The organism is Liquorilactobacillus capillatus DSM 19910, assembly GCF_001434915.1.
Taxonomy (GTDB): domain Bacteria; phylum Bacillota; class Bacilli; order Lactobacillales; family Lactobacillaceae; genus Liquorilactobacillus; species Liquorilactobacillus capillatus.
Map to the genome: position 1 here is coordinate 110,248 of NZ_AZEF01000027.1, position 115,343 is coordinate 225,590.

110 protein-coding genes, 1 tRNA gene and 2 riboswitches (1 of these 113 running past the window's edge) are annotated in these 115,343 nt (G+C 38.1%); of the genes, 16 read left to right on the forward strand and 95 right to left on the reverse strand.

The genetic code is table 11. The features are described from left to right. From FC81_RS06180 to msrB, 3 genes are all read left to right on the forward strand, one after another. Positions 1-91, forward strand: partial view of a ribose-5-phosphate isomerase A gene (locus FC81_RS06180; protein WP_057744373.1) — the 3' portion only. It extends 581 nt beyond the left edge of the window; only the last 91 of its 672 coding nucleotides appear in the window; its start codon lies beyond the left edge, outside the window; its stop codon occupies positions 89-91. Then, positions 88-1,065 (forward strand): Gfo/Idh/MocA family protein, encoded by a 978-nt coding sequence (locus FC81_RS06185; protein WP_057744376.1) that lies wholly within the window; start codon positions 88-90, stop codon positions 1,063-1,065. The genes FC81_RS06180 and FC81_RS06185 overlap by 4 nt, the downstream gene beginning before the upstream one ends. Positions 1,066-1,232: 167 nt before the next feature. Then, positions 1,233-1,664: a peptide-methionine (R)-S-oxide reductase MsrB gene (gene msrB / locus FC81_RS06190; protein ID WP_057744378.1), complete on the forward strand. Its 432-nt coding sequence runs from the start codon at positions 1,233-1,235 to the stop codon at positions 1,662-1,664. 72 nt (positions 1,665-1,736) lie between these two features. Here the strand turns inward: msrB and FC81_RS06195 are convergent, their stop codons facing one another. From FC81_RS06195 to FC81_RS06205, 3 genes are all read right to left on the reverse strand, one after another. Then, the gene (locus FC81_RS06195) at positions 1,737-2,951 is read right to left on the reverse strand and encodes an MFS transporter (RefSeq protein WP_057744381.1); all 1,215 of its coding nucleotides are present in this window, start codon (positions 2,949-2,951) and stop codon (positions 1,737-1,739) included. Between the two features lie 273 nt (positions 2,952-3,224). Then, positions 3,225-3,653: a universal stress protein gene (locus FC81_RS06200; protein ID WP_057744384.1), complete on the reverse strand. Its 429-nt coding sequence runs from the start codon at positions 3,651-3,653 to the stop codon at positions 3,225-3,227. A 267-nt stretch (positions 3,654-3,920) separates the two neighbouring features. Further along, positions 3,921-4,859: a methyl-accepting chemotaxis protein gene (locus FC81_RS06205; protein ID WP_057744387.1), complete on the reverse strand. Its 939-nt coding sequence runs from the start codon at positions 4,857-4,859 to the stop codon at positions 3,921-3,923. A gap of 250 nt (positions 4,860-5,109) precedes the next feature. Between FC81_RS06205 and FC81_RS06210 the strand changes: the two genes are divergently transcribed. Then, positions 5,110-5,182: transfer RNA gene (locus FC81_RS06210), tRNA-Ala, on the forward strand. A gap of 832 nt (positions 5,183-6,014) precedes the next feature. On the opposite strand, the gene FC81_RS06215 is transcribed toward FC81_RS06210, so the two are convergent. From FC81_RS06215 to dapB, 20 genes are all read right to left on the reverse strand, one after another. After that, a complete protein-coding gene (locus tag FC81_RS06215; RefSeq protein ID WP_057744390.1) occupies positions 6,015-6,557 on the reverse strand; it encodes an NUDIX domain-containing protein in 543 nt (180 codons plus the stop codon). Between the two features lie 24 nt (positions 6,558-6,581). After that, positions 6,582-7,661 (reverse strand): dihydropteroate synthase, encoded by a 1,080-nt coding sequence (folP, locus tag FC81_RS06220; protein ID WP_235804645.1) that lies wholly within the window; start codon positions 7,659-7,661, stop codon positions 6,582-6,584. Positions 7,662-7,663: 2 nt separating this feature from the next. Continuing rightward, positions 7,664-8,980 carry a bifunctional folylpolyglutamate synthase/dihydrofolate synthase gene (locus FC81_RS06225; protein WP_235804646.1) on the reverse strand — a complete coding sequence of 439 codons (1,317 nt, stop codon included), beginning with the start codon at positions 8,978-8,980 and terminating at the stop codon, positions 7,664-7,666. Positions 8,981-9,002: 22 nt separating this feature from the next. Continuing rightward, entirely contained in the window at positions 9,003-10,058 is a 1,056-nt protein-coding gene (gene folE / locus FC81_RS06230) for a GTP cyclohydrolase I FolE (protein ID WP_057744393.1), read from the reverse strand. Between the two features lies 1 nt (position 10,059). Beyond that, positions 10,060-10,416 carry a dihydroneopterin aldolase gene (folB, locus tag FC81_RS06235; protein ID WP_057744396.1) on the reverse strand — a complete coding sequence of 119 codons (357 nt, stop codon included), beginning with the start codon at positions 10,414-10,416 and terminating at the stop codon, positions 10,060-10,062. A 64-nt stretch (positions 10,417-10,480) separates the two neighbouring features. Further along, a riboswitch (ZMP/ZTP riboswitch) is annotated at positions 10,481-10,560 on the reverse strand. A gap of 94 nt (positions 10,561-10,654) precedes the next feature. After that, positions 10,655-11,188: a GNAT family N-acetyltransferase gene (locus tag FC81_RS06240; RefSeq protein WP_057744399.1), complete on the reverse strand. Its 534-nt coding sequence runs from the start codon at positions 11,186-11,188 to the stop codon at positions 10,655-10,657. 645 nt (positions 11,189-11,833) lie between these two features. Continuing rightward, a complete protein-coding gene (rihC, locus tag FC81_RS06245) occupies positions 11,834-12,754 on the reverse strand; it encodes a ribonucleoside hydrolase RihC (protein WP_057744402.1) in 921 nt (306 codons plus the stop codon). A 21-nt stretch (positions 12,755-12,775) separates the two neighbouring features. Then, positions 12,776-13,996: a NupC/NupG family nucleoside CNT transporter gene (locus tag FC81_RS06250; protein WP_057744404.1), complete on the reverse strand. Its 1,221-nt coding sequence runs from the start codon at positions 13,994-13,996 to the stop codon at positions 12,776-12,778. 98 nt (positions 13,997-14,094) lie between these two features. Further along, positions 14,095-14,412: a hypothetical protein gene (locus FC81_RS06255; RefSeq protein WP_057744407.1), complete on the reverse strand. Its 318-nt coding sequence runs from the start codon at positions 14,410-14,412 to the stop codon at positions 14,095-14,097. A gap of 115 nt (positions 14,413-14,527) precedes the next feature. Beyond that, positions 14,528-15,229 (reverse strand): ATP-binding cassette domain-containing protein, encoded by a 702-nt coding sequence (locus tag FC81_RS06260; RefSeq protein ID WP_057744410.1) that lies wholly within the window; start codon positions 15,227-15,229, stop codon positions 14,528-14,530. A gap of 16 nt (positions 15,230-15,245) precedes the next feature. After that, complete coding sequence (locus FC81_RS06265) at positions 15,246-15,896, reverse strand: hypothetical protein (protein WP_057744413.1); 651 nt, start codon at positions 15,894-15,896, stop codon at positions 15,246-15,248. Positions 15,897-16,230: 334 nt separating this feature from the next. After that, a complete protein-coding gene (locus FC81_RS06270; RefSeq protein ID WP_057744416.1) occupies positions 16,231-17,691 on the reverse strand; it encodes a S41 family peptidase in 1,461 nt (486 codons plus the stop codon). Positions 17,692-17,723: 32 nt separating this feature from the next. Continuing rightward, complete coding sequence (locus FC81_RS06275; RefSeq protein WP_057744419.1) at positions 17,724-17,948, reverse strand: YozE family protein; 225 nt, start codon at positions 17,946-17,948, stop codon at positions 17,724-17,726. A gap of 25 nt (positions 17,949-17,973) precedes the next feature. Next, the gene (locus tag FC81_RS06280; protein ID WP_057744422.1) at positions 17,974-18,600 is read right to left on the reverse strand and encodes a YpmS family protein; all 627 of its coding nucleotides are present in this window, start codon (positions 18,598-18,600) and stop codon (positions 17,974-17,976) included. A gap of 4 nt (positions 18,601-18,604) precedes the next feature. Next, the gene (locus FC81_RS06285) at positions 18,605-19,540 is read right to left on the reverse strand and encodes an SGNH/GDSL hydrolase family protein (protein ID WP_057744425.1); all 936 of its coding nucleotides are present in this window, start codon (positions 19,538-19,540) and stop codon (positions 18,605-18,607) included. Positions 19,541-19,773: 233 nt separating this feature from the next. Beyond that, positions 19,774-20,280: a dihydrofolate reductase gene (locus FC81_RS06290; protein WP_057744427.1), complete on the reverse strand. Its 507-nt coding sequence runs from the start codon at positions 20,278-20,280 to the stop codon at positions 19,774-19,776. A gap of 23 nt (positions 20,281-20,303) precedes the next feature. Further along, complete coding sequence (locus FC81_RS06295) at positions 20,304-21,260, reverse strand: thymidylate synthase (RefSeq protein ID WP_057744430.1); 957 nt, start codon at positions 21,258-21,260, stop codon at positions 20,304-20,306. Between the two features lie 24 nt (positions 21,261-21,284). Continuing rightward, complete coding sequence (locus FC81_RS06300) at positions 21,285-23,192, reverse strand: ABC-F family ATP-binding cassette domain-containing protein (protein ID WP_057744432.1); 1,908 nt, start codon at positions 23,190-23,192, stop codon at positions 21,285-21,287. 33 nt (positions 23,193-23,225) lie between these two features. Continuing rightward, entirely contained in the window at positions 23,226-24,431 is a 1,206-nt protein-coding gene (locus FC81_RS06305) for a CCA tRNA nucleotidyltransferase (RefSeq protein WP_057744435.1), read from the reverse strand. Then, positions 24,428-25,216: a 4-hydroxy-tetrahydrodipicolinate reductase gene (gene dapB / locus FC81_RS06310; RefSeq protein ID WP_057744438.1), complete on the reverse strand. Its 789-nt coding sequence runs from the start codon at positions 25,214-25,216 to the stop codon at positions 24,428-24,430. Before dapB ends, FC81_RS06305 begins: the two co-directional genes overlap by 4 nt. Positions 25,217-25,481: 265 nt before the next feature. Between dapB and FC81_RS06315 the strand changes: the two genes are divergently transcribed. Next, entirely contained in the window at positions 25,482-26,375 is an 894-nt protein-coding gene (locus FC81_RS06315) for a YitT family protein (protein ID WP_057744441.1), read from the forward strand. A gap of 109 nt (positions 26,376-26,484) precedes the next feature. Beyond that, entirely contained in the window at positions 26,485-27,309 is an 825-nt protein-coding gene (locus FC81_RS06320) for a phage integrase N-terminal SAM-like domain-containing protein (protein ID WP_057744444.1), read from the forward strand. A gap of 257 nt (positions 27,310-27,566) precedes the next feature. Here the strand turns inward: FC81_RS06320 and FC81_RS06325 are convergent, their stop codons facing one another. The 20 genes from FC81_RS06325 to dnaE form a co-directional block, all read right to left on the reverse strand. Next, positions 27,567-28,838 (reverse strand): tetratricopeptide repeat protein, encoded by a 1,272-nt coding sequence (locus tag FC81_RS06325; protein WP_057744447.1) that lies wholly within the window; start codon positions 28,836-28,838, stop codon positions 27,567-27,569. A gap of 136 nt (positions 28,839-28,974) precedes the next feature. After that, the gene (locus FC81_RS06330) at positions 28,975-29,250 is read right to left on the reverse strand and encodes an HU family DNA-binding protein (RefSeq protein ID WP_057744449.1); all 276 of its coding nucleotides are present in this window, start codon (positions 29,248-29,250) and stop codon (positions 28,975-28,977) included. 228 nt (positions 29,251-29,478) lie between these two features. Then, the gene (der, locus tag FC81_RS06335; RefSeq protein ID WP_057744452.1) at positions 29,479-30,789 is read right to left on the reverse strand and encodes a ribosome biogenesis GTPase Der; all 1,311 of its coding nucleotides are present in this window, start codon (positions 30,787-30,789) and stop codon (positions 29,479-29,481) included. A 95-nt stretch (positions 30,790-30,884) separates the two neighbouring features. Beyond that, positions 30,885-32,102, reverse strand: a complete 1,218-nt coding sequence (rpsA, locus tag FC81_RS06340) for a 30S ribosomal protein S1 (protein ID WP_057744455.1) — start codon at positions 32,100-32,102, stop codon at positions 30,885-30,887. Between the two features lie 85 nt (positions 32,103-32,187). Then, entirely contained in the window at positions 32,188-32,865 is a 678-nt protein-coding gene (gene cmk / locus FC81_RS06345) for a (d)CMP kinase (protein ID WP_057744458.1), read from the reverse strand. A 37-nt stretch (positions 32,866-32,902) separates the two neighbouring features. Beyond that, positions 32,903-33,547 carry a LysM peptidoglycan-binding domain-containing protein gene (locus FC81_RS06350; protein WP_057744461.1) on the reverse strand — a complete coding sequence of 215 codons (645 nt, stop codon included), beginning with the start codon at positions 33,545-33,547 and terminating at the stop codon, positions 32,903-32,905. A 94-nt stretch (positions 33,548-33,641) separates the two neighbouring features. Continuing rightward, complete coding sequence (locus FC81_RS06355) at positions 33,642-35,093, reverse strand: RecQ family ATP-dependent DNA helicase (protein WP_057744464.1); 1,452 nt, start codon at positions 35,091-35,093, stop codon at positions 33,642-33,644. A 43-nt stretch (positions 35,094-35,136) separates the two neighbouring features. Further along, positions 35,137-36,165, reverse strand: a complete 1,029-nt coding sequence (locus FC81_RS06360) for a helix-turn-helix domain-containing protein (RefSeq protein ID WP_057744467.1) — start codon at positions 36,163-36,165, stop codon at positions 35,137-35,139. Positions 36,166-36,342: 177 nt separating this feature from the next. After that, positions 36,343-36,921, reverse strand: coding sequence for an ECF transporter S component (locus FC81_RS06365; protein ID WP_057744470.1), 579 nt, complete (start codon positions 36,919-36,921; stop codon positions 36,343-36,345). A gap of 106 nt (positions 36,922-37,027) precedes the next feature. Beyond that, positions 37,028-37,148, reverse strand: a riboswitch (FMN riboswitch). 69 nt (positions 37,149-37,217) lie between these two features. Next, the gene (locus FC81_RS06370; RefSeq protein WP_057744474.1) at positions 37,218-37,934 is read right to left on the reverse strand and encodes a pseudouridine synthase; all 717 of its coding nucleotides are present in this window, start codon (positions 37,932-37,934) and stop codon (positions 37,218-37,220) included. Position 37,935: 1 nt separating this feature from the next. Continuing rightward, positions 37,936-38,535 carry an SMC-Scp complex subunit ScpB gene (scpB, locus tag FC81_RS11055; protein WP_057744477.1) on the reverse strand — a complete coding sequence of 200 codons (600 nt, stop codon included), beginning with the start codon at positions 38,533-38,535 and terminating at the stop codon, positions 37,936-37,938. Then, positions 38,536-39,297 carry a segregation and condensation protein A gene (locus FC81_RS11060; RefSeq protein ID WP_057744480.1) on the reverse strand — a complete coding sequence of 254 codons (762 nt, stop codon included), beginning with the start codon at positions 39,295-39,297 and terminating at the stop codon, positions 38,536-38,538. Next, a complete protein-coding gene (locus tag FC81_RS06385; protein WP_057744483.1) occupies positions 39,284-39,646 on the reverse strand; it encodes a GNAT family N-acetyltransferase in 363 nt (120 codons plus the stop codon). The genes FC81_RS11060 and FC81_RS06385 overlap by 14 nt, the downstream gene beginning before the upstream one ends. A gap of 84 nt (positions 39,647-39,730) precedes the next feature. Beyond that, positions 39,731-40,618 carry a site-specific tyrosine recombinase XerD gene (gene xerD / locus FC81_RS06390; RefSeq protein WP_057745056.1) on the reverse strand — a complete coding sequence of 296 codons (888 nt, stop codon included), beginning with the start codon at positions 40,616-40,618 and terminating at the stop codon, positions 39,731-39,733. Positions 40,619-40,654: 36 nt separating this feature from the next. Continuing rightward, on the reverse strand, positions 40,655-41,125 hold the full coding sequence (fur, locus tag FC81_RS06395) for a ferric iron uptake transcriptional regulator (RefSeq protein WP_057744486.1): 471 nt from the start codon (positions 41,123-41,125) through the stop codon (positions 40,655-40,657). A 30-nt stretch (positions 41,126-41,155) separates the two neighbouring features. Further along, positions 41,156-42,031 (reverse strand): CvfB family protein, encoded by an 876-nt coding sequence (locus FC81_RS06400; protein ID WP_057744489.1) that lies wholly within the window; start codon positions 42,029-42,031, stop codon positions 41,156-41,158. 20 nt (positions 42,032-42,051) lie between these two features. Next, complete coding sequence (locus FC81_RS06405; RefSeq protein ID WP_057744491.1) at positions 42,052-42,510, reverse strand: DUF441 domain-containing protein; 459 nt, start codon at positions 42,508-42,510, stop codon at positions 42,052-42,054. 162 nt (positions 42,511-42,672) lie between these two features. Continuing rightward, positions 42,673-44,433, reverse strand: a complete 1,761-nt coding sequence (gene pyk, locus FC81_RS06410; RefSeq protein WP_057744494.1) for a pyruvate kinase — start codon at positions 44,431-44,433, stop codon at positions 42,673-42,675. 98 nt (positions 44,434-44,531) lie between these two features. Beyond that, positions 44,532-45,494, reverse strand: coding sequence for a 6-phosphofructokinase (gene pfkA, locus FC81_RS06415; RefSeq protein ID WP_057744498.1), 963 nt, complete (start codon positions 45,492-45,494; stop codon positions 44,532-44,534). Positions 45,495-45,610: 116 nt separating this feature from the next. After that, on the reverse strand, positions 45,611-48,955 hold the full coding sequence (gene dnaE / locus FC81_RS06420; RefSeq protein ID WP_057744500.1) for a DNA polymerase III subunit alpha: 3,345 nt from the start codon (positions 48,953-48,955) through the stop codon (positions 45,611-45,613). Positions 48,956-49,103: 148 nt separating this feature from the next. On the opposite strand from dnaE, the gene FC81_RS06425 reads away from it, so the two are divergent. Further along, positions 49,104-49,289: a YjzD family protein gene (locus FC81_RS06425; RefSeq protein WP_057744503.1), complete on the forward strand. Its 186-nt coding sequence runs from the start codon at positions 49,104-49,106 to the stop codon at positions 49,287-49,289. Between the two features lie 212 nt (positions 49,290-49,501). Here FC81_RS06425 and clpB read toward each other — a convergent pair whose 3' ends face one another. The 17 genes from clpB to rpsU all read right to left on the reverse strand — a co-directional run bounded on the left by clpB (position 49,502) and on the right by rpsU (position 69,131). Next, complete coding sequence (gene clpB, locus FC81_RS06430) at positions 49,502-52,108, reverse strand: ATP-dependent chaperone ClpB (RefSeq protein ID WP_057744506.1); 2,607 nt, start codon at positions 52,106-52,108, stop codon at positions 49,502-49,504. A gap of 169 nt (positions 52,109-52,277) precedes the next feature. After that, a complete protein-coding gene (gene pepT, locus FC81_RS06435; protein ID WP_057744510.1) occupies positions 52,278-53,522 on the reverse strand; it encodes a peptidase T in 1,245 nt (414 codons plus the stop codon). 23 nt (positions 53,523-53,545) lie between these two features. Continuing rightward, entirely contained in the window at positions 53,546-54,661 is a 1,116-nt protein-coding gene (locus FC81_RS06440; protein WP_057744513.1) for a Nif3-like dinuclear metal center hexameric protein, read from the reverse strand. Beyond that, complete coding sequence (locus tag FC81_RS06445; protein ID WP_057744516.1) at positions 54,654-55,352, reverse strand: tRNA (adenine(22)-N(1))-methyltransferase; 699 nt, start codon at positions 55,350-55,352, stop codon at positions 54,654-54,656. The genes FC81_RS06440 and FC81_RS06445 overlap by 8 nt, the downstream gene beginning before the upstream one ends. A gap of 264 nt (positions 55,353-55,616) precedes the next feature. Then, positions 55,617-56,759, reverse strand: a complete 1,143-nt coding sequence (locus FC81_RS06450) for a trans-sulfuration enzyme family protein (RefSeq protein ID WP_057744518.1) — start codon at positions 56,757-56,759, stop codon at positions 55,617-55,619. Between the two features lie 15 nt (positions 56,760-56,774). Beyond that, positions 56,775-57,692, reverse strand: coding sequence for a PLP-dependent cysteine synthase family protein (locus tag FC81_RS06455; RefSeq protein WP_057744521.1), 918 nt, complete (start codon positions 57,690-57,692; stop codon positions 56,775-56,777). Positions 57,693-58,014: 322 nt separating this feature from the next. Continuing rightward, positions 58,015-59,142, reverse strand: a complete 1,128-nt coding sequence (gene rpoD, locus FC81_RS06460) for an RNA polymerase sigma factor RpoD (RefSeq protein WP_057744524.1) — start codon at positions 59,140-59,142, stop codon at positions 58,015-58,017. A 12-nt stretch (positions 59,143-59,154) separates the two neighbouring features. Next, positions 59,155-61,008: a DNA primase gene (dnaG, locus tag FC81_RS06465; RefSeq protein ID WP_057744527.1), complete on the reverse strand. Its 1,854-nt coding sequence runs from the start codon at positions 61,006-61,008 to the stop codon at positions 59,155-59,157. A 400-nt stretch (positions 61,009-61,408) separates the two neighbouring features. Then, complete coding sequence (glyS, locus tag FC81_RS06470) at positions 61,409-63,499, reverse strand: glycine--tRNA ligase subunit beta (RefSeq protein WP_057744530.1); 2,091 nt, start codon at positions 63,497-63,499, stop codon at positions 61,409-61,411. A gap of 2 nt (positions 63,500-63,501) precedes the next feature. Then, complete coding sequence (gene glyQ / locus FC81_RS06475; protein ID WP_057744532.1) at positions 63,502-64,419, reverse strand: glycine--tRNA ligase subunit alpha; 918 nt, start codon at positions 64,417-64,419, stop codon at positions 63,502-63,504. Between the two features lie 295 nt (positions 64,420-64,714). Beyond that, positions 64,715-65,497, reverse strand: coding sequence for a DNA repair protein RecO (gene recO / locus FC81_RS06480; RefSeq protein WP_057744536.1), 783 nt, complete (start codon positions 65,495-65,497; stop codon positions 64,715-64,717). A gap of 51 nt (positions 65,498-65,548) precedes the next feature. Next, the gene (gene era, locus FC81_RS06485) at positions 65,549-66,451 is read right to left on the reverse strand and encodes a GTPase Era (RefSeq protein ID WP_057744539.1); all 903 of its coding nucleotides are present in this window, start codon (positions 66,449-66,451) and stop codon (positions 65,549-65,551) included. Positions 66,452-66,462: 11 nt separating this feature from the next. Then, complete coding sequence (locus tag FC81_RS06490) at positions 66,463-66,867, reverse strand: diacylglycerol kinase family protein (protein WP_420806344.1); 405 nt, start codon at positions 66,865-66,867, stop codon at positions 66,463-66,465. Then, the gene (gene ybeY, locus FC81_RS06495; RefSeq protein ID WP_057744542.1) at positions 66,845-67,324 is read right to left on the reverse strand and encodes an rRNA maturation RNase YbeY; all 480 of its coding nucleotides are present in this window, start codon (positions 67,322-67,324) and stop codon (positions 66,845-66,847) included. Before ybeY ends, FC81_RS06490 begins: the two co-directional genes overlap by 23 nt. Then, on the reverse strand, positions 67,324-68,307 hold the full coding sequence (locus FC81_RS06500) for a PhoH family protein (RefSeq protein WP_057744543.1): 984 nt from the start codon (positions 68,305-68,307) through the stop codon (positions 67,324-67,326). Before FC81_RS06500 ends, ybeY begins: the two co-directional genes overlap by 1 nt. 172 nt (positions 68,308-68,479) lie before the next feature. Next, entirely contained in the window at positions 68,480-68,923 is a 444-nt protein-coding gene (locus FC81_RS06505) for a GatB/YqeY domain-containing protein (RefSeq protein ID WP_057744546.1), read from the reverse strand. 22 nt (positions 68,924-68,945) lie between these two features. Then, the gene (rpsU, locus tag FC81_RS06510) at positions 68,946-69,131 is read right to left on the reverse strand and encodes a 30S ribosomal protein S21 (RefSeq protein WP_003690207.1); all 186 of its coding nucleotides are present in this window, start codon (positions 69,129-69,131) and stop codon (positions 68,946-68,948) included. A 231-nt stretch (positions 69,132-69,362) separates the two neighbouring features. On the opposite strand from rpsU, the gene FC81_RS06515 reads away from it, so the two are divergent. After that, positions 69,363-70,172 carry a pyruvate, water dikinase regulatory protein gene (locus FC81_RS06515; RefSeq protein WP_057744549.1) on the forward strand — a complete coding sequence of 270 codons (810 nt, stop codon included), beginning with the start codon at positions 69,363-69,365 and terminating at the stop codon, positions 70,170-70,172. 87 nt (positions 70,173-70,259) lie between these two features. Here FC81_RS06515 and FC81_RS06520 read toward each other — a convergent pair whose 3' ends face one another. From FC81_RS06520 to hisS, 6 genes are all read right to left on the reverse strand, one after another. Continuing rightward, positions 70,260-71,174 (reverse strand): deoxyribonuclease IV, encoded by a 915-nt coding sequence (locus tag FC81_RS06520; RefSeq protein ID WP_057744552.1) that lies wholly within the window; start codon positions 71,172-71,174, stop codon positions 70,260-70,262. A gap of 49 nt (positions 71,175-71,223) precedes the next feature. After that, complete coding sequence (locus FC81_RS06525) at positions 71,224-72,390, reverse strand: CDP-glycerol glycerophosphotransferase family protein (RefSeq protein ID WP_235804647.1); 1,167 nt, start codon at positions 72,388-72,390, stop codon at positions 71,224-71,226. A gap of 46 nt (positions 72,391-72,436) precedes the next feature. Then, on the reverse strand, positions 72,437-73,312 hold the full coding sequence (locus FC81_RS06530; protein WP_057744556.1) for a YitT family protein: 876 nt from the start codon (positions 73,310-73,312) through the stop codon (positions 72,437-72,439). 35 nt (positions 73,313-73,347) lie between these two features. Continuing rightward, complete coding sequence (msrA, locus tag FC81_RS06535) at positions 73,348-73,869, reverse strand: peptide-methionine (S)-S-oxide reductase MsrA (RefSeq protein ID WP_057744559.1); 522 nt, start codon at positions 73,867-73,869, stop codon at positions 73,348-73,350. A gap of 230 nt (positions 73,870-74,099) precedes the next feature. Further along, positions 74,100-75,860: an aspartate--tRNA ligase gene (gene aspS, locus FC81_RS06540; RefSeq protein ID WP_057744563.1), complete on the reverse strand. Its 1,761-nt coding sequence runs from the start codon at positions 75,858-75,860 to the stop codon at positions 74,100-74,102. Positions 75,861-75,865: 5 nt separating this feature from the next. Next, on the reverse strand, positions 75,866-77,167 hold the full coding sequence (gene hisS / locus FC81_RS06545) for a histidine--tRNA ligase (RefSeq protein ID WP_057744566.1): 1,302 nt from the start codon (positions 77,165-77,167) through the stop codon (positions 75,866-75,868). 397 nt (positions 77,168-77,564) lie between these two features. On the opposite strand from hisS, the gene FC81_RS06550 reads away from it, so the two are divergent. Then, on the forward strand, positions 77,565-78,410 hold the full coding sequence (locus FC81_RS06550; protein WP_057744569.1) for an N-acetylmuramoyl-L-alanine amidase family protein: 846 nt from the start codon (positions 77,565-77,567) through the stop codon (positions 78,408-78,410). 233 nt (positions 78,411-78,643) lie between these two features. On the opposite strand, the gene FC81_RS06555 is transcribed toward FC81_RS06550, so the two are convergent. From FC81_RS06555 to FC81_RS06590, 8 genes are all read right to left on the reverse strand, one after another. Next, complete coding sequence (locus tag FC81_RS06555; protein ID WP_057744572.1) at positions 78,644-79,270, reverse strand: HAD-IA family hydrolase; 627 nt, start codon at positions 79,268-79,270, stop codon at positions 78,644-78,646. Between the two features lie 8 nt (positions 79,271-79,278). Next, positions 79,279-80,244 (reverse strand): alpha/beta hydrolase, encoded by a 966-nt coding sequence (locus FC81_RS06560; protein ID WP_057744575.1) that lies wholly within the window; start codon positions 80,242-80,244, stop codon positions 79,279-79,281. Between the two features lie 20 nt (positions 80,245-80,264). Further along, positions 80,265-80,714: a D-aminoacyl-tRNA deacylase gene (gene dtd, locus FC81_RS06565; protein ID WP_057744578.1), complete on the reverse strand. Its 450-nt coding sequence runs from the start codon at positions 80,712-80,714 to the stop codon at positions 80,265-80,267. Positions 80,715-80,729: 15 nt separating this feature from the next. Continuing rightward, positions 80,730-82,961 (reverse strand): RelA/SpoT family protein, encoded by a 2,232-nt coding sequence (locus FC81_RS06570; protein ID WP_057744581.1) that lies wholly within the window; start codon positions 82,959-82,961, stop codon positions 80,730-80,732. A 78-nt stretch (positions 82,962-83,039) separates the two neighbouring features. Further along, positions 83,040-83,366 carry a hypothetical protein gene (locus FC81_RS06575; protein ID WP_057744583.1) on the reverse strand — a complete coding sequence of 109 codons (327 nt, stop codon included), beginning with the start codon at positions 83,364-83,366 and terminating at the stop codon, positions 83,040-83,042. Between the two features lie 101 nt (positions 83,367-83,467). Continuing rightward, positions 83,468-84,223, reverse strand: a complete 756-nt coding sequence (locus FC81_RS06580) for a 16S rRNA (uracil(1498)-N(3))-methyltransferase (RefSeq protein ID WP_057744586.1) — start codon at positions 84,221-84,223, stop codon at positions 83,468-83,470. A 3-nt stretch (positions 84,224-84,226) separates the two neighbouring features. Further along, the gene (prmA, locus tag FC81_RS06585; RefSeq protein ID WP_057744589.1) at positions 84,227-85,120 is read right to left on the reverse strand and encodes a 50S ribosomal protein L11 methyltransferase; all 894 of its coding nucleotides are present in this window, start codon (positions 85,118-85,120) and stop codon (positions 84,227-84,229) included. A 29-nt stretch (positions 85,121-85,149) separates the two neighbouring features. Further along, positions 85,150-85,635, reverse strand: a complete 486-nt coding sequence (locus FC81_RS06590; protein ID WP_057744592.1) for a DUF3013 family protein — start codon at positions 85,633-85,635, stop codon at positions 85,150-85,152. Positions 85,636-85,859: 224 nt separating this feature from the next. Here FC81_RS06590 and FC81_RS06595 point away from each other — a divergent pair, with 224 nt between their 5' ends. From FC81_RS06595 to FC81_RS06620, 7 genes are all read left to right on the forward strand, one after another. After that, positions 85,860-86,819 (forward strand): nucleoside hydrolase, encoded by a 960-nt coding sequence (locus FC81_RS06595; RefSeq protein ID WP_057745063.1) that lies wholly within the window; start codon positions 85,860-85,862, stop codon positions 86,817-86,819. Between the two features lie 17 nt (positions 86,820-86,836). Beyond that, a complete protein-coding gene (locus FC81_RS06600) occupies positions 86,837-87,187 on the forward strand; it encodes a hypothetical protein (protein ID WP_057744595.1) in 351 nt (116 codons plus the stop codon). Between the two features lie 373 nt (positions 87,188-87,560). Next, on the forward strand, positions 87,561-87,701 hold the full coding sequence (locus FC81_RS11045) for a hypothetical protein (RefSeq protein WP_164477448.1): 141 nt from the start codon (positions 87,561-87,563) through the stop codon (positions 87,699-87,701). A 30-nt stretch (positions 87,702-87,731) separates the two neighbouring features. Then, entirely contained in the window at positions 87,732-88,283 is a 552-nt protein-coding gene (gene amaP, locus FC81_RS06605; protein WP_057744599.1) for an alkaline shock response membrane anchor protein AmaP, read from the forward strand. A 13-nt stretch (positions 88,284-88,296) separates the two neighbouring features. Further along, positions 88,297-88,488, forward strand: a complete 192-nt coding sequence (locus FC81_RS06610) for a DUF2273 domain-containing protein (RefSeq protein WP_057744601.1) — start codon at positions 88,297-88,299, stop codon at positions 88,486-88,488. Between the two features lie 11 nt (positions 88,489-88,499). Next, positions 88,500-88,892, forward strand: a complete 393-nt coding sequence (locus FC81_RS06615) for an Asp23/Gls24 family envelope stress response protein (RefSeq protein WP_057744602.1) — start codon at positions 88,500-88,502, stop codon at positions 88,890-88,892. A 162-nt stretch (positions 88,893-89,054) separates the two neighbouring features. Continuing rightward, the gene (locus FC81_RS06620) at positions 89,055-89,528 is read left to right on the forward strand and encodes a glutathione peroxidase (protein WP_057744604.1); all 474 of its coding nucleotides are present in this window, start codon (positions 89,055-89,057) and stop codon (positions 89,526-89,528) included. A 402-nt stretch (positions 89,529-89,930) separates the two neighbouring features. Here the strand turns inward: FC81_RS06620 and FC81_RS06625 are convergent, their stop codons facing one another. The 21 genes from FC81_RS06625 to pyrH all read right to left on the reverse strand — a co-directional run bounded on the left by FC81_RS06625 (position 89,931) and on the right by pyrH (position 115,261). Then, positions 89,931-90,197, reverse strand: a complete 267-nt coding sequence (locus FC81_RS06625) for a SemiSWEET family transporter (RefSeq protein WP_057744607.1) — start codon at positions 90,195-90,197, stop codon at positions 89,931-89,933. Between the two features lie 46 nt (positions 90,198-90,243). Beyond that, positions 90,244-92,070: a translation elongation factor 4 gene (gene lepA / locus FC81_RS06630; RefSeq protein ID WP_057744610.1), complete on the reverse strand. Its 1,827-nt coding sequence runs from the start codon at positions 92,068-92,070 to the stop codon at positions 90,244-90,246. Between the two features lie 173 nt (positions 92,071-92,243). Then, positions 92,244-93,383: a molecular chaperone DnaJ gene (dnaJ, locus tag FC81_RS06635; RefSeq protein WP_057744612.1), complete on the reverse strand. Its 1,140-nt coding sequence runs from the start codon at positions 93,381-93,383 to the stop codon at positions 92,244-92,246. Between the two features lie 119 nt (positions 93,384-93,502). Then, the gene (dnaK, locus tag FC81_RS06640) at positions 93,503-95,350 is read right to left on the reverse strand and encodes a molecular chaperone DnaK (RefSeq protein ID WP_057744615.1); all 1,848 of its coding nucleotides are present in this window, start codon (positions 95,348-95,350) and stop codon (positions 93,503-93,505) included. A 29-nt stretch (positions 95,351-95,379) separates the two neighbouring features. Further along, a complete protein-coding gene (gene grpE, locus FC81_RS06645; protein WP_083478779.1) occupies positions 95,380-96,012 on the reverse strand; it encodes a nucleotide exchange factor GrpE in 633 nt (210 codons plus the stop codon). Between the two features lie 17 nt (positions 96,013-96,029). Further along, positions 96,030-97,064, reverse strand: a complete 1,035-nt coding sequence (hrcA, locus tag FC81_RS06650; protein ID WP_057744617.1) for a heat-inducible transcriptional repressor HrcA — start codon at positions 97,062-97,064, stop codon at positions 96,030-96,032. 126 nt (positions 97,065-97,190) lie between these two features. After that, positions 97,191-98,126, reverse strand: a complete 936-nt coding sequence (ribF, locus tag FC81_RS06655; RefSeq protein ID WP_057744620.1) for a riboflavin biosynthesis protein RibF — start codon at positions 98,124-98,126, stop codon at positions 97,191-97,193. Position 98,127: 1 nt separating this feature from the next. Then, positions 98,128-99,051 carry a tRNA pseudouridine(55) synthase TruB gene (truB, locus tag FC81_RS06660; RefSeq protein WP_057744623.1) on the reverse strand — a complete coding sequence of 308 codons (924 nt, stop codon included), beginning with the start codon at positions 99,049-99,051 and terminating at the stop codon, positions 98,128-98,130. Between the two features lie 328 nt (positions 99,052-99,379). Then, positions 99,380-99,736, reverse strand: a complete 357-nt coding sequence (rbfA, locus tag FC81_RS06665; protein WP_057744627.1) for a 30S ribosome-binding factor RbfA — start codon at positions 99,734-99,736, stop codon at positions 99,380-99,382. 33 nt (positions 99,737-99,769) lie between these two features. Beyond that, complete coding sequence (gene infB / locus FC81_RS06670) at positions 99,770-102,232, reverse strand: translation initiation factor IF-2 (protein ID WP_057744630.1); 2,463 nt, start codon at positions 102,230-102,232, stop codon at positions 99,770-99,772. 63 nt (positions 102,233-102,295) lie between these two features. Beyond that, positions 102,296-102,604 (reverse strand): L7Ae/L30e/S12e/Gadd45 family ribosomal protein, encoded by a 309-nt coding sequence (locus FC81_RS06675; RefSeq protein WP_057745070.1) that lies wholly within the window; start codon positions 102,602-102,604, stop codon positions 102,296-102,298. Continuing rightward, complete coding sequence (rnpM, locus tag FC81_RS06680) at positions 102,594-102,896, reverse strand: RNase P modulator RnpM (RefSeq protein ID WP_057744632.1); 303 nt, start codon at positions 102,894-102,896, stop codon at positions 102,594-102,596. Before rnpM ends, FC81_RS06675 begins: the two co-directional genes overlap by 11 nt. Positions 102,897-102,909: 13 nt before the next feature. Beyond that, entirely contained in the window at positions 102,910-104,004 is a 1,095-nt protein-coding gene (gene nusA, locus FC81_RS06685) for a transcription termination factor NusA (protein WP_057744635.1), read from the reverse strand. A gap of 23 nt (positions 104,005-104,027) precedes the next feature. Continuing rightward, entirely contained in the window at positions 104,028-104,501 is a 474-nt protein-coding gene (gene rimP, locus FC81_RS06690) for a ribosome maturation factor RimP (RefSeq protein WP_057744638.1), read from the reverse strand. Positions 104,502-104,673: 172 nt separating this feature from the next. After that, the gene (locus FC81_RS06695) at positions 104,674-109,017 is read right to left on the reverse strand and encodes a PolC-type DNA polymerase III (protein WP_057744641.1); all 4,344 of its coding nucleotides are present in this window, start codon (positions 109,015-109,017) and stop codon (positions 104,674-104,676) included. Positions 109,018-109,116: 99 nt separating this feature from the next. After that, entirely contained in the window at positions 109,117-110,835 is a 1,719-nt protein-coding gene (locus FC81_RS06700; protein WP_057744644.1) for a proline--tRNA ligase, read from the reverse strand. A gap of 65 nt (positions 110,836-110,900) precedes the next feature. Beyond that, positions 110,901-112,178 (reverse strand): RIP metalloprotease RseP, encoded by a 1,278-nt coding sequence (gene rseP / locus FC81_RS06705; RefSeq protein ID WP_057744647.1) that lies wholly within the window; start codon positions 112,176-112,178, stop codon positions 110,901-110,903. Positions 112,179-112,215: 37 nt separating this feature from the next. Further along, positions 112,216-113,001: a phosphatidate cytidylyltransferase gene (locus FC81_RS06710; protein ID WP_057744650.1), complete on the reverse strand. Its 786-nt coding sequence runs from the start codon at positions 112,999-113,001 to the stop codon at positions 112,216-112,218. Positions 113,002-113,007: 6 nt separating this feature from the next. Then, complete coding sequence (locus FC81_RS06715) at positions 113,008-113,787, reverse strand: isoprenyl transferase (protein ID WP_057744653.1); 780 nt, start codon at positions 113,785-113,787, stop codon at positions 113,008-113,010. A gap of 183 nt (positions 113,788-113,970) precedes the next feature. Continuing rightward, entirely contained in the window at positions 113,971-114,534 is a 564-nt protein-coding gene (gene frr / locus FC81_RS06720; RefSeq protein WP_057744655.1) for a ribosome recycling factor, read from the reverse strand. Between the two features lie 4 nt (positions 114,535-114,538). Next, positions 114,539-115,261, reverse strand: coding sequence for a UMP kinase (gene pyrH / locus FC81_RS06725; RefSeq protein WP_057744658.1), 723 nt, complete (start codon positions 115,259-115,261; stop codon positions 114,539-114,541). Positions 115,262-115,343: the final 82 nt, after the last annotated feature.

Genomic DNA, 115,343 nt, shown 5'->3' on the forward strand with positions numbered 1-115,343 from the left:
CAGTACTTCGTATTTTCATCAGTTGGCATCTGCGATTATAACTGATCTAGGTGACAAAACGAGTTTAATAACCAAGGGGGAGCTAGCATGAAAAAATATAATTGGGGTTTAATAGGAACAGGCTGGATAGCACATGAAATGGCTGATGCTTTAAATCAAGTCAATGGTGAAATATATGCTGTCACAGCTTTAAATAAAGATCGACTGATTAAATTTGCTGCTGATAAACATATAAAAAAATACTATCTTACCGTAGCAGATATGTTAGCCGATCCTAAAATTGACATTATTTATATTGCTACACCACATATCTTTCATTATGATTATATAAAAAAAGCCTTGAATGCTGGGAAACATGTTCTTTGTGAGAAAGCTATTACTGTTAATGCCAAACAGTTTGATGAAGTTCAACAGTTAGCTAAAACAAAAGGGAAAATTTTATCAGAGGGTTTCACTTTATATCATATGCCGATCTTTAAGAAAGTGTTACACGAAATCGCTGCAAATAAGCTGGGAAAAATCAAGATGATTCAAGTTAATTTTGGCAGCCTTAAGGACTTTGACCCGCAAAACCGCTTCTTCAATAAGGATCTTGCTGGTGGGGCTCTTTTGGATATCGGGGGTTATGCCGTTGCTTTTGCACGGCTTTTCTTAGCTGAACAACCTAATACGACCCTGACAACCGTTAAATTTTTTGAAACTGGGGTCGATGAGCAAGCAGGAATTATCCTAAAAAACAGTCGCCAGCAGTTAGCCGTTATTTCGTTATCAATGCGCGCTAAGCAACCCAAGCGCGGACTCGTTTCAGGAACTAAAGGATATGTCGAGATAAATAATTACCCACGGGCAACAACAGCTGAATTTACTTATACCGCTGATGCACATACAGAGCAACATAACACGATCGTAGCTGGTAATTCAAGCCAAGCACTGTGTTATGAAGTAGCAGACATACAGCGCTATATCGAAAACGGCCATGATAATGGTCAACTAGACTTATCACATGATATCGCACATCTTCTTGACTCAGTACGAACCTCATGGGGCTTAGAATTCCCTTCTTAATTGGGAATTTAATAGGGTCTATCTTAACATCTTCAACAGCCTTTGTTTTTCATTGTCACCAGTACGCGTGCCCTCGCCATGGCAAGCTGATTATTTGCACATACTAAGTACTCTAGTAGTATATGAACTGTAAATAATTAAATAATATTGCAAAGGAGTGACCCTTAGTGGAAAGCGACAAGGAATTAAAGGAACGACTCTCAAAGGAAGAATATGAGGTAACTCAACATGCAGCTACTGAGCACCCCTTTTCCGGTAAATATGATGATTTCTATCAGGATGGTATCTACGTTGATGTCGTTAGTGGGCAGGCACTCTTCAGCTCAAAAGATAAATATGATGCGGGCTGTGGCTGGCCTTCATTTACGCAACCGATCAAAAAAGAAAATATTACTGAACATGTTGACAATTCTTTGTTAATGACACGAACAGAAGTCAAAAGCCAAGAAGCAGCCTCCCATCTTGGACATGTTTTTAATGATGGGCCTGTTGACGCTGGCGGCATGCGTTACTGTATAAATTCTGCTGCATTAAAATTTATTCCTGTCAACAAATTGGAACAAGCTGGTTATGGAGAATACCGTAATTTATTTGATTGAATAAGCTAAAGAGGACTAAGTCAAAATCACTCTGACTTAGTCTTTTAGTGTATTTATTTAAGTAAATTTTCGCTAATTATCAAGTACTTTTCCCATCGTTTCATGCCCATAAACAACAATCATAATTACTGCAATAATAATTGAAATACAAAACACACCAAAAATAATTGTGAAAGAAGCTCCTTGGCTTATTAAACTCCCTACCATTAAGGGACCTAGCACTCCGCCAATACGACCAACACCCGCTGCAACGCCTGTCCCTGTCCCGCGAATTTCTAACGGGTACTGTTCGGGTGAATATGCATAAAGCGTCCCCCATGCTCCAAGATTGAAGAAAGATAGTAAAATACCAAAAAGTAAGATTGAACTTATTCCATCCACAGTTCCAAAACCTAAAGCACTAACCGCAGTTCCTAATAAAAAAAAGGTTAAAACCCATTTACGTCCTAGACGCTCAACTAACCAAGCTGCAACAAAGTAACCTGGCAGCTGAGATAATGTCATAATTAAAGTGTATCCAAAACTATGAATTATACTATAACCCTTAAGAACAAGGACACTTGGCAGCCATAAAAACATACCATAGTAAGAAAAAACAACCATAAACCAGACTACCCACAACATTAAAGTAGCTCTAGCATACCGAGGTGACCACAATTCTTTCAATGCGGTAATAAGCTCAGGCCGCTCCTGCTTAACAAGACTATTTTTTTTAATATAGCTCTGAGACTCACGTAAACCATAGCGTAGGTAAAGAGCATATAAAGCTGGCAAAGCTGAGAAAAGTAAAGCAATCCGCCAGCCCCATACTGGAATAACAAAGTATGAGATAATTGCTGCAACAAGCCAGCCTCCTGCCCAAAAACTCTCCAGCAAAACAACTATCCTACCACGGCTTTCAACCGGAACGTTCTCTGAAACTAACGTCGAAGCAACTGGCAGCTCACCACCAAGACCGGTACCAACAAAAAAACGTAAAATAATAAATGATGCATAACCTGTTGTTAAGGCTGATAGTCCTGTTCCTATCGAAAAAACTAAGAGCGTCATAATCAAGACATCTTTTCTACCCAAACGATCTGCTAGAATACCAAATAAAATAGCTCCCAAAGCCATTCCAATTGAACTAACGCTGCCAATCCAACCTAGTTGGACCTCATTAAGATGCCACTCTAATTTAAGAGCTGCGATTACAAAAGAAAGCATCCCAACATCCATTGCATCAAATAACCATGCTAAACCAGTCGCAATGAGTAATGATTTAGGCGCATATTTGTTTTGCAATATTCCTGAACCTCCAATAATACTTTAAATTCAGCCCCCTAAGTGTCTTGACACCCATAAAAACTGTAATTAAAGTAAACACCTTTAGGGGGTGTCTTGTCAATAGTTCTCTCAACAATAACTACATAAAGTTTTTAATAGCTAGATGTCATAATAGCCAATCAACTATTCATTAGCACGTATTTGGATAAAATAAATAAGAGTAACTGGTTCAAAAATAAAATTTTGATTCAGTTATTCTTATTAACTTTATATTATTTATTTTTATTTCGGTTATTATTTTACGACCAATACTGAGCAATCAGCATTTCTTAAGACATAACTCGTATGTGAACCAATCATCACTTTTTCAAGAGCATTCAATCCGGTATCACCTAAAACAATTAAGTCAATCTTATGTTCTTCTGGAAAAGAAGTTGCTAAAACTGTTTTAGTGTTACCAATAATTACTTTACCTGTAACATCAATCCCAGTTTTTTGTGCTTTTTCCATATAGGGCTTGATTTTTCCTTCCGCTTCTTGTGCTTGATCTTGATAAAAGTCATCACTGACTCTGAATGACCAATCCATCCCGCGGTCCCGATTAACTACCCATAACAAGTATAGTTCTGCTGAAAATGTCCGCGCCAAGTCGCATGCTGCAGTATAAGCAAGATCCGCTTGTTTTGAACCATCTAGACCAACTAAAATACGTTCGTAACCCATAGAACTCCCCCCTATTTAAAAATTCAATTCGACTAACTTCCATGGATAACCCATGGAAAAACCAGCAAAAAATTCAAATAATAAGGTCTAATCTACATTTTAATCTACTCTTCCTTGCTGCCTTCATTGTAACATTATTATTCAAAAATAATGTACCTAAGCTACTCTTCTTTCCTGGGAGCATTATAAACAATATTTCATGATCAAAAAAGCACATTATTTATCGTCAATCTTCAACGACAAATAATGTACTTATTCTTAAGCCTATTAACCTAGCTCTCCGGGTTTAATATTACCGTGACTAACAGTAAACAGATCATTTAATGCCGCAACTGAACTACGTAACTGTGATGATTCATCTGTTAAGACATCGTAAGACTGCTTATTTTCTTCCATCATTTGGTGGGTAGATGAGATCATCGTAAGTGTTTCCTCAGAGCTAGTAGAAATATTTTGAACTTGTTGTGCAATATTACCGATTCTTTCCTGAATATTAATTGCTTCTTTATGAACTTGAGAGGATAATTCACGAATCTCCTTTGCGACAACATTAAAGCCTTGCCCCTGTTCACCCGCACGCGCAGCTTCAATCGCCGCATTGATTGCTAACATATTAGTTTGTCGCGAGATTTCACGAATTGCATTAATAATTCCGTCAGCCTGGGCAGCTTGTTTCGACAAAACAACACTTGTTTCCTTATTCTTTTCAGAAAAAGTCATAATATTTTGCATATCTTCCTGCAAGGAGACCAGTGTATCTTGCCCTGTTTTGGATAAATCATTTAGTGTTGATGAGATATTTTGAACACCCGCTAACGCTGTATTAGATTTCTTTGTCCGCGCGGTAATATCAAAACAAACCTTCATCACAGAAATAACCTGTTTTTTGTCATCTGTAATAGGAAAATAATTTGCTTCTAGATAAACCTTTTTATCATTTTTGCTTTTACGGATAATTCGGTCTTGAAAACTTTGTCCATTAAGTAAATTATTCCAAAAAAGGTGGTAAGCCTCACTCTGTGAAAACTCTGGAAAACATAGATCTTGATGATGTAGTTCCATCAACTCAGGAACACTATAGCCTAAAGTTTTAGCAAATAACGGTGTTGCGTAAATAACTTTTCTATTCGTATCAAAAAGTATAATTGCTAGTTTTTTTGAAAACGCAGTTGAAATTGCGGTTTCGATTATTTTATCGGTTTCCATCTTCAAAACTCCTTCAGTTAACGTCTTATGTTTAATAAGATTGACATTCTATTCACTTATCAGTACCACTAAGATTATTAATCGGTTAATCCGATTAAAATTTAAGTAAAAGTAACTATAATTTTTTATTTTTATCTCATTTATTTATCAAATAACTATTTTTCTTCTAATATCGCTAATATAGGCTCTTGACACTTTTAATTAGGCTTTGCCTCTAACTATAATATGTGCTAAAATAGTTCTGGTTAACGGGTTATTAGCTCAGTTGGGAGAGCGCCTGCTTCGCATGTAGGAGGTCGCCGGTTCAAGTCCGGCATGATCCATAAGTTAACATGTAACCAGTGATTATGGCTTGTAAAGGAGCGATATTGCTGGTTTTTTATTTTAAATAGATGTAGCCTACGTTTACTGAATTACAAAAAAAGAGAATCAAAAGGAGAACTACAAATTTTCTTCTGGCGGCAAGTGGCTGTTACTCAATCGAGTAGCAGTTTTTTAGTGCAGAAAACTACTTCCCTTAAAAACCAACATTATTAAAATATAAAAATAATTAATTGAGCCAAATAAACATAACACTTGTAACATAAGCAAAAATAATTTAACAAGAAAAGTAGTACGTGTCCCTGGAAGATATTTTCTTTCTACATAGCTTGACTTACTAACATAACTAACACATATTAATAACAAGGGTAATATGAAAACTAGATACTTTCCTCTTCCCCAATAATCCACGGAGCTTAACCCTATATGCAGCGGAACTATGCTTGGTAAATAAAAGTATAGGATACAAGCTAAAAATAATTCCAAAACATAAATTATCAGAAAGTAGTAAAACGAGCATTCATAAACTTTGTTAAACTTCAACATCTATATCGCCTCTTTAATTTTGATTAACACCTCTGCAAGACACACTGATATAATCTTCTATCTATTTCATTGTACAACTTAATAGTTAATGTTACGATATACAATCAAGATAATACCTAAAAAATATTATTAAAACTAGAGAAAATAGATAAATTGAAAAAATAAAAAGAACGTCTTACTTTTAGATTAACATTAAATGGTTCTACAATATTGAGTGTTGCTGAATTTTTACATCAACACTCAATATTGTAAAACCATTTTTTTGTTTATCAAAATTAATGTATCTTCTTAAACATTCACTAAAGTATAATATCCTTGAAATTCACACGGAGCTTGTTCTTTTTTTAATAGAAACACAGGCAATTCAGCGTTAATCGGTTGCTTATTTGTAACAGCTAGCTTCAACTGATAACGCAAATCAATGTGATAATGACTTGCTTCATTCTTTAAAGAGTTACGAGGAATATGAATGAGGTTAATGTCAATCAAGCTTTTGAGTTGCGATGCCTCATGTATGCTAGAAACAGCTTGGTGACCAGTTTCTTCTTTGAATTCTCTAATTGCACAAGCGTAAGGCTTCTCACCTGGTTCAACATGACCCGCTGGTAAAAGTATTTGTTTTAAATAGGGATGCATAATAAAAAAACATTTTTCCTGTTTAAAAACAACTGCACTGGCTGACAGGTGTAATGCAGTTTTACGGTTTCTCAGATCTCCCTCTGCCTTAAGCAACTCTTCCTTAATCTTACGTAGCTTATTAAGGGTTACCCAGGCAAAATCCTGCTGTGTTAAATAATCAAGCGCTGCTGAGACCTCAGTTTCAATCATCATTTTAAATCCTTCTTTCAAAAAGCCTTAAAATTCTTCGAATAATTTATAGATATCAAGCATCTCTTTGGTTTCTTTAACATCGTGTACACGTAAAAGACGTCCTCCTTGTTGAACCATCTGACTTTCAAACAATAATGTCGGCAGCAATCTCTCATTTTCTTTTAAATTAAACAATTTACTCATAAAGCTTTTACGGGAAATAGCGACCATTAACGGTAAACCTAATTCAACCAGTGATCGAAGTACCTTCACTTTTAAAAGATCAAACTCAAAAACGTTTGTTTTAGAAAAACCGACTCCTGGATCAAGTACAATATTACTTGTTTTTAAGCCACAATCTGTTAATCTTACGATTGCTTTTTCAAAATATTTTTTTAAATACTCATCGAAATGCTGCGTTTTCTCAAGATTATTACGGCCATTAAACATTGTCACAACTGCTGGCTTATACTCACTTACCGCTCTGAGTTTTTGTTCAGATACAAAGCCATCAATATCGTTTATAATTTGTACCCCTGCACTTAGAGCACGCTCAACAACACTATCCGTGTTAGAGTCTAACGCCAGAATCACGTCAGGAAAGACCCGCTTAATTTCTTTAATGTAAGGTGCGATTCGCTGCCATTCTTCTTCAGCGCTGATATCTACAAAATTAGGCTTTGAAGATTTGCCGCCTAATTCAAAAAAAGTCGCACCAGCCTCTTGTTCAAGCTCAATCTTTTTTAAAACCGTCTTAAGGTCATTATTGACCCCACCATCATAAAATGAATCAGGTGTAACATTTACAATTGAATAGATCAAGGGTTGTGTTGTTATATCAAAAGAAAAACCGGCTCCTGTAAAAAAGACACTATTTTCTTGTAAAATTTCTTTTAAACGATCACTTTCCATTCCAAAAATATCCGGCCATTTTAAAATTAACTTTCTCAATTTATTTAGTGGTACTACCGCCGTTATCTTGCCTTCTAACGTATTAAAATCCAATTTTTCTTCAACCAATAGTAGTAACAACTGTTTTATTTCATCCAAGTTCCCGCTAAATTTTAACGTTACCTGTGCCTTGAACTTATTCTTAAGTGCAGTCTTTTCTTCCGTAATAAGCAAATTTATTCCTTCCTCTTTTCATTCGTAAATAGTTGGCGAATTACTTTCAATAGATAAAATGATCCTACTACTAGTATCAACGCGTCCTTTTCGGGCTTAATTTTTAAAGCATATTCAAGAGCGGCGACTGGATCCGCGAACTGCGGTAGCTGTTTTCCCGTAGCATCCTGAAAGCTTATTTGTAATTCTTTAGCCGTCAGTTTTCGCTCCTGATTATCGGGTTCAGTAATGATAAATTGTGTTTTTTTGAGTTTCAACAACTCTTCAATACAGTGTTTATAATCCTTATCCCTTAAAAAGCCAACTAACAAAATCTTTTCAGAAGTTGGGTATAATTGATTTACAGTTTCCACGAAAGCATTGATTCCATCAATATTATGTGCCGCATCTAGTATAATTGAAGGTTGCGTACTGACACTTTCAAATCTACCCGGAATGACAATATTTGAAAGTGCTCCTTCAAGCAATCGCTGCCTGTTAATCTTTCTATGTTGTCTTTTTAAAAAGATATCCAGCCAGGTCAAGACTGTTGCTAAATTCTCTTTTTGATATGAACCCCGAAGTGAATAGTCAAAAAGAATCTTTTGCGTAGTCGTCTGCCAGCATGCTTTTCTAATTAGTGTCTTTTCCTCAGTAAACGTAATTTTTGTCCAAGCTGCTGAATGAATATGTGCATGCATTTTATATGCCTGCTTTTTTAGAACTGCAAGGGTCTTTTCACGCTGTTTAGGTGCAAGGATTACCGTTTCTTTTTCCCGGATAATTTTTGATTTGGTCGTTGCAATTTCCGCAATCGTCTTCCCTAAGACAGCGGTGTGATCTAAACCGATTTTAGTAAAAACAGCATACGTGGTCTGTGACACTGCATTAGTTGCATCCAACTCCCCACCTAAACCACATTCAAGAACAACATAATTAACTTTCTTATCTGAAAAATAAAGCATTGCAGCACTAAAAAGTAGCTCAAAAGAAGAAAGTGCCGTCAGTTCAAGCCCCATTTCAACTAATGTTTGTTTAACTTTATCAGTGTATGATTTTAGCATACTTTGAGCGATTGGCTGTCTATTTATCTGAATACATTCTGTTATGTTCGTTATAAAAGGGCTACTGAACAAACCCGTTTTATAATTCATATTCTGTAGTAAAGCAGCAATCATTGTACAAGTAGAACCTTTACCATTTGTTCCGCAAACATGGATTATTTTAAAATTCTCATCTGGCTGCTGTAATTGCTGTAAGACTTTTTTTATTAAAGCAATCCGGTCCCCTTGACCATAGAGTGTCGTCGGTAATCTTTCTTCTGAATTATTAGTTATCACTACTGTGTTCTTCCTTACATATTTATTTTAAAGTACTTAAAAATTCAGCCCGAAGTTGGGCATTCAAATCAAAATCACCTGTAAAATAAGTTGTACGTGTTAACGAGCTGCTTTTTTTAACACCGCGCATCTCAACACACATATGTCGTGCTTCAGCCATAACCGCAACTCCTGCTGGATTCAAGATCTTCGTCAACGTTTCAGCAATATCACTTGTTATCTTTTCCTGTAAACTTAATCTTCGTGAAACGAAATCAACTAAACGCGGGATTTTGCTTAGACCAATAATCTTACCATTTTGAGGAATATAGGCAACATGAACTTTCCCAAAAAAAGGCAGCATATGGTGCTCACACATTGAATAAAAGGGAATATCCTTGACCAACACCATTTGAGCATTATCCTTCTTCGGTGTCTTAAAAACTTTATAGTCTTGAAAATCATCTTGACTTTGGGAGGCAAAAATCTCTTGGTACATCTTAGCGACTCGTTTTGGAGTCTCAACTATTCCTTCACGCTTAGGGTCATCACCAATTGCCACCAGTAAGGTTGTTATAGCTCGTTCAATTGTTACAGTTCGACTGTCTTTTTTAGGAACACGTGTAATTTTCTGATCTTGTTCTTCCTGTTCTAAGATCATAATTGTTTCTTTGATTTGTGAGTAAAACGGACCGGTTTTTTCGTAAATATCAAGCAACGGAATCAAAACAAATAAGCGATTAAATGTCTCTTGGTGTGGAACAGTCAGTTCAGATGTCTTAAACTGCTTGTTTCCCCAAAAAATAATATCAATATCCAATGTCCGTGGACCCCAGTGCACTTTACGGATTCGTTTTAAAAATGCCTCTATTTTATGAATCTGTTTTAGTAATTCCCCAGGTGTATAAGTTGTGAAAACCTTAACAGCAATATTTAAAAAGTTATCCTGCACAATGTCTCCCACTGGGGATGTTTCGTAATACTCAGAGACCTGGTCAACTATTAGATTCTTATCATTACCTAGATACTCTATCGCTTTCTCAAGATTTTCTTGTCGATTACCGATATTACTTCCTAAGCTCAAATATATGCTTTCCATCTCAACGCTCCATCTCTATTTCAACATTATCAAAAATACCATCAATTGGTACAGCTAATTTCTTCAGATTAACTTTAACTGTCCCAATATGCTCTTGATCAATTTTTTTTATTTCATTTATAATTTCTAAAGCTAACGTTTCAATTAAATTTACTTGGCTATTTTTTACAATTTCTGCAATAACAGTATAAAAAGCAGCATAACTAATTGTTCTTTCAACTCGATCTTTAATTGTTGTTTCATCGATGTTAAAATCAACTACAAGATTTATCTCAATATTTTGGCCTAGTTTTTTTTCTTCTTGATATACCCCAATATGACTATGAAACCGCATGTTATTAATTTTAACTTTATACATTCTTATAATCTCCCTTTTAGGATCAATATCTAAATACAACAAAAAAAAGACACTCAGCAAAAAGCAGAAGTGCCCAGGCGGTCGACATTATATTGAGTCATACTCCGTGTGGTTCACCCACTCCCGCCAGTAATACAACTCTCACTGCAACTAAAAATATCATTATTTAATTTAATTGTCAATGCAACCGCTGCTATATGCTGCCACTACGTCCAAGTCATTTTTAGCTTTCTTAGCTTCAAGCTGGTAGAAAAAGCTGATAAACATTCCGCTGTTCCTGTGGATCATCTTGCATGTAAACTACACCGGTATAATTGAAGCCAGCCTTGATTATAATATGCTGCATCCGTTTATTCAAAATATGTGTATCTACCCTAAGCTGTTTCACTCCTAGCTGATAAGCGATGGTGTTGAGACTACTAAAGAAAAAATCAGCCAGATGACTTCCTTTGTACTGTGGGTCAATTGCAATTCGATGGATTACCGCATAAGCTTCTTTATTTGGAAATTGTTTCCAGCTTCCAAAATATAATTTTTGATAATTAGGTTCATCTCCTACAGCTAATGTTGCTGTGCCAGTAATTTTTCCATCAACAATAAGGATATAAGTTGCACCTTGATTAATATCTGCTGTAATTACGTCATAATTTGGATAACCATTTTGCCATTGTGGAATATTTTCACTTGCAAGTAAAACTTTTGCCTTCTCAATAAGAGGCATGATCTTTTCAATGTCTGCTGCAACAGCTTTTCTAATAAATTTAACTACCATTATATCATCCTCCTTAATCTTAATTAAATTAACTTTTATAGTCTTATAGAGTACTCTTGTACGCTCCTGATTCGCCTTAACTGTCCGTTACATCATTACCTGGTCTGTCTTTTAAAAACGTCTTTTTCAACGTGTATCATCTCCTGCAGAATCTACAGCAATGACATATCCAGCTAAAAACTAAAATAAATGCATTCAACTCCAATACCGTTAAAGACAGATGCCCAATCAATTAAAATGATAACGTCTTGGCTATCAAACCAACGTTAATCGTATACGAAATCATTTTAAAATTAATGTTTATCTTTGGTAATAAGAATCGTATCGAGCTTACTGTAATGATTAACAAGTATACCAAAAAAGTCGCACATTGTGTATGTAATTTATGTGATAATCTTATTCCATTATTGGTTAAAAGCTATACAAACCATAATTTTACCTCTTCAAGGACACCAATACTGCCTTCCAACTGAACAAGGAAATGAAAACTACTCTAAAATAAAACTAGAGTATCTTCAAACTCGGCACACTAAACGTAATAAACACTGACACCTTTAACACCTAACTTAAAAAGTCGAGAAACAATAAATAACTACATTATCATTTCCCGACTTTTTTATTGAATTTTTTTGAATCCTATGCTATTTAGTCCTTATTCATTAATTTAACTTGTTTAATAAACCATTTATTGAAAAAAGCAGCATCGATTCCAACCCCAACACGGGCATTAAAGTCTTTCTCAGCGTGCCATCGATGTAAAATATCCGCTACTGTTGCTCCAATCGCCGGACCTTCAGTAACAACATCAATATACTCATTTCGCAGTTTGATCATCTCTGGATGGAGAGCATACAAGATAGTAATGACATCATGCATTGGCTTTCCGCCCTCATGAACATCACCATAAGCATTAATGATTCCATGCAACATCTTTCCTGCTTCGCCTAAAGTTACTAACTGATCCGAAGTCTCTTTGCTTATTAGCGCCTTTAGAGTAACATCTAAGCCGATCATTGTAATCTTTAGACCACTTTCAAAGACAATCTTGGCTGCATCCGGATCAGTAAAAACATTAAACTCAGCAACAGAACTTGCATTTCCCCCTGAAATAGATCCGCCCATTAAGATCAGTTCATCAATTTTGACAAGCAGTTCTGGGTATTGTTTAATAAAAGATGCGATATTTGTATAAGCACCAGTCGCAATTAAGGTCATTGGTTCTTTACTATGGCTAAGCTCAGCAGCTATGGCTTCCGTTGCAGCTAATTTACTAACTTCCATCCGTGGAGTAGGAAAATCATATCCAGGTAATCCTGTTTCCCCATGAATAGCAGCAGCATCTTCAAACTTCTTTTTTAACGGTTCTGCAGCGCCTTTGGCGATAGGAATATTTTTACCAAAAAATTCGACTAGCTTTAGTGCATTAGTTGTTGTCTTGTCAACACTAACATTTCCTGCAACCGTTGTAATCAATTTAACATCAAGTCCTGGATTATTAAGTGCCACCGCAATCGCTGCAGCATCATCTATTCCAGGATCCATATCTAAAATTACTGCACGTACCATAAAACCCCTCCTTAATTAAATTTACCAAGCAAATAAGCCCGCACTAGCTGCTGATAACAAAGATACCAAAATACCTGCTAATAACATCTGCGGCACTCTACTTGAAATAAAGTCCGTCTTTTCCTTTGAAACTAACCCTTTGAATGCACCAATAATCATTCCTACAGTTCCAAAATTAGCAAAACTAGTTAGAAAAACAGTTAAAACTACACGTGCATGCTCATTAGCAAACAGCCCTTTTTGTGCCATCATGTTTTTTGTAACTTCACCCATAACAACAAATTCATTAGTAACTAGTTTTGTTCCCATATATTGTGCAAGTTGGAAGGCTTGATGGACATCGAAGCCTAACAACCAAGCAAATGGGAAGAGAATAACGCCAAATATATTTTCTAATGTTAACCAGTTCCAACCCGTTAAACTAAATAACTGATTGATTAAAGCTGCTAATGAAACATAAGCAATAACCGTTGCTGTAATGATCAAGATTAACTTACCCGCGTTTAAAATAGAGTCACCTAGGAATGAGAAGAACGGTTCACGTTTCTCGTTTTTGTGAATAGTAACAATTACATCTTCCTCTTCCGAAACATTAACGGGATTTAGAATAGCAGCGATAGCAATTGCACCTAAAATATTTAGTGGAATTGCCGTTAAAACATACTGTCCTGGAACCATCTTTATATATGAGCCAATAATCGCTGAAGTTACACAACTCATAGACATCATAGCAAGCGTAAAATTACGCCGTGCACTCATCTGCTGCAATTGATCCCTTGAAACTGCCAGAACTTCTGTATTTCCTAAGAACATCATTTCAATTGAAAAAAAAGCTTCAAAACGCGGCTGACGTGTAATAAACGATAAACCACGACCAATCCATTTTACTAACCATGGTAACAAACCGATATATGTTAAGATATCAAACAGCGGAACAACAAGTAAGATCGGTAAAAGAGCACTTGTAACGAAGTTGGGCGATCCAGTTGTCGGTTTCAGCCAATCAGGTAAAGCAAACGCTATTCCCTTGTTAGCTACAGCTACTAGCCAGTTAAAACCATCAGCTGCTCCCCGAATGACTTCACGACCTACGCTGAACTTCATGAAAAACCACGCAAGAAAAATTTCCAGAACAATAACTACTATAACTGATTTCCAATTGATTGAACGACGGTTATTAGAACAAAGAAATGCTATACCTAAAAAAACAAAAAAGCCTAGAATATTAATTAATAAAAACACAGTCTTAATCTCCTCTACAAAAAAATAGAATTCTACTAGTTTAGTATAACAAAATTAGTTTCAATATAGTATTTTCTTAGGATACTTACTATAATAGCCTATTGTTGTTTCCAAAAAAACTGCCACCATCTAACTCGCTCGGGTGCTTTATATTTTCTTAACTCTGTTAGCGCCTTTTCAGAAAAACCAGTCGTTGTGTTTCGTAAGCTATCATCAATAGCATGATTATCTCCACTTATAGTTCCTGCATCATGCTTATTTGAAGGTTGAGAAACAGTTTGCTTACTATCAAGCAGTTGGTATAACTTATTTAGTTCACTATATTTTTGTACAATCTTAATTTGTTCTGAGTGAATCTCTTGCTGTAACCTGCGTGTCTCACGAAGAATTCTTGCTTTTTCCTCATCATCATTCATCATTACCCCTCCTTTGATTGATTTAAACTAACCGATTTTATTATAGCACTTTTGTAAGCCCTTTATTAAAACTGAACAGATAAGTTCTTTTAGGCATGATGCCCTTAAACCACCATTACTGCACTAGATTAGTTCTGGTACTATTAATCAACTTACTATAGGCTTCGTCTACCTCTTGTGTTTCTTCCAATTGCAGCAGTTCTGAGTACGTTCCGTTAAAAACACACCGTTTCTGGTTAAGGCAAAAGATACGCGCTTTTTTATTTTTTAACTGACCAAGTTGATGTGTTGTCATCACAACTAGCTCTTTTTCGGCAAGTGAGCATAGAATATCCATAATTAAATATGCATTACTTGCATCTATTCCACTTAATGGTTCATCAAAAAGATACATCTTTCTTTGTAAAAGACATGTTCCATAGGTTAACACTATTCGTTTTTCACCACCAGATAACATTCCCATCTTAACAGTTTCAAGTGGCTTTAAAACCTCTGTATAAATATGTTCCATTACTGGTGTCTCTCTTCTACTGCCTGCATGGTCGATCTTTCTGTATATCTCTAAGGTCTGACCAACAGTCAATGTTGGGTAAAAAAAGGTACGCTGTAACTGATAACCAGTTTCTTTTGCATCAGGGACATCTATTAGTGATGATGCTGCACTTGGATTCAAATGTGCAAGTGTGTCTAGAAGCGTTGTTTTCCCCACCCCATTAGGCCCAATAATAATATTAGGTATCTCTGAACTAAATTTGATATTTAAATTGTTATAAATTTGCCGTGCATGATATGAAAAAGATAAGTTTTTAATCTCCAATATAAATTCTCCCTTCTTAGGCTCGCTCTAATATCGGGCGAATATCAAATCTAGAAAAACCTATTAACCCTAGTATGCAAAAAATTCCTGCCATTACTAGTAACTGACTAATTGACACTAAGTTAAGGTTAGTCTTAGTGAGCACATTAGTCAGTTGCTCCGACAAAACTAAAATAAATTTATATGGATTTAATAGTAGTACAATTTGTGCCAACCACGTTCCACCTCTTAGAGTAGCTAGATAAAAAAGTACAAATATCAGAAATGTTCCAATTATTGAAAGTGATTGCTGCTTAATTCGGAAAATAAATAAAATACTCAGAAACATTGTCACAGGTAATACTGCTAAAAGTACGGTTAGAAAACCACTAATTAAAATACTACTATACCAACTGTGCAACGCTAACATCACTACTATTGAAAAAGCTAAAACCTCACACAAAATAAAGATGGTCTGAACAATAAAATTTGCAATAAAGATTAGCCATTTGGAACCAACGATAAAATAAAATTCTTTATAGTAACCAACTTCACGTTGTGTAACAGTCGTTATAACAACCGTATTAAGTAATGCAATAAAAATAACATATGCCCAATACGGTTGAGCCACGGCTGCAATTTCGGCTACTGTATAAATCCGTGGATGTAAGATTGCTTTAGAATTCACAAATATGAAATAGATTGTTGGAAATAATAACGTATAAATAAAGACAACTTTGTTATCAAATGTGTCGATGATGTAAAGTTTGCTTAATGCTTTTAATTTTTCGATAAAAATAATTTCTCCTTCTCTCTTTTAAAAGTAAATTTAAATTTATTGTAGCATACCATGCAAGCTGATTATTATAATTAATAGTTCAAGTTAAACCTCTTGATCAACAAAATAAAAAAGCTCGGCTCAAAACTATCTACTAGTTTTAAGTCGAACTCCTATAAAATTTAGTTATACTTTATCAGCTTGTAATCCTTAACTAAGATTACTTATAAAGAGAAGACTGCTTTCACTTAACTTCCTGCACCGCCGTTTGATAAGCATCATCGCTTGCAGCTATTTTAGTAGCTGTTTTTTCTTCAAGCTTTTCGATAGTTGCCTTATCAGCCTTCCCTGTTGTCTGTAGTTTGTTATCACTTTGGAATTTCTTTAGACTACCTTGTGTTGTTGCATCAAAATAACCATTAGCTTTAATTTGACCATAATCTAAAGCATTCAATAAGACCTGTATTTTCTTAACTTGTGCAGAAACATCGCCTTGTTGATATGTTTTAGTTGTATCAATAGCTGTTTGATAAGCATAACTTGGGAAGTCTTTTTTTACAGTTGGTTGCAACCCTTTGTGATGGATCCATGAGCCATCTGGAGTCAACCACTTAGCGATCGTAACTTTAAGTTCAGTCTTATCGTTGAAAGGAACAGTATTCTGGACAGTCCCTTTTCCATAAGATTTTGTACCAATCAGTTTGATATTAGCTGATTGCTTAAGTGCTCCTGAAAAGATTTCAGCTGCACTTGCACTACCACCGTTAATTAAAACGACCGACTTCTCGTTTACCTTGAAACCATCATCATATTTCTTACCAGCCTTAAAGACTTGTGGTGCTTGATCTCGAGATTGCACCTGCATTATAGTTTTTCCATCTTTTAAGAACATTGATGACATTGCTAATGCCTGATCCATCAATCCACCAGGATTATCACGCATATCAATAACAAATGATTTAGCACCTTGTTTACGTAGTTGTTTAATTTCACTTTTGAATTCAGCTGCTGTTTTTTCTGAAAAAGTTGATACTCTAAGATACCCGACTGTTGGATGTTCCTTATCTAATTTTCCCGTAACAGTCTTTACTGGGATCGTATCGCGTACAAGCGTTTTAGTAAATGTTTCAGAATTACGTTTAATCGTTAAGGTTACTTTTGTCCCTTTCTTACCTCTAATATAAGAAACTGCTTTACTTAAAGAAACACCATTCATTGACTTACCGTTGATTTTTTCAATTACATCATTCGCCTTTAGCCCCGCTTTAGCCGCTGGTGTTCCATCGATTGGTGAAACAATTTGGATTTTATCACCATTTTTTCGGACTTCTGCCCCAATTCCAGTAAAGCTACTAGAAATAGTATCATTCAAAGATTGTGTTTCTGATTTTGACATATATTCAGAGAATGGATCACCTAACGCGTTGACCATCCCACTCAAGGCTCCATTTTCTAACTTTTGCCGACTGACATGGCGATAATAATTATTATATAAAGTCGAGTATACCGCCTCAATTTTAGCCATCGATTTATTAGTCCGCTGTGCCGCAGTTAAACGCTGATCCATAATGAAGAAAACCGTACCACTACCAATTAACAAAGTCAGCAACCCAACAATGACAACTGTCAATAGGCTATATCTTTTTTTGAACCTTCCCTTATTATTCTCAACTATTTTTTCTTCTTGCTGCTGCTTCTTTACCATTAGCTCTTTCCCTCTAACTGTATTTTATTTTTCTAACTCATTTTTTCAAGATACATCTGCCAAGCTTGGTCAAAAATTGTCATCGTCGGTAAATACTCACCGTTTAATTCAAGATATTGTGAAAGTTCTTCATAGCTTTGAGAATGCTTTGGAAAACTCTGGTCATAGAACGCATTATTGGCAAATTGGGCAACTTCGTCAGTGTTTTCTGGATTTCGCTCAGTCATTAAATATTGATAAAAGCTTTTACGATACATCTATTTCACCTCTTACATAGTTGTCTTATTGCTCTAATGGTACATCAACTTTGAATCGGAAGTCATCTTTCTTCAAATCTATTTTCTGTGCTTTAACGGTAATGCGCTGTTTATTAGTTAACTCACTTAAATTTAGGGTTATCGTCTTCTCCTTGCTATTGATTGTTATCCCATTACCTAGCTTATAATTATTTTTAACATAGTTCAAAATAAAAGACGGTGGTGCGCTAAGTGAGCCAATCGCAACTGATTTGGCACGCAAACGGATATTACCGTTATCGGTGACTGTTGGTTCCGTATAGAGAGAAAAGGAAACACTTTGACCTAAAATCTTAGTTGTACCCATCAAAATAGCTGCATCACCAACATAAAACCGGTATTTTATTTGTTGATCCTTCTGTTGCTGCTTTAAGTAATAATTAATAGTCCCATTTAACTGCTTTTTATTCATTGTAACTCCAATTGAAGTATGGTCACTCTGATTGCGTTGTACAGCCTGCTTAACTTCTTTTTGACCAGGACTTTGCATTGTTACTTGTTTAGCAATAAACAATGTGGTTCCGGCTATAAAAGCTACCAGTACGATACAAAGCCACTTCCAGAGATTTATTTTCTTCTTTTGTTCCTGCTTACTATTAGCTGACCGTTGCATAAGTTCATCCCCCCGACTTTAGCCATGTTTCTTTATGTTTTAGCATAACTTGATAAAGTTTAGCCGCCATATATTTATAACCTTTTAAATTAGGGTGAAAATGATCCGTAGCGGATAAATAATTATTTTTTTCTTTTTGATTATTTAAGACCTGCGTTAGCTTCTCACCGGAAAGATTATTATAATCTGTAACCGTAGTTTGCTTAAGCTTACTCCCGTGATCATAATACTGTCCTTCAGAAAGGCGGCGTTCAACGTTAACCATATATATTTTCTTATCCTTTGCGACTGTTTGGCTAACCAATGTATTCCATTGGGCCGTATATTTTTGCATTTGTGTTAAGGCTGGAAAATAAACATAAAAAGGATTATAGACTGTATATAGAAAAATAGGTGCATCTGAATTATAAGAACGTACTGTCTTTAACAATGCAGTTAACTTTTGCGTATAGGTCTTCTGGGCAGTCGGCATAAACGTGGTTAACTGATCTGATGAAACTGAATTAAAATTTTTCTGTAATGTTTGCATCAAGTCATTTCCACCAACCGTCATTGTAATAACATTGGCCTTTTTTAAATCTTGTTGCATTTGTTCTTGCTGCAATAATCTTTCACGAATCTGGTCGCTGCGATCACCGGCTTTACCGTAATTTTTAGTTGTCACTGTCGCGTTTAAACGTCTCTCTAGGACCTGCTTAATTAGGTAAACATAACCACCATTTTGTGTAGTATCGCCTACACCTTGAGTTAATGAATCACCTAACGCGACCAATCTGACTTTAGGCGGTGTCAGTTTTTTAGGGGTTGTCTTTTTTTGTGTAACCCTATTGTTAAAAGGCCGCGACTCTTTACTGGCTAGTTTGTTCAGTCCTACATAAAAAAGGCAGGTTAGTACGACCAAAACAGCGATTAGCGTAAATACTTTTTTTATATATAACACTTAATCTTCCCCTCTATTACTAAGTTACTAATTTTTTTCTAACAAGTTAAGACTAGAAAAGTAACTATAAATGCCATTAGTATAGCAAAATTTATTTTTTTATTCAGCTTTTTAGATATTACTTAAATATAATTTAGTGAATAACTTTAGTAATAGCTGACCTTTTACAAGAATATGGCAGCATAAACTAAAACAGCCCTTAACGAGTGAGACGTCGTTTGGACTGTCTAATTTTAATTCTTCTTACGGCGATAGACTTTATACTGATGCCGGTAAAGATTTTTTTGGTTTTGTGGACCGTCAACTTCAGAAACTAATTCAAATTGATGATAATCAATTTGAGGCATAATCGTATCTGCCTTAAAAGCAGCATTAATTTTTGTAACGTATAAATAATCAACATCATCTAACAGTTGCTTAAATAACGCTGTTCCACCAATAACAAAAAATAATTCATCCTTTTTTTGTAGCAGATGACGCAATTCTGTAAGTGAATTAACAACTGTTAACCGACTATCAAAATTATATTTTGCGGCAAAATCAGTTGCGGTTGTTAAAACAATGTGCTGTCTGTGTGGTAAGAAACCCTTAAAACTCTCAAAGGTTTTTCTCCCCATCACAATCGTATGTTGAGCTGTCTGCTTTTTAAAATAAGCTAAATCTGCTGGTAGCTTCCACGGCAGGTGCCCTTGATAACCAATGTGGTGCTTTTCATCTTCTGCCCATATATATGCAAGCAATAAACTACACCCCTTTATTTAAACTACACTGCTACTGGTGCTTTGATTGCCGGTGCCGGATCATATCCTTGGAGCTTGATATCTTCCATCCCAAAATCGAAAATACTTTTTTTAGCAGGATTAAGCCAGATGGATGGCGCATTCTTTGGCTGCCGAGTCAATTGCTCTTGGACTTGTTCAATATGGTTATTATAAATATGTGCATCACCCAAGGTGTGAACAAACTCGCCCACTTCTAGATTTGTTTCATGCGCAATCAGATGTACCAACAGTGCATAACTAGCAATATTAAAAGGTACTCCCAGAAAAACATCTGCACTACGTTGATATAGCTGACAGCTCAATTTTCCATCAACTACATAAAATTGAAATAAGTTATGGCAAGGTGGTAGCGCACTTTGCGGGACATCCTCTGGGTTCCAAGCAGTTACAATCAAGCGTCTTGAATTAGGTGTTTGTTTAATACCATCGATCACATTTTGGATCTGATCGATAGTCTGTCCATCGCGAGTCTTCCAATGCCGCCATTGAGCGCCATAAACATCACCTAATTCCCCGTACTTTTGTGCAAACCCATCTTCATTTAAAACTCTTTGACAAAAAACTTTTTTTTCACTGAGGTAACTTTCTTTAAAAGCCGGGTCGTGCAATGCTCTTTGTCCGAAATCACTCATATCAGGTCCCGTATATTCAGAGCTTTCAACCCATCTTTTAAAAGCCCATTCATCCCAAATATGATTTTTGTGCTGTAGCAAAAAGCGGATGTTAGTATCGCCACGTAGAAACCACAACAATTCACTTTTTATCAAGCCAAAGGCGACTTTCTTAGTTGTTAATAAAGGGAAACCTTTACTTAAATCAAAACGCATTTGATAACCAAACAGACTATGCGTCCCCGTCCCGGTTCGATCACCCTTTAAGTGTCCTTTATTTAAAATATCACTTATTAGGTCTAAATATGGTTGTTCTAAAATCGCCATTATTACCACTGCTCCATTATAAGATTATTGATCAAATTGACTTAAATATTCCCAACGTTGCATCTGTTCTTCGACTTGCTGGTCGAACTGATCAATTTTTTGCTGTAAATCTGCCAATTTTTCATAATCAGCCCCATCAGCTTGAGTTAATTGTTCTTGTAACCCCGCCTTATCAGTTTCAAGTTGGTCAATTTGAGTTTCAAGTTTAGCAAATTCCAATTTTTCAGCATACGTTAACTTAGACTTGGTTTTTTGCTTCTCTTTATGACTCCTACGCTGATCCTGTTTACTATTTTTCTTAGCTGTTTGGGATTTTTGTTTGCTTTGTTTCTTAACTTCTTCTTCCCTAAGATAATCCGTAAAAAGTCCTGTATACTGTTCAATCTGTGCATTCCCAGCAAATATTAATAATTTATCAGCAACTTTATCCAGAAAATACCGATCATGTGAAACAGTAATTACCGCACCAGTAAAATTATCCAGATAATCCTCAAGAACTGTCAATGTTCCAATATCCAAGTCATTAGTCGGTTCATCCAATAGTAGAACATTAGGTTGCGACATCAACAGTTTTAAAAGATATAATCGGCGCTTTTCTCCGCCTGAAAGTTTTCTAATAAGCACGCCATGCATTGAACGTGGAAATAAAAACCGTTCAAGAAGTTGTGTTGTACTGATGTGCTGTCCAGTTTGATCAACAACATTTTGAGCAACCTCATTCAGATAATTAATCATTCGCTTATCTTCTGGGATGTGCTCTGTCTGTTGACGATAATAGGCTAGTTTAACTGTTTCACCAATTGTAAGAATTCCAGCATCCAGCTTGCGTTCACCTGCTAAGACATTCAATAGGCTAGACTTCCCAGCACCATTAACCCCTGTAATTCCGATACGATCATGTGCTTGAACCAGCAATTCAAAGTTCTGTAATATATTGTGTGTACCTATTTTCAAGGAACCCGCTTCAATCCCAATAACTTTTTTTCCTAGTCTTTGCTGTCCTAAAGAAATATCAACATCATCATCAACCTGAACTTTGTGCAAATTTTGTTTAAGATCATTGAATTTATTAATTCGAGCTTGTTGTTTGGTCGTTCGTGCCTTGGCACCAGTCCGCATCCACGCTAACTCTTTTTTATAAAGTTGCTGTTGTTTATGCTCTGCTGTAACTTCACGTTCAACTCGTTCCGCTTTTTGGCCAACAAAAGATTGATAATTACCCTGATACGCATATATTTTTCCAAATGATAATTCAATAATTTGAGTAGCTACTTGATCCAAAAAATAGCGATCATGGGTCACGACCAACAACGCACCCTTATAATTAGCAAGATATTTTTCTAACCACTTAATTGAATCAAAATCTAAATGGTTAGTTGGTTCATCAAGCACTAATAAATCGGGTGCCTGAATCAGAACTTGGGCTAAACCCGCCCGTTTTTTTTGACCACCTGATAAACTGCTAATTTTTTGCTTTAGATCAGTGATGTGTAACTGTGTCAGAATTGTTTTAACATCACTTTCCGCACCCCAAGCGTCTTCTTGGTTCATTTTATTTTCAGCATCAACATAACGCTGTTGGTACTTAGCATTTTCAGGATCTTGTCCGTATAACATAAGTGCTTCTTCATAGTTGCGGATTATTTGAAAAATGGGTGCTGAACCTTCAAAAATGGCGTTCATAATAGTTGCTTCCGGGTCAAGTTCAGGAACTTGCTTTAAATAACTGATCCGATATTGATTAGGCTTAATAACTTCACCACTATCCGCTGTATCTAACCCCGCCAGAACATTCAGTAAAGAAGTCTTACCAGACCCGTTAGTCCCAATCAAACCGATTCGATCATTTTCATTTATCATAAAGTCAATATCTGCAAACAAGGTTTTTTCACCATATGTTTTCGATAACTTCTCAACGCGTAAAGTTTGCATAGATTCACTCTCTCATTTTTAAATTACTCTTCTTTATTTTACCCAAGCTGAAGCAGCAGTAAGCAAAAGATCTTGCTGATTATCAAGTTCACCGTTAACAACTTGATGCTCAAGACGTTCTAGAATTACTCCCAGTTGTGGCCCAGGCTTCATCTTCAGACGGTTGATCAAAAGACCTCCATCAACTTGTAGTTCATGCTTATCTTTGATTGGCAAAGCAGCATATTTTTGCTCTAAAATATCCTCGTTGATCCCGAAACCTAAAATCACCGCAACCTCATTAGCTATTCTTAAACAATGCAGCCCGCTCCGATAATACGTCCATGAATCCATCTTTTGTTGTCGAATTAAAGTAACCAGTTCTGTTGCTACTATCACGTTACTTATCAAACTATTTGAACTTTTCCAAGCACGCAATAATTCCTTAACTCCACTAGAAGCTAAGTTACTTAAATAACACAGCAGTGTCCATGCTGCTTCTTCTTCAGTTAATTGGCTAGAATTAAGATTCATGAGTTTATTGAAGACCTGCTTCTTATCACTGAAAAGTGGGCAATAATGATACAACTCAGTTGCCATGAAATCTTTAAGTCCTGCTTGTGGATTTTTCCCTAGCAAAAGTTTTACCCATTCAACATGGATCCGTTCAACTGCCACGTTAGACAATAAGTGGGCGTTATGGTGGATAGCGTTAAGAGTCTTCTTCTCAATAATAAAATCAAGCTGACTGGCAAAGCGAACTGCTCGCATCATACGCAAAGCATCTTCGTGAAAACGTTCTTCAGCTACTCCAACTGCACGAATCATACCTTCTTTTAAATCACGCAATCCTTCAAAATGATCGATAACTTCTCCATCTGGTTTCATTGCTAAAGCATTTATCGTCAAATCACGCCGCTTCAGATCATCTTTCAACGAACGGACAAATTCAACGTGGTCTGGACGGCGGAAATCTTGATAAGTCGATTCTGTTCGAAAGGTTGTTATCTCATAAGCTCGACCATGGTCAAGCACAGTTACTGTGCCATGTTCGATCCCTGTATCTACAGTCTTTTTAAAGATTCTTTTCACTTCAGATGGATATGCACTGGTTGCAATATCAACATCATGTATTTTAAGATTCAAAATTGTGTCCCGCACACTGCCGCCGACAAAATAAGCTTCAAATCCTGCATGTTGAATAGCATTTAGAACCTCTTTTGCTTCCTCAAACTCCACTGGTAAATTTTGGATTATCATAGAATATGTTCAAGCCCAACTAATAGTTCATCGTAATCTTGGACTTTGGCAACGGCAACGGCAACACCTGACATAAATGAACTGCGATCAAAGGAATCCTGCCGAATAGTTAAGGCTTCACCTTCACTCCCAAATAAAACTTGCTCATGGGCTACATAGCCTGGTAAACGGACACTATGGATATGCATTCCTTCATAATTAGCACCACGTGCACCTGCCAGAGTTTCTTTTTCTTGCGGATTTCCTTGTTGCTTCGGAGCGCGTACCTCAGCAATTAACTTAGCTGTATTGATCGCTGTCCCGCTTGGTGCATCTAACTTATTATCATGGTGCATTTCAATTATTTCTACATTAGGAAAATACTTTGCAGCTTGCTGTGCAAATTGCATTAAAAGTACTGCTGAAATTCCGAAATTAGGTGCAATTAAGCCGCCGATTTTCTTCGCTTTTGCGAGCTTTTGAAGTTCATTTACTTGCTCATCGGTCATTCCAGTCGTCCCAACAACTGGTGAAATACCATTTTCAATTGCAAACTTAACGTTTTCATAAACGGAAGTTGGCGAAGTAAAATCAATCCAGACATCTGCAGTGCTTGATGCAATATCAGCTACTTTAGAATACACTGGTACATCTATCCCTTTAAACTCAAGATTCTCACCAAGTGTTTTTTCAGTTGCCCGCGGGTCAAAGACCCCTACTAATTCAAAATCCTTATGATCAATGACCATATGTGAAGCTGTATTTCCCATTCGGCCTTTAAAACCAGCTACGATAACTTTTTTCATTTATATCATCCTTTTCATTCAAATCTATACTTACTCATTCTAACAGATTGTTTATTTTCTTGCATCTTCAACTATGACTAGTATTCTGACTGCTTACCAGATATTATTTACCAATTAACCAATGTAATTACTGACTTCTTGCTTTAACTTATGTTATCATTTTCTAGAATCTAACATAGTTTTTTTGAGCTTCAAGAGCCTTACTTTCAGGTTATTAAGATATATTTTCAATGGCTTCCTTATTAAATAAACAGGAGATGAAAGAATGTACCAAACTAAAGATAAAATTAAAATTCGGCTAATTGACTTTATTATGATTGCTTTAGGATGTGCTTTCTATGCTTTTGGCTTAGTTAAAATTAATATTGCCAATCGTTTAGCGGAAGGTGGAATAACCGGGATTACACTTATTATTCGGTACTGGTTGCATATTGATCCCGCCTACTCAACCTTGCTGATAAATATTCCCTTAATTATTATTGCGTTTCGTTATTTAGGAAAAAATGCTCTTATCTATACTATTCATGGAACTGTTGCACTTTCTTTCTTTATCTGGCTATGGCAACGTGTTCCAATCACGATCAACATCAACCATGATATGTTTATTGCAGGTTTACTAGCTGGTTTCTTCGGTGGTGTTGGTTCTGGCCTTATTTATCGTTTTGGAGGTACAACTGGTGGTACCGATATTGTTGCGCGGATTTTTGAAAAAAAACAAGGTGTTGCAATGGGAAAAACATTATTGTCACTTGACTGTGTTGTGCTTGCACTATCCTTGAGTTATATCAGTATTCGCCAAATGATGTACACCCTTCTAGCATCATATGTTTTCTCAAGAATTATTAGTTTCACACAGGAGGGTGCTTATGCTGCACGTGGCGTCATCATTTTTAGTGGTGCTTATCAAGAAATAACTAACCAAATTATTACTGAACTTGGACGTGGTGTTAGCCATATTCAAACAACTGGTGCTTTTTCTAAAGAACAAGGACAAGCTATTTATTGTGTTGTTAGTCCTAGTGAACTAACTTCTCTTAAACGAATCGTTGAAGCAATCGACGAGCATGCCTTTATTTCGGTTTTAACGGTTAATGAAGCAATTGGAGAGGGATTTACGTATGCTCAACCACAAAAGTCTTTCTTTAGACGACGGCTTTAACCGGTCTGATAATTATTTTTTTGCGCTGCGGTTTGTGCAGCGCTCTTTTTTGTGTATAATTAAGTTAAAGTAAGAATTTACAAATTATTAATTAGGAGGTGTCACCATCATGAATTACCCTTATCAACAACGATTTGAAAAATATTTGACACGGCAAATGCTGGCCGCCTCTACAATCTCAAGTTATCAGCAAGATTTAAATGATTTTTTTAATTACCTTCGCCATTTTAATTTTAATTACCAAGAAAAACCAGCAGTTCATCTCTTACAAGAAAGTGATATTCGTGAATATCTCACCATGCTGCTCGTCAAACGTTCAGTTAAATATTCAACCTACAATAAAGTCCTCTCACATCTCACACGCTATTTTGAGTACCTTTTCCATGAAAACCTAGTCCAGGTATTACCGCCACTCTTTTTACACGGCAAGAAAGAGCTTAAACCTACTATTGCTGCACTGGATTGGCCAGAAAAGCTTGAAGATCTACTTGCAGATAATGGACTTAGTCTCTACACTCGTTTAACGTTGCTTCTCTGTGCTCATTTTTACCCAGTCAGTGAATTTTTACAGCCGGGGTTCTATACGGTCTTAAAAAAAGAAACGTTGACCAGTGCTGAACGTCATTTTATGCTTACATTTCAAACCTTTATCCAACCTCTACAAGAAAAACAAAAAACCGCTGATCTATTTCTTAAACAGCGTTTTGATCCTATTGCACCTCAACTTACTTTATCAGCTCTGCATAAGTATTTGAAAGGCGACGCACCCAAGTGTCCCTTTCCTTTAGGTCCACAAAAACTTTATCAAAACGCAATTTGTCATTATCTCAAACATCATCAGCAAGTAACTGATCAAGCAATCATGACCAGCTTACACTTGACTCCTATGTCGCTTAATTATTATCGGCAACTTTACTGGCGCTCCAAGAATTAAATTACTTTTCAAGTAGTTTCGTCCTAAAAAAACTGTCATATTATCTTTCATAACATGCTAGACACTTGACATTAAAAAAGAGCGCTTTAACTTTAGTTGTCTTTTTATTCAGCACAAAAAAGACATAGTCAAAAAATCATTTTTGACTATGTCTTTTTGATTTTAATTGTAGCAACTAACTTTTGATACTTTTACCTGCCACTTGGCTATTAAAGCTATCACTACATTCTTTATATTTTTCTCATCAAAAAAACTATTTAATAACCTAGGTCATCCTGTAATTCAGCTTGCAAGTCAAGCATTTCCAAATCGCTTGGTACGAGCTTCAAATATGCTGTTATACATTTAGCTGCCTCATGCAGCTTACCAACACTCCGGTAGAAAAAGCTAACTTCACGTAAAAAGTCAGGCTGACTATTAAAGGATTGTTCGGCAGCTTGGTAATTTTCAAGTGCGTGCTGGTCATCTTCAAGCTCAGCATACGACTTGCCTAAGTTCCAATACAATTGCGGATCTGTTTCGTCAGCCTGCAAGTAACCAGTTAGTAAGTCAATATTTTCCTGATATCTTCTCAAAGCAACTAGAAGATTGCTCAACTGAATAACAATCGTCATATTATCAGGCTCTAATGCTAGTGCTGAGCGCAGATACTGTTCAGCCGACTGTGGCTGTTGTAATTTAAGCGCAACTGAACTTGCTAGCTGGTAAAGTTTTATATTATATTGGTCTACCCGCAAACCTTCTTGGAGAACTTCCAAGGCTTGTTGCAACAAGCCTTGCTGTTCATATGCTTCTGCAAGGTACGGATACACAGTCGTATAATCTGCACTACTCTTTTTTAGCTTTGTAAAATGTTTAATCGCTTCATCGTAATGTTTGAGCTGCAAGGCTGTAAAAGCTAACTGAAAACGTGTATCGTCATCGATATCATCTTCATGTACCTGTTCTAAATAGCCTAGTGCCTGCTCCAATTTACCGCTTGCAGCATATGCAAAACCTAACCGCTGTGCGAATTTTACTTGCGAGAGTTCAGTAACGCCTGATTTAACTAGCTTTAAGTATAATGGAATTGCTTGATGATATTTTTTAACGTCAAAGTAAAGTTCAGCTAACGCAAAAATAATAATCGGTTCTTCAGGCGCAATTTGATATGCATCTAATAGTTTTTGTTCGCTAACTTCAAATAAGCCTTGTGTCTGATATAAATCTGCAGCAACTAAAAGTGCCTTTAAATAGGCACTTGAACTTGGTTTCACAGCTGTGAGATAATTTAATGCTTCATCACTTTGGCCTTCACTTATAGCAATATCTGCTAAAGCTGTCCGTAATTCATCTTCTTGCGGGTATTTTTTTAAAAGAAATTGATAGGCTCTTTGTGCTAACTCTGAAAATCCCAACGAATAGAGTTCTTCCGCCAAACTATAAATTAAATCTGCATCATCTTCTTGAAGAGCTTTTTTAAATTCAGTTTGCAGCCCATCGAAATTTCCCATCTCAATCATTGAAATCACTTTAGCTGAACGGCTCATAAAATCATCCTTTTTTGTTAATCACTACTAGTAAAATCCTATTTTCTTGATGAAAACCATGGCATTTATTTACACCTACAACAAAAAAGTCAGGACTAAAGTCCCGACTTCATTCAGACGAATAGTGATCCACTATCTATTTAACAGCATCCTTTAAAGCTTTACCTGGTTTAAAAGCAGGTACTTTACTTGCAGGAATTTGAATTTCTTTACCTGTTTGTGGGTTACGACCCTTACGAGCAGCGCGTTGGCGTACTTCGAAGTTACCAAACCCGATTAATTGAACCTTTTCGCCTTCTGCTAATGTTTCTTGAATCGTTTCAAAAACAGCATCAACAGCTGAAGTTGCATCTTTCTTAGTCAAACCAGTCTTAGTTGCAACTGTTTCGATCAATTGTGCTTTGTTTGCCATGTGTTTCACCTCCTCATACGAAGATTTATACACAGATAAGTAATCTGTGAGCTTCCATTTTGGAAACACCAAAATGATGAAACAATGACTAACAAATCATTATCTCTTTTACTAAGATAGCATATAAAGCCTAATATAACAAGGTTTTTCACTTTTTCGGCTTAGAAAAAGCTCAAAAAAACAAGCTTACTATACCAACATCAGAAAATTACTTTTTATACTCTAAACTTACTTTCGTTTTCTTTCAATAATATGAATTGGTGTCCCCACAAAATCAAAAGCTTCTCTTATCTGATTCTCAATAAATCGTTCATACGAAAAATGCATCAATTCAATATCATTAACAAAAATAATAAAAGTTGGCGGTTTTACAGCAACTTGTGTCGCATAATAGATTCGCAGCCGCTTACCATTATCTGTTGGTGTTGGATTACGTGCGATCGCATCCATAATCACATCATTAAGGACGGCTGAACTAATCCTACGTTCATGGTTTGCACTAATACGTTTTATTAAATCAGGCAATTTATCTAAGCGCTGCTTAGTTACAGCTGAAACAAAAATAATTGGTGCGTAACTTAGGTACTGAAACTCACGTCGAATTAATGCTTCAAATTCCTGCATAGTTTGATTGTCTTTCTTAACAGTATCCCATTTGTTCACCAAGATAATAATTCCACGTCCGGCCTCATGTGCATAGCCCGCGACCCTTTTATCTTGTTCGCGAATACCTTCTTCAGCATTCAAGACAACAAGCACCACATCGGAACGATCAATTGCACGCATAGCACGTAAAACAGCATACTTTTCAGTATTTTCATATACTTTACCTTTTTTACGAATACCTGCAGTATCAATAACACTAAATTTATCACCTGTTGTAGTGACAAACGGCGTATCTATCGCATCACGAGTCGTTCCTTCAATATTAGAAACGATTACTCGATTCTCACCTAAAATAGCATTGACCAGTGAAGACTTTCCGACATTAGGACGACCGATTAAACTAAATTTAACTTCATCCTCATCTTCCTGAATATCCATTTTAGGAAAAGAACGACAGACTTGATCTAACAGATCCCCAATTCCAATTCCGTGTGTACTTGAAATAGCCACTGGTTCACCAAAGCCTAATGAATAAAAATCATAGATATCCCCCTTCAATTCAGGGTTATCCACCTTATTAACAGCTACAATAACTGGCTTATCAGAACGATATAAAATATGTGCGACCTTTTCATCTGCGTCCGTTACGCCCTCTCTAACACTAACTACAAAAATAATAACATCTGCTTCATTGATAGCTATCTCAGCTTGTTCCGTGATTTGGGTCAGAAAAGGTTCATCACCAAGGTCGATTCCACCGGTATCAATTAAATCAAATTTTTGACCTAACCATTCACTATGCGTATAGATTCGATCACGAGTCACGCCAGCAACATCTTCAACGATGGAAATTCGTTCACCCGCAATTCGATTAAAAACCGTTGATTTTCCTACATTAGGGCGCCCGACAATTGCAACTACTGGATTAGACATAGTATCCCACCTCGCTTTCTAAAAAAATAATAGTTCAGTAAAAAACTGACTCAAAAGTTTTCTTTTGAGTCAGCCAGATTGGTTTCAATCAAAAATTACTTGTCTTCATCATCATTCTTGAGATCACCTACAAGGTCACCAAGAGTGAAACCAGTACTTTCTTCTGGTGCTTCAGTCTTAGTATTCTTGTGTTCTGCCTTTTTCATTTCAGGTTCATTAGAAGCAGGAGTTGGTTTTTCTTCAAGTGCTTTAATTGATAAAGCTAAGCGATGCTCATCAGCATGAACATTAAGGACCTTAACTTTAACCTGTTCACCAGAAGTTAGAACTTCATTCGGTGTCGCGATATGTTTATGTGAGATTTGTGAAATATGAACTAAACCTTCAACACCTGGGAAAACTTCAACAAAAGCGCCGAAGCTCGTCAAACGTTTTACCGTTCCTTCAAGGATATCGCCTTCTGCAACTTTTTGATTAAGATCATCCCATGGTTGTGGTAAAGTTTGCTTAATTGAAAGTGAGATTCTTTCTTTTTCAGGATCAACTGCTAAAACTTTAACTTTAACTGTTTCGCCAACCTTCAAAACATCAGATGGTTTTTCAACACGTTCGTATGCAATTTCTGAAACATGCACTAAACCATCAACACCGCCTAAATCAATAAACGCACCAAAACTTGTTAAACGAGCAATCTTACCTTCGATAACATCGCCAACAACTAATTTCGACATTGTTTCTGCCTTCTTAGCTTCGCGTTCCTTTTTAACAATTTCTTTATGTGAAAGGATTAAACGATTTTCACTTGGTTCAATTTCAATAATTTTCAATTCTAATGTTTGACCCTTATATTGGTTCAGATCTTCAACAAAACGATCATCAACCATTGAAGCAGGGATAAAGCCACGAACACCAGCATCAACAACCAGACCACCCTTAACAACTTGAGTTACAGGGGCTGTAATCGTTTCACCAGCTTCGAATTCCTTCTCAATTTCATCCCAAACTTTTCTTGCCTCTAAGCGGCGTTGTGATAAGAGGTAACTACCGCCTTCTTTATCCGAACCAATTTTAGAAATAACAACAAGGTCAAGTACATCACCGACTTTGATTGTTTCTTCGATATCTTCACCGACCTTGGTGACTAATTCTTTGAAAGGTACGACCCCTTCAACACCGGTACCTTCAATTCCAACAATAACTTGTTTGGAATCATCAAGTGCTAAAACTTCTCCTTTGACAACATTGCCAATCTTAACCTCACTGACGCTATCTAACGCTTCTAATAAATCTTTATTTGCATCTGATTCATTCATGGACTATGTCCTCCTTAACGACTATAACTCTATTTCCCATTCTAGCTGAAATTAACAATAAATGCCAGTCAAAATGTCTTTTTAGCTATTTTTTACCCTTTTTTTGTATTATTTCCATAATTTTTGCGACAACTTCATCAATTGAGAGTTGAGTTGTGTCGACTTTTATTGCATCGACTGCTTGAACAAGCGGTGAAACTGCTCTAGTTGAATCTTTATAATCTCGTTTAGCTATTTCTTGTTCTAATTGTTTCAAATCTGCAACGATTCCCTTAGCTTTATTTTCCTTATAGCGCCGTAAAGCTCGCTCCTTGACACTCGCAACTAAGAAAATCTTAACGTTTGCATTGGGGAGAACAGTTGTTCCGATATCACGACCATCCATTACAATTCCGCCATTTGCAGCAATTTCCTGTTGTCGTTTAGTAAGAGCTTTACGTACACTGACTTGGGCAGCAATAGTTGAAACACTACGCGCTATTTCAGGTAACCGAATCGCAGTCGTAACTTCAGCATGACCAACATAGACTCGTTGACCATCTACAGCTGGTTTGAAGCTGATTTCTAAGTTTTTCAACATTTTCTCCAGTGCAGCATTATCGTCAGCCTTAATGCCCTCTTTACGAGCTGCCCATGTTACAGCGCGATACATCGCTCCAGTATCACAATACACATATCCTAGTTGATGGGCCACCAATTTGGCAACTGTACTTTTCCCAGCTGAAGCAGGGCCATCAATTGCAATTTGCAATAAATCATCCATCTAAAAAAACGCTCCTAACAACCTCTAATAAATTTTTTTATTTAACACGTACTGATTGCCCCGGCGCCAAAGTTGCCCCGCTACTTAAAGACGGATTCAACTGCAGCAACTCCTCAACGGTTAAACCATTATTGACCGCTACACGATAAATACCCTGACCGGCCCCGACGGTTGCATAGTTCGTAGAACTTGAACTGCTACTTGTCACGCTTGAAGAAGCCGCTGACTCATTTTGAGAACTTTGCGAGCTTCCGTTAACCACTTCCTCATTCGCTACACTTGAACTGGCAGCCGTAGATGCACTCGTGCTTTGGTTATCAACTTTTGATTCACTTACACTAGTTGTGCTTTTACTCGCCTTAGAATCAGTAGTTCGTTGCTCAGCGGTAGTTTTTTTCGAACTGCTTTTCTTTGTTTTCTTCTTGGAAGTTGAAGCAACGACGTTGACATCGCCTCCTTCCGAAGACGGCTGCATTGAACTTCGTTGTGATAAAAAATATGCCGCTACAGTACCAATTATGATAGCAATAAAAATAATTAATAAAGATGTCGTCAATACTGTATTGGTCCGTGTCTTTTTCCGATTAGCTGTCCGCGAATAGTTACCGCTATCATCACGCTCATCTTCAAATGTCTTAGCCCAAGGTTGATTGTTTCCTTGTTCTTCCTTCTCATGGCTCATGCCTTATCCCTCCCTAACTTATTATCATTATTTTACCATAAGAATAATTATCCAGACAGCTCAGTTACTGTTAAATAGCAATTTCTCTTTAGCCTCAAAGATTAAAGAGTTTTTCTATTATACGGCGATAATTATTTTTGGCTGGTTCAGGGCTGTCTTCTTCAGTGTCTCTTATCATCCACAAAAATTCAAGCGGAAGCTTTTCGCCCAGTAACTGACAGCAGTGGCTATTGTGCTGTTGCGTATCTTTTTCTCCAAAATATTCCCTTATGTATCGTCGTCGGCAGCCGCTTGTGTTAATATACGCCAAAATCTCACTTAAATTACGGTTTTTACTCTGACGCCTTCTAGTGAAAAGCTCTTTAATTGCAGTGCTAGATAAACCTTGCTTCCGGTAATAATCTAATAGTTCACCTTGCTCACCTACATGTCCCGTAAGACGTTGCGCATTATCCATATAATATTGGATCAAATCATTGTCAGGCAATGTAGCATTCATTAAATGTCTCTGAAGGTTAGCATCATTCTGATGATACAAAAGAATAGCGATGCTCTGCTTCCCATCACGTCCTGCACGTCCAATCTCTTGCAAATAGCTTTCCAAATCGGCAGGTAGATGATAATGAATGATGTAACGGATATTTTTCTTGTTGATCCCCATCCCAAAAGCACTAGTAGCACAAACGACATCTAACTCACCCTGCATAAACTGTTGCTGAATAGCATACCGGTCAGAAGAACTCAGACCAGCATGATAGGAGTTGACACGCAGCATTGTTTTCTGCCTAAGCAGATCTGCAATCTCATCTGCCTTTTTCTTACTTGAAAAATAAATCAAGCCAGGCGTTCTTAACTGGTTAACCAAAGATATTAAACGCTGTTTTTTCTCTTTTTGATCACTAATTTTTTCTACTGCTAAAAAAATATTAGGTCTGTCGACTGAATACCGGATAACCGTTACTTTTTTGGTACCAAAAAGGCTGCGGCAGATATCTGCCGCAACTTCGTCAGTTGCCGTAGCGGTCAAAGCCAATGTAACCGGATCACGTAACTGTTTACGCAAGTTTCCTAATCCGAGATAGTCTGGGCGAAAATCCGGACCCCATTTTGAGATACAGTGTGCTTCATCAACAACTAATAACCCTAAATCGAGATTAAGTAAAGCTTGAATAACTTCTTTTTTATTAAGCATTTCAGGTGCAAGGTAGATAAAATCAAACCGAGCAAGATTCGCAACTGCCTGCTTTTTATATCTACCAGACAGCGCAGAAGTCAATGCAATTACCCTTTTTTCACCAATAAATTGTAATTGTTCAACTTGGTCCTGCATTAATGATATCAACGGGGAAATAATAACTACTGGTTTTTGAAGCAGTTTTCCTACCAATTGATAACACAAAGATTTACCTGTTCCCGTTGGTAAAATCGCCATTGTTGATTCGCCCGCTAATAACTTACGGATAATTTTTTCTTGTCCCTCACGGAAAGTAGTAAAATTAAAATAATGTTTTAATGCTTTTTTTAATTGCTCGTCAGTAGGTTGCATTTTTCCTCACAATTTACCTTTCTTTATTCACGGCAAAATCCAATTACCTAGACAACTCTACTTTACTCTGTTCTATTTGATACAATCTGAACTTAGTAAATGAACTTTGCGGATCAGCTTGTTGTATTTTTTCATACCGCCAGTTATCGATCTCACCTTGAAAAATTTTATTGAAAAGCACATAGTCCTGTGGGGTAAGCAGTCTTTTAAAATCAAATTCCGGTATAAAAATTGCTGCTTCTAGTAAGTGTTCACTGACCGTACCAGCTTTTAAGTTACGCATTTTCCCGATCCTAGCGAGCGGTATACCTGCTTGGTATAACTTGTATGTTTCAAGTGTACTTTGCGCCAATAGATTTTGTTTTAACAACGCTTGTGCCAAGGACTTAAAAATACTTGTTCCCTTAGCCAAGAAGTCAATTAGCTGACTACCTAAATCTCGTCCCAGATTTTCAATGTCAGCTCCTGTATACGTACTATTATAAGCTAATTGTTCTGCCGTTTTTGCAATTACCTTATGCCCTGAAAATAATTGCATAAAAAGGTCTGCGTCGCTTGAATTCATTTGTTTTAAAAACTCCAGCAGTTGATTTCCAAGCTGCTGCCCAAGATTTTTACAGTAATATTTTTGATACCATTGCTTAATGATAACACGAGCCTGCATTGAAGAGTTCACTACATAATACTGTTTGTTTTGATAACTTGTTTCAGATACCACTTGGACTAAAAGCTGTAACACTTCATGCCACAAGGGCGTCTTCAACCGACTAAACAAAAATGGTTTTGTTATCCGATAGTGCTTTTTCTCAAATGCCTGACTTTGATTTAGACCGGCTAGACTTAACCTCAGTCCTTGCTTTTCCTCAATTAGCCAGCCTTTTACCAGCATTGTTTTAATTACTGCATCAAATTGTTCCCGCTGCAATTGAGGGTAAGTTGCCAGCCAATCAAGGATTCCATACCGTAGACCCCAAAAAAGGTTTGACACAGTCCGCTTATTTAACAATACTTGACGGATAACTGCAGGCCTCCTAGGTTGAGTCGTTGAAAAAAAGTAAAGCAACTCCTCCATTATTATCCCCTTCCTTAACTTCCTTAAACCTAGTATAACCACCTAAACTAGTAATATAGCTTTTTTAACGAGAAAAACAAGGTATCACGTAAGTCTTTACGAAGTTATTGTTAACCTCAGTATATACTTAGTGATATCCTTGCCTAATCTTACCTTATTACAATAGAAATTTTTTTATTAGTGTAATACAACCGACTTTTTCGTCAACCAAACGCGCATCTTAGCAAATGCTATCCAGAACACACCTCCAACTAAGATCCCTTTAATCAAGTTGAAAGGCACGACTCCTATTAGGACTAAATCTGCTAATGGTAATGAGAGTTTCATTCCTAAAACCGCCATATACAACGGTGTTATCACCAACCAGTTAGCCAACGAAAGTAATATAGTCAAACTGAGCGTTGCTAAAGTAATTGTTTTGATTATATTTAAAGGCGTCACACGTGGATTCCTTCTCATAAGGTAAAAGAGCGGTAATGTAAATACCAATGAAGCAAATAGATTAGTTGAAACACCGATCAAACTTGCAAGTGAAGGTCCTGAAATAAGGAAATACAGTACCGACCTCAATAACGCAATTTCAATTCCACCAAGCGGACCTAGTACTAACATCCCGAAAATAATCGGTAAGTCAGAAAAATCGATCTTCATATACGGTACAATAGGAATAACAGAAAAAGAAACAAACATTAATAAATAAGAAATCCCTGCAAGACAAGCAGCAATAACGTACCTACGAGAACCAGAATATAACATCAAAAAAACCTCCATGATGTCTATCTTCACGGCGCTTATTGAAAAATAAAAGACTCTGCTGATCAGAGGATCAACAGAGTCTATTTGCGTCATTTCATCAAATAAGCCCTATCTTCTTTATCCAGACTTTACTGTCGGCACTGGAATCACACCAGTTCAACTACATCACTGTAGGTCGCGGCCTATTACCGCCGGTCGGGAGTCTCACCCTGCCCCTGAAGACAAACTAATTATTTTTTTACGAATTAAATTTATCATACCATATCTTTTATTGCAAGCGATATCCTTTATTATGGCTAATTATTTTTTAAACGTTCGACTTCATCCCGTGTCAATGGCCGGTATTCACCTGAAACCAAACCTTGTAAAGTTAAGAAACCATACGAGGAACGTCGTAACTTTTCAACTGGATATCCAATTGCAGCCAACATTTTCTTAACCTGGTGATAACGTCCCTCATGGATTGTTAATGAGATCAATGCTTTTTTCTTTTTTTGGTCTGTTGAAATAATTTTGCTCTTGGCAGGTGCTGTTGTATATTTGTCGATTTTAACTCCTAAACGCAATTTTTTCAGTGCGTCGTTATTAGGAATGCCAGTCACTTTAGCTAAATAAGTTTTCTCGATCTTATAACGAGGATGCATCAATTTGTTTGCCAATTCACCATCATTAGTCATCAACAGTAATCCTGAAGTATCATAATCTAGCCGCCCAACAGGGTAAACACGTTCTGTGATTGCGGTAAAGTAATCTGTTACTACTTTTCGACCCTTATCATCCGAAACAGCTGAGATAACCCCCCGCGGTTTATAAAATAGATAATAAACTTTCTTTTCACGTTCAAGAACGTGACCGTTAACTGTAATTACATCTTGTGGACTAACCTTAGTTCCCAATTCACTAACTACTTTTCCATTAACCTTAACTCGGCCTTCTGTAATCATCTTTTCAGAAGCACGACGTGAAGCAACCCCCGCATTGGCCATTACTTTTTGTAATCGTTCAATCTCCATTCTAAGCTCCTTCCCTTTCTACTCCATTTTCTATAGCTTGGTCAAAAAGTTCCATTAAATTTTGACTGCTATTTTCAAGCTGTAGTTCATCTTTGACTGGTAATTCCGGTAGATCAGCTAATTTTTTTAAACCAAAGTAATCTAAAAAACTTTCTGTTGTTCCATACACGATAGGTTTCCCCGGTGCATCCAGCCGTCCTTTTTCATTAATTAAATTAAAAGCCAGTAGTTTATGCAACGTTCCATTCGACTGAACCCCTCTAACCTGTTCAATTCGAATACGTGTCACCGGCTGATAATATGCTATAATCGCCAATGTTTCAAGCGATGCGCGTGATAATACAGTGGTGCTCGGTTCTTCAAAGTAATGTTTCAACAAGGCTGCATATTTACCCTTCGTAGCCAGCCGATACCGCTCTTCTGTTACAAGGAGCTCCAAACTACACTCAGAATCCTTAACGTACTTTTTCTGTAACTGAAGGAGCTGTTCTTGGACAGCCGGCTTCATTAGCCCGGTACATTCAGCCAACTGCTGCAAAGAGATCCCTGTACTCCCGCTCGCAAATAATAAACTCTCTATTTTAGCTAAATTTGATAACACCTACACAACACCTCTCACCCATATTGGACCTAAATCTTTCATCTGTGTGGCAGTCGCTGCCCCACGTTTCATTAACTCTAGCAACGCTAAAAAAGTTGTTACAAAATATTCAGGTCCATTTTGGTCATCGAATAAGTTTTCAAAGTTAAGTGGCTGATTCGCCGTTCGGAGTCGTTTAGTCAACCTAGTTACAGCTTCTTTTAACGTATATTTTTCTTTGTGTACGTGTTGTACTTTTGGTTTATGAAGCTGCTTTTTGAGCAATACTTGGACTAATGCTTGTTGGAGCTTCTGTGGACTAACATGACCGTTTAAATATTCTTGCTGTACGTCTAACGGGGCATCTTCCTGTTCACGTGTATAGTGTTCTGCACGTTTAGCAGCTAATTTACCCAGCTCCTCAGAAACAACTTGAAAACATTGATGTGTCAACAACTGCTGTACTAACTCTGTACGCGGATCTTCCTCTCTTTCTGGTTCGACTACTACTGGTCGCTGTGGCAATAACATTTTGCTTTTTATATTTATCAAGGTTGCTGCCATAACTAAATACTCCCCAGCAATGTCAAGTGATAGAACCCGCATTTCATGCAGATACTCAATATACTGAGAAGTAATTTCAACCATTGGGATATCGTAAATATCCATTTTATTTTGTTTAATCAAATGTAATAGTAAATCTAGCGGTCCCTCAAATGCGTCTACTTTAAAGGTCAGTTTAGTTGAAGAAGCCAGTAGCTGTTCTTTATCATTTACTGTCATTTTTTCTTTCCCATTTAGTTATTAACTTCGAAGTATCAAAACTTCCCATTAATTTACAGTTTTGATACAGTTCCGTAAGAGCATCTAACATCTGAAAACTGACACCCTCATTTCTTTCTGTTGGTGTCACGGCTATATGCCTTATCATTAAAATATCATCACTAGCTTCTACTCCAATAACACCAATAAAATCACCATCACCATTTTTCCATAAAAATAAACTTCTCTCTTTTTCGCTAGCGTACCATTTAAGCTCAGCTTTCAGATGAGAAATTTCCTTTAAATCAGGTATGAACGATAACAAGCCCATCGTGATTTTTTCATAATCGTTTTTATACTTGTAAAGCATGTTTGACCTCCTGTGGTCCCAACAAATTATCGCTTAATAAACTTGCACTTACTTTACCACAGTTTAATCTATTACACAAATAGCCTACGCACGCGGATGATACTGCTCATAAATATCGGTCAGTCTTTTCTTAGACAGATGTGTATAGATTTGGGTCGTTGCAATATCTGCATGTCCAAGTAATTCCTGTACAACACGCAAATCAGCTCCATTTTCCAATATATGCGTTGCAAATGAATGTCTCAGCGTGTGAGGGGTTACCTTTTTAGTAATACCGGTTTTAAGAACCTCTGCTTTTAGGTTTTTCCAAATACCTTGCCGTGTAAGCTTATGCCCGTGGTTATTCAAAAAAAGGTACGGACTTCTCTTCTGCCCTAAAAGCTTTGGACGAGCTTGTTGCAGGTACTGTTCCGCCCATTTGATTGCCTGATCGCCAATTGGCACCAACCGTTCCTTACTCCCTTTGCCCATCGTTTGAATCAATCCCATACTCAAATGAAGGTCTGAAAGTTTCAGGTTCACAACTTCACTGACCCGTAGACCAGTTGCGTACATAACCTCAAGGATCGCACGGTTGCGCAACCCTAGCTTTTGGCCTGTATCTGGTGAAGCAAGCAGCTTTTCAACTTCTTTAGTTGAAAGAACTTCTGGCAGATGCTCCTTACGTTTAGGTGCATCGATCAGCTGCATTGGATCTTTCTTGATTTTTTCTTCTTCCACTAAAAACTGAAAGAATTTGCGCAGACTGGTAACTGAGCGAGTAATGGAGCTTGTTGCCTTTTCTTTCGTCGTTTCCTGCTGCATAAAAGCAATTATCAACTGCCGATCGACCACGTCAAAACTATTAAGCTTTCTTTTTTTTAGAAAGAGAACAAATTGGAGAAGATCATTGCGATAGCTCATCACTGTATTTTTGGCTAAGCCACGTTCAACTGTTAAATAATGCAGGTAGTCTTCAATAAGATTATTAATTATCCCTACCCCCTTTAAAAATATTCTCAAACGTAATTATTCTTGCTCCAAACACCGCTCTTTTTGCCTGCAGGTAGAACAGATACCGTGAAAAGTTAAGCGATGATCTTGAACTTTAAATCCATATTTATGCATCACTACCTCTTCTACCTCAGTAAGCAGATCTTCATGAACCTCTTCCACCTTCCCACATACACTACATAATAAATGATGATGGAAATGCTGTTGATTTTCATGGCGTAAATCATACCGGGCCACTCCGTCTCCAAAGGTTACCCGATCTACAATGCGTAGCTCTGCTAGTAGGTCTAAGGTACGGTAGATCGTTGCTAAGCCAATCTCTGGTTCCTCTCTTTTGATCAGTGTGAATAATTCCTCTGCTGAAAGATGTTTTGTTTGATATTTCAAAAGTGTGTTGACAGTTGCTCGTCGCTGAGGTGTTAATTTCATTCCTGCTTGATGTAGCTTTTTACCGATTTCGGTAATTCTTTCCTTTTGAAAAACCATCGTACTGTTACCTCTTCTTTATCATATGTCTTAGTCCTGCTGATTCAAAATAAGCCTACCGTCGGCTTGTCTAACTAATCCAGCCTTCATCAAGTGTCCCACTGCACGCTTGAATTGCCCTTTGCTGATACCAAAAAAGGCTTTGATTTCATCCGGAGTACTTTTATCAGTATAACCTAGCTCACCATTCTGATGTTTCAATGCAGCTAAAATCATCTGTGCATCATCGCTAATAGCTTCATAGGCCCTTGGTCGCAAGGATAGATTCAATATTCCATCTGGTCTGACTCCGATTACCCGAGCTTGCAGCTTTTGTCCCAAACGAGGTTCATCATCTCGTTCACTTGGATGAATAAACCCTAAATAATAATCATCTGTCAGGACATGTGTTCCCGCAATCTTCATTCGGTATGCGGTTGCCTCAACGTCTTTATTCTGCATCTTTTGATCTGCCTTAGCAGCTAAGCCACGAAAAATCTCTTCAGAGGCTAGTTCACCCCATAGCCGGTTTTTATTATCAATTTTGAGACCTATCATTAACCGATCACCCTTTTTAGGCCAGATTTTAGTAACTTCTGGCAGATCATCTAATGACACAACAATATCTTTATTAGGAAGTCCAATATCAACAAATACGCCTAAATTTCGTCGCACATTAACTACTTCGCCAAAAGCATACTGATTAAGTCCGCTTTGCGGAACTTTTTTCGTTAATTGTAGTTCATGTTCTGCATTTTCATAAGCAAATCCAGTTACTGCTGTTCCAATTTTTACCGGTTGTTCAAGTTCATCTTTTGCAAGTCTAAACGTCAAACCTTTTTGCTGCATAAAGTAGAACTCATCATTTTCATCTGTTGCAACTGCTGTAATGACTCGTCCAATTAAATCCTTCAATTCATTTTCCATCTTACTTCTCCTCTATCCTATTAGTTAAAACTAATATGTAATAAACTAACAATACAATAGGCAATCCCTGAAGCAATAACTGGCCCTGCAGCTACACCATGAAGAAAAACGACACCTATGATTGTACCAATAACCAACGCGACTGTCACTTGTGGCGAACTCGCTAACATAGAAACACCATTCCGAGATAAAACAGCTACTAATATCCCGCATGCAACCGCGATAACACCTACTGGTGACTTAAAAACTGAAACTAAATCCCGAAAACCAATTTCACCTGTTGCAATAGGCACTAAAATCGCTACCGAAATAACTGTTACTCCCCAGTTAATTCCACGACTTTGAATAAACGGCAACCATTTACTCGTATATGGAATTGCTTTGATCACCAAAACAACCGCAGCCGCAAACGATAACGAGGCATTCTTAACTACCAATGCAATCACTAATACTAGTCCTAAAAATAACCAACTCTCCATTTTTTACACTTCATCACCCTTCAGTCTTCTTTATTTTAACTGATAGTATCCTAAAATGCTAACGGCGCTTTTAACTCACGAGAGATATAAAAAAACTGCGGCAAAATAATTTTGCCGCAGCCCAGATTATTAAACTAAATCTTATTCTCTAATAACTAATTATTAAAGAGCGTTTGAAGCACCACGATAAACAATTCCGCGACGTGAGTCAATAGTTACGACTTCACCATCAGAAACTGAAGTTGTTGCATCTTGTGCACCAACAATAACAGGAATTCCCATTGAAATACCAACTACGGCTGCATGTGATGTTAAACCACCATTTTCAACAACCAATGCACTTGATTTTTCAATAGCAGGTAAATAAGCTTTATCAGTTGTCTTTGTAACTAATACTCCGCCTTCAACAGCTTTTTCATTTGCTTCTTCAGCTGATGTAGCAACAACTGCTTTTCCAATTACTGTTTCATCGCCAACACCTTGACCAGAAACTATTTTTGAACCAATAAGTTGAATCTTCATAACGTTGGTTGTTCCTTTTTCACCTACAGGAACCCCGGCAGTGATCAAGATCAAGTCGCCTTCTTTAGCAAAACCGGCTTCTTTAGCCTTTTCTGTTGCTAAAGTAAACATATCATCTGTTGAAGCAGGTGCTTCAGCCATCACTGGATAAACACCCCAGTTAACTGCTAAACCGCGACGAGTACGATCGTCAAATGTAACAGCTAAAATGTCTGCATCTGGACGATACTTCGAAATCATACGAGCAGTATGACCAGACTTAGTAGCAGCAACAATTGTCTTAATTCCTAAGTTGTCAGCTGTTTCAGCCACTGCACGACCAATTGCTTCTGTAACATCTGATTTATCGAAGTCATTGATTGAGAATGTCTTGTGTTGACGTAAAGCATTTTCAGCCTTGATATCGATCCGTGCCATTGTTGCAACTGATTCAACTGGGTAGTCACCATTAGCACTTTCACCAGAAAGCATTGTTGCATCTGTTCCATCAAAAACAGCGTTAGCAACATCTGATGCTTCAGCACGTGTAGGACGTGGGTTTTCTTGCATTGAATCAAGCATTTGTGTAGCAGTGATAACAGGTTTGCCTAATGCATTACATTTCTTAATTAGAGTCTTTTGAACTAAAGGTACATTTTCAGCTGGAATTTCAACACCCATATCACCACGAGCAACCATTAAACCATCTGAAACTTTAACGATTTCATCAAAGTTATCGATTCCTTCTTGTGATTCGATCTTAGGAAAGATTTGAACATGTTCCATGTTCTTTTCTTCAAGAAGTTTACGAATATCTAAAACATCTTCAGGTTTACGTACAAAACTTGCAGCGATAAAGTTGATTTCATGATCCAAACCGAAACGAATATCATCAGAATCTTTTTCAGTAATCCCAGGTAAGTTAATTGAAACACCAGGTGCATTAACACCCTTACGTGAGCCAAGAACACCTGCATTCAATACCTTACATACCAATTCTTTGTTTTCACGATCAATTTTTTCAACTTGCATATCAATCAAACCATCATCAAATAATACATGACCGCCTTCATGAACATCATCGATCAAACCTGGATAAGTAACGGCAATTTTATCATGAGTTCCTTCAAGTGAGGCATCCATTGAAATACGGACTTCATCACCGATTTCATATTGGATCTTACCTTCTTTTTGAACCGTAGTACGGATCTCGGCACCCTTAGTATCCAGCATAATACCAACCATCTTGCCGGTAACCTTTTCTGCTTCATGGACAATATTTAAACGACCTAAATGTTCTTCATGATCGCCATGAGAAAAGTTAAAACGAAATACGTTAGCTCCTGCCTCGATTAATTTTACAATTGTATCTAGATCTGAACTAGCTGGCCCAAGTGTGCTTACAATCTTGGTTTTCTTCATGAGTAAAATCTCCCCTTTGAATAATTTTAAAGATGACTTTAATGTCTAATCTTTACCTAAATTAGCTGGTACAATCTGTTTCTGCTCAAAACCGCTACCTAAAAGCGCAAACGGTCATTCAAATCTTGGAGCGAAACATCTGTGATATGTTTGTGGTTCTCTAATGTATCGATGATATCTGAAGCAACAAGCTTATTGTCTCTGATACCAATTGCAAGACCACCTTTACCTTCAAGTAAAAGCTTGACTGCAAAATCACCAAAGCGGCTGGCCAAAACACGGTCTCTAACAGTTGGACTGCCGCCCCGCTGCACGTGACCTAAAGTAATAGCACGTGTATGCAGAGTTCCAAACTTATCTAACTTCTCTTTGAATTCAGCAGCTGACATTACGCCTTCTGCTAAAACAACTAAATTATGGTCCTTACCGTTTGCACGGTTTTGCTTGATTTTTTCAGCAATCGCCTCAATGTCGTAATCTCGTTCAGGAATAACAATTGCATCTGCATCCGAAGCAATTCCTGCCCATAAAGCAATATCCCCTGCACCACGACCCATTACTTCAACAATAAAGGTCCGTTGATGAGATGTTGCAGTATCGTTTACACGATCAAGTGCATCAAGAGCAACACTGACAGCCGTATCAAAGCCAACGGTGAAGTCAGTTCCTGGGATATCGTTATCAATCGTCCCAGGCATACCAATAGAATTGAAACCATGTTGTGTTAAGCGTTCAGCTCCATGATATGAGCCATCCCCACCAATAACAACCAGAGCATCAATTCCGAATTTTTTGAGTTGTTCAATACCTTTGAGCTGTGTTTTTTCTTCCGCAAATTCTGGGAAACGTGCAGAGTACAATACAGTACCACCGCGCGAAATAATCCCATCCATATCAATGGACTCTAATTTATGGATATCCCCTGCGACTAAACCAGCAAAGCCATAATTAATACCGTAAGCTTCAAGGCCTGCCGACATTGCAGACCGCGCAATTGCACGTACTGATGCATTCATTCCCGCTGCATCGCCACCACTTGTTAAAATACCTATGCGTTTCATTTTTTCACCTCAAGTAAATATTATGGAACAACACATTCTCCATTGCTTATCTTATCACTTTTATAAGTAGATGTCTTGCAAAAACAGAAATTAATTCACTTTATCACAATATGTTTTCATTTATTTTCATTTGTCAAAACAATATTTTCTTGCCCCAATAGATTTGACAACGCTGTAATAACTTTCTCATCATTTTTCAACCAATAACGCCGGCTGAGAACTATTTTTTTAGCCGTTGTTTCTTCAAATAAAATAACTGGTATCTGCCCATGATACTGCAACATCAATTCTAACATCTGCCGCCGTATTCGTTGGTTGGTTTCTTTGGTTAACCTAATATAATAAGTCGCACTATTTTGGACATTCAAGGTCTGTGCAAGAGTTAGTTCTCGGGCAATTAACTGTAATCCACGTTTAGTTTGTTCACTTTTACCCTTCACCAGTATAACGGCCTTCTCCGTAAGTAGCTCTGCCGTTTTTTTATACAAATCCGTAAAAACTGTCATCTCGATTTGACCCGTCTGATCTTCCACAGTTACAAAGGCCATCTGCTGCCCCGTTTTTGTTCGGATAACTTTTACTTTTTTTATATAAACTAACAGTTGCAACGGACCAGTTTGTTCAGCTATTTTTGCAATAACTGTTGTATTTTGCAAAAGTGCTAGACGACTAAATTGTTCTACCGGATGTGCTGAAAGATAAATACCTAAATACTTTTCTTCATTTTTTAAACGTTCTTCTAAACTGATCTCAGCAAAGGTCTGATATTTTGGCGTTAAAGCTGCAAATAATTCAATGTTATTACCACTTAATTCGACATTGCTCAACATCCTAGGTAAATTCTTCAATAAAGTTGCTCGGTTATGTCCCAACTTGTCAAATGCTCCAACATAAATCAAGGCTTCTAACGGCTCTTGCTGCAGGAAATGATTATCTATTCTCTGTAAAAAAGACTGAAAACTACGATATTTTCCATGTAAGCGTCTTTCAGAAATTATTTGTTTTGCAAAATCACTCCGAATTGTTTTGATATTCCGCAGTCCTAGATAAATCTCCTGTGCCTGCAACGCAAACAACAGCTGGCTTTCATTCACATCTGGTGCATGTATCTTTAGATGATGCTGTTTAGCTTCAAGTAAATAATTCTTCAGCTTAGTGTTGTCACCCGTTACTGTATTCAGCAGCGCTACAAAGAATGCTGCCGGATAATGCTGTTTGATATAAGCTAATTGAAATGCCATTTTAGTATACGCGACCGCGTGTGAACGGTTGAACCCATAATTAGCAAATTTCTCAATATATGCGTAGACCTGCTCTGCATTTTTAAGTGTAAAGCCCTTATCTTTTGCTCCAGTAATAAAACGTGTCTTCATTTGCTCAATTACGGCTGCCTTTTTCTTACTCATTGCGCGCCGCAGTAAGTCTGCTTGTCCAAGCGTGAAACCGCCCATGACAGATGCAACTTGCATCACTTGTTCTTGATAAACAAGTACTCCATATGTTTTCTTTAAAATTGGTTTTAAAATCTCAGCTGGATAGGTCGTTTTCTCAAGTCCATGTCTACGACGAATAAAAAGATCGATGTTTTCCATTGGGCCTGGACGATACAATGCATTAACAGCCGCAATATCTTCAAAAGAACTAGGCCGCAACCGCCGCAAAACACTCTTGATACCAGTCGATTCAAATTGAAAAACACCAGCTGTATCAGCTGTCTGAAATAAACGTAACGTCTCCACATCATCTAAAGCGATGTGCTGGACATTTAGTTCATGTTGATAGCCGCTGTGAACCAATTGAACCGCACGGGCTAAGATGCTTAGATTACGTAAACCTAGAAAATCAATCTTCAGCAGGCCCACCTCTTCAACCGTTTCCTTCGTATACTGGGTCAAAAGTAATTCATCATTACCCATCTGCAAAGGAATAATGTCTGCCAGATTTTTATCACTCAAAATAATTCCAGCAGCATGGATTGAAAAATGGCGTGGGAGCCCTTCAAGTCCTTGTGCTGTCTTAAAAAGAAGCCTATTTTTTTCGCTGTCTGTTACTAAGTTGCGTAACCGCTGTGAAGACTCATACGCTTCTTTTAAAGTAATATGCAACGTAGTGGGTATCGTCTTGCTCCACCTGTTCATTTCAAATTGTGGCATCCCAAAAACGCGACCTACATCCCGTAAGACTTGCTTAGCACCTAAGGTTCCGAAAGTAATAATTTGAGCAACATGTTCAGCACCATACTTTTGATGAACATACTGGATAATCTCCTGACGGCGGTTATCTGGAATATCCAGGTCAATATCCGGCATCTGTGCACGTTCCTCATTCAAAAAGCGTTCAAAAAGCAGATCATATTCCAAAGGATCCACATCTGTAATAAATAGTGTATAAGCTACTAATGACCCAGCTGCAGAACCGCGACCAGGTCCTGTCATGATTTGAGTTTGGTGAGCATAATTTGTAACATCCCATACAATTAGAAAATAGTCATCAAATTTCATCCGGTGAATAACACTAAGTTCATACTCCAGCCTTTGCTGATATTTTGATTGTATTACATGCGGTGTTTCTTTTAACCTTTTCTTTAACCCATCTTCGCATAACTTGCGTAAAAAATTTTGTGCTGCCTCACCAGCTGGTGTTTTAAAATGTGGTAATTGAGGTGCTGAAAAGTGTAATTTGGGATTTAGCTCCTGGCATAGTTGCAGCATTGCCGCTAAATCCTTAGATAGTTGATGCTGCTGATATTCACTTTCAAGTTCTCTTTTAGGACGTAACCACTCTTTTCCATTCACTGTTCCAGCCGATCGCAACTGTTTGGCATCAACCTGTTTACCATCTCTCAATGCTTCTAAAACTTGCATCTCAAAGATATCATTTGGGTTCAGGTACTTGACCGGTTCGAGTACTAGCGGTGTTACCTGTACTTTAGCAGCTAGCTGATGCAACGTTGCCAACAAAACCGGTTCCATTTGCAAGTTGATTCCGAGATAGATATTCTGCGTCTTACCCACTACAGTCGCTAATCGCTCAAGGTATTGTTGTGCTCTAGATAAATCCCCGTTTGATACCGCCGTTATAACATAGCTTTTTTGAGGTGGCACAATAATAGCCAAATCTTGCAATTCTTCTGGACGATTTAATTTAAATTGTGCTTCATTCTTTGACAGTGCTAACATTTTTTGCGTTGATAGGTGCATTAAGTTGCGATAACCCTGTTCATTTTTGGCAAGCAGCAGTAACTGATCTTCTGGACCAAGATCAAGTGTTAAGCCAATAATTGGTTTTATACCGTTTGAACGGCATTCATGATAAAATTCAATCGCACCATACATCACATTTATATCTGTCAATGCGAGAGCCTCGTAGCCTCTTTTTTTAGCTTCTTGGACAAGCTGGGGAATTCTTATAGTACTCTGAAGTAGACTATAACTGCTGATAACCTGTAAAGATCCAAACAATGTCTTCCCCCCTTTTCCTTCTTTTTATCCTCATTATAGCAACTTTTCCCTAGCAAAAAAAACTGTAGTTTTCTAAGACTACCTAAAAAATATTCAAAAATCCCCCAAAATATGCTAAACTACGGTTGTATTGTGAGGTGTTGTCTACATGTCAAAACAATTAACCATTTTATTTTGGGGTTTTGTCTACGGTGAAGTTATCGGTTACATCAGTTCGGCTTTATCAGGAGTCAGTTTTTCTGCATTAACTAGCGGTTTAACTGCAATGATTGTCGGCTTTGTCGCTATAAATGCACTTGACTTTTTTGTAAAAGATCCCAAAACAACCAAATAACAATAAAAACTCCCTTTCAATTCGAGTCTTGGCTGATAGCCAAAAAACTACGATATCGAAAGGGAGTTTTTCATGCTAAAACTTTTTCACTCCGTAAATAAATTGTAGTTTATTCACAAATATCAAAGAAGTACTGACTACATTCGCAAATTCGAGGTAACACTTCGATTTTACCGCTTTATACCACACATTTTCTAATTTTACCAATCCGGTTAAATAGCTGCCTGGTTTTCCACTGCTTTGAAAACAAGCTCATGGTGATTCCCAAGATCAATTGTTACTACCGAGTGTGGTAACACTTTGCCTGCGATAATCTGCTTAGCAAGCGGAGTTTCTACATAGTTAGTAATAAAGCGTTGCAACGGTCGTGCACCGTAAGCAGCATCATACCCTTCATGAGCAATCCATTCTTTGGCTGCGGCAGTGATCTCGAGTTTGATTTCTTGCTCAGATAAACGATCTGACAGTAGGTTAACAAACTTATCAACAATTTGAGTTATCGCATTCAAACTTAACGGTGCAAACATAATGATATCATCAATCCGATTCAAAAACTCTGGTTTAAAATGTGCCTGTGCTAATTTCATAACTTGCGACCGTGTTTCTGGCAATATTTTGCCATTCTCTACCACGTTATCTAATAAAATCCCCGATCCTAGATTAGAAGTCATAATTATGATAGTGTTTTTAAAATCAACTGTTCGACCTTGACCATCCGTTAACCGCCCATCATCAAAAACCTGCAGCAGAATATTAAAGACATCCGGATGAGCCTTCTCGACCTCATCCAATAAAATAATAGTATACGGATTACGTCTGACTGCTTCTGTCAGCTGTCCGCCTTCTTCGTATCCAATATAGCCTGGTGCTGCCCCAACTAAACGAGATACAGACTGTTTCTCCATATATTCACTCATATCAATCCGAACCATATGTTTTTCAGAGTCAAAAAGGTTCTCAGCTAAAGCTTTAGCTAATTCAGTTTTGCCAACACCAGTCGGTCCGAGAAATAAGAACGTCCCTAACGGTTGGTTAGGATCTTGCAACCCAGCCCGTGCACGGATAACCGCATTTGCAACTGCGTCCACTGCTTCATCTTGTCCAATAACGCGCTTATGCAAACTTGCCGGTAAATTTAATAGTTTCTCCCGCTCACCTTGGACTAGTTTAGCTACAGGGATCCCAGTTGAGCGACTGACAACTTGTGCGATTTCATTTTCAGTAACTGATTCCTCAACTAACCAGTTATCCGGTCGTTCTGCATGCTCTAATTGTACGAGCTCTTTTTCTAAGGCCGGTATAGTTGCATGCTGTAACTTGGCAGCATTCTCTAAATCATAATTATTCTCTGCTTCCTCCAAATCATGTTTTGCCTGATCAAGTTCCGCCTTTTTAGAACTCAATTTTTGGATATCCGCCTTCTCATTTTCCCAACGCATTTTAAGTGCATTAGTTTTCTGACGTGACTCAGCTAATTCAGTTTGTAACTCACCAAGGCGTTTTTTAGAAGCTGGATCACTCTCTTTTTTTAGGGCCGCTTCTTCAACTTCTTGACGCATCAGTTGACGGGTAACTTGATCAAGTTCAGTCGGCATCGAATTCATTTCAACTCTGATCGTAGCACATGCTTCGTCGATCAGATCAATTGCCTTATCCGGTAAAAAGCGGTCAGTAATATACCGGTTAGAAAGTGTTGCGGCTGCCACGATTGCATTATCATGGATTCTAACACCATGATGAATCTCAAAGCGTTCTTTAAGCCCACGTAGAATCGAAATCGTATCTTCAACGCTAGGTTCTTGGACAAGCACACGCTGAAAACGTCGTTCAAGCGCCTTATCTTTTTCCATATACTCGCGGTATTCATCCAGCGTTGTCGCCCCAATTAAATGTAACTCTCCACGTGCAAGCATTGGTTTAAGAAGATTTCCTGCATCCATACTGCCTTCAGTTTTCCCTGCACCGACAATATTATGGATCTCATCAATAAAAAGAATTATCTTTCCTTCACTCTTAGTAACTTCTTTCAAGACTGCTTTTAGTCTTTCTTCGAATTCACCACGGTATTTCGCACCTGCAATCAATGCCCCCATATCTAGTGAAAAGATTGTTCTATCCTTCAAGTTATCTGGAACATCTTTACGTACGATTCGTTGGGCTAAACCTTCAACAATCGCGGTTTTCCCTACTCCTGGTTCGCCGATTAAAACAGGATTGTTCTTTGTTTTACGCGAAAGGATCCGCACTACATCCCGAATTTCTTCATCACGACCGATTACCGGATCCTGCTTACCACTGCGGACCTGTTTAATCAAATCAACTCCATATTTTTCCAAAGCTTTATATTGCTCTTCTTGATTTTTAGATGTCACGTGTTCACCCCCACGAAGATCTTCAATAAGTTTCATCATCTTTTTTTCTGTAAGTTCCTTAGATTTTAAGTAGCTAGTCAAAGGATGATGTTTTAATCTAAAAAGTGCTAAAATCAGTGTTTCTACCGCTACATACTCATCTTTTAGCTGTTGACGCAGTTGATCCGCTTCTTGCAACAGTTGAAAAAGGTTTTGACTTAAAGTCTGACCGTAATTCACCTGTCCTTCAACAACTGCAAGTTGATCAAGTTCCCGATCAACTTCACGTTCCACTTCAGCAGTGTCCAGCCCCGCACGCTTAAAGATTTCAGCACCAAACTCACCTGGCTGTAATAAGAATTTAAACAACTGCGGAATATCTATTTCTTGCTGATGCCGTGTAACAGCAATTTGTTGTGCTTCTGCCAATGCCGCTTGAACTGCACTCGTTAATTTATCTTCCTGCATCATCACTATCTCCTTTATCATCTATCATCTAATTAGCCTGAGTTTACCGCTAACTAATAAGCAAGTAGCTCACAGAAATTTTCTGGAATCTCTCACTCAAACTTTCGCCTTATACTTCTTGATCAACATAGACCAACTATATTATAATATGAACATACGTTCGTGTTAACTACTTTGTTTGAGAAATTTCCTTGATAATTTCTAAAAGAACTGTTGTAGCTTGTTCCATCACTTGCACTGAAACATATTCAAACCGCGAGTGCATATTTTCTCCACCTGCAAATAAATTAGGTGTCGGTAACCCCATAAATGAAATTTTAGAACCATCTGTTCCACCACGGACCGGGTAAATAACCGGCTTGATCTTGAGGTTGTGCATTGCTTTTTTAGCTATTTCAACCACCGTCATATCTTTTTCAATTACCTCACGCATATTATAGTATTGATCTTTCACTTCGAGTTTAACACGGTCAGCTCCTAAGGCCGCATTCATTTCAGCAGCAATTTCCTTAAAAAGCCGTTTACGTGCTTCAAACTTCTGGCGATCATGGTCACGAATAATGTAAGTCATTTCTGCCTCATCAACCGTTCCGGTTAATTCCACAAGATGGAAGAACCCTTGACGACCAGATGTTTTTTCAGGTACCTCACGTTGCGGTAATTGTGCCTGAAAATCAAAAGCCAATTGGAGTGCGTTAATCATGACACCCTTAGCTGTGGCTGGGTGAACATTTTTACCGATCAATTCTACTTTTGCCTGTGCAGCATTAAAAGTTTCATATTCAAGTTCACCTAACGGTCCACCATCAACAGTGTAGGCAACATCCGCCCCAAAATCTGCAACATCAAAACGGTCAGCTCCAGTTCCAATCTCTTCATCAGGTCCAATCCCAACCTTGATCTCGCCATGTTTTATTTCAGGATGCTCACTTAGATATTCAACTGCCGTCAAGATTTCTGCAATTCCCGCTTTATCATCAGCACCTAAAAGTGTCGTTCCATCCGTTGTAACTAGATCATGTCCAGAATAATTCTTCAGATTAGGGAATTCTTCTGGACTAAGTTTATAGCCGTTTGTCCCTAACTTGATTGCTGATTTACCATCGTACTCTTTAATAACCTGTGGATTAATATTTTGAGCATTAAAGTCGGCTGTGTCCATATGTGCAATGAAGCCAACGACCTTAACCTTTTCTCCTTGGGGTAAATTTGCTGGTAAAGTAGCAAAGACATAGCCACTTTTAGATGAGCGACGAACGTCTTTTAAGCCTATTCTTTTTAATTCTTCAACTAATTCTTCAGCAAAAATCGTCTGACTTACAGTTGATGGAACTGTTACTGCTTTTTCATCTGAACGTGTTTCTTTCTTAACATAATCAATAAAACGTGGTAATAAATTTGGATATTTTGTCATTCAAAGAACTCCCTTATTTATAATTAAACAAAGATAAACGGATCAGTTTTAAGTTTTGATGCAATAATTTCTAATTTCCAATTATTCTCATTATTCCAAGTTGTAAATAAAGTTGCCAATTTTTCTTTACAAATACTTTCGATATGATGACCGGGATCAAGTGCAGCCAATCCAGCTGCCAAAATATCATGTCCTGTATGGTAAGAGATATCACCCGTGACATATAATTGTGCTCCACGTTGCTTCGCTGCTGTGTAAAACTGACCGCCACTTCCACCTAAAACAGCAACACGATCAATCTTCTTATCAGGATCAGCTGCAACCATCCGTAAAGCTGAGACTTTAAAGATTTCCTTGCAAAATTCAGCATATTGTCTAACTGTTTGCGTTTCAGCTAGCGTTCCAATTCGTCCCATTCCGTATTTTTGCCCCATTCCTGCCGTTTGAAATAAATCAAAAACAGGCTCCTCATAAGGGTGAGCCGCATACATCGCCTTCAAGATTGGTTCTTTTTGATGCGCTGGAAAAAGGACTTCTACCTTTTCTTCCCTCACTGTAGTTAATTCTTCCCTTTCACCAATAGCAGGCTCAGCTTGTTCATTGGGTCGAAAACGCCCGTAGCCTTCATATGAGTACGAGCAGTCATCGTAATTTCCAATTTTTCCAGCTCCAGCTGCAGCCAAAGCACTACGCATCCCCTCTGCTGCCTCTCGTGGAACAAAAACTGCGAGTTTAAACATTGGTTCAACTCTTTCCGGCATTAAAATAGCTGTTTGCCTAAGACCCATCTTTTCAGCAAGCCAATCATTCATTCCACCATTCGCATTATCCAAATTAGTATGTGCCGCGAAAACAGTGATATGGTGTTTTAATAATTCTGCATACATTCTATTTTGTGGATCAGCTAGATCAAATTGCTTAATTGGATGAAACATTGCTGGATGGTGGGCAAAGATAAAATCCACTCCTGCTTGGACAGCTTCTCGAACAACTTCAGGTCGAACATCTAAAGTTACCATTACTTTGTTAACTTCAGACTCCTGGCTGCCAAGCTGCAGCCCAATTGGATCTCCATCCTCAGCCATAAAAGCCGGTGCAAATTCCATAAAACGTTTTACAATATCACGCACTTTAACCATTCAACACACCACCAATCTTTTTTATCTTGTTTTCTAATAATGCTTTTTGCGTATAAGGCACTTGACGCGCCTTACTAATTTCACCTAAAACATGTTTCAATTTTTCTTGTTCTCTTTGCCATTTCTTAATAAAAACCGGACTTTTTTCTTTTCGCAAGAAAGGGCCAAATAAATAATCATCATCTGTCAAAGCTGATACTTTTTTTTGCCTTTCAGCTACGATGATTTCATAAATGTGCTGATCCTCTTCGATAATTTTTTCAGTCGTAATCTGATAGTTATGCTCTGTCAACCATGTTCTAACTTGCTGCTCACCGACATTGGGCTGCAAGATTAATTTAGGATACTGCTTTAATTTTCTGAGATCAGCATTCAAAATCTGATAGATCAAAGGCCCCCCCATACCGCAGATCGTAATCACATCAATCTCATCTTTCGCAGTAATCGCCGCCAAACCGTCTGCTAGACGAACTTTAACTATGTCTGCTAAACCTTCTTTTTTTATTTCATGCACAGCATTTAGGTAAGGCCCCTCAACTACCTCGCCTGCAACCGCATAACTAATTTTGTTATTCAGTCCTAAGTATGCAGGTAGATAAGCATGGTCAGAACCAATATCCGCCAGCCGAGCGCCTAGTGGAACGTATTTAGCTACCGCTAATAAACGGGCTGATAAATGTTTTGCATCCATTAAGATATAACAACTCCTTACTAATTTAAACACCTTTAAGTATAACTAACTAGCAGAAACAAGAAAAGGTTAAGGCATTAAAAAAGTATACTAAAAAGCAGCTAATATGCTGAGATCAGATTTGACTGTACATGCTTGCATTCATGTGCGAAAGAACGACAAAGCAAGCCAAATTTCTTCAGCTTGCTTCCGTATAAACTATTTAAAATTAAAGACACTTGGTTTAGTATTGTTGAGAGTTATTTTTATCACCTAGCGTTTACTTTATTTTGCCTTAGCTAACGCCTGCCGCAGATCTGAAAGCAGATCCTCCACTTGCTCAATTCCCACTGATAATCTAATCAATTCATTTGAAATACCGTTTTTTAACCTTATTTTTTCTGGAATGGCCCCATGCGTCATAACAGCGGGCACTTCAATCAAGCTTTCAACTGCACCTAAGCTTTCTGCTAAAGTAATGATTTGAAGTCCTTCAATGAACCTTTGAATCGAAAGGCCCTTTTTCAACTCGAAGGAAATCATCCCTCCAAAACCATTCATTTGCTTCTTAACAATTTTAAAATCTTTTGCCATTGGATCACCAGGATAATAAATCTTAGCAATATCCTTATTTTCTTTTAGAAACTCAAAAATTTTTTGGGTATTTTTTTCATGTGCTTGCATTCTAACTGCTAAAGTCTTGATGCCACGCTGTAGTAACCAACTATCTTGCGGTCCCAAAATTCCTCCAATCGCATTCTGCAGATAACCGATCCTTTCACCCAGTCGTTGGCCCTTCACAACAACTAAGCCTGCAACTAAGTCACTATGCCCCCCTAAATACTTTGATGCGCTATGCAATACAATATCTGCGCCTAGCTTGAGTGGCTGTTGGATATAAGGTGTCGCAAATGTATTATCTACAACTGTTAGTAGTTTTTCTGCCTTTCCCAACTCTGTAATTGCCGTAATGTCAGTAATTTGCATCAAAGGGTTAGTTGGGGTCTCAAGATAAATTGCCTTAGTATTTGGTCTAATAGCCGCTTTAACTTCGGCCAAGTTACGAGTATCAACAACTGTAAAGCTAAGTCCTTGCCGTTTTAAAACCGTGTTGATTAATCGAAATGTTCCACCGTAAACATCATTCCCCACAATAATATGATCACCAGTTGAAAAAAGTGAAAAAACATTATGAATTGCAGCTGACCCAGACGCAAATGCAAATCCAGCTGTCCCACCTTCCAAATCCTTAATTAATTCTTCAACTGCTCGTCTCGTTGGATTGCCAGTTCTTGAATATTCATATTCAGGGTGACCGCCTAATTTAGTTTGTGCATACGTTGAGGCCTGATAAATAGGCACATTAACTGCTCCTGTAATATTATCTCGACTAACTCCCGCATGAATTAATTTTGTATTAAAATTCATTTTATTTTTTCTCCTTTATGAATAAATATTCTGGCTTAAATAACGCTCACTGCTATCTGGAAAAATAGTAACAATATTACTGTTAGGTTTTAACTTTTCAGCTAATTTTAAACTGGCAGCCAAAGCTGCTCCACTGGAACTCCCCAATAACAGCCCCTCTTCAAGTGCCATTTTTTTAACTAGCATAAAAGCATTTCTATCACTGATTGTATAAATGTGGTCGACATCTTTTTTCTCTAAAAACGGAGGAATGAATTCTACACCTATTCCTTCAATTCGATGTGCGTGCCTAGGACCGCCATTTAAGATAGATCCTTCCGGTTCAACAACTGCCGTTTTTATCTTCGGAAAGTTTTCCTTCAAATAACGTGCTACTCCCACAAAAGTTCCACCGCTGCCAGCTCCAGCAGCGAACCCATCAATAGACAACTCATTTGCCTGCATTTCTTTTTTTATTTCAGGTGCAAGCGAGTGATAGTAAGCAGCAGGATTATCACGATTATTAAATTGCATCGGAACATAACTGTATGGGATTTCAGTTTCTAACCTGCGAGCCTTTTTTATTGCGCCTTTAATTCCATCAGCACTAGCTGTGTGCACTAGCCTTGCTCCTAAAGCTTTCATTAGAATCTGTTTCTCTTGGCTGAATTTTTCTGGAACAACCAGAATCGTTTTTAAACCCAACTGGCTTGCTGCCAACGCGATCCCAATCCCTGTATTCCCTGCAGTGGGTTCAATTATGGTTGTCTTTTGATTGATTAATCCCTTTACTTGCGCCTGTTGTAACATATATTTCCCCAAACGATCCTTGATACTTCCGCCAGGATTAAACATCTCAAGTTTTGCAAATATTCGTACTTTGTTTGGTGCCGTTATTTTCAACCGTATTAACGGTGTGTCCCCTATCAATTCTTCAACTCCTTGATAAATCATTTATCAATCTACCCCCTTTTTTACGTAAAGAAAAAGAGCGCGAATCATTTTAAGATTCGCGCTCTAATCGTTAGAAAATTAAACAGCTACTCCCACTATAGCTTAAATCGTGGTCGATAAGATGAGTAAACCCAAATAGCCGTATTTTCAACGTCAAAACGCGAAATACGACAACAGCATGAGTTATCCACAAAGTTTATCTTAAAAGCAGCCATCTTTTTCCCCTCTTTTCCTTATTACAGCTAGAATACTCTTATCAAACTCGAAAAGCAAGTAATTTATCGTCGAAAAAATTATCCTAGTAGATCTTAGGTTTTATGATTTATTCTAAGAAATCCTTCAATTGTTTTGAACGTGATGGATGTCTTAATTTACGTAAAGCCTTCGCCTCAATTTGACGAATACGTTCACGCGTTACGCCAAAAACTTTACCGACTTCTTCCAGTGTTCTTGTCCGACCATCATCAAGCCCAAAGCGTAAACGTAAAACATTTTCTTCACGGTCAGTTAAAGTATCAAGCACACTCTCAAGTTGCTCCTTAAGTAATTCATACGCAGCATGGTCAGCTGGACTAGTTGCATCGTGATCTTCAATAAAGTCTCCTAAGTGTGAATCATCTTCTTCTCCGATAGGTGTTTCAAGTGATACCGGTTCTTGAGCGATTTTCAAAATCTCACGTACTTTATCGGTTGGCATATCCATTTCCGCGCCAATCTCTTCTGGCATAGGTTCTCTACCCAAGTCTTGCAGCATTTGACGTTGAATTCTAATCAGCTTATTAATCGTTTCAACCATATGCACCGGAATCCTAATCGTTCTTGCTTGGTCAGCGATCGCACGAGTAATTGCTTGTCTGATCCACCACGTTGCATAGGTCGAGAATTTAAAGCCCTTACGATAATCAAATTTTTCAACGGCCTTCATTAGACCCATGTTTCCTTCTTGAATCAAATCAAGAAATGACATTCCGCGACCTACGTAGCGTTTTGCAATTGAAACTACTAGCCGTAAGTTAGCTTCTGCTAGCCGTTGCTTAGCCTCATCGTCGCCTTCTTCGATCCTCAAAGCCAAGGCAACTTCTTCATCAGCCGTTAGTAAATTCACCCGTCCGATTTCTTTAAGGTACATCCTGACTGGATCATTAATCTTAACACCTGCAGGTGCAGAAACATCACGATCTTTAGTCGCCTTCTCAGCTTCATTTGAAGCAGCTTTCAGACTATGTTCGCTTGGTTCTCCCTTTTCATCCACAACTGAAATGCCAGCATCCTCAACCTTTTGAATCATCGTTTCTATTTGTTTAGCATCTAAACTAAACGGTATTACTAATTTTTTTGTCAAATCATCATAATTAATTTGTTTTTTTGGTTTATAACTTCTAATAAGTTCACGTAAAGTTTTGGTGTATCCTACCTCATTCAATGCATTATTCTTTTTCTTTTCTGCCATGGGAGGTCCTCCTTATAATGATGTTGACTTTTCTTCTTGTTGCTGACGCAGTAAAGCAATTAGTTTAATGGTTAAATCCGTTACAAGTTGACTATTATTCATTCGTTTAGCATCTGAAAGCTGTTTCTTAATATTATTTATCTTACTTTCAAGCGGAGACTGTCTCATAATTAGATTTAGACAATCATTGATTTCCTCTTCATTTGTACCCTCGGCGTAGACACTAAGTGCTATTTCAATTACTAACTGTCGTAATCCATCGTCTTCAAGGTAATCAAGAAAGCGAGCTGTCTCATATTTATTATAAACTTTAAAATACCCTTCCGCTATTATATAGATTGTTTGATACATGTCATGAACAAACGAAAAGTCCTCCAGCTCTTTAACTTTTAACCAAGTACTATGGTCATGCAGTAGACGATACAACAGTAACCGTTCAGCCTTTTCAACTCGATCAAGATGGCGTTGCTCAACTTTAGTCTTAACTATTGGTTCTTTATGCAGTACTTCTGGTTGCTTAGTCTGCGTTTTATTCTGAGCCGTGTACTTTCTCAGGTATGTCTGTAACTGCGCCTCAAGATTTGTTTTTTCAATCCCAAAACGTTTAGCCAATTGATTAAGGTAAATATCTCTTTCAACTGGAGCCTTAACTTTAGCTAATTGTTGCAAGACATCAGCCAAATACGCTAGTTGATCAGCTTCATTCGCCAGATTACGATCTTGTTCATAATAGCGCATATAAAAAGCCGTGACTGTTTCGGGTGCATTCTGTGCAAGTTCAGCAAATTTTTCTTCGCCATACTTTTTGACATATTCGTCTGGATCCATCCTCTCAGGGATCGGCAAAACACCCAGTTGCATTTTAGTCAACGGTTCTAAGAGTGTTAGCGCACGTGCCGTCGCATGCTGTCCCGGATCGTCCCCATCGTAACAAATATCTAAATGATCAGTTACTCTTTCAAGTAAATAGATCTGTTCATTAGTCAAGCTCGTTCCCATTGAAGCCAGTCCATTTTTAACACCAGCACGGTATGCTGCCAGAACATCCATAAAACCTTCAAATAAAAGAGCTGACTTTTGATGACGAATCTCACTTTTAGCTTTATCAAAGTTAAAAAGAACTTTACGTTTATTAAAGATCTTAGTTTCCGGACTATTTAAATATTTCGGCTGCTTATTATCTTTAACTAAAAGCCGTCCAGAAAATGCAATCGTTTTTCCTTGCGGATCACGAATTGGAAAAAGAACCCGGTTATAAAAGCGTTCTTTCAAGGAACCATCTTGTAATTCTACAAAAAGGCCGGATTTACGTAACAGCTGTTGTTCAAGACCCTTTTCTTTAAAAAAAGCCGCCAAAAGTTCTTCTGTGGGTGCGTAACCTAGATTAAATTCTTTAATCATTGCATCATTCAGGCCACGTTCATGCAGATATGTTAATGCTTTTTCTCCCATGGCTGTATTTACAAGAATATGATTAAATAACTGGGCAGCATCACCATACATCTTCTTTAACTTAGTTGTTTCAGACGACTCAGCTGTACCATTGTTATTCAAGTTTTGTGTAACTTTCTGCGCTAATTTAATATTTCCCAATTCAGCGACACGAAGCACAGCATCCGGAAAGGAAAGATTTTCAATTTCCATAATAAACTTAAAAACATTGCCACCACGGTGACACGAAAAGCAATGGAAAATCTGTTTTTCTTCAGTAACTGAAAATGATGGTGTTTTTTCTTCATGAAAGGGACAAAGCCCAAAATAATTCTTTCCTGACTTACGCAACTGAACATATTGCCCTACAATATCAACGATATTGACACTTGAGCGGATAGTTTCGATAACTTCTTCGGGAATCCGTCGACTCACATTACCTCACCTCATTTTGGTAATAACAGTTGCGTTTATAAAGAGACTGGGTCAAAAATTAAATTTCGATCTAGTCCCCCTATTTATTCTGTATAAATTGTATTCTATAAACTGAGATTCTCCATTAACCTTTTAATACTCATATCAAAGCACTATACTACATTTAATGTTTTGCGCTAAAACTTGATTTAACAGCTTATTCATATTCTTTTTAGAAAAAATTACAATCGTATTAATGATACAATACGGTATTTAAAAAAGCAACTAATTAATTTTTTATTTAAGCATTACTACCCTACAATTAAAAAAAGGCTTTATTGTTAACTAGTATTTCACTAGTATCAATAAGCCCCAACTACTATCAGCTTAAATTTTAGTAGTTTAATTAAAAGTTACTATTTTACTTAACATTTAATTTGTTTAATGCACCAAATCTATACGTTAACGCTGCAATTTTTTGCAACTGTCTCAGACGATTCAGCCGCACCTTCTCATCTTCAACCATTATCATAGTTTCATCAAAATAGCTATTGATCAATGGACGTAATGATCCCAAGGCAGCGTAAAGTTCTTCACCAGAAAGGTTAGCTGCCTTACTCTCGATTTGTGAAACAGCCGTAAATAAATCTTTTTCTGCTTTATTTTCAAATAGGTCTGTTTTAACCGTCCCTATTTCCTTCGCTGGTAATTTTTCTGCCAAACGTAAAACACGTGTAAGTGCCTCGATATTAGCCTTAAAATCAGTTTCACCTTGATGTTCTTTTAAAATCTCTGCAGCTTGATACATTTTAATAAAGGAGTTAGCTGCAACACCTGAAACTGTTTCAATAATATCAAAATCAAATTGCTGACCACTGAGTAATTTCCGGAGACGCTCAATGATAAAGTCAGTCATTTTCTCAACATTTTTTACTGGCTTGATGTTGGCATATAATCCAGAAACATTCTGATAATTACACATAATCATTTCTTGCAAAGACACAGCTGAGAGGTCCCAACCGCGAGCAAGTGCAATTCTAACAATACCTGACGCTTGTCTTCTCAATGCATATGGATCATTCGATCCCGTTGGAACCATTCCAGCAGAGAAAAAGGCACTGATACTATCAATTTTATCCGCAATAGCAAGTAATGCACCAATTTTAGTCTCCGGTAATACACCTTCTGCTGAATTAGGTAAATAGTGTTCTCGAATAGCTGTCGCAACTTCTGGCTTTTCTCCCATTAACAACGCATATCTTTCTCCCATAACACCTTGAAGTTCGGAGAACTCACCGACCATCCCTGTAACAAGGTCAAATTTATAAATTGCAGCTGCTCGCTGCAGTTCTTCATTTTCCGCTGTTGTCAGGGTATCTTTTTTATCTAAACTAGCCGCTAACAACTGACACAAAGCTTGGACTCGCTGCAGTTTCTCATATGTTGTACCGATCTTGTCATGAAACATAACTTTTTTCAGACGTTCAACATAATCTGCAATCGTTTTTTGTTGATCTTCGTGATAGAAGAAGGCCGCATCTTCAAGTCTGGCAGTCAAAACTTTCTCATTCCCAGCAACGACTTTCTCTAAATGTTCGCTATCCCCATTGCGAACTGATACAAAATACGGTAACAGTTTGCCTGCTTGGTCTAAAACATAAAAGAAACGTTGATGATCCTTCATTGAAGTTATCAAGACCTCATCAGGGATATCAAGATATTTATCGGCAAAACTACCACTGAAAACTGTTGGAAATTCAACTAAGTTATTTACCTCTTCCAGTAATGAGGCATCAACTACTATGTGCCACTTATTTTTTGCTGCCAATGTCTTTATCTGTTCTTCAATCAATTGTTTGCGCTGAACAGCGTCTGCAATAACATGTTGAGCAATTAATGCCTGCGGATAATCGGCTGCGTCAGCTAAAGCGACTTCAGTCCCCAAGAAACGGTGTCCTTGAGTTAGCCGATCTGTTTTAATATTTAAGATACTGAATGGGATTACTTCTTTATCTAAAAGTGCTACTAACCAGCGAATAGGCCGAACATATTTGAAATCATTACTCCCCCAGCGCATCATCGTTGGGAAAACCATTGCAGTTAAAACTTGTTTGATACCGGTCAAAATTTCAGCCGCCGTTTGACCTGCAATATATTTTTTGACATAAGCATATTCAGTTCCCTTAAGTTCTTTAAAGAAAATATCTTCAGGCTTCATTCCTTGCCCACGTGAAAAACCAATTGCAGCTTTAGACCAGTTACCATCCTTATCGAGTGCTATCTTTTTAGCCGGGCCCTTAGCTTCTTCTTCGATATCACTTTGCTTATCCGCGACACCTGTGACTTTAACAGCCAGTCTTCGGGGAGTGGAAAAAGTCACTATTTCTTTAAAGTCAAGGCGTTGTTCCTCTAAGAAGGAGCTAACACGCTCTTTTAATTGCTGAACACTCGGAGTTACGACATGTGCAGGGATCTCTTCTAGCCCTACTTCAAGTAAGAATGTATGACTCATACCTATTTGTCCTCCTTCAATAATTTATTCCGCAATTTTTCATCCTTTATTAAAGGGAATCCTAATTTCTTTCGTTCTGCAACAAAGACCTTTGCGATTGACTTAGCCATATTACGGATTCTAGCTAAGTATCCAGCTCTTTCAGTAACCGAGACTGCACCGCGGGCATCAAGTAAGTTAAAAGTATGACTACATTTCAAAACATAATCATACGCCGGATGGACTAAACCATTTTTTATTTGTTTCTTAGCTTCAGCCTCATAGGTATCAAACAGCTTGAACAACATTTCCTGATTACTTTCTTCAAATGCATATTTAGAATGTTCAAATTCTGGTTCTCCAAAGATATCGCCATACTTAACACCAGCTGCCCACTCTAGATCAAAAACAGAATTAACATCTTGAATATATGATGACAGGCGTTCTAAACCATAAGTAACTTCCGAAGCAACTGGCTTTACCTCTAAGCCACCGACTTGCTGGAAATATGTAAACTGTGTGATTTCCATGCCGTCTAACCAAACTTCCCAACCAACACCGGCACAACCCATTGAAGGATTCTCCCAGTTATCCTCAACAAACCTGATATCATGTTCGTGCGGATCAATTCCTAAAGCACGCAAACTATCTAGGTATAAATCCTGAATATTTGCTGGTGACGGCTTCATAATAACTTGAAACTGATGATGCTGATAAAGGCGGTTAGGATTTTCTCCGTAACGTCCATCAGCAGGACGTCGTGATGGTTCCACATAAGCTGCATTCCACGGTTCGGGCCCAATTGCACGTAAAAACGTGTAAGGGCTCATCGTCCCAGCACCCTTTTCAGTATCATAAGCCTGCATTAACATACAGCCTTGTTTAGACCAGAAATGTTGCAGTGTCAAGATAATATCCTGTAAAGACATTTTGTTTGACATTTTGTTCCTCCTCAAAATTAGAATAAAATTATTCGTCTATAAAAGCATAAAAAAACCTATGCAACTATAAACAAATAGTTACATAGGGACGATTTCAGTATAACCGCGGTTCCACCCTACTTCTAGTTCTATAAACTAGCTTCTTCATTCACTTAGGCTCCGAAAATGCCAATATACTCCTTCAAGTGTCCGCTCTCACCAACTATCGGACTCGCTGTGACTTTATAAATATACCCTTTCTCATCACTGCCTAACTTATCATGTTAAGGATAAGCGAGAATAAGCGGTTTGTCAATTACTTATCGTCATTTAAAACGCTTTGCGGCCATTCCTTAATATCATCCAGAAATTTCTTTGCCTTAATGTTGACACCAACATCATTACGATAGATTTGATTCATCGTTAGCCGTAATCTATCCTTCGTCTCATCCTTGATCTTAATTGATCCCAAACGCATAAGATCAACTTTCGAAAAAAGACGCAAAAAATAAATTGTTCGTCGGTCTAAATGTAGCCGCCGTGGATCGAGATGCCAATGTTTCTGACATAAAAGACCACCATAGCTTTCTGAAAAATCATAAACAGTTGCTTCTTGATGGCAAATAACACAATCTTTCAAGTTAGGTTTAACACCAAACCGACCCAGCAGCTGCACTTCAACGATGTTCGTTACAATTGCCGCATCAAGCCCTTGATCAATTAAAGAAATTGCCCGCTCGATTTTTTGATACCATTCATTTAATGGATGGCCATCATTAAAGGCTGCTTCCGCTAAGCCTAAAATATAAGCTGCATAGGCATTTAGAACTATATCTTGGCAAATCGCCTGATACTGACCAGCTTCTTTAACAGCGCTAATAAAGGATAGGCCTTCATCATTAATCGTGCCAACATAGGTCGCTTTTGTAAAGGGTAAGATCGCCGCACTTAGACGAAAACCTCTTTTACGAGCACCCCGGATAAAAAACATCTTAAAGCCGAAACGATCCGTTAAAATTTTAACTAACATATCACGTTCACGATAGTCTTTTCGATAGACAACGACCCCTGAAAACTCAGCCATTTTTGTTGTTCCCAAAATGATCGCCTCCTCGCTAGCCTTTAACTATTAAAGACCGTTCTAATAACTTTAATAATCATCTTGCCTGTATCCTAAAGCTTTTAAATCCGTTTTTTTATCACGCCAATTGCTTTGGACTTTGACCCACAATTCAAGATAAACCTTATCTCCTAAAAGCAATTCGATATCCTTACGGGCTTTTGTTCCAATCGTTTTTAGCATTTTACCGCCCTTACCGATTAGAATACCTTTTTGTGAAGAGCGCTCTACAATAATTGTTGCTTGAACAAGAACTTTTTCCTCATCTTCCCTTTTGACCCTTTCAACAATTACTGCAACTGAGTGTGGAACTTCCTCTCGCGTCAATTCGAGCACCTTCTCCCGAATCAATTCACCAGCAATAAATCTTTCTGGATGATCAGTTACCTGGTCTTCAGGATAAAATTGCGGTCCTTCAGGCAAGATTGAGCTAACTGCACCTATTAATTCTTCGCAATTATTTCCTTGGAGCGCAGATATTGGATAAACTTCTTGAAAATCCAATTCACGACGATAATCGTCAACAATCTCCAGTAAATGATCTGGATGGATCTGGTCAATTTTATTTATTACCAAAAAGATCGGCTTCTTAACTTCCTTTAGACGCTTGATAATAAAATCATCTCCACGTCCTCTTTTTTGGGTCGCGTTAACCATAAATAGCACGGCATCAACTTCATTTAAGGTTGATAAGGCTGACTTCACCATAATATCTCCTAGTTGACTATGCGGTTTGTGAATACCTGGTGTATCGATAAAAACAATTTGTACTGCCTCAGTAGTGTATATCCCTTGGATCTTATTACGTGTTGTCTGTGCTTTATCACTCATAATTGCAATTTTTTGTCCAACAGCGCGGTTTAAAAAAGTTGATTTACCAACATTTGGCCGCCCAATAATTGCAACAAAACCTGAATGCTTTTTTATATCCATTTTTTACCCTCTCAACTTAACAATAAATTATAGATCTTAGGAACGAAGATGATCAGTGCCACGATCAATGCAAAAAACGCCGAGAGCAAAACTGCTCCTGCAGCCATATCCTTCGCTTTCTTTGCCAAAATATGATACTGGTAATCGGTTACCAGATCAACAATATTTTCGGCAACTGTATTCCAGATCTCATTAATAATCACTAACGTAATACTTAAAAACAACCATAACCATTCACTGGCTGCTAGTTTTAAAAACCAACCTAAAACAAGGGCTAGCGCGGCAGCGAGCAGGTGAAAACGCAGGTTGCGTTCCTCACCCATAACTGTTTTGAGTCCTTGGCAAGCATGATAAAAGGATTGTTTAAACTTAGTATGTTTCCATCTGTTTTTATTATTTTTTAAGTCCATAAGCATCCAAAATCTCACGTTGTAAATTAAACATTACTGTCTCATCTTCCTGACGCATATGATCATAGCCATTAAGATGCAGAAAACCATGAACGACTAAAAAGCCTAGTTCTCTTTCTTCTGAATGGCCTAGATAAGCAGCCTGTTCTTTAACCTTGTCCAGTGATACCATAATATCTCCAATGTTCTTTGGTAAAACAAAAGTACTATCTTCCGGCATAATGATCGGTGTATCATCATCTGTTTCTTCTTCAATCGCAAAACTGATAACATCCGTCGGCTTATCAACACCGCGGTATTGCTTATTGATCGCATGTATTTTTTCATTGTCCATTAAAGTTACCGACATTTCAGTATTCTCAGGTAGTTTAATGTAATTACCAGCAAACTCTAATAACTTTGTTATTAATTCAATCCATTCTTGACTTACTTGCTTAGTTTCATCATAAATTTCCAGGTCCACTATTTTTGCCCCTCTTTTTCAGTCTCACTCGCATAGGCTTGAATAATTTCAGCAACGACTGGGTGTCGTACAACATCGGATGCATCGAAATTAACAAATTCCACGTGCGGTAGCTGCTGTAAAATATGCTCTGCATCAATCAAACCACTTTGACGATGGCCGCGTGGTAAATCAATCTGTGTTTTATCACCATTAACTACCATTTTAGAGCCAAAACCCAATCGTGTTAAAAACATCTTCATCTGTGCCCTTGTTGTATTTTGTGCCTCATCTAAAATAACAAAAGCACTATCCAACGTTCGACCACGCATATAAGCTAGCGGTGCTATCTCAATTACTCCGCGGTCTAATAAGCGTTCCGTATGTTCTTTGCCAAGAACCGTATACAAAGCGTCATATACCGGACGAAGATACGGGTCAACTTTTTCTTTAAGATCTCCTGGCAAAAAGCCTAATGATTCTCCAGCTTCAACAGCCGGTCGTGTCAGAATAATTCGTTCCACAATGTTCTTTTTCAGAGCGGCGACTGCCATTACAACTGCTAAAAAAGTCTTTCCTGTTCCTGCAGGCCCGATTCCAAAGACTAAATCGTTTTTCTTGATAGCTTGTACATATTGCCGCTGCCCAAAATTTTTGACACGTATTGGTCTGCCTTTTTGATCTTTAAGCAGTACATCTGTATATAAGTCCTTAAAGTAATCTAATGTCCCCTTATCTGCCATTTTTATGGCAGAAATAACATCTGCGCTTCCAATAGTAATATTCTGACCAATCAAATCAGATAATTGTTGTAAAATATTCATAACACGGTTAACCGGTTCTCTTTCTCCGGTAACTCTTATCATGTCTCCAAAAGGATGAATCACAACATGTTCATTTTCTTCGAGAATCTCAACGTACTTATCATGGGTTCCCAATAGAGCTTGGCCCTGTTGCGAATCAGCTAATTTAAACTCTTTTTCAACCAACTGTTTTTCCGTCAATCCATTTTGCTCCTTCAGTTAAGCATTAATATGCTTAAATCATAGCATAAAAGGGCTAACAACAAAAGGTAAGGTGTAGATTCTTTCCTCAAATACAGGCAAAAAGACAGACTACCCATAATTGGCAATCTGTCTTCTTATTATGACACAATAAAAACTTATTGAATCAAAATTAACTTAGTAATGATTTTACCACTGTATTTACTACTTTTCCGTCAGCCTGTCCCTTTACTTGAGGCATAACTGCACCCATCACCTTACCAAAATCGGCTTTTGATGTTGCTCCAACTCGTTGGATAGTTTCGCGAACAATAGTCTTTACTTCGTCTTCTCCGAGCTGTTTTGGCAAATAACGCTGAACAACTTTAATCTCTTGCTCAAGGCCAGCGACTAAATCAGTCCGCCCCGCATCTGAAAACTCTACGGCAGCATCCTTACGTTGTTTAAGCTCACGCGACAAAACAGCTAACTCTTCATCAGAAGTTAACGTGTGACCCACTTTGATCTGCTCATTCATCGCAGCAGACTTTAACATACGCACAGTACTTAAAGTCACCTTATCGTGAGCCTTCATGGCAGTTTTCAAATCATTATTCAATGAATCAAGTAAGCTCATCAGTTCTATCCCCCCTTAGGAATTAGAAACGACGTTTATTCTTACGCTTTCTTGCTGCTTCAGATTTTTTCTTGCGTTTCACACTAGGCTTCTCGTAAAATTCACGTTTACGGTATTCTTGTAAAGTACCTGTTTTTGAAACGGTACGTTTGAAGCGACGAAGAGCGTCATCAAGAGATTCGTTTTTACGAACGACTGTCTTTGACATTTTGTTTCCCTCCCTCCGAGCTTAAAATGTAACCGTTATATTCTGCGTAAACACACAAACTTCTAACAGTTCTATACTATTATAACTAAACAGATGCCATGCGTCAATATAACTTTACTAGTATTCACTAAAAGCTAAAAGTTTTTGTGATGATTGTTTTATCAATCAATTCATTATACTATAGACATAAGTTAATAAAGCGTTTTTAATTTGATCAGTTGGAGGAACAATATGCCTAACACTAAGAAAATGTCCATTTTTATAATTTCTGATTCACTTGGAGAAACAGGTTATAATCTCGCTCAATCTGCTTCTGTCCAATTTCCTGATATTGATTTTTCACTGCATCGGTTTCCACTTGCTAAAACAACTTCACTTTTAGCTGGAATTCTTGCCCAAGCTAAACGAGCTGATGCTTTTATTATTCACACCTTTGCGGACCCAGATCTTTCTAAATATGTTACTTCATTTTGTCAGACTAATTCTTTAGCCGTTCTAGATGCTATTTCACCACTGATCGCAACTATCCAGGCCAAAACCGGTTCCCATCCCTTGCAGCAAGCTGGGTTAAATCATAATCTCAACGAGACCTATTTTAACCGTATCAAAGCACTTGAGTTTGCGGTTACTTATGATGATGGCAAGGACCCAGCCGGGTATCTAAAAGCCGATATCATTCTTCTAGGCGTTTCACGTACATCTAAAACGCCGCTATCCTTATATCTTGCTAATAAAAATTATCTTGTAGCTAACCTACCACTTGTTCCTAAGGCTAAAATCCCAGATGAGATCTGGCAAGTTAATCCCCAAAAAATTATTGGGCTAACTAATGATCCTAAAATTCTAAATAGTATTCGGCGAGAACGGATGTTGACATACGGACTAAATCCTGATACTAATTATTCTAATGTTGATAATATTGAAGCGGAGTTAAAGTATGCTCACGAGTTATACCGAAAACTTGGCTGCCTTGTTATTAATGTCTCCAATAAATCCATTGAAGAAACAGCAACTTTAATTACTGAAAGCTTAGCAGAATAGCTGATTGTTTCAAAAAGACCGCTAAATAGCAACTGAAGAGCTACTGCTATTTAGCGGTCTTTTTATCTTCATTTCTAACAATTATCATTACTTAAAACGTGGTAACTGTCCTTCACAGTTAACGATGTTAGTTAGTGTTTCTGGATCAAATTTTTGCTCCTTAAACATTTTTATCTCATATGCATATGGTGGGAAAGCGTGTTTTTTATCTGGACCAACATATGGCGTCTCCATAATCTTTGGAATTTGCTCCAAGCTACTATGATGAACAATGTAATTCAGTGCTTTAAAACCGATTGTTCCAAAACCAATATTTGCATGCCGATCCTTATGACTCCCTATCTCATTCTTCGAGTCATTAACATGCACGACTTTAAGTCTTTCCAGACCTATACGATGATCAAACTCATTAAGAACTCCGTCAAAATCATCCTTAACATTATAACCGGCATCATTTGTATGACACGTGTCCAGCGTTACTGATAACTTCTCGTTATAAGTTACTCCAGAAATAATTTGTGCAAGCTCTTCAAATGTCCGTCCTACCTCAGTCCCCTTGCCAGCCATTGTTTCAAGCGCAATCTGCAATGATTGCTCCGGCTCAATCACTTCGTTCAGGCCTTTAATAATGTTTGCAATAGCCGCGTCAGCACCTGCGCCAACATGTGCACCAGGATGGAATGTCATTTGCTTGGCACCGAGTGCTTCAGCACGTTTAACCTCATCTCTCAAAAAGGCAACCGCAAACTTGAAATTTTCAGGCTTCTTAGTGTTGCCTAGATTAATAATATAAGGTGCGTGGACAACAATATTACTGAGGTTATGCTGCTGCATAAAATCATGTCCAGCTTCAATATTCATTGCTGCAATTTTTTTACGGCGTGTATTTTGCGGTGCGCCCGTATAGATCATGAAAGTCGTTGCACCATAATCAGCTGCTTCTTCAGCTGAACCTAAAAGCATTTTCTGTCCTTTCATCCCAACATGTGATCCAAGTAACATTTTAATTTCTTCCTCCTCTTCACTACTTAAGCTAACTGCTGTCAAAAGTTTAGCCAAAGTAATGTTTAATGATACGTGCTGTAGCTTGACCATCGTTTCTAGTGTTCCATAATTGATTAAATTGCCGAAAATCTTGCCGAAGCAAAGGCTTTTTTAAAGTCTGAGCCAGTTCCGCCGTTGTTAATACTAATGGGCCCGGCAACCACTGCTCAAAATCATGTTGGAGTCCAACTTGGTTCTGGTACTCATGCAGATCATAACAGTAAAATAAAATTTCTTGTGCATTATCCAAGAGTGTATAATCAAAAGCAACCGATGAATAGTCTGTTATTAGGCGATCTGTGACAGGTAAAAGGTCTTCCGTTGTAAAATCATCCATCCATAAGACCTGCTTACTCTTGGCTAAACGCGTACGAATAAGCTGACTGATGTTTTTCAGATGCGGATGAAGTTTAATTATCAGAACTTGATTCGATGCTAACCGTCCCACCAGTTGAAAGAAATCTTCCGGCAATTCTAATGTGACTCCCGTAGTACTTTCACGATAAGTAGGTGCATATAAAATAACTTCTTTGCCTTTCAAGGCAGGATTAACTTGATAAAAGCGTCTTCTCTTTTGGGTTATCCATTCTGCACGCAAAAATTTGTCTGAGCGGGGGTAGCCTAGAGTCAGCATTTTTTTCTTATCGACATCATAGCTTTCGCTAAAAATCTCTCCCATTTTTGGTGACGCTATAACGTAATCATCAAACTGATCATAAACTGCCTGAAACCTTTTCTGTGCAGCTGCACTTCTTAGTTGCGTTTTAGGTTCCTGCCATCCAAATGACTTAACTGCCCCGTTTGCATGCCACACTTGAACAACTCTTGTTTTTTGACGTTTAAACTGGCAACCAGCTAAAAAAGCGTAATAATTATCGCAAAACAGCAGTTTAGCAGCCACAACAAACCGCAAACCTGAAAACAAAAAATGAAGTCCTTCCGTGAAACTAACCGTTTTTATCCCTGCAGCAGCTAAGTCATTAGCCGCACCCGAACAGCTTGGATAAAATAACACTACCAACTGTTTCCCTTCACGCGAACATTTTTGTCCAAGCTTTACAATAAATTCGTTGTTATTTCCAAAACTCATTAAATAAACAACTAATGTCGGCTCTTTTTTACCCCACCAAGCCGCAAAGAAACGAACCAACCAGATATAAAGTACTTTCTTCATTATGCAACATACTTTCTGATTTACTCATAAATTTTATTTTTAATGCTTAAGGTTCTGGCTCATAGAAGTGTCCCATAATCTTCACGTTATCTGAGATACTAACGAAAGCATAAGGATCAGACTCCTCCATTGCATTTTTTAATTCCAGCTGTTCATACCGAGAAATAACTGTGAAAAGAATTGTTTTTTGATCATGCCGGTAGGCCCCTTCAGCACCGTGGACAATAGTAATCCCACGGCGCATATGTGTCTGAATACAGTCAACCACACTTTTCGGCTTATTAGTCACTATCATGACTTGCATTTTCTGCTGTCGCGTATAGACGATGTCCATAACGCGTGCATTAACAAAAATTCCCAAAGCTGAGTAAAAAGCATACGGCCAACCATAAACCGCACCAGCAGCAAAAATAATAAAAGCATTAAAAATAATATTAATTGTTCCAATACTTTTTCCCGTCAGTTTCCGTAAGGTTAAACCAATAATATCCAACCCACCAGTTGAAATACCATTTTTAAGAGCCAAACCTGTTCCAAAACCATTTATTGCCGCTCCAAAAATTGCACAGATAATCGGATCTTTTGTTAACGTAACTGTTGAAATCGACTTGATCATAATACTTGAAAAAACGACCGCTAAAAATGTAAAAAACGTAAAGCGATGACCGATTTGTTTCCAAGCTAGAAAAAACAAAGGCACATTTAGTATGAAAAGTAGAGCCGCTGTTGAAAGTTGAAAAGGTAGGTACCGTTTCATCAAGGTTGTACTTAGTTGGGCTAAGCCAGTTATTCCAGAAGAATAAATTTTTCCCGGTACCCAGAAAAAGTTCATAGCGACAGAAACTAAAATACCATAAATAAATGCTGCCGAAGCACGGGCAACATACTGATGCCTTTTCCAAATCTGTTGAAGTTCATCCATAAATCTCTCTTAGCTCCTTAATTTCTTAGCCACTACTACTTTGACCAATTTTTTTCTTTAAAGGCTTGCCGCTGCATCTCTTCCAACTCAAAGCGAGTAGGATCTTTTTTATAAAAATCCTGGTGATATTCCTCGGCTGGGTAAAAAGGCTTAGCATCTTCAATCTGAGTCACAATAGGAGCCGTAAAACGACCACTTGCTGCCAAAGCCTTTTTAGAAGCAAGTGCACTTTCACGCTGGATAGCACTATTCGTAAAAATAACGGGCCGATAACTATCTCCCCGGTCTTGAAATTGTCCCATTGCATCAGTTGGATCGGTTTGCTGCCAGTAAACTTGCAACAAGTCTTCGTATGAGATCACTTCAGGGTCAAATGTTATTTCCACCGCTTCAGTATGTCCTGTTTGATGTGAACAAACTTCTTCATAGGTTGGATTGGGGACATGCCCACCTGTATAACCCGCTGTAACTGCAATAATTCCAGGTTGCTCATCAAACGGCTTAACCATGCACCAGAAACATCCACCAGCAAATATTGCTGTTTCTTTTTTACTCAAATCGATCCCTCCAGAATTTTTACTCTTGTGATTACCTTCTAAGATAACCTAATTCCATCCATTCAGCAAGATTAGCAATCTTAAAGTAAAAGCACAACTTTATCTGCACATATTAAAGGGATATATTATTGCCAAAAGTAGCTACAGCAAATAACATATCCCTAAAAATAGCTTTAAGAAATACAATCACCAAGATTGAAGTTGTGTCCTAATAGACTAGTAAGCCAAATTTAATCTTCAGTTGTATCAAGATGTAATTCATCTAATTGTTTTTGGGCAACCGTACTTGGTGCATCTGTCAACGGCTCAGACGCTTTCGAGTTCTTAGGGAAAGCAATTACTTCGCGGATGTTATCTTTTTTTGCAAGTAACATTGCAAAACGATCTAAGCCAATCGCCAAACCACCATGGGGTGGGAAACCATAATCCAGAGCATCCATGAAGAAACCGAATTGTTCTTCCGCTTTTTCCTTCGTGAATCCAAGTGCTTTAAACATTTTTTCTTGGATATCACGTTCATGAATACGAATTGACCCGCCACCGAGTTCATAACCATTCAAAACGATATCATAACTCTGTGCATGTGCTTTATGTGGATCAGTTGTTAATAAAGCAACATCCTCCTCATTCGGCATTGTAAATGGATGATGCGCCGCTATATAGCGGTGGAAATCTTCGCTGTATTCGAATAATGGCCAGTCAACGACCCATAAGAAAGCAAATTTTGTTTGATCAATCATATCAAGTTCTTTGGCGATACTAGTCCGCAAATAGCCTAAGGAATCAGCTACTACTTTACGCTTATCAGCAACAAATAAAATTAGATCACCAATTTTTGCACCGGCAGCTTCTTTAATCTGAGCGACATCATTTTTAAAGAACTTCGCGATTGGTCCAGAAAAACCAGTCTCAGTTACTTTTAACCACGCTAAGCCCCTTGCACCAAAACGCTTGATATATTCTTGCTTGCCTTCAATATCTTTACGTGAATATTTATCTGCACCATGAGAGACAGTAATGGATTTAACCTGCCCACCTTTTTCAAGGATCGTTTTGAAGACTTTAAAATCAACATTTTTCACAGCATCAGCCATATCTGTCAATTCCATTCCAAAACGGATATCCGGTTTATCAGAACCAAAACGATCCATAGCTTCATTCCAAGTCATCCGTTGGAGCGGCAAAGTCATTTCAATTCCGAGCGTATCCTTCATTACACGCTGCAATAATCCTTCAGTTAAATCTTGGATTTCTTCAGCTGTCATAAATGACGTCTCCATATCAATCTGAGTAAACTCAGGTTGACGGTCACCACGTAAATCTTCATCACGGAAACAGCGCGCTACTTGATAATAACGGTCAAAACCCGCACCCATCAATAGTTGCTTAAACAGCTGTGGTGATTGTGGCAAGGCATAAAAATGACCTGGGTAGACACGGGATGGTACTAGATAATCTCTGGCACCTTCTGGAGTGGATTTAGTTAAATAAGGTGTTTCAATATCAATAAATTTGTTTTCATCTAGATAACGATGAATTGCTTGCGTGATTTTGCTACGCATAATAATTGATTTCTGCATTTCTGGACGACGCAAATCTAAATAACGGTACTTCAAACGTAGGTCATCTGAAACATTGATCTGATCTTCAATATAAAAAGGTGGTGTCTTAGCTTTATTCAACAACTTAACGTCATGGATCTCAACTTCAACCTTACCTGTTTTCATCTTAGGGTTAATTGCATCGTCAGCCCGTGGAACAGCTTTACCCTTAACTTCAATGACATATTCATTTCGTAAACCATCAGCCACTCTTAAAGCTTCTGCTCCGAATTCCTGGCTAAAGACCAACTGAACGATTCCTTCACGATCACGTAAATCGATGAAGATCAGATTCCCTAAATCACGGCGTTTTTGAACCCAGCCCTTTAAACATACTTCTTTCCCAAAATAAGACTCATCTACAAGACCACAATATATTGTCCGGTTCATTTTGTTTACTCCTTCTCACTTTTAATTGCATTTCGATATATTTTATCAAAACCAGCATAGATATCAGCTAGCGGAACAGTTACTTCATTACCTGTGTGCATGTTCTTCAAGTGTGCTTCTCCCACTTGTAATTCTGCTTCACCGATTGTCAGCGTTAAGTGCGCGTTCATCCGATTGGCTGATTTAAACTGTCCTTTAGGTTTACGCCCGAGATAATCACGTTCAGCACTGTACCCAGCCTGACGTAATGCCTGTACCAATTTCAATGTCTCAGTATTGGTTACCTCGCCAATACCCACAATATAAAGATCAAGATCATCAGCTATCGGCAGCTCAACTTTTTCAGCCTCTAAAACTAGCAGTAAGCGTTCAACACCCACGCCAAAACCAATTCCTGGAATCTCAGGCCCACCAAGTTGCTCAACTAAGCCATTATAACGTCCACCAGCACAGACGGTGGTCCATTGGCCCCCAAAAGCTTTAGAGTTACTCATAATTTCAAAGATCGTATGATTATAGTAATCGAGTCCACGTACCATATTTGTTTCAATTTCAAATGGTATTTGCAAAGCCGTAAGTAATTTTTTCACTGTTTCAAAATGAATTGCTGCTTCCGGAGTTAAATAATCCAAAATTGATGGTGCTTGGGCTACAATCGCTTGGTCTTGCTTATCTTTGCTATCAAGAATCCGTAAAGGATTTTTAACAAGACGTTCCTTTGAATCATCACTTAGTTCGCTTTCATGTGGTTTAAGGTACTTAACCAATGCTTCATGGTAGTCTGTTCGTGACTGCGCGTCACCCAATGTATTAATAACTAGTTTTAAGTCTTTCAGACCGCACTGCCGCAGTAAGTTAACCGCCATCGCCATTACTTCAACATCTAGCGTTGGGTTATCCACTCCAAAGGCTTCAACCCCAATCTGATGAAATTGGCGTTGCCGACCTGATTGCGGACGCTCATAGCGGAACATCGGTCCCATATAAAAAGCCTTAAACGGTCTTTGAACTTCTGGACCGTACAACTTGTTTTCGACATATGCACGCACAACCCCAGCCGTTCCTTCTGGACGCAGCGTGATATGCCGTTCACCTTTATCAAAAAAATCATACATTTCCTTAGTTACAATATCAGATGTTTCACCTGAAGTTCGTGAAAAAACTTCGAAGTTTTCGAAAATCGGTGTTCTGATTTCATTGTAACGATATTTCTGAAACAATTGCCGCGCTGTTTGCTCAATATACTGCCATTTAGCGGACTCACCTGGGATAATATCTGTTGTCCCCTTTGGTCGTTGGTACTTCATCTTACTTTCCCCTCTTCTTTAAGAAAATATACTAAAATAAAAAGCCCTTGTCGCTAATGCTCGACAAGGGCGCAAATATGCACGGTACCACCTTTATTTATACTTCAAGGGATAACGCTACAAACGGCATACATCATGTATGCACCTCGAAAGTGTCTTTCACTCGTTTAACCAGATGGAAATTACAGCTAAATTCCACTCTCTTGACAGGTTTTACCAGCTACTCTTCTTCCGTACGGCTCAAATTATACTGTTATCAATGTACTAGAATTGCCTCTTAAAGTCAAGAGGTGTCGGCATTTAGAAAAAGAATATCAAGAGATTGTTACTTTATCGTTTGTTATTACATTCTTTTTGCTATAATAAAAGACGGCAATAACAAACGGGGTCTTAATTTATGAACACACACAGAAAAAAATATAGTCATTTAATTTTAATTTTTTTAATTTTACTTTTAAGTGGAATTTTACTTTACCGTACAACCAGTTACTTTAAACAGCTAGTCATCGAAACCTCAGATGCAACTTTAAAAAAAGGACCCGGTATTGAATATAAAACAATCACACCACTCAAAAAGAATTCACGGGTTACTGTTATTCGGACAAAGTATCACTGGTCGTATGTCAAAACAGCAGCTAACCATTTTGGCTGGGTCGCCGACTGGATGATCAACCCTAAAAAGCCCCACCAAATATCTTCTCTATCTAATGCAACTATTGTACTTGACCCAGGACATGGCGGCAAAGATTCAGGAGCTCTCTCAAGCACAGGCGGAATGGAAAAGAAATATACTTTACTTGTGGCTAAAAAAGTTGCGCATAAGTTACGTGCACAAGGAGCAAAAGTCTATTTGACCCGGCATAAAGATGTCTACACAACACTTAAATCACGTTCTGATTTATCTAATGCCGTTCATGCGGACGCCTTTATCAGCTTCCATTTTGATTCTTCCCCCGAAGAAAACGGTGCTTCCGGTTTTACAACTTATTACTATCACCGCAAACTTTCAAGTCAGCTCGCACAAAAGGTCAACACACAGTTGGATGATCTTCCACTGACTAATCGCGGAATCGATTTCGGTGATTTCTATGTTCTGCGTAATAACCATTTTCCGGCATTATTATTAGAAATGGGCTACATTAATTCAGAACGTGATTATGAACAGATTAGTTCACAAACCTACCAAAACAAAGTCGCGGCCGATGTCTTTACAGGTCTTAAAAAATACTTTACACGGTCTTAACCGGTTTCCATTTAAAAAGAGAGTGTGACATAAGCCGGGAAAATTTGAGTAATAACTCGAAATTACGAACATAGCGAGTACTTTGCTATGAGTAATTCGAAGTTAGACGGAGAATTTTGACTTATGGAACACGTTTATACGTAATAAAAGAGGGAGCTGTGCCAAAATTTAACTTTTGGCACAGCTCCTTTTTAAATTATTTAGCCTATATCAGCTAGCGCTAGCTATCTGGTTTATAGTGGTTTCTCCAATAATTCACTAAAATGTTTGATTCGTCTTTCAGGACGAACAGCTGACGTGATTAAGGTATCTGGATCAAATAAAATTCCTTTTATTCCTGCACGCTGAGCAGCCACAATGTCCAGTTCTCGATCACCAACCATAAATGCATCAGTCTTATCTACTTGATATTGCTTGCATAAATAATTCAAAGAAGTTGGATCTGGTTTCCGTGGAAAATGATTTGCGGATGTTACATAAGCTGTAAAAACTGGTTTAAGTTGATCGCGTTCAAGCAACCTACAGGCACTTTTATCACGGTGTGTCACCAAGAAATTACGGTCGCCTTGCGTAGCGACCTGCTGGCAAATCGCGGCGGCTCCATCAAATGGGACCGCATTAACTTGTTCAAGTTCTTCGATACTCGTATACTTTTTTATAATAGCCTGTTTCTTCTCAAGATCGACCCCGGTTAGAAAAAGATCAAAGGCCTGGTGTAATGATTTTTGCCGCATAATCCGATACACCGCTAAATGATCAGTTTTAACCCCATAAGCTATACAAGCATCAACAAAAGCCCTCACCATTCCTGGATAAGTATTATAGAGAGTCCCATCGAAATCCCAAAAATAATCTGTCATTTAATAACCTACTTTCGTCTCTTGCCATTCCTTTTGATCCAGTCAACTGCAATATTCATTGCCAACCGACAAGCATTGGTTCGATCTAACATATTTTTGACCATAAAATCATGCGTGATTCCTTGAAATCTGATCTGTACAACATCTCCGCCTGCATCCCTTATCTTACGAGCAATTGCTTCGCCTTCATCACGAACAACATCAGCTTCAGCTGTCATAATCAGAATCTCCGGTAGTTTCGCCAACTGTTCTAACGAGGCTTGCAGTGGTGAAAAAAGATAATTTAAACTATCCGCTTGTAAGCCAAGATACTGTTGCCATGACCACTTCATTTGTTCGCGAGTAAGGTCATAACCGCCTGCATACTGATGATAAGAGAATGTATCAAAATTAGCATTAACAACTGGGCAAAAGAGTAGCATTTTGTAAATCGGTAGCTCTTGTTCCTCATTCATTAAAAGTGCAAGTGAAACGGCCATCCCCCCACCAACATCATCTCCCGCCACAATTAACCGTGTTAAATCAAAGGGATACTTTTCAACGATCATGGGTAAATGTTGGAACAATTCTTTTAACTGTTTTAGCTGTGTTGGTGCCTTTTCTTCAGGTGCTAACGAATATTCGGGAAAGATTACCCCCACACCCGCACGGTTTACTAGCTCGTTGATCAGCTTACGGTGAGTTTGAATATTTCCCGTCATAAATTGACCACCATGGACGAAGAAAACTACCGGTACTTTTTCATTTGCTTGCAGTCCCACAGGATAAATAATCTTAAACGGAATTTCTTGTGCGAACTTATCCGAGATAAAGTTTTCTGTTTTCTCAGTAACTACGTGCTGATAAACGGGAGCACTTTGTTCTAATTCAAGCCGTTCTCGAATCACCTTCACACCGATAGTTGTAGGTACAAAGACGTTATTTCGTTGTTCACATAACTTTTGAGCAGCACGCTCTAATGATATCAGTTGCATCAGATCACTTCCTCGCTAAACTAATAATTATTTTCGGTATCGTAAATAATAGTTACTGGGCCGTCATTTACTAGCTCCACTTGCATATCAGCTCCAAACACACCTTCAGCAACCATTAATCCTTCCGCCCTTAAAGCTTTATTAAAAAGGGTATAGTTCTCACTAGCCTTTGCTGGATCTTGAGCAGCCGTAAAACTAGGCCGGTTTCCCTTACGTGTAGCAGCATACAGCGTAAATTGTGAAATCGATAAAATTGCGCCATTTGTTTGTTTAATATTCAGATTCATCTTATCAGCTTTATCAGCAAAAATTCTTGCGTTAGCAATTTTGTGAACTAAGTACTCAATTTCTTTTTGATTATCTTCTTCCTTGAAGCCGACTAACAAAACTAAACCATTACTTATTTTGCCCACTTCTTTTTGATCAATAGAGACTGAAGCCCGTATAACGCGCTGTAATATAACTCGCATAGTTATTTCCCCTAATTAATGAATTATTCTTTTAACCACATAAACATCAGGTACACGCTTGATATTATCGATTACACGTTGGAGATGAATCAAATCACGAATACCAACGGTGACATCTATCGTAGCCATCTTACTACTGTCAACACGTCCATTTACTGAGTTTAAATTGCGTGTACTATTATTGACTGCTTGTAAAACATCGTTCAATAAACCAGAACGGTTATACCCTTGAACTTGTAAATCTGTATTATAATGCGTTTTATCATCGGGCAGTATATTCCATGAAACCTCAATCAAACGTGTCCCAGAATTTTGAGCATTCTTGACGTTAGGGCAATCAATCCGATGAATCGAAACCCCACGCCCCTTAGTTATATAACCGACAATCTTATCTCCTGGAATAGGATTGCAACAATGGCTAAGTCTGACTAATAGGTTATCGACCCCTGCGATCGTCACGCCTTCTTCACTTTTGTGCCCCTCACCAGCTATAATATTTTTATTCTTATGTGCAATCTCTTGGTGATCTTCCAAAAGGGCTTTTTCTTCCTGCAGCTTACGATCAGCTTCTTTTTCTGCTCGAATCTTTTCCGTTAAAATATTAATAACTCCTAGTGGAGCTAACTCGCCAAAACCTAAGGCTGCATACAGATCTTCAATGGAAGAAAACTTGCGCTTATGCAAGACTTTTTTTATATTATTCTGTGTTAAAACTTTCTTGGGTTCGAAGCCCATTTCAAGTAAGTTTTCGTCAATAATCTCTTTACCTTTATCAATATTTTCTACCCGGTCCTGTTGTTTAAAGAAGCGCTTAATCTTATTACGTGCTTTACTTGTATGCACGAGCTTTAGCCAATCGCGACTAGGTCCTGCTGAATTGGTAGAGGTTAAGATATCGACAATATCACCATTTTTAACCTGATAATCCAGTGGAACAATTTTGCCATTAACTTTCGCACCTACTGTCTTGTTTCCAATCTCAGTATGAATCGAGTAAGCCATATCAAGCGGCCCAGCTCCTTTAGGTAACTCTAAAACATCACCCTTAGGCGTGAAGACATAGACCCGGTCACCAAATAAATCACCTTTAACACTCTCAACAAACTCAGCTGCATCACTAGTTTCATCCTGTAATTCAATTATCTCCTTGAACCAGTTTAGCTTATTACCAGTATTATCCTGGTAGACTCCCTCTTTTTTACCTTCTTTGTAAGCCCAATGTGCTGCAATCCCATATTCAGCAACCCGATGCATCTCATCTGTTCTGATCTGGACTTCAAACGGTTTACCATTTGGTCCGATAACAGTTGTATGCAATGACTGATACATATTAGCCTTAGGCATGGCAATATAATCTTTGAATCGTCCCGGCATCGGTTTCCATTTAGTATGAATTGCCCCCAAAACAGCATAACAATCCTTGATTGAACGTACGATGACCCGGACAGCTAATAAATCATAAATTTGGCTGAACTGTTTATGCTGGTCCTTCATTTTACGATAAATAGAATAAATATGCTTAGGACGACCATAAATTTCACAGGTTAAATTCAGATCGGCAATCGCTTCTTTAATTTCAACAATTGCTTCTTCAATATAACGTACTCGCTCAGTTCGTTTAGAATTCATTAAATGTACAATCCGATAATATTGTTGCGGATTTAAATAACGCAGCGAAATATCTTCTAACTCCCATTTAATTGTACTGATCCCTAAACGATCGGCTAATGGTGCATAAATTTCAAGTGTTTCATTTGCGATCCGCCGCTGTTTATCTGGTCGTAAATGGCTTAAAGTACGCATGTTATGCAACCGGTCAGCTAACTTGACAATAATGACTCGCAAGTCTTTTGACATTGCTAGTAATAACTTCCGGTGATTTTCTGCTAACTGCTGCTGGTGTGATTTATAGCGAATCTTACTTAACTTAGTAACTCCATCCACAATTACTTCAACATTGTGTCCAAATAACTCTTCAACATCCCCTAAAGTAACGGGTGTATCTTCAACAACATCATGCAAAAAGCCAGCACAAACTGTTGCAGGATCCATTTTCAATTCTGCTAAAATACCGGCAACTTGAATCGGATGAATAATGTATGGCTCTCCTGACTGACGATACTGCTCTTTATGAACGTACATAGCAAACGCATAGGCTTTACGGACCAAGGCAACGTGTTCCTCGTTCATATAGTCTTCAATCATTTTAATGACATCGTCTGCACTCCAATTGGTCTCTTTCTCCATCCCATCAACTCCTTAAGATAATAATGTGTAAAATAAAAGCACGTATTTAAAATTTAAACGTGCTGTGACAGTGCTCGGTTATTCTCGTGTAATTCCATATGCGAGGTACGTAATTGCTAAATAGACTAAAGCAAAATAGTACGCATAACTTTCAAAAAACAACTTAACACCCAACAGATAAATAATCGGAAAAAATAATAGATAAACAGCTGGTTCTTTCTTAAAACCGACTGTTAAGCCTGACAAAATAGCATAAATAACGTTAACTCCAAAAAGTGCAAAACCAATTTTTTGGATATCACTAAAATTTAGTTCTGTAAAAATAATTGGAACTACTAATGAAATAGCAAAAGCAACTGTCAGGTACCATATCGTTGTAATAGAAAAGATTCTTTTAATCGCCATTAATGTCCCCACTTTGTTAATAATTATGTTCATTTTAACCTAAAATTACGGTTTATACAACGACAATCCGCCTGTTCATGCAGAGACTACCAATATATGTCTTATGCAAGTTCAAATGCATAAGATAATGCAACAAGCATATATAACGGTGCTGTTTCCGCCCGCATAATCCGTGGACCTAGCCCTGCCAGTAAAAAATTATTTTGCTGTAAATACTGTATCTCAGCCGGTGAGATACCGCCCTCTGGACCAAAAACAGCTACAAGATGAGTTTGAGAGAGCTTATCGACTGTTTTTAATCTACTAATCAGCTGTGCTAGAATACTTTTTTCTCCTTGCTTAGCCGCCTCTTCATAGGCAACTACTCTTTCTGAATAGTGTTCCAGCGTTAAGGAATGAAGATCCTCAATATATTCAACCGTTGGGATCGATAACCGATGCGCCTGTTCTGACGCTCCAGTAATTATCTTCCTTAAGCGAGCAAGTTTTTTCGTACGTTTTTTCTGATCCCATCTTGCAACTGAGTAATCTCCTGCAAAGAAAATGAAATGTTGTGCTCCAAGTTCAGTCCCTTTTTGAACAATCCAATCCGCCTTATCTTTTTTAGACAAGCCGCATACAATCGTCACTTCCAGTGGTAATTCAACTGTTTGCGTAAATTTATGGCAGACTTTCGCAACAGCTGTTTCATCGGTAACCTCCACCAACTGCATAACTGTCACCTTTTGATCTGCTGCGACAGCCTCGAAACGAGCGCCTGGCTTCAGCCGCATAACAGTAATTGCGTGGTGATATACATTTGTAGGTAAAACTAAACGTTCATTTATTTGTGGAATCTCTATAAAATACCTTTGCATAGCCTACTCCTTGTCTGTCACTTTATGTGCAATAATTGAAACCCACTTCCCATCAGTTGCGATCTGATCAATGATCAAACCTTCTTTCAAGATCGCTTCCTGCAAAACATCCTTTTTAGCTGCAATAATTCCCGAAGCAATAAAATAACCGTTTTCTTTTAAGTGTGCTGGAACCTGTGGCAAAAGTGCCAGTAAAACTTCTGGTAGAACATTTGCGGCGATGAGATCAACACAGGTGTTTATCCCTTTTAATAAATCATTACGCCTAATACTGATTCCTGTCGCAAAAGGATTTAGTTCGATATTTTGACGAGCAGATGTAAGAGCATCCTCCGTAATATCAAATGCCTGAATTGGCCCCGCACCTAAAGCTTTAGCAGCTAAACTTAAGACTCCTGACCCAGTCCCAACATCAATCATCGTCTCGCTGCCTCTGATAACATCTTCTAATGCACGTAAAGCTAAAACAGTCGTTGGATGTGTCCCTGTACCAAAAGCCTTTCCCGGATTAAGCCTGATTACTTTCTCCTCTGACTGTTCGGAGCGGTACTGCTCCCATGAGGGGACAATCGTCAGATAACGCGTTATCCGTGTAGCATGATAATATTTTTCCCACTGATCAGACCATTGTTCTTTGATATCTTTTAAACTAAGTATAACTTTACCTGGTTCCAGTCCAAATTTTCGTAACTCCTCAACTTTGTTTCTTATGATCGTTATTCTTGTAGCAATATGCTGTTCACTTTTGAAATAACCGCTCAAACTTACACCAGTCAGTTGCCCTTGAAGATCCTGCTCATTATTTTTTATTCCAGCAGCACCCTCTTCAATTAAAATATTTTCAACTGCCGCTCGAACTTCATTTGAACTTGTAATCGTTAACTCTTCCCACTCCACTTTTTTTCCTCCACCATTATTAATCAGATCTAGTATTTTGGGTATAATAAGCGTTCTGTTTGTCCGTTTATAGTCTGTTGTAAGATCTTTTGATATTCCTCATCAGACCATTCAAGTTCAAAAACATCCGCATCTTCATTATTTAAGAAGTCCAACAGATCAGATTCACCATTATCAAGTACAATCTGCAAATAAGTAAAGAATGCTTTTCCTTGTGCTACTGACCAGCCCTTTTTACCATCAAATGGCAAACAGACTAAATAATCATTTTTAACCTGACTAGCATCAAACTTAGTTTGGTCATATAACAAGATTGAATCAACAAATGTAATAATCGGCTCATCAGACTCAACTTCCTCCATATCCAAGATAATCTCTTGTGCCTTATTTTCCGCATAAAAAGTTAAATCTAAGGTAAAGGTATGTTCTTCTTTTTGCCAAGATACTTCTAAGCTCCCATCAAAATCAAGTTTTTCTAAATTGGCATCTATAAAATCTAAAAGATTATTTTTCATTTTGCCTACCGCCTTTTTCCATTATTCGATTATTCCGCTGTTTATTATACTATCAATTACTAGTTTTATACTTAGCATATTATATTTATTAACAATAATTATATATCATACTTCATTATAAAGTAGCAATTCCTACAAACTAAAAATTGTCCTAACTAGTTTTGAGACCCGTTTTTTGCTAAAATCAGGGTGTGTTAAATTATCAGAGGAGGGTTTAAATGTCAATTTCAAAGAAAAAAATGATCTTAGATCTAGACACCGGGGTTGATGATGCATTAGCGCTAGCATATGCTTTAGCTGATCCTGACTGTGACTTGATCGGAATTATCGGCTCTTACGGTAACGTCTACGTTGAACAAGGAGTTCAAAACAGTCTTGACTTACTAGCTTTATTAGGTGCAGATGATGTTCCTGTCTATCTCGGTGCACAACATGCTTTACATGTAGATGGTTTCAAAGTCTTACCTGTCAGCGCGCAGATTCACGGTGATAACGGTGTTGCTAATTTACAATTACCAACTGCTAAACGTGGACCTGAAAAACAAAGTGGGATTGATTTTCTAATTGAAGCTGCACATAAATATAAAGATCAATTGCTTTTTGTCCCTACTGGTCCTTTAACCAATCTAGCAGCTGCTCTTAAAAAAGATCCTACAATTGCTGATTTGATTGGACATGTCACACTGATGGGCGGAGCCTTGACTATTCCAGGTAATGTCAGTCCTGCTGCCGAAGCAAATATCCATCAAGACCCTGAAGCGGCTAACGAGGTCTTCCATACAGCACTCCCTCTAACTATGGTTGGCCTTGATGTCACTACGAGGACACTGTTGACAAAACACGAAACCGCTTGTTGGCGAGCATTAAATACTAAGGCTGGCACAGTTTATGCAGATCTAGTTAATTATTACATTGAAGCCTATAAAACAACCAACCCCCACCTCCACGGCTGCGCGCTCCATGACCCTTTAGCTGTCGGTGTGGCGATTGAACCAGCGCTAGTTGAGAAAATACGCCTCAACCTCAAAGTTGAGACCACCGCTCCCTTTGAAGGCCGAACAATAGGTGACGAAGCCAGGCTAAATGAGACCAATATTTCGACTGAAGTCGCTGTTAACGTTGACAAAAAAGCTTTCCTCGATAAATTTATGAATCGCCTGACACCTTTGTTTGCTGCGCACTAGACTAAGAAGGTAAAAAAATGAAATATATTGGAATTCTTTTATACGTTTTTTGGCTTCTTCTGTTGCTACATCGTTATGCTAGGACACCCAAAGAAGGCCCCTTCTCATACAGAAAGACCTTTTTTGGAGGTTTAACTTGGTATCGTAATATCCGTAATCTTATTTTAATTATTGCACTTTTTATTATTGAACTATTTTTACCACTCAAGTTGCTTTATCTGTTATTTCTGATTACTAGTGTAGTTATTCTTGCAATTTGCATTAATAATCTGCGTATGCGTATTGGATCCCTTTTACCCACACTCTTCGTTTTTTTTATTGGAATTGGCATGTTAAGCCTCGCTAGTGTTTTTGTTTTTAACCTATAATTATAAATTTTTTTGACAAAAGTCGTTTTTTAGTAAACAAACGGCTTTTTTTGCTGTATGCAAAAATATATATTGCATTACGCAAAATACCTATTAATAAGTATTTGCTTTAATTTATTAACAGTCAGCTGCTTTCAGGTAATCAATATTTAAACAACCTATTTACATAAATAAACTGTAGTTAAAATTAAAATTAGTATGTGTAAAACCAAATTACATCGCAGCCTTTATCTACCTTTTAAACAATAATTATTCCCATTTAAAAACTTAGAAAACAGTTTAGTTGCATTTTTGATTCAATTTACCCTATGATAGTGATAAGAAATGATAGCGCTCTTAAAACTATCATTCCTTTTTAAAGGGAGGTGACCAAATGGATACATTAAAGTCGATTTTTAAATTTATGTTAGCTAGTACACTTGTAGTAGGTGGTCTTTTAATTGGCGGAACAATTTTTGCCGCTAAGGGAATTGATACTCTGGGTGATAAACTGCGCAAAAAGATCCACCATTAATACAGAACTGTCATCCAAGGAGGTGGTGAAGTGCCGCTATGGAAAAAAATACTTGCCGTACTTATCGGTTTGAGCCTAATTGCTGCCGGTTTACTTGTTGTCTTTTACACTTACTATTCTGATCTAAGTATCCTCTATTCTTGGAACCATTGGCTGGAAGGCACTGAAAATGGGCAATTACTTTTACTTGGAAGTCAACTTATTGTGATCATAGTGGGTTTTATTATCCTAGCCTATGGTTTATTCAGTACCAATAATGCCAAACAATTAGTCATTTTCCAAGACCATACAAACAAGCTCGTAATTGATCGTTTGGCAGTTGAACGTAACTTAAGACTAATTCTTTCACAGGAATATGAACTAGCAAATATCGACGTTAAGATTCACCTTTTGAGAAATAAAAAGGCAGCTATTGTCAGAATTACAGGCAAGTTGATTAGTACAACTGATATAGATATTTTGGAAAAAGATATTGCTGCAACTATTCAAACTAATCTAAAACAAATCTTAAATATTGATTTAAAACACCTTACTTTAAAGCTGACTCCTTACCATGACGGCGATAAAGTAACAGTTATATGAAGGAGGGAGGTCTATGAAGTTAAGTTATATTGGAGCCCTGCTCGGGTTCTTGGTTACTTTCAGTTGGATTTTCTTTGGTTTTTGGAAAATGGTCCTAATTCTAGCTGCTATTCTCATTGGGAGTGCACTCGGTGCTTGGCTTGATTTACAAGGGATCACTTTAAAAGGAATGCTTATAAAACTACTAGATAAGTTAACTAATTAGGAGGAAAAATAATGGTTGAAAATAAAAATGCTGAACAATTAAAAACAAAGCTAACTTTTGATGATCAAGTTATTAAGAAAATTGCAGGTATCACAACTAACCAAGTGGATGGGATCATCTCCCTTGATGGTAACGTCTTCACTGAACTAACTGACCGCCTAACTCCTGGTTCAGATTCTACCAAGGGGATTGCCGCAGATGTTGGTGAACAACAAGTTGCACTTAAATTAGAAGCAACTATCGAGTATGGTAAGAATGCTACTCAAATTTTTAGAGAAGTTCTTAGTAAAGTACGACAAGCCTTAACCGAAATGACCGGTTTAACTTTAGTCGAATTTGAATTGCATATCAATGATGTTAAAACTCGTGCTGAGATGAAAAATGAAAACAGCGCAAAAGAATAATAATTTGGAGCTGTATAAGGACCTCCCCTAATTTCTTACGGCTAGATGTGCTGTAATCCTTTCGGGAGGTTTATTTTAGTCTTACCGCCTACTCTAAAACAAGCATTATCTTTTTTCGAATCATTAGCTAGCAAATATTTTTAAGCTTAAGGAGATGTCAACATGTCAATTTATAACTTTGAGGTAACCCTTGAAAACGGTGAATCATATCGTTTAGAGCGCTATCAGGGGCACCCTTTACTGATCGTGAACACAGCAACTAAGTGTGGACTCGCTCCGCAATTCAAAAAGCTTGAACAATTATATCAAACCTATCAAGATAAAGGCTTAGTAGTTCTAGGCTTTCCTTCAAATCAATTTCACCAAGAATTAGCCGATAGTCACGAAGCAGCCGTAGCTTGTCAAACAACTTACGGAGTTACTTTTCCTATGCACCAAATTAATGATGTTAATGGTTCTAAAGCCCTTCCCTTATTTAAATATTTAACGACTCAGGAAAGCGGTATAGTCAATAAAGCAATTAAATGGAATTTCACTAAATTTTTAATTGATAAACATGGTGAAGTCATCAAACGTTATGCTCCAACCACAGATCCTTTGAAAATTGCTCCCGCACTCGATCAGCTATTTCAATAGTACTTTTTTTAACTTAATTGATTAATAAATTACTCATTAATATAATTTTTTTGTTCTTTAGTCTTGTAATTCGTATACCGACATACTATACTTTAATTGTTAGTTAATTGCTATCTAACACTAGGCTATGAGTGGGGTTGCTCATTGCCTTTTTTATTTTATTGTAAAAGTGAGATTTTCACTTATTATTTATATCCGCGCGACTAACTTATATTTTTTATTGCTCACACTAATAGACGATAATAAAAAGAGGCTGGTCAAAACTTACTTTGCCCTAAACCTCTTGCTTATTTCATATAAAATAATCTCTAACTAACCTCGTATGATTGTTCCACCAAACAACGATCTTCATAGCGTCTAATTAGAACTCATACCCAACTAAATCAATACTTTTACTCATATTTAATGTAGCGAGGTAATAAAAGTAATCAGTCCAAAAAATATTCCTGGAAAATTAGCCCAAAAGACTGGCCAATCGCGGTTCATTTTAAAATAGGCATAAACACACCAAAATGTACAGTTAAGCGCCGCTACTAACGGCTGAATCGGATTACCATAATTACCTTGTAAATTGTTCATAATCTGTGGAATGTAAGAAACATACATTAGTACCGCTAATACGGTTGCTACTCTGCCTAGAATTTGAATAAACCTTGCTTCCTGCTTCAAAAAAGAACCTCCTCAGGCTTTCATCTTATTCGACTTACTATTTTATTTATTGCTCTTCATCCGTCTTTAACACAGCCATAAAGGCCTCTTGGGGTACTTCAACTGTTCCAACAGCCTTCATCCGTTTTTTACCACGCTTTTGCTTTTCTAACAACTTAGCACGTCTATCAGGATCACCCGTGTGAATTTTAGCTGTTACATCTTTACGGTAAGCTTTGATATTAGTTCGTGCGACTATTTTTGCACCAATCGCAGCTTGAATTGGTACCTCAAAGTTCTGTCGCGGAATAATTTTTTTCAAGCGCGATGCAATCGTTCGACCGCGTTCTGCTGAAAACTGTCGGTGTGAGATAAAACTCAGCGCGTCAACCTTAGCTCCATTCAGTAAAATATCTATTTTGACTAAATCACTAGGTCTTGTTCCATCAACTTCATAATCAAGTGATGCGTACCCGCGTGTACTTGATTTCAGTTTATCAAAGAAATCAAAGATAATTTCTGATAAAGGCATCTCATAAATAACGTTCACACGGTAATCATCTAGGTAATCCATTGTTAAAAAATTACCACGTTTACGTTGACATAACTCCATTACTGCACCTACGTAATCATTGGGAACCATAATCGTTGCTTTTACAAATGGTTCATTGATTTGCTTAATACTAGAAACCTCTGGCATTGAGGCTGGATTATCAACTTTTTTATGTGTTCCATCTGTTAACTCGACATCATAGGTTACAGATGGTGCTGTTGTAATCAGATCCATATTAAACTCACGCTCAAGCCGTTCTTGCACCACATCCATATGCAATAACCCTAAAAAGCCACAACGAAAACCAAAACCTAACGCCTGGGATGTTTCAGGTTCAAATTCTAGAGCCGCATCATTTAACTGTAGCTTTTCCAAAGCTTCACGCAGATCGTTATATTTTGCATTATCAGTTGGATACAAACCAGAATAGACCATTGGGATCATCTCACGATAGCCCTCAAGTGCTTTTTCTGCTGGATGAGCTACGTTCGTAATAGTATCCCCAACACGTGTATCTTGAATATCCTTGATGCTGGCTGTTAGATAGCCTACATCACCGGCAATCAAAATATCCCGCTTAAGTGGCTTGGGTGAATTAACGCCAACTTCAGTAACCTCATATTCAGTTTGAGTATTCATTAACCGAATTCGATCGCCAGGCTTTACCATGCCCTCAAAAACCCGAATACTCAAGACAACACCCCGATAGTCATCATAAACTGAATCAAAAATCAATGCTTTGAGCGGTGCATCCAATTGACCCGTCGGTGCAGGAACCTCACTAACTACTTTTTCAAGAATTTCTTCAATCCCGATTCCTCTTTTAGCACTAGCAAGAACTGCACCTGATGCATCGAGCCCAATAACATCCTCAATTTCCTGCCGAACTTCTTCTGGACGAGCAGAAGGAAGATCGATTTTATTAATAACCGGAATAATTTCAAGGTCATCATCAATGGCTAAGTAAACATTAGCCAAGGTCTGGGCTTCAACTCCTTGCGCAGCATCGACAACTAGGACTGCACCTTCGCAGGCAGCCAGACTCCGTGAAACCTCATACGAAAAATCAACATGTCCTGGAGTATCAATTAAATGAAAAATATACATTTCTCCGTTTTTAGCATGATAATGCAATTCAACTGCATTTAATTTGATCGTTATCCCACGTTCTCTCTCAAGCTCCATCGAGTCTAAAAGCTGATTTTTCATTTCACGTTTCGAAACGGTGTCAGTCATTTCAAGAATACGATCAGCTAAGGTTGATTTACCATGATCAATATGTGCAACAATGGAAAAATTGCGAATGTGTTTTTGACGCTCTTTCATTTTTTCAATATCCATTCGTATTTCCTACTTTCTCTCAATCAAATAAGATTAATAAACTAAATTCAATTATACCAACGGTAGCATCTAAATACAATTAGGCTTGTTTTTACATCCACAATAAAACCTAATAAAGAGCCCTGAAATATCCTCGCAACAGGACACTCAAGACTCTTTAATTTAAGTTGAGACTATCGTCTTTTACGCTTCTTTAGTTTTTCAAAAAAAGATTCCTCACCCGTAACTTCTTCACCACTAGCTTCTGCAAAAGCCTTTAAAGCCTCTTTCTGCTTCTGGTTAAGATTCTTAGGTGTTTTCACCTTCACAGTCACATGTTCATCGCCATTACCATCGCTGCGTAACTTAGGTGCACCTTTACCGCGAAGTCTAAACGTCGTTTCCGTCTGTGTTCCGGCCGGGATCTTCATCTTAACATCCCCATGCACCGTCGTAACCATTACTTCGTCTCCCAATGTCGCCTGAACGAAACTGATTGGTAAATTAAAGTAAATTTCAGATCCTTCACGTTCAAAGGTCTTACTTGGTTTAACATTGAAGACAATATACAAATCGCCGTACGGCCCACCATTTTCACCAGCTTCTCCTTGACCTTGCAGACGCATTTGATTACCGTCTTCAACGCCAGCTGGAATATTAACTTCGACTTTGTGTTTTTCACGAGTAATACCTTCACCACCGCAAGTTGAACATTTTTCTTTAATAATCTTGCCCTTGCCATGGCAAACATCACACTCTTGCTGGGTCATTACACGACCCAACGGTGTTTGACGAGCGACTTGGATAACTCCTGTACCGTTACACTTCGAACAAGTCTCGACTGCTGTTCCTTTTTTAGCACCGCTGCCGTTACAAGTCTTACATACCGCACTGCGGGTGTATTCAATACTTGTTTTCTTTCCAAAAACTGCTTCTTCAAATGTAAGTGTCATCTCATACTGCAAATCTCTTCCTTGACGTGGTGCATTTCGTGAACGTGATGAAGCACCGCCACCAAAAAAGGAGCTAAAAATATCTTCAAAACCGCCAGCGCCGCCACCAAAATCACTAAAGCCGCCAAAGCCACCAGCACCACCGCCAAAGCCCTGCTGTCCGCCAGTTGAACCATACTGATCATACTGTGCTTTTTTCTGCGGATCACTTAAGATTTCGTATGCCTCATTGACCTCTTTGAACTTTTGTTCTGCACCTGGTTCCTTATTTAAATCAGGATGATATTTCTTCGATAATTTTCGATATGCTTTCTTGATTTCAGCAGCAGAGGCATCTTTTGAAACACCTAAAGCCTCATATGGATCTCTGTTTTCTGCCATTTTTTTCCTCCAATAATATAATTAAGAAGTTTAACTAGAACTAGCGTACCATAAGCGATGATAAATAAAAAGTCAAAGTCCAAACCGGCCTTTGACTTTTTATTTATTTGTCCCTACGACTATTTCTTATCGTCTGGGTCGACCTCTTTAAAGTCACCATCCACAGTTTCATCATCTTTATTATCACCCTTAGCAGCATCACCATCTTTACCAGCTTGAGCTTGTTGTGCTTCTTGAGCCTGTTGATAAAGTTTAACTGATAAATCTTGGATGATCTTATTCAAATCATCTTTCTTAGTCTTCATATCTTCAGTATTATTAGCTTCTTGGGCTTTCTTCAAAGCGTCACGGGCATCTTCTGCTTTCTTGATCTCTTCATCAGAAACTTTGCCCTTGACATCCTTCAATGTCTTTTCTGTTGTAAAGAGTAGTTGATCAACTTCATTCTTCAAATCAACTTCCTCTTTGCGTTTCTTATCGTTATCTTCGTTTTCTTTAGCTTCTTTAACCATTCGTTCGATCTCTTCATCAGATAAACCGGATGAACTCTTAATCGTAATTTTTTGTTCTTTGTTTGTCCCCAAATCTTTAGCAGATACATTAACAATCCCGTTTTTATCGATATCGAATTTAACTTCGATCTGTGGTACACCCCGTGGTGCAGCTGGAATATCAGTTAACTGGAAGCGACCCAGTGTCTTGTTATCGGCAGCCATTGGACGTTCACCCTGTAAAACATGGATGTCAACAGCTGGTTGATTATCAGCAGCAGTTGAGAAGACTTGTGACTTACTTGTTGGAATTGTTGTATTACGGTCGATCAACTTAGTGAAGACACTACCCATTGTTTCAATTCCTAATGATAATGGTGTTACATCAAGTAAAACAACGTCTTTGACATCCCCAGTAATTACCCCACCTTGAACTGCAGCGCCAAGTGCAACAGCTTCATCGGGATTAACTGATTGATTTGGCTTATGATTTGTTTCAGCTTCAACAGCCGCTTGAACAGCTGGGATCCGTGTTGAACCACCAACCAAAATAACTTCATCAATATCAGACATTGATAAGTTTGCATCCTTCAAAGCATTACGAACAGGAATCTTTGTCCGTTCAACTAAATCAGCAGTTAATTCATCAAATTGAGCACGGGTTAAGTTCTTCTCTAAATGTAATGGACCATTTTCACCAGCAGTAATGAATGGCAAACTGATTTGTGCACTTGAGATTCCTGAAAGATCTTTCTTAGCTTTTTCAGCAGCATCTTTCAAACGTTGCATTGCCATCTTATCATTGGATAAATCAATACCATTTTCTTTCTTAAATTCGGCAATCAACCAATCCATAATCTTCTTATCGAAATCATCACCACCAAGGTGTGTATCTCCATTAGTTGAAAGAACTTCAAAAACTCCGTCACCTAATTCAAGGATCGAAACATCAAAAGTTCCACCACCAAGATCAAAAACTAAGATTTTTTCATCTTTATCAGTTTTATCCAAACCATAAGCCAAAGCTGCAGCTGTTGGTTCATTAACGATTCTTTCAACTTTCAAACCGGCGATCTTACCAGCATCTTTAGTAGCTTGGCGTTGAGCATCGTTAAAGTAAGCTGGAACTGTAATAACTGCTTGTGTAACATCTTCACCCAAGTAAGATTCAGCGTAATCTTTAATGTATTGTAAAATCATTGCTGAAATTTCCTGTGGTGTATATTCCTTATCTTCAACTTTAACCTTATACCCTGCTTCGCCCATATGACGCTTGATAGATGCTACTGTATTAGGGTTAGTAATTGCTTGGCGTTTTGCCACTTCACCAACTTGTGTCTCACCATTTTTAAATGAAACCACTGAAGGCGTTGTCCGGTTACCTTCTGGATTAGCAATAATTTTAGCTTCCTTGCCTTCGAGAACGGCAACGGCAGAGTTAGTTGTCCCTAAATCAATTCCAATAATCTTTGACATATAATCTCAACCTCTTTTAATTTATTTTTTTATTGCGCAACTACAACCATTGCTGGTCTTAGTACGCGATCCTTTAACATATATCCATCTTGAAATACTTCAACGACCGTTTCAGATTTCTGACCTTCTTCAGCCTGGACTGATTTTACGGCCTGATGCTTAGTTGGATCAAAAGATTGGCCCAGAGCATCAATTTTAATGATGTCATTCGCAGTCAGTGCTTTCTCCATGTCCTTATAAACAAGTTCGATTCCATGTTTGATTTGCTTAGAAGCTTCATCTTCGACCTCAATTTGCAAAGCACGGTTCAAGTTATCAATAACTGGTAAAACATCTTTAGCCAGGTTCTGTCCGTCATACTTAAGTAGCTTTTCTTGCTCTTTTTTAAAACGAGTATGCATATTAGCCATCTCTGCTTCAGCTCGAAGATATTTATCTTCCATTGCAGCATACTTTGCTTGCATTGCAGCTATTTTTTGCTGTAGATCTTGATTTTTAGCTGCAGGAGAAGCTTCCTTTTCGGTTGTAGCTTCGTCTTCGACCTGTTGCTTTTTCTCATGATCAGTTGTATCAGTGGCAGTTTGTTCTTCTTTTAAAGCTGTTTCACCTTGATCTTCAATATCTTGTGCATTCTTTTTATCCTTCTTATTATCTTTGGACAAGTGAACACCCCTTTTCCTTAATCATCATATGAATTATAATAATCTAGCAATCTACTTGCCAATTCTTCACGCAATGTCCCGAGCAGTCCGATCATCTTTGAGTAGGGCATATTGGTTGGCCCTAGCAGGGCAATCAACCCTTTGCCATGTTGATCAACATCGTAAGTTGCTGAAATCAAACTGTAATTGGCAAGTGATCTATTTATCAATTCTTTACCGATTTTGACCTGAATATTCTCACCTGAGTTATTAATTAAACCATTAATATCATCATAACGGTCAATCAATGAATACAAGGCCTTGATCTGCTCAACATCGCCACTTTCAACAAAATTCAGTAAATTCAGCTTCCCACCAATAAAGAATTGATCCTGTGCTGCTTTATCCAAAACTCTGCCAAAAACATCTAGAAAGCCGCGCGGTTGGTGAACATAATGCAGCAGCAATGGAATGCTCTCCTGTAGTTTTTCAACAACTTGGTTGATTGGTACACCACTAACTTGATCATTAATTACCCGGACCATCGCTTCGAGCTCTTCACCGCTAATATACTTAGGTAAATTAAAGATCTGGCTCTCAACGGCTCCATCACTCATTACAAGGATAACCATCACCCGCTGTTGACCCATTGGCATAATCTTAAAACCTTGTAAGAAAATATCTTGGGATTCAGGTCTAAAAGCAATTGCCGTATAGTTCGTCATCTTAGATAGAATCTGCGCGGACTCAGCTAAAATCTCATCGCTCTTAAAAAACTGACTGCCAAAAGATGCTCGGATATTCTCAAGGCTCTGTTTATCAACCGTATCAGGCTTAACCAAGTTATCAACGTAGTAGCGATAACCCTTTAGTGAAGGGACTCTTCCAGAAGAAGAATGCTCTTTATTTATAAGTCCCAAACGTTCCAGAACTGACATTTCATTTCGAATAGTTGCTGAACTAACGTGCATCGGTAACTGCCGCTCCAGAGCTTTTGAGCCTATTGGTCGACCAACATCGGTGTAATCTTGAATAATTGCCTCAAGAATCAGTAACTGCCTCTCTGTTAGCATCACAATCACCTCGTTTACCGCTTAGCACTTAACCTCTTTGAGTGCTAAGTCAATTATTAATATACAAGAAGTTTGTACATAAGTCAAGAATAGTCAACAAATATCCGTCACACTTAATAATCAAGCTTACTCAAAATATCTTTCTGTGGCTTGTTTATCATGTTCCAGTTGTAAGATTAGGCTTTGTGCATTGGGAAACCTAACCTGCTCACGTAATTTACAATACCACTCAACAACGACTTGTTCGCCATAGACCATTTCTGAAAAAGCCAACAGGTTTATTTCGACAGTTTGCTGTTGTCCTACACCAAAAGTTTCATTTCGTCCGATCGAGGCCATCCCTATAACCGTTTTTCCAATAATTCTTACTTTGACCGCATAAATTCCTTCACCTGGAATTCGTTCATCAGTCGGTATCCTCAGATTAATCGTTGGATAGCCTAGCTTACGACCACGTTGCTTACCATGAACAACAACACCGCTTGTTTGGTAAATATACCCCAGCAACTTATTTGCATCCCTTAATTTTCCTTCATCAATATCTTGCCTAATCGTTGTTGAACCAACCTTAAAACCTGCTTTTTTTAAGTGTGGGATTGTAATAATCTTAAAACGATCTCGCCCATAATCCGCAAGTGTCGTCATATTAGCGATTTCTTTTTTCCCATACGTATAATCTGCACCTGCTACGACCGTAACTGCGTTTAAACCCACCATATATTTATCAACAAATTCTTGTGGTCCCATAGGAACGATTTTGTCATTCAATGCCACAACGTAGGTAATGTCTGCACCTAATTTAACAAATAATTCCAGTTTACGTTTTAAGGGAGTCAGATATTTTACGCTTGTTTGTGGAACACCTTGAAAAGCAATTGAAGGGTGTCGGTCTAGAGTCATTATAGCAAGCTTGATCCCCTTTTTCTGTGCCTCCTGTTTCGCTTTTTCTATTACCCGTTGATGCCCGAGATGAACACCATCAAAAAAACCTAATGCCAGAACAATCGGTCCAGGGTAGATAGTCTTGCTATTAAATGGCTCATCTAAATAAATTACTTGCACGTTACTTTTCTCCTTCAGTCAAGTCAATCATTTGTTCAGGCTGATAGCGTTCTTCGGCTTGATTAAAGCGATAGATTGCCCTAGCCTTTTCTGCGTACATCAATACGATAAACGGGCGCTGCTCATCCTGTAAATAGCGCGGCAATAAAAAACCACCGTTCTGCACGATCCGCCACTGTTCTTCTGTTAGTTTATGATGTGGAAACTTTGTAAGCGCATGGTCAGCTGGAAATAAATACTGCTCGAGCTCACCTTTTACCGCAGCTGCACTTAAATCAGCCAGCTTGACTGCCTGACTAATTTTAAAACCACCGCTCGCTAAGCGCGTAAGTTCCGACATCACCGCAGGAACACCAAGTTTTTTACCTAGATCAACTGCTAAAGTTCTAACGTAAGTTCCCTTACCACAGCCTACCTCAAAATAAATTTTTTGCTGACCCTGTTCGTTATCGAAAGTCGCTGCCCTTGCCTGCTTAAAATAAGTAACCGTGATCTTTCTACGTGGGCGTTCGACACTCTCGCCCGCACGCGCATAATCATATAACCGACGACCCTTAACTTTGATTGCTGAATACATTGGTGGAATCTGGATCAAGTTTCCCGTTAACGACTGCATTGCTTCATCGATCGCAGCCGCTGTAACCGGCTTAGCTAATCGCTGCTGTGCAATGATCTCGCCCTCAAGATCTTCCGTAGTTGTTGCCATTCCAAGCGTAATCTCTCCAAAATAAACTTTACCTGAATCCATTAAGTAATTAACAACCTTGGTTGCCTTACCAACACAAATTGGCAGTACACCATCAACATTCGGATCAAGTGTACCGCTATGCCCAACCCGCTTATTTTTTAAAATCTTACGACATTTAAAAACACAATCGTTGCTTGTCATGCCACGTTCTTTATATAAAGGTATGATGCCATCCATTAGTTACCTCCAGCAATAATACATTAATATTTTTATTTTACTACAAAACAGAAAAGAAGTGTGCTAATTAGGCGTTAGTCTGTGAGCATTAACGGTAAATTAGTTATAGCATTTGACTATAACTAACTAGCAGTTAAGCAGAGAAGATTGCCTACATTGAAACACGTTAAAGAAGTGTGCTAATTGGGCGTTAGTCTTTGAGCATCAGTGCCCATAATTATTTTTATGATGCTAATTAAAATAAAGGAGCCAGACCAAAAATAATTTTTGATCCAGCATCCTCTTTTTTATATTCAAAATTGCGGGACTCAACTCATTCAAAGCAACATTACTCTTCTGAATGATGCAGTTTGTTTAAGAGTCGGTCAATCTTATCACCGTACTGTACTGACTCATCACGCGCAAACTTAATTTCGGGTGTAACATAGATACTCAATCTTGCACCTAACTCACGGCGAATCAATCCAGTTGCTTTATTCAAGCCAATCTGTGTTTTTTCTCCATCAGATGCAAGTTCAGATAAAATACTGTAATAAATCGTTGCTTGCTGCAAATCACCTGTTACTTCAACCCCAGTAATCGTTACACCCTTGACCCGTGGATCACGGACACGCTTTAAAAGGATATCACTAACTTCTTTTTGGATCTCTTGTGCTAAACGCCCAACACGATAGTTTTGAACCATTATGTTTCCCCCCTTATGCTATAAATATTTTCTTTAATCGGCGGGAACTTCTTCCATTACGAAAGCTTCAACTTGGTCGCCAACTTTAATATCATTGTACTTTTCAATCATTAAGCCACATTCAAAGCCCTGCTTAACCTGTTTAACATCATCTTTAAACCGTTTTAAGCTTGCAAGCTTACCTTCATAAATAACAATTCCTTCGCGAATAATCCGAACACCACTATCACGTTCGATATATCCATCAGTAACATAACCGCCACCAATCGTTCCTAACTTAGAAACTTTATAGGTTTCACGAATTTCAACCTGACCGATAACCTTTTCTTGATAAACTGGTTCCAGCATTCCTTTCATCGCAGTCTCAATTTCATCAATTGCCTGATAAATGACACGATGCAAGCGGATATCTACCTTGTCACTATCTGCCTGGGATTTAGCCTGCGGTGTTGGTCGGACATTGAATCCAATAATAATAGCATTTGATGCTTCAGCTAAAGTAACATCACTTTCGTTGATTGCACCTGCTGCCTGATGAATAATATTGACTCTTACGCCTTCAACTTCAATCTTTTTCAGGCTACCTGCCAAAGCTTCAACTGAGCCCTGCACGTCAGCCTTGATAATAACATTAACTTCTTTTAACTCGCCCTCTTTAAGTGAATCAAACAAGTTATCCAAAGTAACATGATGAGTATTACTACGTTCCTTGATCAATGCACGTTTTGCTCGTTCTTCACCAGCCGCACGTGCTGTCTTTTCATCTTCGAAGACAATAAAGCGATCACCTGAATCAGGTACATCATTCAAACCAGTAATTTCGACTGGTGTTGCTGGCAGAGCCTTTTGGATCTGCTGTCCCTTGTCATTGATCATTGTTCGTACACGTCCAAATGCGTTACCAACAACGATTGGATCTCCAACATGCAAGGTTCCTTGTTGAACCAAGAGGGAGGCCACGGTTCCTTTGCCTTTATCCAGCCGTGCTTCAATAACAGAACCCGCACCATGTTGTTTAGCATTCGCACGGAGTTCAAGTACTTCTGCTTCAAGCAGGATCATATCCAATAATTCATCTAAGTTCTTGCCAAATTTAGCTGAGATCTCAACAAAAATCGTATCTCCGCCCCAATTTTCAGGAATCAATTCATACTCTGTCAATTGTTCCATTACATGATTAGGGTTAGCTCCTGGCTTATCAATTTTATTAACGGCGACAATAATTGGCACTTTAGCTGCTTTCGCATGGTTGATCGCTTCGATTGTCTGTGGCATAACACCATCATCCGCTGCAACTACTAAAACAGTAATATCAGTAATATCTGCACCACGCGCCCGCATATTAGTGAAGGCCGCATGTCCTGGAGTATCAAGGAAAGTAATTGTTTTGCCATCATGCTTTACTTGATACGCACCTATATGCTGGGTAATCCCGCCAGCTTCACCTTCTGTTACATGCGTATGACGTAGCTTATCCAGCAGAGTTGTTTTACCATGGTCAACGTGTCCCATAATTGTAACGACAGGAGGACGTGGAACTAAGTGTTTCTTATTTTCTTGTTCCTCTTCGAAGAATTTATCAATGTCAGCTACATCGACCTCAATCTTTTCTTCAGCCTTAATACCATAATCGGCTGCTAAGATTTCAATAGTATCTTTATCTAATGACTGGTTTTGGTTAACCATAACCCCCATCATAAAGAGTTTTTTAATGATTTCAGCTGGCTCACGATGGATTTTCTTAGCAATAGCAGCTACATTCATCCCAACCGTATAAACAAGCGTTTCTGGCAATGGACGATCCTTACGTGGTGGAACAGCTGGCTTCTTATTTTCCTGACGGCGATTGTTCTTCTTATTTTTTCGTCTCTTCTTGTTACTAAACTTATTTTGACTGTATGGATTATAACGGTTATTGCCAAAACGGTTATTGTTGCTCGAACGATTTCCTTGTGTCTGGCGTTGGCCACTATTACTGCTGCTTTGGCGTTGACTGCTACTACTGCTGCTTTGGCGTTGGCTACTATTACTGCTACTTTGACGCTGACTGTTGCTACGTTCTTGCGACTTAGCTGAACTATTATTAGTAGTATGATGTTTCTGTTGTGTATTACTCTGTTGCTTATTATTGCTGGTGGCATTTGTGTTAGTTCTTTTTGTTTTTAGGGTCTGATTATTTTTATTAGAAATAGACTTTACCTCATTCTTATGATTATTTGTACGGATATTCTCCGTTTTCTGCTGAGTATTGCTAGCACGATGCTGTTGTGGCTGCTGCCCGTTTTTACCTTTGGGATGAACTACAACCGGCTTGGTGCTTTTGACACTCTTTGTATCTTTTTTAGTTAAAGCTTCCCGCAATTGCCGTTCTTCATTCTCACCAATCGTTGACATATGATTGCTGACTGAAAAACCCTTTTGCCGTGCAGCATCAATAACTGCCTTACTATTGAGCTTTAATTCTTTAGCTAGTTGATAAATTCGCTTTTTACCCATACGTTCACACTCCTAACTTCCTGAATTGCTTTATCTTGGCTATTAACCATTAATTCGCAAAGATTACTCTCGTTCTAATAATATAGTAATTTTTCGACTAAAGCCACTATCATCAACTGCAATGAGTTTGCGGCTAATACCGATTGCGTTACTTAATTCAGCTTGGGTAAAACTGCTATCCATTGCAATCTGATAACTATGACATTTATTTGTGTATTTTTTTAGGGTCGCTTCAGAACTATCACTGGCAACAAAGACAAAGTATGTTTTCTTATTACGAATATTTTTTAAAACATTTTCATCTCCGGTAGTTAGCTTACTGGCTCGCCGTGCAAGTCCCAGCAACTGAAGAACCTTTTGCCTATTTTTCATTTCCAAATAGTTCACGCCGTGCTGCTTGGTGATCAACATATTCAACCAATTCCGTGTAAAACGCAGCTGGGATCTCTGTTTCAAAAACCTTATCGAAAGTCCGTTCAGCCTGCGCTTTTTTAGCAATGGCAACATCTAAAAAGATATAAGCTCCACGTCCAGCCTTTTTACCCGTTGGATCAAGGCTGACTTCATTTTCTTTATTCTTAACAACGCGGACCAGTTCCTTTTTAGGCTTCATTTCACCTGTTACAATATCTTTTCGCATTGGTATCTTGCGCTTGTGAGCCATTAAAATACCCCCCTTAGTTATTGTCAGTTGTTTGATTTGCTACTTCTTCCTCATTTTCATCCTCAGCACTTGAATCAAATTCTGTTTCAGATTTGATATCAATCTTAAATCCAGTAAGTTTAGCTGCTAAGCGTGCATTCTGACCTCGTTTACCGATCGCAAGGGAAAGTTGATCATCTGGGACGACAACAGTACAAGCACGTTCATTTTTAGGATCAAAAACAACATTTAAAACTTCGGCTGGGTTCAAAGCATTGCTGATAAATTCTGCTGGGCTATCACGCCATTCAACAATATCCATATTTTCACCCTTCAGTTCATTTACAATAACTTGAACACGTTCACCGCGAGGCCCAACACAGGTTCCTACTGGATCAACACCCTCACTATTAGAACGAACTGCAACCTTGGCACGATCACCTGCTTCACGGGCAATTGAAACGATTTCAACTGTGCCATCAAAAATCTCAGGAATTTCTTGTTCAAATAAACGCTTGAGGAGATCTGGATGTGAGCGGCTAACAAAAACTTGTGGCCCCTTCGAAGTATTCTCAACTTTGTAAATATAAACTTTGATACGGTCATGTGGCTTATATTCTTCACCTGGAATTTGATCTTGATGGGAAAGAACAGCTTCAACACGTCCCAAGTTCACATAAACATACCGGTGATCATGACGTTCAACTTCACCTGTAACAATTTCGTTTTCATATTGGATATACTCATCATAAATAATACCACGTTCAGCCTCACGGACACGCTGCATAATAACCTGCTTAGCTGTTTGAGCAGCGATCCGCCCAAAATTCTTTGGAGTTACTTCAAAACGAATCGTATCACCAACCTCGTACGCCTTATTAATCTCAAGTGCTTCTTTCAAACTAACCTCTAACCGTGAATCAAAAACTTCGTCAACAACTTCACGAACAGCATAAACATGAATATTTCCACCTCTTTGGTCGAAATCAACTTCAACATTTTGGGCTTGTCCATAGTTACGTTTATAAGCTGAAACTAGAGCCGCTTCAAGAGCTTCAAGTACAACTTGTTTTTTAATACCTTTTTCCTCTTCTAATGCGTCCAAGGCATTCAATAGTTCCTTACTCATCTTACTTTTCTCCTTAATAATAATTAAAATTTGATAGCCAAGCGAGCTTGGGCAATCTGTTTACGGTTTATTTCAATTGTTTTTTGACGTGTTTTATCCATGTATGCAAGCGTTAATGACTCATCATTCAGATCGACTAATGTCCCCTCATAGACCTTTGCACCATTTAACTGTTGATATAGTGATACATGAATAAACTTATTGAGTGCTCTTTCAAAGTCACGTGGTTTCTTCAGTGGACGTTCAGCCCCTGGTGAAGAAACTTCAAGATAATATGCTTGAGGAATCGGATCCGGGTCGCAAGCGTCAAGCTTTTCACTCAGCTGATCACTTACCAAAGCACATTCTTCAATATTAATCCCATCTTCTTTGTCGATAAAAACACGCAGATACCAGTTTTTACCTTCCTTTACAAATTCAATATCGACTAATTCGAAATTATTTGCCTCCAAAATAGGTGTAACTAGCTCAGTAACTGTCTTCACTACGGTACTCACGCATTGACCTCCCTATAACTTCTCCGATTCTACTGTTTACTTCAGTAGTTGCAATAAAAAGAGCGAGCATCACTGCTCACTCTTAACGAGTTATCTAATTACACTGTTGATTTTAACATAAAAAAGCGGTCTAAACAACTGTAGGCACTGAAAAAAGCTTCATTTAAAAGAATTAAAACAGTGAATCAAAGAGACTCAATTGATTTTCATCTGGTAATTCATCTAGAACATGTTGTTCAGTCATAAAATCAATTATCGTTTTAGAGACTTTTCCTCTCTTAGCAAGATCTTCTTTTGATAGAAATGGTCTTTCCTCTCTAGCAGCTACGATTTGCTTAGCAACGTTAGTCCCCAATCCTGGAACTGCATTAAAAGGTGCGATTAGACTTGTTTCCTCAATCTTCCAAGTCGAGACTTCAGATTTCTTAACATCGACCATCTTAAAATCAAAACCGCGTTCTAACATCTCGTTAGCAAGTTCTAAAACAGTCAGTAAGTTTTTCTCTTTCGTTGAAGCATCCATTCCCTTATCCGAAATTTCCTTCATTGCTGCCTTAACACCATCTTTACCACGTGCCATCGCAACCAGGTCAAAGTCATCTGCGCGAACACTGAAATAAGCAGAATAATACAACAATGGAAAGTAGACTTTGAAATAAGCGATCCGCAGCGCCATCATAACATACGCAGCAGCATGGGCTTTAGGGAACATATACTTGATTTTTAGACAAGCATCAATGTACCATTCAGGAACCTTTGCTGCCCGCATTTCCTTCTGCCAATCATCAGGAATCCCGCGGCCTTTACGAACATGTTCCATTATTTTAAAGGCACGATCAGCCTCAACACCCATATGGATCAGATCCATCATAATATCATCACGACAACCAATAACTTCTGGCATAGTTACAGTACCATTTTGAATTAAATCTTCAGCATTTCCCAGCCAAACATCCGTCCCATGAGATAGACCAGAAATCTTCAATAATTCTGCAAATGTTTTTGGCTCAGTTTCCTCAAGCATCCCACGAACAAAACGCGTTCCAAATTCCGGGATCCCCAATGTTCCTGTATTTGAATTAATCTGCTCCGGTGTAACCTTTAAAATCTCTGTTCCTGAAAATAATTGCATGATCCCAGGATCAGTTGGTGGAATCGTCTGCGGATCAATCCCAGAAAGATCTTGTAGCATCCTGATCATTGTTGGATCATCATGCCCTAAGATATCAAGTTTAAGAATATTATCATGGATCGAATGAAAATCAAAATGAGTTGTTTTCCAAGCAGCAGACAGATCATCAGCTGGATACTGAATAGGTGTGAAATCATAGATATCCATGTAATCCGGTACAACAATAATCCCTGCTGGATGCTGTCCAGTTGTTCGTTTAACCCCAGTAGCGCCCTTAGCTAACCGGTCAACTTCAGCATTACGCAGTGTTTGTTCCGTATCACGCTCATATGCTTTAACATACCCATAAGCCGTTTTATCAGCCACCGTTCCAATTGTTCCTGCCCGATAAACATTTTTTTCACCAAAAAGAACTTTAGTATAATTATGCGCAATCGGCTGATAATCACCTGAAAAGTTTAAATCAATATCAGGAACTTTATTACCATAAAATCCTAAAAATGTTTCAAAGGGAATATCATGACCATCTTTGACTAAACGACCACCACAATTAGGACATTTTTTTTCGGGTAAGTCAAAACCAGAACCGTATTCACCTTTCTCATAAAAATGACTCCATTTACACTTAGGGCAGCGGTAATGTGGTGGTAAAGGATTGACCTCCGTAATTCCTGCCAAGGTTGCGACTAGACTAGAGCCGACCGAACCACGTGAGCCAACTAAATAGCCATCTTTATTTGACTTGAAAACAAGTTTTTGTGCAATCAAATAAATAACTGAAAATCCATTTCCAATAACACTTTTTAATTCTTTATCAATTCGTTTCTGTACGATTTCCGGCAGTTGCTCACCATAAAGTTCATGTGCCTTATCCATCGTTAATTCTTTAATCTGGTCTTCTGCCCCTTCCATCTTCGGGGTATATAATTTATCTTTCACAGGTGTTATCTCGGCAGCCATATCTACGATCGTATTGGGATCATCGACAACAACCTTCTTGGCGTCTTCTTCACCCAAAAAAGAGAATTCATTCAGCATTTCATTTGTTGTTCTGAAGTGTGCGTCTGGTAACTGTTTAATACGATTAAGTGGATTCGCGCCACCTTGAGAATGTATCAGAATTTTGCGGTAGATTGCATCTTCTTTATTCATGAAGTGAACATCACCAGTCGCGGCAACGGGAATTTTTAATTCCTTCCCTAAATCGACCATGTTCTTAATTATTTCTTCTAAATTTTGCGTATCTTTAACTAGTTCTTGTTCGAGCAATGGCGCATATAACGGCTTAGGTTGCACTTCAAGATAATCATAAAACCGTGCTTTTTCCTTAGCTTCGTTGTAGCCTTTCTGCATCATAGCCGTAAAAACTTCACCATTAGCACACGCGGAGCCGACAATTAGTCCTTCACGGTACTTAGTTAATTCTGAACGTGGAATTCGTGGAACCCGATAAAAATATTTAACCATTGAAAGCGAAGCTAGTTTGAAAAGGTTTTTCAACCCAGCCTGGGTCACAGCCATAATAGTTGCATGGAAAGGATGTTCATGTTTATAAGCTGCACTTTCACCAATATAATTATTTAACTGGTCATGATACTCTATCTTGTATTTCTCTATGGCTTCTTTCAACATTGCAAAATAAATATGGCCCGTAGCCTCAGCATCGTAGATAGCCCGATGATGATGTTCCAAATTAACATTCAGCATTTTAGTCAACTTGTTCAAACGGAAACTTTTAAGCTGTGGATATAGCAAACGTGCTAACGTCAGTGTATCAATCCATGGTTCCTTAATAAGCGGTAAGTTGTGCCGGGCATAGCCTGTGTTCATAAAATCAACGTCAAAAGTCGCGTTATGCCCTACAATGATCGTGTTCTTGCAAAATTCCTGAAATAACTTAAAAACCTCTTTTTCACTCTTAGAACCGCGAACCATATCGTCTGTGATACTCGTCAAATTGATTGTTGTTTGTGATAAGGGATGCCCTGGGTCGATAAACTCCTCAAACTGATCAATAACGTTCCCCTTATTCATCTTAACTGCAGATAATTCAATTACTTTATCAAAACGTGCGGATAACCCTGTTGTTTCAGTATCAAAGACTACATAAGTCGCGTCTTTTAAACCGATATGCGCATCGTTATATCCAATTGGAGTTCCGTCATCAACAACATTTGCTTCAACGCCATATAAAATCTTTACGTTATTTTTTTCTCCTGCTGTATGCGCCTCAGGAAAAGCCTGCAAAGTACTGTGGTCGGTCACGGCAATTGCTTTTTGGCCCCATTTAGCTGCTTGTTCAACATAACTGGTAATACTTTCAGTTGCATCCATCATACTCATGTTAGTATGTAAATGCAGTTCTGCTCTTTTTTCATCTTGTGGCGCTGTATCTTGTCGTGTAGCATGTGGAACTTGATTGATATCATAAGCATTAATTACAAGATCATGCATAAAATTGTCTTCTTGAACACTTCCGCGGACCTTGACCCACTGCCCTTCTTGGATAGCATTGAAACAAGCCTCATCTTCATCTGTCCGTGAAAACTTCTTAACGATAATGGAAGAACTATAATCTGTTATCTTAATGATTAATAGCTCACGTGAAGAGCGTAGTTTACGGACTTCCTTATCGAAAATATAGCCCTGAACAACAACAGATCTTTCTTCTTCGATAATATTGACCATTTGCAGTGGTGCTTCTCTATTATCAATTTTTTTCCCCAACACGACTGGACCATCAATGGTTGGCAATACCTGCTTATTTTCTTTTTTCTGTTCATTTTGTTTTTTAATTGCTGCAACTGCTTTTTGAGCAAGTTCAGCATCTGTTTTAGCCTTACGTTCTTTAAACTCATCTATTTTTTGCTGTGATTTTGATTCATCAATCAATGTTTGGATAGAAAACTTAGGAAATCCTAATTTATGATACTCTTGTTCAATTGGTCCTAGAGCTTGCGTCGTTAAAAATTGTTTGACAATTTCGTTTTCTGCTGCAAACATTACCCGCTGTTCATCTAGGTACGGAACATTTTTATTACACAATTCCTGAACTAGCGAAGATTTTATCTCACAATTTTTTACGACCCATTCCCAGTATTCACCAAGATTTTTATCACTCAGATGTGGTGCAGTCGTCAAGATAATAATATCTGTCTCTGCAATATCCTTAAATCCTAGTTTTAAATGCTGCCAAAATTCTAAAAAAGTCGCAAAGGGCCAGATAGTCTGCGTTTCAATCACGAAATCCCATCGCTGCGATTTACGATGGACTTCAACTTTTTTTATCTGTGTTCCTGCAAGATCTTTTTCTTGTTCCGGTGAAGGCTGCCACTTAATCTGATCAAGCAGTTTACGGAACAACGATTGTTTATCAAGCTCCAAAGTAATTATCCTTCCTTTGCAATTTATAAAAAGGCTGGAACAAATTCAACATTCATTTCAGCCTACATATTTATATTAGACTAATTGCCTGTCTTGAAACTACTGAGCTTTCTTTTCTTCTCCCAGTAAAATCGTAACTGAATTAAGCAACTCGTCCGTTTTGACTTCTAGTGTTTCACCGTTTTTTCTCAGCTTGATTTCAACGATACCTTCTTCAGCCTTCTTCCCGACCGTGATTCTAACTGGTAAGCCCATCAAATCTGAATCGGCAAACTTAACCCCTGCTCTTGCTTTACGATCGTCTAGTAAAGTCTTGTAGCCGGCCTTTTGTAAAAGAGCAGTTACTTCTTGCGCAAGGTCCATCTGTTCCTTATTCTTGGCATTAACCGGAATAATGTGTACATCAAAAGGCGCTATATTTTGTGGCCAGATAATTCCATTTTCATCACAATGCTGCTCAACGATTGCTGAGAGCAAACGAGAAATACCAATTCCATAACAACCCATAATCACTGGTTTTTGGCGGCCGTTTTCATCTAAAACATTTGCTCCAAGTGCTTTAGAATATCGTGTTCCCAACTTAAAAATATGACCAATTTCAATTCCACGAGTAAAGCGCAGTTTTCCCTTACCATCAGGTGCAATATCACCTTCATTAACGAGACGCAAGTCTGCGTAAGCCACAACTTTAAAGTCACGATCAACATTAACGTTTATTAAATGGTAGCCATTTTCATTCGCACCAACGACGTTATTAGCCATCTCTTTAATGTCCAAATCAGCGACTACTTCGATCGTATCGTCAATCCCTACCGGTCCTAAGGCACCAAAATCGGCCCCTAAATATTTCTGAGCTTCCGTATCACTTGCCAACCTCATTTCATTTACACCTAGATAGTTTTTAAGTTTAACTTCATTAAGCTCATCTGTTCCACGTAGTAAGACCTCAACCGGTTTTTTATCTGCGATAACCAGCAGTGTCTTTATAACCTTGCTTGGATCAACCTGCAGGAGTTGCGCAACATCTTCAATATTTTTTGCCTCTTTAGTAGCTACTTTTTGTAATTCTTGCAAAGCTTCGTGCCTTATTTGAGTCGTTCTTTTATTAGTTGCCATCTCAAGGTTAGCTGCATAATCTCCCTGATCGGAATAAACAACAGTGTCTTCTCCGATATCAGCAATGGCCATAAATTCTTTAGAATCATGGCCACCCATTGCACCAGCATCTCCAATGATGCTTCTAAAATCTAGACCACAGCGTTCAAAAATATTTTGGTACGCTGTTTCAAACTGGTGGTAGACTTTATCTAAACTGTCTTGTTCAGCATGAAAAGTGTATGCATCAAACATTAAAAACTCGCGCCCACGTAATAAACCAAACCGAGGTCTATTTTCATCCCGATATTTCATTTGAATCTGATACAGTGTTAAAGGTAACTTCTTATATGATTTAACAGCATCACGCATAATTGCGGTAAAAGTTTCCTCATGCGTTGGTCCCATGATGAAGTCTCTCTTATGGCGATCTTTCAGCTTAAACATAGTTGGTCCATAAGTATCATAGCGACCAGATGCTTTCCATAGTTCGGCAGGAATAATGGCTGGGACAAGCATTTCTACTCCATCAATCTTATCCATTTCTTCACGTACGATCTGTTCAATGTTACGCAATACTTTATGTGCCAACGGTAAATAAGCGTACATTCCAGCTGTGATCTGCTTAATATAACCAGCACGCAGCATCATTTTATGACTAACTGCTTCAGCATCACTTGGTACCTCTTTAATAGTTGGAATCAATATTTTTGACTGTCTCATACAAAAATCTCCTTTATAAACTTAACTATCATCATTCTCTCACTCGTGTAAAAGAATGTTTATTCTTAATTAAAGAAGTAACGTTGGATATCATTCCATGTTACCAAAATCATCAATAGCATCAAAAAGCCGAAACCAATCAGCGTGATAATACCTTCCTTTTCAGGAGAGATCGGCTTTCGCCGAACACCCTCGACAACATTTAACAATAATTTACCGCCATCTAAAGCAGGGATAGGTAATAAATTAACCACTCCAAGGTTAACCGAGAGAAAAGCTAATAGGCGAATTACATTAACAACACCATACTTTGCTGCTTGTGAGGTGTATGAATACATCGCTACTGGTCCCCCTAAATCATTTAAACTAAAGCCCTTGGTAAACATTCCCACAAGTGCACCAAAGATTGCAGTAATCATTCCCCACGTCTCTGTAAAGCCATATGTGACAATTGCCAATGGTGAACTATCCTTAGTTATTTTAGATTCTATTCCGATCTGACCGATTTTTTGACCATTACTTTCTTTAACTTTTGGCGTCAACTCAATCTTTTTTTCTTTACCATTCCGTTCAATCAACAAACTAGTTTTTTTACCGCCTTGCTTGCTGATTTGAGTTACCAGTTTTTCCCACGTATTAGTCTTTCGCTCATTAACTTCAATAATTTTATCGTTTACTTTTAAACCAGCTTGTGCAGCTGCTGAGTCTGTTGCTACCTTACCGATTTGATTAGTTGAAGTCAAGACGCCCCCTTGTAGTACCGCTACGAGCGTAAATGCTACGATCGCTAAAATAAAATTATTAAGCGGGCCAGCAAAATTAGTCAGCATCCGGCGCGGCAGGGTCGCTGACTGAAATTGAACATCAAGAGGAGCAATCCGAACTTCCGTTCCATCTTCCTCAATAATCGAAGCATCGTGATCTACCGTATAACGGCGATATTGATCCTCAGCACCATTCTCATACCCTTCAATCCATAACTCTTTTTCCAGATCCCACTTAACGACTTGCAGGGGAATCCCATTAAACAACATTTTCTTTTGGCTCGTATTGATTTTAGCAACCTGGCCTTGCTCATTTAAGATGAGTGTAACAGGTTTACCTGTTTTTAAAGTCTCATCATCATCTTCTAAACCAGCCATCCGAACATAGCCCCCTAAAGGCAACAGGCGGATTGTATATGTGGTTGCATTCTTATGGTAAGAAAAGATCTTAGGACCCATCCCAATTGAAAACTCACGCACAAGAATATGCGCACGTTTAGCAAAATAAAAATGTCCGAATTCATGCACAAGCACAAGGATTCCAAAAATAATAATAAAGGTAATAATAGTTGTAATCATCCAATATTCCTTTCATTATGGTTAAGAATAGTCGTTTTTAAATTAAACCGACAAAGTGCATCACAGGTAAAACAAACAATAATGAATCAAAGCGGTCTAAGATTCCACCATGTCCCGGTAAAATTCGACCTGAGTCTTTAACACCATAATATCTTTTTAAAGCAGATTCAACAAGGTCTCCCAATTGTCCAACCACTGAAGCTAAAAGAACGATTAATAACATTGTACCCCAGCTGTAAACCTGTGGGAAAAAGGACGTATAGACTGCCCCAATAATTAGTGCGATAACCGAACCGCCAATCGTTCCCTCCCAAGTCTTGTTAGGACTGACATGTGGTGCAAGTTTATTTTTTCCAAACTTGCGTCCAACCATGTATGCCCCACTGTCAGTTGCCCAGACAGTAAAAAGAATTAGAAAAAGCGTATCTAGTCCTGCATGCCGTGCGGTAATCAAAAAATGAAAACCAACTGAAGTATAAAGCACACCTAGAATCAAGACACCCGCATCATCGAATGAAAAACGATTACGTGTTATTACAGTATATAATAAATACAGCAACACGAAAAAATAAAAAATATTAAAACGCCACTCTGAGTTAGGTAAAAAAGATAACCAATTTTGCGGAACAATAATTGTCAAGCCCGCTAATGACCCAATTGTCGCTTCAGGTGATATCAGTAATTTTTTCCGCATAATATAAATCTCAGATAAGCCAACTAAGCCAAGCAAGATGCATAATATCTCAAACGGAAGACCACCATAAATAACTAGTGGAATAAAAATAATTAAAGCTACGATTGCGGTTATTACCCGTTGTTTCATACTACATTACTCCTTCTTTAAACCCCCAAAACGCCGATTGCGACTCTGATACTCGTGAATATCTGTCCTTAAAGACTTCGCCGTATAGTCAGGCCATAAAACATCCGAAAAGACAAATTCACTGTATGCAAGCTGCCACAGTAGAAAATTAGATAGCCTTATCTCCCCACTGGTCCTGATTAGTAATTCTGGGTCGTTATACGGTGCCACCGAGCTTGTCATCAGTGTTTCAGTAATTTTTTCATCATTTATCTCATCAACTGCAAGTTGCCCGTCTTTAACTTGTTGGGCAATTTTTTTAACCATTGTTGTAATTTCAGCACGTCCACCATAATTAATCGCAAAATTCAGAACCATCCCATCGTTTTGTGCAGTCTTTTCCACCGCACGTCCAACGGCTGCCTGTGTTTTTGCAGGTAATTCATCTATATAACCTATCGTATTAACTCGAATATTTTTTTCAACCAATTCCGGCACAAAAGTGTCAAAAAATGTTATTGGCAAGCCCATTAAGAAGTCAACTTCCTTTTGCGGTCGTTTCCAATTCTCCGTAGAAAAAGTATATAATGTTAAAACCTTTACACCTAAACTACTGGCTTCTCTTGTCACTTCCTTCACAGTCTCCAATGCTGCTTTATGTCCTGCAATCCGTGGTAAATGACGTTTTTGAGCCCAGCGACCATTCCCATCCATAATTATTGCAATATGTGTCGGAATTCTTTCCAAGTCAATTTTATCATTTTCATTTTGTGAACTACCGTTATTTTTATTTAAACGCGAAAACAAAGATACACCCCCAATTAGAAGTTAAAGTAACTGTTGCTAAAAACGAACAACGGGGCAAAGACGAACTTTCCAATTGATACCATCAACTTCAAATCTAAAAAGATTCCGTTAATTTACTCAATCAAAAAGATTCAACAATGCGACCCGTTGTCCGTAACCATCTGCTAGTGACGGTTGTCTACTCTAAACATCAAGAATTTCTTTTTCTTTTTCTGCTTGTATTGTTTCAACATTCTTGATAGATGCATCCGTTACCTTTTGGGCTTGATCTTCTAAAGAATGCAAATCATCTTCAGTTAAGTCACCCTTTTTTTCAGCTTTTTTCAAATCATCCATCATATCACGTCGAACATTTCTAACAGCTACTTTAGCATTTTCAGCTTCAGCCTTAACTTCCTTAGCAAGATCTTTCCGACGTTCTTCTGTTAACTGTGGAATAACTAAGCGAATAGCTGAACCATCATTTGCGGGAGAAATCCCTAAATCAGAAGCTAGAATTGCATGTTCAATATCTTTCAGTGATGACTTGTCGTACGGTGTCACCAACAACACACGTGCTTCTGGGACCGAAATCTGTGCGATTTGATTTAACGGTGTTGAAACACCGTAATAGTCAACCATAATTCGGTTCAGCAAACTGGCATTAGCACGGCCTGCACGAATATTACCCAATTCACGCCGGAATGCCTCTTCAGCTTTAGTCATTCTTTCTTTTGCTTGCTTAATTATTGGGTCGTTAATTTGCATAATATTATTTTCCTTTCACTGTTGTGCCGATTGTTTCACCTTCAACAACACGTTTAATATTGCCACTCTCATTCATATTGAATACAACTAGTGGAATATCGTTATCCATTGAAAGTGAAGATGCAGTTGTATCCATAACCTGTAAACCTTTATTGATAATATCCAAATGTGTTAATTCTTCATACTTCACAGCATTGGCATCTTTTAGCGGATCAGCAGAGTAAATCCCATCAACACCATTTTTAGCCATTAAAATGACATCAGCATTAACTTCTGATGCACGTAAAGCTGCCGTTGTGTCCGTTGAGAAATAAGGCGAACCTGTCCCACCAGCAAAAATTACGATCCGTCCCTTTTCCAAATGACGAATAGCCTTACGGCGGATGTACGGTTCAGCAATCTGTCGCATTTCAATTGCCGTCTGAACGCGTGTTGGAACACCGATTGATTCTAAGTTATCCTGTAATGCTAGAGCATTCATAACAGTCGCAAGCATTCCGATATAATCTGCCTGTGAACGTTCCATACCCATTTGAGCACCAGCTTCACCACGCCACATGTTACCGCCACCGACAACGATCGTGATTTGAACACCTAAATTATGTACCTCTTTAATTTCTTCCGCAACTTTTCGAATTTCTGGAGGGTTGATACCGGTACCTAAGTCCCCTGCTAACGCCTCACCACTTAATTTTAATACCACACGCTTATACTTAACGTTTGCCATTATGGCCCTCCTCGTTCATTGTAAATTTACAATCAATATTTTAAGAACACATTCTTATTTATTTTAACATACTTTCACTAAC

Bases quoted from the DNA above. Each gene is read 5' to 3' on its own strand.
- FC81_RS06185 (WP_057744376.1), top strand. From the start codon at position 88: ATGAAAAAATATAATTGGGGTTTAATAGGAACAGGCTGGATAGCACAT.
- FC81_RS06200 (WP_057744384.1), bottom strand. From the start codon at position 3,653: ATGGGTTACGAACGTATTTTAGTTGGTCTAGATGGTTCAAAACAAGCG.
- FC81_RS06205 (WP_057744387.1), bottom strand. From the start codon at position 4,859: ATGGAAACCGATAAAATAATCGAAACCGCAATTTCAACTGCGTTTTCA.
- FC81_RS06215 (WP_057744390.1), bottom strand. From the start codon at position 6,557: ATGATGATTGAAACTGAGGTCTCAGCAGCGCTTGATTATTTAACACAG.
- folE (WP_057744393.1), bottom strand. From the start codon at position 10,058: ATGGAAAGCATATATTTGAGCTTAGGAAGTAATATCGGTAATCGACAA.
- folB (WP_057744396.1), bottom strand. From the start codon at position 10,416: ATGTATAAAGTTAAAATTAATAACATGCGGTTTCATAGTCATATTGGG.
- FC81_RS06240 (WP_057744399.1), bottom strand. From the start codon at position 11,188: ATGGTAGTTAAATTTATTAGAAAAGCTGTTGCAGCAGACATTGAAAAG.
- rihC (WP_057744402.1), bottom strand. From the start codon at position 12,754: ATGGTACGTGCAGTAATTTTAGATATGGATCCTGGAATAGATGATGCT.
- FC81_RS06255 (WP_057744407.1), bottom strand. From the start codon at position 14,412: ATGAATGATGATGAGGAAAAAGCAAGAATTCTTCGTGAGACACGCAGG.
- FC81_RS06270 (WP_057744416.1), bottom strand. From the start codon at position 17,691: ATGGTAAAGAAGCAGCAGCAAGAAGAAAAAATAGTTGAGAATAATAAG.
- FC81_RS06275 (WP_057744419.1), bottom strand. From the start codon at position 17,948: ATGTATCGTAAAAGCTTTTATCAATATTTAATGACTGAGCGAAATCCA.
- FC81_RS06280 (WP_057744422.1), bottom strand. From the start codon at position 18,600: ATGCAACGGTCAGCTAATAGTAAGCAGGAACAAAAGAAGAAAATAAAT.
- FC81_RS06295 (WP_057744430.1), bottom strand. From the start codon at position 21,260: ATGGCGATTTTAGAACAACCATATTTAGACCTAATAAGTGATATTTTA.
- FC81_RS06300 (WP_057744432.1), bottom strand. From the start codon at position 23,192: ATGCAAACTTTACGCGTTGAGAAGTTATCGAAAACATATGGTGAAAAA.
- FC81_RS06305 (WP_057744435.1), bottom strand. From the start codon at position 24,431: ATGATAATCCAAAATTTACCAGTGGAGTTTGAGGAAGCAAAAGAGGTT.
- dapB (WP_057744438.1), bottom strand. From the start codon at position 25,216: ATGAAAAAAGTTATCGTAGCTGGTTTTAAAGGCCGAATGGGAAATACA.
- FC81_RS06315 (WP_057744441.1), top strand. From the start codon at position 25,482: ATGTACCAAACTAAAGATAAAATTAAAATTCGGCTAATTGACTTTATT.
- FC81_RS06320 (WP_057744444.1), top strand. From the start codon at position 26,485: ATGAATTACCCTTATCAACAACGATTTGAAAAATATTTGACACGGCAA.
- FC81_RS06325 (WP_057744447.1), bottom strand. From the start codon at position 28,838: ATGAGCCGTTCAGCTAAAGTGATTTCAATGATTGAGATGGGAAATTTC.
- FC81_RS06330 (WP_057744449.1), bottom strand. From the start codon at position 29,250: ATGGCAAACAAAGCACAATTGATCGAAACAGTTGCAACTAAGACTGGT.
- der (WP_057744452.1), bottom strand. From the start codon at position 30,789: ATGTCTAATCCAGTAGTTGCAATTGTCGGGCGCCCTAATGTAGGAAAA.
- rpsA (WP_057744455.1), bottom strand. From the start codon at position 32,102: ATGAATGAATCAGATGCAAATAAAGATTTATTAGAAGCGTTAGATAGC.
- cmk (WP_057744458.1), bottom strand. From the start codon at position 32,865: ATGGATGATTTATTGCAAATTGCAATTGATGGCCCTGCTTCAGCTGGG.
- FC81_RS06350 (WP_057744461.1), bottom strand. From the start codon at position 33,547: ATGAGCCATGAGAAGGAAGAACAAGGAAACAATCAACCTTGGGCTAAG.
- FC81_RS06355 (WP_057744464.1), bottom strand. From the start codon at position 35,093: ATGCAACCTACTGACGAGCAATTAAAAAAAGCATTAAAACATTATTTT.
- FC81_RS06360 (WP_057744467.1), bottom strand. From the start codon at position 36,165: ATGGAGGAGTTGCTTTACTTTTTTTCAACGACTCAACCTAGGAGGCCT.
- FC81_RS06365 (WP_057744470.1), bottom strand. From the start codon at position 36,921: ATGTTATATTCTGGTTCTCGTAGGTACGTTATTGCTGCTTGTCTTGCA.
- FC81_RS06370 (WP_057744474.1), bottom strand. From the start codon at position 37,934: ATGGAGATTGAACGATTACAAAAAGTAATGGCCAATGCGGGGGTTGCT.
- FC81_RS11060 (WP_057744480.1), bottom strand. From the start codon at position 39,297: ATGACAGTAAATGATAAAGAACAGCTACTGGCTTCTTCAACTAAACTG.
- FC81_RS06385 (WP_057744483.1), bottom strand. From the start codon at position 39,646: ATGCTTTACAAGTATAAAAACGATTATGAAAAAATCACGATGGGCTTG.
- fur (WP_057744486.1), bottom strand. From the start codon at position 41,125: ATGGTTTTTCAAAAGGAAAGAATTACCGAAATCGGTAAAAAGCTACAT.
- FC81_RS06400 (WP_057744489.1), bottom strand. From the start codon at position 42,031: ATGGAAAATGAATTGAAGGATTTAATTGGACGAGTCATTACAGCAGTT.
- FC81_RS06405 (WP_057744491.1), bottom strand. From the start codon at position 42,510: ATGGAGAGTTGGTTATTTTTAGGACTAGTATTAGTGATTGCATTGGTA.
- pyk (WP_057744494.1), bottom strand. From the start codon at position 44,433: ATGAAGAAAACCAAGATTGTAAGCACACTTGGGCCAGCTAGTTCAGAT.
- pfkA (WP_057744498.1), bottom strand. From the start codon at position 45,494: ATGAAACGCATAGGTATTTTAACAAGTGGTGGCGATGCAGCGGGAATG.
- FC81_RS06425 (WP_057744503.1), top strand. From the start codon at position 49,104: ATGTCAAAACAATTAACCATTTTATTTTGGGGTTTTGTCTACGGTGAA.
- clpB (WP_057744506.1), bottom strand. From the start codon at position 52,108: ATGCAGGAAGATAAATTAACGAGTGCAGTTCAAGCGGCATTGGCAGAA.
- pepT (WP_057744510.1), bottom strand. From the start codon at position 53,522: ATGACAAAATATCCAAATTTATTACCACGTTTTATTGATTATGTTAAG.
- FC81_RS06440 (WP_057744513.1), bottom strand. From the start codon at position 54,661: ATGGTTAAAGTGCGTGATATTGTAAAACGTTTTATGGAATTTGCACCG.
- FC81_RS06445 (WP_057744516.1), bottom strand. From the start codon at position 55,352: ATGGATGCAAAACATTTATCAGCCCGTTTATTAGCGGTAGCTAAATAC.
- FC81_RS06450 (WP_057744518.1), bottom strand. From the start codon at position 56,759: ATGAATTTTAATACAAAATTAATTCATGCGGGAGTTAGTCGAGATAAT.
- FC81_RS06455 (WP_057744521.1), bottom strand. From the start codon at position 57,692: ATGATTTATCAAGGAGTTGAAGAATTGATAGGGGACACACCGTTAATA.
- rpoD (WP_057744524.1), bottom strand. From the start codon at position 59,142: ATGGCAGAAAAGAAAAAGAATAATGCATTGAATGAGGTAGGATACACC.
- glyS (WP_057744530.1), bottom strand. From the start codon at position 63,499: ATGAGTCATACATTCTTACTTGAAGTAGGGCTAGAAGAGATCCCTGCA.
- glyQ (WP_057744532.1), bottom strand. From the start codon at position 64,419: ATGTCAAACAAAATGTCTTTACAGGATATTATCTTGACACTGCAACAT.
- era (WP_057744539.1), bottom strand. From the start codon at position 66,451: ATGGATATAAAAAAGCATTCAGGTTTTGTTGCAATTATTGGGCGGCCA.
- FC81_RS06490 (WP_420806344.1), bottom strand. From the start codon at position 66,867: ATGCTTATGGACTTAAAAAATAATAAAAACAGATGGAAACATACTAAG.
- FC81_RS06505 (WP_057744546.1), bottom strand. From the start codon at position 68,923: ATGAGCTTACTTGATTCATTGAATAATGATTTGAAAACTGCCATGAAG.
- rpsU (WP_003690207.1), bottom strand. From the start codon at position 69,131: ATGTCAAAGACAGTCGTTCGTAAAAACGAATCTCTTGATGACGCTCTT.
- FC81_RS06515 (WP_057744549.1), top strand. From the start codon at position 69,363: ATGCCTAACACTAAGAAAATGTCCATTTTTATAATTTCTGATTCACTT.
- FC81_RS06520 (WP_057744552.1), bottom strand. From the start codon at position 71,174: ATGTTACTTGGATCACATGTTGGGATGAAAGGACAGAAAATGCTTTTA.
- FC81_RS06525 (WP_235804647.1), bottom strand. From the start codon at position 72,390: ATGAAGAAAGTACTTTATATCTGGTTGGTTCGTTTCTTTGCGGCTTGG.
- FC81_RS06530 (WP_057744556.1), bottom strand. From the start codon at position 73,312: ATGGATGAACTTCAACAGATTTGGAAAAGGCATCAGTATGTTGCCCGT.
- aspS (WP_057744563.1), bottom strand. From the start codon at position 75,860: ATGAACCGGACAATATATTGTGGTCTTGTAGATGAGTCTTATTTTGGG.
- hisS (WP_057744566.1), bottom strand. From the start codon at position 77,167: ATGAAGTACCAACGACCAAAGGGGACAACAGATATTATCCCAGGTGAG.
- FC81_RS06550 (WP_057744569.1), top strand. From the start codon at position 77,565: ATGAACACACACAGAAAAAAATATAGTCATTTAATTTTAATTTTTTTA.
- FC81_RS06555 (WP_057744572.1), bottom strand. From the start codon at position 79,270: ATGACAGATTATTTTTGGGATTTCGATGGGACTCTCTATAATACTTAT.
- FC81_RS06560 (WP_057744575.1), bottom strand. From the start codon at position 80,244: ATGCAACTGATATCATTAGAGCGTGCTGCTCAAAAGTTATGTGAACAA.
- dtd (WP_057744578.1), bottom strand. From the start codon at position 80,714: ATGCGAGTTATATTACAGCGCGTTATACGGGCTTCAGTCTCTATTGAT.
- FC81_RS06570 (WP_057744581.1), bottom strand. From the start codon at position 82,961: ATGGAGAAAGAGACCAATTGGAGTGCAGACGATGTCATTAAAATGATT.
- FC81_RS06575 (WP_057744583.1), bottom strand. From the start codon at position 83,366: ATGGCGATTAAAAGAATCTTTTCTATTACAACGATATGGTACCTGACA.
- FC81_RS06580 (WP_057744586.1), bottom strand. From the start codon at position 84,223: ATGCAAAGGTATTTTATAGAGATTCCACAAATAAATGAACGTTTAGTT.
- FC81_RS06590 (WP_057744592.1), bottom strand. From the start codon at position 85,635: ATGAAAAATAATCTTTTAGATTTTATAGATGCCAATTTAGAAAAACTT.
- FC81_RS06600 (WP_057744595.1), top strand. From the start codon at position 86,837: ATGAAATATATTGGAATTCTTTTATACGTTTTTTGGCTTCTTCTGTTG.
- FC81_RS11045 (WP_164477448.1), top strand. From the start codon at position 87,561: ATGGATACATTAAAGTCGATTTTTAAATTTATGTTAGCTAGTACACTT.
- FC81_RS06610 (WP_057744601.1), top strand. From the start codon at position 88,297: ATGAAGTTAAGTTATATTGGAGCCCTGCTCGGGTTCTTGGTTACTTTC.
- FC81_RS06615 (WP_057744602.1), top strand. From the start codon at position 88,500: ATGGTTGAAAATAAAAATGCTGAACAATTAAAAACAAAGCTAACTTTT.
- FC81_RS06620 (WP_057744604.1), top strand. From the start codon at position 89,055: ATGTCAATTTATAACTTTGAGGTAACCCTTGAAAACGGTGAATCATAT.
- lepA (WP_057744610.1), bottom strand. From the start codon at position 92,070: ATGGATATTGAAAAAATGAAAGAGCGTCAAAAACACATTCGCAATTTT.
- dnaJ (WP_057744612.1), bottom strand. From the start codon at position 93,383: ATGGCAGAAAACAGAGATCCATATGAGGCTTTAGGTGTTTCAAAAGAT.
- dnaK (WP_057744615.1), bottom strand. From the start codon at position 95,350: ATGTCAAAGATTATTGGAATTGATTTAGGGACAACTAACTCTGCCGTT.
- hrcA (WP_057744617.1), bottom strand. From the start codon at position 97,064: ATGCTAACAGAGAGGCAGTTACTGATTCTTGAGGCAATTATTCAAGAT.
- truB (WP_057744623.1), bottom strand. From the start codon at position 99,051: ATGGATGGCATCATACCTTTATATAAAGAACGTGGCATGACAAGCAAC.
- rbfA (WP_057744627.1), bottom strand. From the start codon at position 99,736: ATGGTTCAAAACTATCGTGTTGGGCGTTTAGCACAAGAGATCCAAAAA.
- infB (WP_057744630.1), bottom strand. From the start codon at position 102,232: ATGGGTAAAAAGCGAATTTATCAACTAGCTAAAGAATTAAAGCTCAAT.
- FC81_RS06675 (WP_057745070.1), bottom strand. From the start codon at position 102,604: ATGAAAAATAGGCAAAAGGTTCTTCAGTTGCTGGGACTTGCACGGCGA.
- rnpM (WP_057744632.1), bottom strand. From the start codon at position 102,896: ATGGCTCACAAGCGCAAGATACCAATGCGAAAAGATATTGTAACAGGT.
- nusA (WP_057744635.1), bottom strand. From the start codon at position 104,004: ATGAGTAAGGAACTATTGAATGCCTTGGACGCATTAGAAGAGGAAAAA.
- FC81_RS06700 (WP_057744644.1), bottom strand. From the start codon at position 110,835: ATGAGACAGTCAAAAATATTGATTCCAACTATTAAAGAGGTACCAAGT.
- rseP (WP_057744647.1), bottom strand. From the start codon at position 112,178: ATGATTACAACTATTATTACCTTTATTATTATTTTTGGAATCCTTGTG.
- FC81_RS06710 (WP_057744650.1), bottom strand. From the start codon at position 113,001: ATGAAACAACGGGTAATAACCGCAATCGTAGCTTTAATTATTTTTATT.
- frr (WP_057744655.1), bottom strand. From the start codon at position 114,534: ATGCAAATTAACGACCCAATAATTAAGCAAGCAAAAGAAAGAATGACT.
- pyrH (WP_057744658.1), bottom strand. From the start codon at position 115,261: ATGGCAAACGTTAAGTATAAGCGTGTGGTATTAAAATTAAGTGGTGAG.